Annotated in this window: 99 protein-coding genes, 1 tRNA gene and 1 riboswitch (2 of these 101 cut by a window edge); of the genes, 59 read left to right on the forward strand and 41 right to left on the reverse strand. The window is 46.8% G+C overall.

From position 1 onward, the window contains the following. Positions 1-458, forward strand: partial view of an AraC family transcriptional regulator gene (locus HHL16_RS08145; protein ID WP_169424630.1) — the 3' portion only. 355 nt of this gene lie to the left of the window's left edge; 458 of the gene's 813 nt are visible here — the last part of the coding sequence; the start codon falls outside the window, past its left edge; its stop codon occupies positions 456-458. An 88-nt stretch (positions 459-546) separates the two neighbouring features. Next, positions 547-1017, forward strand: a complete 471-nt coding sequence (locus HHL16_RS08150; RefSeq protein WP_169424631.1) for an SRPBCC domain-containing protein — start codon at positions 547-549, stop codon at positions 1015-1017. A 90-nt stretch (positions 1018-1107) separates the two neighbouring features. Here HHL16_RS08150 and nikR read toward each other — a convergent pair whose 3' ends face one another. The 17 genes from nikR to HHL16_RS08235 all read right to left on the reverse strand — a co-directional run bounded on the left by nikR (position 1108) and on the right by HHL16_RS08235 (position 17404). Then, on the reverse strand, positions 1108-1509 hold the full coding sequence (gene nikR / locus HHL16_RS08155; RefSeq protein WP_169424632.1) for a nickel-responsive transcriptional regulator NikR: 402 nt from the start codon (positions 1507-1509) through the stop codon (positions 1108-1110). Between the two features lie 4 nt (positions 1510-1513). Next, on the reverse strand, positions 1514-2737 hold the full coding sequence (locus HHL16_RS08160; RefSeq protein ID WP_169424633.1) for a porin: 1224 nt from the start codon (positions 2735-2737) through the stop codon (positions 1514-1516). Positions 2738-2753: 16 nt separating this feature from the next. Beyond that, positions 2754-3464 (reverse strand): hydrogenase nickel incorporation protein HypB, encoded by a 711-nt coding sequence (gene hypB / locus HHL16_RS08165; protein ID WP_169424634.1) that lies wholly within the window; start codon positions 3462-3464, stop codon positions 2754-2756. 11 nt (positions 3465-3475) lie between these two features. Beyond that, entirely contained in the window at positions 3476-3820 is a 345-nt protein-coding gene (locus HHL16_RS08170) for a hydrogenase maturation nickel metallochaperone HypA (RefSeq protein ID WP_169424635.1), read from the reverse strand. A 3-nt stretch (positions 3821-3823) separates the two neighbouring features. Beyond that, positions 3824-4981 carry an urease accessory protein UreD gene (locus tag HHL16_RS08175; protein ID WP_206022291.1) on the reverse strand — a complete coding sequence of 386 codons (1158 nt, stop codon included), beginning with the start codon at positions 4979-4981 and terminating at the stop codon, positions 3824-3826. Then, positions 4981-5589, reverse strand: a complete 609-nt coding sequence (gene ureG / locus HHL16_RS08180) for an urease accessory protein UreG (RefSeq protein ID WP_169424636.1) — start codon at positions 5587-5589, stop codon at positions 4981-4983. Before ureG ends, HHL16_RS08175 begins: the two co-directional genes overlap by 1 nt. Before the next feature lie 36 nt (positions 5590-5625). Next, on the reverse strand, positions 5626-6312 hold the full coding sequence (locus HHL16_RS08185; RefSeq protein ID WP_169424637.1) for an urease accessory protein UreF: 687 nt from the start codon (positions 6310-6312) through the stop codon (positions 5626-5628). Positions 6313-6322: 10 nt separating this feature from the next. After that, positions 6323-6763: an urease accessory protein UreE gene (locus HHL16_RS08190; protein WP_206022293.1), complete on the reverse strand. Its 441-nt coding sequence runs from the start codon at positions 6761-6763 to the stop codon at positions 6323-6325. A gap of 124 nt (positions 6764-6887) precedes the next feature. After that, positions 6888-8771: an urease subunit alpha gene (gene ureC / locus HHL16_RS08195; protein ID WP_169424639.1), complete on the reverse strand. Its 1884-nt coding sequence runs from the start codon at positions 8769-8771 to the stop codon at positions 6888-6890. A 48-nt stretch (positions 8772-8819) separates the two neighbouring features. Next, positions 8820-9188, reverse strand: coding sequence for an urease subunit beta (ureB, locus tag HHL16_RS08200; protein WP_169424640.1), 369 nt, complete (start codon positions 9186-9188; stop codon positions 8820-8822). A gap of 29 nt (positions 9189-9217) precedes the next feature. Continuing rightward, positions 9218-9523, reverse strand: a complete 306-nt coding sequence (gene ureA / locus HHL16_RS08205; protein WP_169424641.1) for an urease subunit gamma — start codon at positions 9521-9523, stop codon at positions 9218-9220. 222 nt (positions 9524-9745) lie between these two features. Further along, entirely contained in the window at positions 9746-10513 is a 768-nt protein-coding gene (locus HHL16_RS08210; RefSeq protein WP_169424642.1) for an ABC transporter ATP-binding protein, read from the reverse strand. Next, positions 10510-11520, reverse strand: coding sequence for an iron ABC transporter permease (locus HHL16_RS08215; RefSeq protein ID WP_169424643.1), 1011 nt, complete (start codon positions 11518-11520; stop codon positions 10510-10512). The genes HHL16_RS08210 and HHL16_RS08215 overlap by 4 nt, the downstream gene beginning before the upstream one ends. A 6-nt stretch (positions 11521-11526) precedes the next feature. Continuing rightward, entirely contained in the window at positions 11527-12213 is a 687-nt protein-coding gene (locus tag HHL16_RS08220) for a class I SAM-dependent methyltransferase (protein ID WP_169424644.1), read from the reverse strand. After that, the gene (locus tag HHL16_RS08225; RefSeq protein ID WP_169424645.1) at positions 12210-13217 is read right to left on the reverse strand and encodes an ABC transporter substrate-binding protein; all 1008 of its coding nucleotides are present in this window, start codon (positions 13215-13217) and stop codon (positions 12210-12212) included. The genes HHL16_RS08220 and HHL16_RS08225 overlap by 4 nt, the downstream gene beginning before the upstream one ends. A gap of 9 nt (positions 13218-13226) precedes the next feature. After that, the gene (locus tag HHL16_RS08230) at positions 13227-15416 is read right to left on the reverse strand and encodes a TonB-dependent receptor (RefSeq protein ID WP_169424646.1); all 2190 of its coding nucleotides are present in this window, start codon (positions 15414-15416) and stop codon (positions 13227-13229) included. Between the two features lie 500 nt (positions 15417-15916). After that, complete coding sequence (locus HHL16_RS08235) at positions 15917-17404, reverse strand: metallophosphoesterase (RefSeq protein ID WP_169424647.1); 1488 nt, start codon at positions 17402-17404, stop codon at positions 15917-15919. 237 nt (positions 17405-17641) lie between these two features. Here HHL16_RS08235 and HHL16_RS08240 point away from each other — a divergent pair, with 237 nt between their 5' ends. The 10 genes from HHL16_RS08240 to HHL16_RS08285 all read left to right on the forward strand — a co-directional run bounded on the left by HHL16_RS08240 (position 17642) and on the right by HHL16_RS08285 (position 24468). Beyond that, positions 17642-18340, forward strand: a complete 699-nt coding sequence (locus HHL16_RS08240) for a DUF4386 domain-containing protein (protein ID WP_169424648.1) — start codon at positions 17642-17644, stop codon at positions 18338-18340. Positions 18341-18470: 130 nt separating this feature from the next. Then, complete coding sequence (locus HHL16_RS08245; RefSeq protein WP_169424649.1) at positions 18471-19436, forward strand: hypothetical protein; 966 nt, start codon at positions 18471-18473, stop codon at positions 19434-19436. Between the two features lie 145 nt (positions 19437-19581). After that, positions 19582-19983, forward strand: a complete 402-nt coding sequence (locus HHL16_RS08250) for a hypothetical protein (RefSeq protein ID WP_169424650.1) — start codon at positions 19582-19584, stop codon at positions 19981-19983. Beyond that, positions 19958-20431: a group II truncated hemoglobin gene (locus HHL16_RS08255; protein ID WP_169424651.1), complete on the forward strand. Its 474-nt coding sequence runs from the start codon at positions 19958-19960 to the stop codon at positions 20429-20431. Before HHL16_RS08250 ends, HHL16_RS08255 begins: the two co-directional genes overlap by 26 nt. A gap of 32 nt (positions 20432-20463) precedes the next feature. Further along, positions 20464-21288, forward strand: a complete 825-nt coding sequence (locus tag HHL16_RS08260; RefSeq protein WP_169424652.1) for a nuclear transport factor 2 family protein — start codon at positions 20464-20466, stop codon at positions 21286-21288. A gap of 150 nt (positions 21289-21438) precedes the next feature. Continuing rightward, on the forward strand, positions 21439-21897 hold the full coding sequence (locus HHL16_RS08265) for a YciI family protein (protein WP_169424653.1): 459 nt from the start codon (positions 21439-21441) through the stop codon (positions 21895-21897). A 27-nt stretch (positions 21898-21924) separates the two neighbouring features. Then, the gene (locus HHL16_RS08270) at positions 21925-22500 is read left to right on the forward strand and encodes a Crp/Fnr family transcriptional regulator (protein WP_169424654.1); all 576 of its coding nucleotides are present in this window, start codon (positions 21925-21927) and stop codon (positions 22498-22500) included. Between the two features lie 62 nt (positions 22501-22562). Next, positions 22563-23417 (forward strand): acyl-CoA thioester hydrolase/BAAT C-terminal domain-containing protein, encoded by an 855-nt coding sequence (locus HHL16_RS08275; RefSeq protein ID WP_169424655.1) that lies wholly within the window; start codon positions 22563-22565, stop codon positions 23415-23417. A gap of 39 nt (positions 23418-23456) precedes the next feature. Continuing rightward, positions 23457-24047 (forward strand): TetR/AcrR family transcriptional regulator, encoded by a 591-nt coding sequence (locus tag HHL16_RS08280; RefSeq protein WP_169424656.1) that lies wholly within the window; start codon positions 23457-23459, stop codon positions 24045-24047. A 49-nt stretch (positions 24048-24096) separates the two neighbouring features. Further along, a complete protein-coding gene (locus HHL16_RS08285) occupies positions 24097-24468 on the forward strand; it encodes a VOC family protein (protein WP_169424657.1) in 372 nt (123 codons plus the stop codon). A 107-nt stretch (positions 24469-24575) separates the two neighbouring features. Here HHL16_RS08285 and HHL16_RS08290 read toward each other — a convergent pair whose 3' ends face one another. Next, positions 24576-25286, reverse strand: a complete 711-nt coding sequence (locus tag HHL16_RS08290; protein WP_169424658.1) for a phytanoyl-CoA dioxygenase family protein — start codon at positions 25284-25286, stop codon at positions 24576-24578. A 1598-nt stretch (positions 25287-26884) separates the two neighbouring features. Between HHL16_RS08290 and HHL16_RS08295 the strand changes: the two genes are divergently transcribed. Both HHL16_RS08295 and HHL16_RS08300 read left to right on the forward strand, forming a co-directional pair. Next, positions 26885-27394 (forward strand): DUF2004 domain-containing protein, encoded by a 510-nt coding sequence (locus tag HHL16_RS08295; protein ID WP_169424659.1) that lies wholly within the window; start codon positions 26885-26887, stop codon positions 27392-27394. 296 nt (positions 27395-27690) lie between these two features. Next, entirely contained in the window at positions 27691-28059 is a 369-nt protein-coding gene (locus tag HHL16_RS08300; RefSeq protein WP_169424660.1) for a hypothetical protein, read from the forward strand. A 74-nt stretch (positions 28060-28133) separates the two neighbouring features. Here HHL16_RS08300 and HHL16_RS08305 read toward each other — a convergent pair. Then, positions 28134-28207: transfer RNA gene (locus tag HHL16_RS08305), tRNA-Pro, on the reverse strand. A 358-nt stretch (positions 28208-28565) separates the two neighbouring features. Between HHL16_RS08305 and HHL16_RS08310 the strand changes: the two genes are divergently transcribed. After that, positions 28566-29141: a YceI family protein gene (locus tag HHL16_RS08310; RefSeq protein WP_169424661.1), complete on the forward strand. Its 576-nt coding sequence runs from the start codon at positions 28566-28568 to the stop codon at positions 29139-29141. A gap of 1 nt (position 29142) precedes the next feature. Here the strand turns inward: HHL16_RS08310 and HHL16_RS08315 are convergent, their stop codons facing one another. Beyond that, on the reverse strand, positions 29143-29775 hold the full coding sequence (locus tag HHL16_RS08315; protein ID WP_169424662.1) for a response regulator transcription factor: 633 nt from the start codon (positions 29773-29775) through the stop codon (positions 29143-29145). Positions 29776-29830: 55 nt separating this feature from the next. Beyond that, positions 29831-32965 carry a sensor histidine kinase gene (locus HHL16_RS08320; protein WP_169424663.1) on the reverse strand — a complete coding sequence of 1045 codons (3135 nt, stop codon included), beginning with the start codon at positions 32963-32965 and terminating at the stop codon, positions 29831-29833. Positions 32966-33111: 146 nt separating this feature from the next. Here HHL16_RS08320 and HHL16_RS08325 point away from each other — a divergent pair, with 146 nt between their 5' ends. The 4 genes from HHL16_RS08325 to HHL16_RS08340 all read left to right on the forward strand — a co-directional run bounded on the left by HHL16_RS08325 (position 33112) and on the right by HHL16_RS08340 (position 37679). Beyond that, positions 33112-34404: an OmpA family protein gene (locus tag HHL16_RS08325; RefSeq protein WP_169424664.1), complete on the forward strand. Its 1293-nt coding sequence runs from the start codon at positions 33112-33114 to the stop codon at positions 34402-34404. Positions 34405-34424: 20 nt separating this feature from the next. Beyond that, the gene (locus HHL16_RS08330; protein WP_169424665.1) at positions 34425-36524 is read left to right on the forward strand and encodes a tetratricopeptide repeat protein; all 2100 of its coding nucleotides are present in this window, start codon (positions 34425-34427) and stop codon (positions 36522-36524) included. Positions 36525-36629: 105 nt separating this feature from the next. Beyond that, positions 36630-36869, forward strand: coding sequence for a hypothetical protein (locus tag HHL16_RS08335; RefSeq protein ID WP_169424666.1), 240 nt, complete (start codon positions 36630-36632; stop codon positions 36867-36869). A gap of 9 nt (positions 36870-36878) precedes the next feature. After that, a complete protein-coding gene (locus HHL16_RS08340) occupies positions 36879-37679 on the forward strand; it encodes an SOS response-associated peptidase (RefSeq protein WP_169424667.1) in 801 nt (266 codons plus the stop codon). A gap of 16 nt (positions 37680-37695) precedes the next feature. Here the strand turns inward: HHL16_RS08340 and dinB are convergent, their stop codons facing one another. Both dinB and dnaE read right to left on the reverse strand, forming a co-directional pair. Further along, positions 37696-38886 carry a DNA polymerase IV gene (gene dinB / locus HHL16_RS08345; RefSeq protein WP_169424668.1) on the reverse strand — a complete coding sequence of 397 codons (1191 nt, stop codon included), beginning with the start codon at positions 38884-38886 and terminating at the stop codon, positions 37696-37698. A 9-nt stretch (positions 38887-38895) separates the two neighbouring features. Continuing rightward, positions 38896-41877, reverse strand: a complete 2982-nt coding sequence (gene dnaE / locus HHL16_RS08350; protein ID WP_169424669.1) for a DNA polymerase III subunit alpha — start codon at positions 41875-41877, stop codon at positions 38896-38898. 238 nt (positions 41878-42115) lie between these two features. Between dnaE and HHL16_RS08355 the strand changes: the two genes are divergently transcribed. Beyond that, the gene (locus HHL16_RS08355) at positions 42116-42448 is read left to right on the forward strand and encodes a hypothetical protein (RefSeq protein WP_169424670.1); all 333 of its coding nucleotides are present in this window, start codon (positions 42116-42118) and stop codon (positions 42446-42448) included. Positions 42449-42666: 218 nt separating this feature from the next. On the opposite strand, the gene HHL16_RS08360 is transcribed toward HHL16_RS08355, so the two are convergent. From HHL16_RS08360 to HHL16_RS08385, 6 genes are all read right to left on the reverse strand, one after another. Beyond that, on the reverse strand, positions 42667-43902 hold the full coding sequence (locus HHL16_RS08360) for a DUF4857 domain-containing protein (RefSeq protein WP_169424671.1): 1236 nt from the start codon (positions 43900-43902) through the stop codon (positions 42667-42669). Position 43903: 1 nt separating this feature from the next. Beyond that, positions 43904-44572 carry a hypothetical protein gene (locus tag HHL16_RS08365; protein WP_169424672.1) on the reverse strand — a complete coding sequence of 223 codons (669 nt, stop codon included), beginning with the start codon at positions 44570-44572 and terminating at the stop codon, positions 43904-43906. 4 nt (positions 44573-44576) lie between these two features. After that, a complete protein-coding gene (locus tag HHL16_RS08370; protein ID WP_169424673.1) occupies positions 44577-45464 on the reverse strand; it encodes an ABC transporter ATP-binding protein in 888 nt (295 codons plus the stop codon). 123 nt (positions 45465-45587) lie between these two features. Beyond that, the gene (locus HHL16_RS08375) at positions 45588-46991 is read right to left on the reverse strand and encodes a RagB/SusD family nutrient uptake outer membrane protein (RefSeq protein ID WP_169424674.1); all 1404 of its coding nucleotides are present in this window, start codon (positions 46989-46991) and stop codon (positions 45588-45590) included. A 30-nt stretch (positions 46992-47021) separates the two neighbouring features. Then, on the reverse strand, positions 47022-50459 hold the full coding sequence (locus HHL16_RS08380) for a SusC/RagA family TonB-linked outer membrane protein (protein ID WP_169424675.1): 3438 nt from the start codon (positions 50457-50459) through the stop codon (positions 47022-47024). Between the two features lie 290 nt (positions 50460-50749). Next, the gene (locus HHL16_RS08385; RefSeq protein WP_169424676.1) at positions 50750-51949 is read right to left on the reverse strand and encodes a FecR family protein; all 1200 of its coding nucleotides are present in this window, start codon (positions 51947-51949) and stop codon (positions 50750-50752) included. 148 nt (positions 51950-52097) lie between these two features. Between HHL16_RS08385 and HHL16_RS08390 the strand changes: the two genes are divergently transcribed. Further along, the gene (locus HHL16_RS08390; protein WP_169424677.1) at positions 52098-52337 is read left to right on the forward strand and encodes a hypothetical protein; all 240 of its coding nucleotides are present in this window, start codon (positions 52098-52100) and stop codon (positions 52335-52337) included. A 23-nt stretch (positions 52338-52360) separates the two neighbouring features. Here the strand turns inward: HHL16_RS08390 and HHL16_RS08395 are convergent, their stop codons facing one another. Further along, the gene (locus HHL16_RS08395) at positions 52361-52963 is read right to left on the reverse strand and encodes a sigma-70 family RNA polymerase sigma factor (RefSeq protein ID WP_169424678.1); all 603 of its coding nucleotides are present in this window, start codon (positions 52961-52963) and stop codon (positions 52361-52363) included. Positions 52964-53103: 140 nt separating this feature from the next. Beyond that, complete coding sequence (locus tag HHL16_RS08400) at positions 53104-53568, reverse strand: hypothetical protein (protein WP_169424679.1); 465 nt, start codon at positions 53566-53568, stop codon at positions 53104-53106. 177 nt (positions 53569-53745) lie between these two features. Between HHL16_RS08400 and HHL16_RS08405 the strand changes: the two genes are divergently transcribed. Next, complete coding sequence (locus tag HHL16_RS08405) at positions 53746-56943, forward strand: ATP-binding protein (protein ID WP_169424680.1); 3198 nt, start codon at positions 53746-53748, stop codon at positions 56941-56943. Here the strand turns inward: HHL16_RS08405 and HHL16_RS08410 are convergent. Beyond that, positions 56928-57596, reverse strand: a complete 669-nt coding sequence (locus tag HHL16_RS08410) for a response regulator transcription factor (protein WP_169424681.1) — start codon at positions 57594-57596, stop codon at positions 56928-56930. The genes HHL16_RS08405 and HHL16_RS08410 overlap by 16 nt on opposite strands. Before the next feature lie 316 nt (positions 57597-57912). Between HHL16_RS08410 and HHL16_RS08415 the strand changes: the two genes are divergently transcribed. The 8 genes from HHL16_RS08415 to moeB all read left to right on the forward strand — a co-directional run bounded on the left by HHL16_RS08415 (position 57913) and on the right by moeB (position 64262). Continuing rightward, positions 57913-58413, forward strand: coding sequence for a BON domain-containing protein (locus tag HHL16_RS08415; protein WP_169424682.1), 501 nt, complete (start codon positions 57913-57915; stop codon positions 58411-58413). A gap of 24 nt (positions 58414-58437) precedes the next feature. Continuing rightward, a complete protein-coding gene (locus HHL16_RS08420; RefSeq protein WP_169424683.1) occupies positions 58438-58860 on the forward strand; it encodes an SH3 domain-containing protein in 423 nt (140 codons plus the stop codon). Between the two features lie 183 nt (positions 58861-59043). Further along, the gene (locus tag HHL16_RS08425) at positions 59044-60642 is read left to right on the forward strand and encodes a L,D-transpeptidase family protein (protein ID WP_169424684.1); all 1599 of its coding nucleotides are present in this window, start codon (positions 59044-59046) and stop codon (positions 60640-60642) included. A gap of 127 nt (positions 60643-60769) precedes the next feature. Next, on the forward strand, positions 60770-61099 hold the full coding sequence (locus HHL16_RS08430; RefSeq protein ID WP_169424685.1) for a multidrug efflux SMR transporter: 330 nt from the start codon (positions 60770-60772) through the stop codon (positions 61097-61099). Between the two features lie 289 nt (positions 61100-61388). Further along, entirely contained in the window at positions 61389-62336 is a 948-nt protein-coding gene (locus HHL16_RS08435; RefSeq protein WP_169424686.1) for a cysteine synthase family protein, read from the forward strand. Next, positions 62333-62773, forward strand: coding sequence for a M67 family metallopeptidase (locus HHL16_RS08440; protein WP_169424687.1), 441 nt, complete (start codon positions 62333-62335; stop codon positions 62771-62773). The genes HHL16_RS08435 and HHL16_RS08440 overlap by 4 nt, the downstream gene beginning before the upstream one ends. Positions 62774-62790: 17 nt before the next feature. Then, positions 62791-63069, forward strand: a complete 279-nt coding sequence (locus HHL16_RS08445; RefSeq protein ID WP_169424688.1) for a MoaD/ThiS family protein — start codon at positions 62791-62793, stop codon at positions 63067-63069. Between the two features lie 29 nt (positions 63070-63098). Further along, positions 63099-64262: a molybdopterin-synthase adenylyltransferase MoeB gene (gene moeB / locus HHL16_RS08450; protein WP_169424689.1), complete on the forward strand. Its 1164-nt coding sequence runs from the start codon at positions 63099-63101 to the stop codon at positions 64260-64262. A 106-nt stretch (positions 64263-64368) separates the two neighbouring features. Here the strand turns inward: moeB and HHL16_RS08455 are convergent, their stop codons facing one another. After that, entirely contained in the window at positions 64369-65850 is a 1482-nt protein-coding gene (locus tag HHL16_RS08455; protein WP_346766827.1) for a hypothetical protein, read from the reverse strand. Positions 65851-66153: 303 nt separating this feature from the next. Between HHL16_RS08455 and HHL16_RS08460 the strand changes: the two genes are divergently transcribed. The 19 genes from HHL16_RS08460 (at position 66154) to HHL16_RS08550 (ending at position 91679) form a co-directional block, all read left to right on the forward strand. Further along, positions 66154-67317 (forward strand): 2-isopropylmalate synthase, encoded by a 1164-nt coding sequence (locus HHL16_RS08460; RefSeq protein WP_169424691.1) that lies wholly within the window; start codon positions 66154-66156, stop codon positions 67315-67317. 79 nt (positions 67318-67396) lie between these two features. Next, complete coding sequence (gene leuC / locus HHL16_RS08465; RefSeq protein WP_169424692.1) at positions 67397-68794, forward strand: 3-isopropylmalate dehydratase large subunit; 1398 nt, start codon at positions 67397-67399, stop codon at positions 68792-68794. A 17-nt stretch (positions 68795-68811) separates the two neighbouring features. Next, positions 68812-69408: a 3-isopropylmalate dehydratase small subunit gene (leuD, locus tag HHL16_RS08470; RefSeq protein ID WP_169424693.1), complete on the forward strand. Its 597-nt coding sequence runs from the start codon at positions 68812-68814 to the stop codon at positions 69406-69408. A 35-nt stretch (positions 69409-69443) separates the two neighbouring features. Continuing rightward, the gene (leuB, locus tag HHL16_RS08475) at positions 69444-70559 is read left to right on the forward strand and encodes a 3-isopropylmalate dehydrogenase (protein ID WP_169424694.1); all 1116 of its coding nucleotides are present in this window, start codon (positions 69444-69446) and stop codon (positions 70557-70559) included. A 274-nt stretch (positions 70560-70833) separates the two neighbouring features. Next, a complete protein-coding gene (locus tag HHL16_RS08480) occupies positions 70834-71724 on the forward strand; it encodes a branched-chain amino acid transaminase (RefSeq protein ID WP_169424695.1) in 891 nt (296 codons plus the stop codon). A 102-nt stretch (positions 71725-71826) separates the two neighbouring features. Beyond that, the gene (gene ilvD, locus HHL16_RS08485; protein ID WP_206022295.1) at positions 71827-73506 is read left to right on the forward strand and encodes a dihydroxy-acid dehydratase; all 1680 of its coding nucleotides are present in this window, start codon (positions 71827-71829) and stop codon (positions 73504-73506) included. Positions 73507-73539: 33 nt separating this feature from the next. Beyond that, positions 73540-75285: a biosynthetic-type acetolactate synthase large subunit gene (ilvB, locus tag HHL16_RS08490; RefSeq protein WP_169424696.1), complete on the forward strand. Its 1746-nt coding sequence runs from the start codon at positions 73540-73542 to the stop codon at positions 75283-75285. A gap of 42 nt (positions 75286-75327) precedes the next feature. Beyond that, positions 75328-75918 carry an acetolactate synthase small subunit gene (ilvN, locus tag HHL16_RS08495; protein WP_169424697.1) on the forward strand — a complete coding sequence of 197 codons (591 nt, stop codon included), beginning with the start codon at positions 75328-75330 and terminating at the stop codon, positions 75916-75918. Positions 75919-75965: 47 nt separating this feature from the next. Then, positions 75966-77042, forward strand: coding sequence for a ketol-acid reductoisomerase (gene ilvC, locus HHL16_RS08500; RefSeq protein ID WP_169424698.1), 1077 nt, complete (start codon positions 75966-75968; stop codon positions 77040-77042). A 238-nt stretch (positions 77043-77280) separates the two neighbouring features. After that, positions 77281-78537 (forward strand): threonine ammonia-lyase IlvA, encoded by a 1257-nt coding sequence (gene ilvA / locus HHL16_RS08505; protein ID WP_169424699.1) that lies wholly within the window; start codon positions 77281-77283, stop codon positions 78535-78537. A 112-nt stretch (positions 78538-78649) separates the two neighbouring features. Further along, a riboswitch (SAM riboswitch) is annotated at positions 78650-78790 on the forward strand. Between the two features lie 304 nt (positions 78791-79094). After that, positions 79095-79688, forward strand: a complete 594-nt coding sequence (locus HHL16_RS08510; RefSeq protein ID WP_169424700.1) for an RteC domain-containing protein — start codon at positions 79095-79097, stop codon at positions 79686-79688. A gap of 115 nt (positions 79689-79803) precedes the next feature. Next, complete coding sequence (locus tag HHL16_RS08515) at positions 79804-80364, forward strand: RNA polymerase sigma-70 factor (protein ID WP_169424701.1); 561 nt, start codon at positions 79804-79806, stop codon at positions 80362-80364. 11 nt (positions 80365-80375) lie between these two features. Further along, positions 80376-81413: a FecR domain-containing protein gene (locus HHL16_RS08520; RefSeq protein ID WP_169424702.1), complete on the forward strand. Its 1038-nt coding sequence runs from the start codon at positions 80376-80378 to the stop codon at positions 81411-81413. A 19-nt stretch (positions 81414-81432) separates the two neighbouring features. Next, positions 81433-83493, forward strand: a complete 2061-nt coding sequence (locus HHL16_RS08525) for an STN and carboxypeptidase regulatory-like domain-containing protein (protein WP_169424703.1) — start codon at positions 81433-81435, stop codon at positions 83491-83493. 119 nt (positions 83494-83612) lie between these two features. Next, complete coding sequence (locus HHL16_RS08530) at positions 83613-84527, forward strand: helix-turn-helix transcriptional regulator (RefSeq protein WP_169424704.1); 915 nt, start codon at positions 83613-83615, stop codon at positions 84525-84527. Between the two features lie 288 nt (positions 84528-84815). Beyond that, on the forward strand, positions 84816-86210 hold the full coding sequence (locus HHL16_RS08535; RefSeq protein ID WP_206022297.1) for a TolC family protein: 1395 nt from the start codon (positions 84816-84818) through the stop codon (positions 86208-86210). Between the two features lie 33 nt (positions 86211-86243). Continuing rightward, positions 86244-89552, forward strand: coding sequence for an efflux RND transporter permease subunit (locus HHL16_RS08540; RefSeq protein WP_169424705.1), 3309 nt, complete (start codon positions 86244-86246; stop codon positions 89550-89552). Then, the gene (locus tag HHL16_RS08545; RefSeq protein WP_169424706.1) at positions 89533-90666 is read left to right on the forward strand and encodes an efflux RND transporter periplasmic adaptor subunit; all 1134 of its coding nucleotides are present in this window, start codon (positions 89533-89535) and stop codon (positions 90664-90666) included. The genes HHL16_RS08540 and HHL16_RS08545 overlap by 20 nt, the downstream gene beginning before the upstream one ends. A 29-nt stretch (positions 90667-90695) precedes the next feature. Next, positions 90696-91679: an aldo/keto reductase gene (locus HHL16_RS08550; RefSeq protein WP_169424707.1), complete on the forward strand. Its 984-nt coding sequence runs from the start codon at positions 90696-90698 to the stop codon at positions 91677-91679. Positions 91680-91736: 57 nt separating this feature from the next. On the opposite strand, the gene HHL16_RS08555 is transcribed toward HHL16_RS08550, so the two are convergent. The 6 genes from HHL16_RS08555 to HHL16_RS08580 form a co-directional block, all read right to left on the reverse strand. Next, positions 91737-92039: an antibiotic biosynthesis monooxygenase gene (locus HHL16_RS08555; RefSeq protein WP_169424708.1), complete on the reverse strand. Its 303-nt coding sequence runs from the start codon at positions 92037-92039 to the stop codon at positions 91737-91739. An 11-nt stretch (positions 92040-92050) separates the two neighbouring features. Then, positions 92051-92269, reverse strand: coding sequence for a hypothetical protein (locus HHL16_RS08560; RefSeq protein ID WP_169424709.1), 219 nt, complete (start codon positions 92267-92269; stop codon positions 92051-92053). Positions 92270-92415: 146 nt separating this feature from the next. Then, positions 92416-93228 carry an N-acetylmuramic acid 6-phosphate etherase gene (gene murQ / locus HHL16_RS08565; RefSeq protein WP_169424710.1) on the reverse strand — a complete coding sequence of 271 codons (813 nt, stop codon included), beginning with the start codon at positions 93226-93228 and terminating at the stop codon, positions 92416-92418. 139 nt (positions 93229-93367) lie between these two features. Next, a complete protein-coding gene (locus HHL16_RS08570; RefSeq protein ID WP_169424711.1) occupies positions 93368-94693 on the reverse strand; it encodes a RagB/SusD family nutrient uptake outer membrane protein in 1326 nt (441 codons plus the stop codon). Positions 94694-94715: 22 nt separating this feature from the next. Beyond that, positions 94716-97850, reverse strand: coding sequence for a SusC/RagA family TonB-linked outer membrane protein (locus HHL16_RS08575; protein WP_206022299.1), 3135 nt, complete (start codon positions 97848-97850; stop codon positions 94716-94718). 615 nt (positions 97851-98465) lie between these two features. Continuing rightward, the gene (locus tag HHL16_RS08580; protein WP_169424712.1) at positions 98466-98966 is read right to left on the reverse strand and encodes a hypothetical protein; all 501 of its coding nucleotides are present in this window, start codon (positions 98964-98966) and stop codon (positions 98466-98468) included. Positions 98967-99136: 170 nt separating this feature from the next. Here HHL16_RS08580 and HHL16_RS08585 point away from each other — a divergent pair, with 170 nt between their 5' ends. Beyond that, positions 99137-101092 carry a M1 family metallopeptidase gene (locus HHL16_RS08585; protein ID WP_169424713.1) on the forward strand — a complete coding sequence of 652 codons (1956 nt, stop codon included), beginning with the start codon at positions 99137-99139 and terminating at the stop codon, positions 101090-101092. A 132-nt stretch (positions 101093-101224) separates the two neighbouring features. On the opposite strand, the gene HHL16_RS08590 is transcribed toward HHL16_RS08585, so the two are convergent. After that, a complete protein-coding gene (locus HHL16_RS08590; protein ID WP_169424714.1) occupies positions 101225-101752 on the reverse strand; it encodes a hypothetical protein in 528 nt (175 codons plus the stop codon). Positions 101753-101862: 110 nt separating this feature from the next. Next, positions 101863-102177, reverse strand: a complete 315-nt coding sequence (locus HHL16_RS08595; protein ID WP_169424715.1) for a DUF3817 domain-containing protein — start codon at positions 102175-102177, stop codon at positions 101863-101865. A 300-nt stretch (positions 102178-102477) separates the two neighbouring features. Between HHL16_RS08595 and HHL16_RS08600 the strand changes: the two genes are divergently transcribed. From HHL16_RS08600 to HHL16_RS08640, 9 genes are all read left to right on the forward strand, one after another. Next, positions 102478-103821 carry an IPT/TIG domain-containing protein gene (locus HHL16_RS08600; protein WP_169424716.1) on the forward strand — a complete coding sequence of 448 codons (1344 nt, stop codon included), beginning with the start codon at positions 102478-102480 and terminating at the stop codon, positions 103819-103821. A gap of 211 nt (positions 103822-104032) precedes the next feature. Next, positions 104033-105355, forward strand: a complete 1323-nt coding sequence (locus HHL16_RS08605) for an IPT/TIG domain-containing protein (protein ID WP_169424717.1) — start codon at positions 104033-104035, stop codon at positions 105353-105355. A gap of 104 nt (positions 105356-105459) precedes the next feature. Then, the gene (locus HHL16_RS08610) at positions 105460-106014 is read left to right on the forward strand and encodes an RNA polymerase sigma-70 factor (protein ID WP_169424718.1); all 555 of its coding nucleotides are present in this window, start codon (positions 105460-105462) and stop codon (positions 106012-106014) included. 81 nt (positions 106015-106095) lie between these two features. Further along, positions 106096-107199, forward strand: coding sequence for a FecR family protein (locus tag HHL16_RS08615; RefSeq protein ID WP_169424719.1), 1104 nt, complete (start codon positions 106096-106098; stop codon positions 107197-107199). Between the two features lie 225 nt (positions 107200-107424). Then, a complete protein-coding gene (locus HHL16_RS08620; RefSeq protein WP_206022301.1) occupies positions 107425-110817 on the forward strand; it encodes a TonB-dependent receptor in 3393 nt (1130 codons plus the stop codon). A 22-nt stretch (positions 110818-110839) separates the two neighbouring features. Beyond that, positions 110840-112567, forward strand: coding sequence for a DUF4397 domain-containing protein (locus HHL16_RS08625; protein ID WP_169424721.1), 1728 nt, complete (start codon positions 110840-110842; stop codon positions 112565-112567). Then, positions 112564-113772 (forward strand): hypothetical protein, encoded by a 1209-nt coding sequence (locus HHL16_RS08630; protein ID WP_169424722.1) that lies wholly within the window; start codon positions 112564-112566, stop codon positions 113770-113772. Before HHL16_RS08625 ends, HHL16_RS08630 begins: the two co-directional genes overlap by 4 nt. 41 nt (positions 113773-113813) lie before the next feature. Continuing rightward, complete coding sequence (locus tag HHL16_RS08635; protein ID WP_169424723.1) at positions 113814-114917, forward strand: fasciclin domain-containing protein; 1104 nt, start codon at positions 113814-113816, stop codon at positions 114915-114917. Between the two features lie 29 nt (positions 114918-114946). Then, positions 114947-115343, forward strand: the start of a protein-coding gene (locus HHL16_RS08640; RefSeq protein ID WP_169424724.1) for a fasciclin domain-containing protein. It continues 866 nt past the right edge of the window; the window shows 397 of its 1263 coding nt (coding positions 1-397); the start codon lies at positions 114947-114949; its stop codon lies off the right edge, out of view.

Genomic DNA, 115343 nt, shown 5'->3' on the forward strand with positions numbered 1-115343 from the left:
TATTCGGAAGAACAGCCCGGGAGCTACAGCAACTGATTGAAGAATCCGATATTCCGGAACAGAAAATAGCATTACTGCAACAATACCTCTTTCAACAATTGAGTTTACATGCAGAAGACAACGTGTTTGATTTTTGCATACAAAAAGTATTGCAGAGCAAAGGCCGTATTCCGGTGCAGGAGTTGGAAAGACAGACCGGATTCAGCACTCGCTGGCTAAATATGAAATTCATGCAGAGAGTGGGTGTCAGCCCAAAGAACTATGCTTCCATCATCCGGTTTCAGGAGATCTATCAAACCTTGCTTTCAAAGAAAGAAACCCTTCTGCCCAGAGATCTCTACGATCATTATTACGATCAGTCTCATTTCATCAGAGATTTTAAAAGATTCACCGGCATGGCGCCTTCACGGCTGGAGAAAATAGTGAATGAATTTGGCAGACAATACGCTATTGGGTAGGTCCTTCCGATTTGTACAATTTCAATTTCCTGTTTAGTTGGAGCTTTGCATAACCGGCTGATGATCCTGCCGGCAAAAACATTTCGTTATGCAAATACAAAATTATCAATGTCACTTCACCGTTCCGGTGAGCACGGAAAAAGCATTCAATGCAATTAATGATGTGGAAGCGTGGTGGACGCAAAACACAACCGGGAAAAGCACTTCCCCTGGGGATGTTTTTACTGTCAGCTTTGGTAAAACTTTTGTGCATTTCAGTGTGCAGGAGTTGATACCTGGCCGGCAAGTCATCTGGAAGATCGAAGACAGCTGGCTTGATTTTGTTGAAGAGAAAGATTGGAATGGCACTTACCTTCACTGGCAGGTAATTCCAAAAGGAGACAGAACTGAAATAACGATGGTTCATATCGGCCTCACACCGATGCTGGCTTGTTTTGATCAGTGCGAAAAGGGATGGGATTTCTATGCCAAAGGTAGCCTGTATCGCCTGCTTACAGAGGGCGAGGGCATGCCTGATCAAAGAAGGTGCAGTATTTCTGATGCTCAGGAGCAGAAATAAAAAACAAAATGCCCGAACGATCTGCCGGATGAGCTACTGTATCTCTCACCTGGCCAGACCATCCGGGTCATTTCTGATTATGCTTAGGGACTAAATAACTCTTGTCATCGAAAGTTGTCCGTGAATGATCCCTTTCACAGCTGTCAGCCGGTCTGCGAGATCTTTCAGTACAGATGCTTTACCTTTCAGCGCGATGATCTCCATGCAATTGTCGTGATCGAGATGGATATGCTGCGAGCATAGGATCACATGATGAAAATCGTGCTGAATGTCGGTGATCTTATCCAGCAGATCCCTTCTGTGGTGATCGAAGAGCAGCGTGATGGATCCACCCACTACTTCATTGGAACTCCACTGCTTCTCCGTTTCCAGTTTTTGAATCAGGTGCCTGATTGCCTGGGACCGGTTGGGAAACTGATTGTCTTTGATGTAATTGTCGAGCAACTGCAATACTTCTTTCTCCACGGAAACACCGAAACGGACTACTTTCATATGCTTATAATGCGTTTACGAAATAGAGTACACCTACAGCGAACATATCCTGGCGGGTATTGCCATTTACCTTGCTCACTTCATTTCTGTACTTCTGTTCGTTGTTGTAGTAATAGCCAAATATTTTGAAATTCTGATGCTTTACAGGTTTGTATTCCAGTCCGCCGAGATACCCGATATTCTCTCTGAAATTGTTACCGGCCTTATTGGTTCCTTTTGTTTGTGAAGCAGCTTCATAGATGCCCTTAGCTGTAATGAACCAGCCCGGAACAAATTGATAGTCTACGCGAAGCACAGCGCTCTTGTAATTCACATCGCGCGCAAACACAGGCTGGAATGCAGGGTTCAGCGATGTCTGATATTTGTTGATGGATGGAGATGCAATATTTACGTAGTCGACTGCGAGCTTTTGTGTTTGCAGATCGAGATAGGCATTCCATTTTTTCAATACCAGTTTGTTGCCGATAGCCACGCTATGATTCACTTCTCCTTTTGCGTATTCTGAAATATTGTAGCTCCAGAAAGTATGCAGTTTTTTATCGAAAAGTTTACCGAGCCAGCTTGCATACACTCCCATGGGAGTTTTTGATCCTTTCAGTCCATCGGTTTTATAGCCGGTGTTGGCGATGAGTGTGTTGAAGTTGTCGTTCCATGTGTTGTGTACCTGCACATGCACGGAGTGGTTTTCGTTGATCTTGTAGTTCAGTCTCAACGCCATCAGAAAGAGATTGGTTTGCCTGTTCACGAATTCAGAATACTGATATTCGTAAGTTGGGTTGGTCTCGAATTCCCAGCTCCCGATATAGGCTGCCTGCTTACCGGCCGTGATGCTCCATTTTCTGTCTTTACCGAATTTGTAGGTAACGTTTGCGTGATCGATAGAGCCTGCGGAGTTATCCGTTGTATGTGGCGCCTGCGATCTGTTCAGCCGGTAACGAATTCTGAAATCGAGATCACTGGTGAGGTTGCCCAATACTTCAAAACGGGCTTCATTCATTTTGATGGAGCTCTGGTCGTCGCCTTTCAGCGGAACTTCCAGTGAACTGCGCAACAGAAAATTCAGATTGATTTTCTTCAACTCCGCGGGTTTGTCGCGGAAGAGAATGCGCGATTCGAATGGTTCGGAATCGTCAGCAGCCGTGTCGGTTTGCTTTACCTGATCCTGTGAGAAAGCGGCCTGGCCGATTGTCAGAGCTAAAGCACTGAATAAGATTTTTCTGTATGTCATGAAAATGAATTGCGATTTAGTTTTTCTGGTTATTCTTTTTTTCTGCTACTTTTTCTACGAGCCAGTTGCACCATTCTTCCATTCCTTCTCCATTCAATGAGCTCACAGAAATCACCTGCAGATCGGGGTTTACTTCTCTCGCATCTTTTGCTGCAGCTTCAACTTTAAATGGCACATATGGCAGCAGGTCTGCTTTTGAAACCAGCATCAGTTCGCTGGTGAGGAACATGCGCGGATATTTTTTCGGCTTGTCGTCTCCTTCGGTGGAGGCGAGCAGGGTAACCCTGAAATCTTCTCCGAGATCGAATGCTGCCGGACAAACCAGATTGCCTACGTTCTCGATAATCAGCAGGTCCACACCTTCGAGGTCGATATGATCGAGGGCCTGCAACACCATCTGCGCTTCAATATGGCACATGCCGCCGGTTACGATCTGCAAAGCATTGATGCCTACTTCGCGGAGACGAACTGCGTCGCGTTCTGTTTCGGGATCTCCTACCAGCACGGCGATCTTCAGTTTGTTCTGCAACATCTTTCCTGTCTGTTGCAGCAGGGTTGTTTTTCCGCTGCCGGGCGAAGAACAGATGTTCACTACCAGCAGATGAGGCAGCCGGTCCTTGATGGCCTTGGCCACAAAATCGTTTGCCTTCAGCAGGTTGAGGGTGGTATTGTCACAGGTAACTGAGCCGGCAGGCGCTCTGTTGCTCTTTGGTTTTGTATCCAGCATAAAACTTGTTTTTAATCGTTGATGAATTCTACTTTGCTTATCCTCAGTTCTTCTCCCTGAATGATGGTGTTACTCGGCGCTCCGCACTCACACACAAATCTGTTCAGCTGCACAGGGAATTCTTTGTTGCAGCTTTTGCAAAAAGCTATCACAGGAAGCAGCTTCACTTCGAGATCCAGTTCAGCCAGCTTAGGCTCCTCAATGCGCATTGCTTCGAATGCATTTTGTATGAGGATGGGCTGCACATTGCAGAGCAACCCCGCTTCGATCTGCACTTTGGTGATCCTGTCGAGTTTGTCTCCATGATGCGCTTCGAGCGTTTGGAGAATGTCCCGTATGATAGCTACTTCATGCATAGACTATTGTTTCTTTTTGTTGGCGGCAGTTTTGCCCGCTGCCTTTTTTGATGCTACGGTTTTGCCGGTGGCTTTCTTGGTCGCGCTCTTTTTTACGCTGGTAGCGGCTTTTGCGGGAACGGACTTAATGCTCGGAATTCCCGGCGACTTCACTTTTGCTTTGGCCGATTTTGCCGGACTTTTCTTCGTGGCTGTCTTAGTTGGTTTGGAAGATGAAGCCTTTGACGGTGCACTCTTTTTCGCAGGAGCTTTTTTTGCAGCCGCTTTCTTCGCTGTTTTTTTAACAGCAGGCTTCTTCACGGCTGCCGCCACTGCTGCGATGGTTTCAATTACAGGCGCAGGTTCTTCGTTGCCTTGTTTGTATTTGATGAAACTCCAGCACATATCTCCAATATTTGCCAGCCATTCGTGCATGGCATCGCCACTTTCTCCGAGTGTTCGGATCATGATGGCGTTGGGACCGCACTGCGTGAAGCCATAAATCATATCAGTGAATTGCGCCAGCAGAATTTCGTCGAGCTCTGCTTTGAATTCAACCGCATAGGGCGATACAATCAGGAGTGTGCCCTGGTGAGTATGTCCTTCAAAGAATAATATGTCCTCGATCGGCTGTTTGGTTGGCTGCATCAATTGATTGTCGAAGAAGATGAGTTTTTCATCCACATACACTTTTGTTTTGCTGTGGATACGTGTGAACTCGAATCTTTCTCCGGAATGGATGCGGCCTCCGCTGATGATATCTCCCCAGATGAGATGGCTGTTGCCTTTCATGCGGATCTCATTGGTGGTATCGAACAGTGAATTTTTGAACGGGATCATTGGCTGAGGCAGGTATTGGAATGACGCTCCTGCATCGATCCGCACTTCCGTATGCTGCACGGCTCCTTTTTCCATCGGATGCAGCTTGTTGAAAGATTGGGTGAAGAGCTTCATCTCCGTATTGGCAGGACAATGCACATCGATGTGCAGATTGTCGCCATCCATCACACCGGGAGAGTAACACATCATCATTATCTCCAGATGATCCTGCAAATGCCTTGAACCGTAATGCACAATCTTGTACGGGATATCAAAATAGCTGTCCTGCAACATGGTTTTGTTGTCTTCCAGTTTGCAGCTCAGAACTATCCGGCTTGATATGGAGTTGTCTTTTTGGATCATTATTGTTCCAGTAATGCGTATTTTTTAATCCAGTTGATCACATCGCTCAAACCCTGGTGTGTTTTGAGGTTGGTCTTGAGGAAGGGGCGTTCGCCGCGCATGCGTCTGGCATCGCTTTCCATCACATCGAGACTGGCGCCTACGTAAGGAGCGAGATCGATTTTGTTGATCAGCAGCAGATCGGAACGCGTGATGCCGGGGCCTCCCTTGCGTGGAATTTTTTCTCCTTCCGCCACATCGATCACGAAGATGGTGAGGTCGGCGAGATCAGGACTGAAAGTGGCTGCGAGGTTGTCGCCACCGCTCTCGATGAACATCAGTTGCGTGTCGGGATGCAGCCTTGCCAGCTCTTCCACTGCTTCGAGGTTCATGCTCGCATCTTCACGGATGGCTGTATGCGGACAACCACCGGTCTCTACACCTCTGATCCTTTCTGCAGGAAGTTTCGAGTTCTTGATCATGAACTGTGCATCTTCCTTGGTGTAGATATCATTGGTTACAACACAGATGCTGTATTCATCGCTCATTACTCTGGTAAGTGCTTCGATCAGCGCTGTTTTGCCTGATCCTACAGGACCTGCCACGCCTATTTTCACGTATTTGCTCATGTGCGGATTTTGTTTTTTGTTTGGCATCAAGTGATGCTATGAAATGTAAATTCTTGTGTACAATTTTTCGTGCTGCATGCATTTGATCTCTTGTCCGATGCAGCAGAGTCCGATCATGTCTTCATTCATGTCGTCCTGCTTTTTTACGAGGTCTTCAATGATGGGAAGGAGATCGAATAATATTTTTTGTCCTACCGTCTGACTGATGGGGACTGATTTTGCACAGTTGGTAACGATGCCGTTCAGCGAATTGTAGTAGAATGCACCGAGTGCATCTTCTCTGCTGATGCCCGCTTCTTTTGCATACATGCCAAACGCCATGGCGTAATGACCATGCAGTTTTCCTTCCTGGATTTCTTTGAGATACCTGGTACAACTTTCATAAGGTTTCAACCCCTCTGTGAGTTTGAGAAAACGGATGGCGAGTTTCTGGCTGGCATCTCTGATCTCGGCGGGTGCTTTCAATGCAGTGACCAATTCGTCGAGGGCAGCGAATTGCGGCCAGAATTTTTTTCCTGCAACACAATGCCACGCCTTGTTGAGAAAGGCTGCATCGTTGTAATGGATATTGTGCATCAGCATCGTCCTGGCATAACTGGCAGCGGTTTCGTTGCTGTGCACTGCATTGGAGTTTACATAGGATTCCAGTCCGTATGAATGCGTGAAGCTCCCGATGGGGAACATGGAGTCGTTGATCTGTAACAGTGTTAATAGCTTCTGCATGTTTGGAGGTTTATCTGCCGTGGATCTGGAACAGATGTGTTTTCAATAATTTCTTCGATTCAACGCGTGGTTCATACCCGCCTCTTTCGAGCAGCGTGTAGAGCGGAGTTTCGTAAGCTACATTCACGGTATCCTGCGCGTCGATGTAGATGGGAATATGTTTGTTGCCGATCTCGAAACAGATGATGCCCATATCCCGCATGGTTTTGGGCTGAAACACAATGCACTCGCATGGTCTGATCATTACCTGTACATAAGTTGTTTCATCCTCCCAGAGAATATCGCCATCTTCCAATGGCTTGTTGCTGTTCTTCCGGATGGCCATTTCGAGCCCTCCGTTTGTTTTGCGGCGGATGATGCTCTTGCTCGTCTCGTACCACTCGATTTCGAAATGGTCGGGCTGTTTGCCTGCCGGTGGAGTGGTGCTCCGGATTGCTTCTACTATGATCATCGTGGTGCCAAATTTTACAGAAGCCTGCATAGTGGTGAAATTTTGGTATCATCTCTATGCAGGCATGTACAAGAAAAATATTCCTGGGTACCGGGTACGGATTAGGTTTTCCCGGAGTGATTTTTTAGAACAGGAAATAGCGCTGCGCCATTGGCAATTCTTTCAATGGTTCGCAGGTAGCTACTTTGCCGTCTACTTTTACCTGATATGTTTCCGGATCTACTTCGATGTTCGGAGTAGCCGTGTTATGGATCATGTCTTTCTTCTGAACAGTTCTGCAACCTTTCACTGCGAGCGACTGACGCTTCAGTTTCAGCTTGCCGATATTGCCACTGTCGATACTGGCTTTTGAAACGAAGTTGAAACTGTTGGCAGAAAGCGCCGCACCCAATGCACCATATTGCTTTCTGTAGATAACAGGTTGTGGTGTTGGGATCGAAGCGTTGGGATCTCCCATTTTGCTGCCAACGATCATTCCCGATTTATAGATCAGTTCTGGTTTGATACCGAAGAACTCCGGTTTCCAAACAATCAGGTCAGCAATCTTGCCGGGCTCGATGGAACCGATGTAAGTATCGATGCCATGTGCTTTTGCGGGGTTGATGGTGTATTTGGAAACATATCGTTTAACGCGGTAGTTGTCGTTGCCGGATTTGCCATCTTCCGGAAGTGCACCACGTTGTACTTTCATTTTGTGTGCAGTCTGCCAGGTACGTGTGATCACTTCACCCACGCGTCCCATCGCCTGAGAGTCGGAACTCATCATGCTCAGAACGCCCATGTCGTGCAGAATGTCTTCCGCCGCGATAGTGCTTGGTCTAATGCGTGAATCAGCGAATGCCACGTCTTCCTTGATCTGCGGACTGAGGTGGTGACAAACCATCAGCATGTCTACGTGCTCAGCAACCGTATTCACCGTGTAAGGTTTGGTAGGGTTGGTAGATGCAGGAAGGATGTTCGGATACATCGCAATCTTGATGATGTCCGGAGCGTGACCACCACCAGCGCCTTCGGTGTGGAAAGTGTGGATCACACGTCCATCGATGGCTTTCATGGTGTCTTCGAGGAAGCCTGCTTCGTTGAGTGTATCGGTATGGATGGTAACCTGTGTATCGTATTTGTCAGCTACGCGGAGACTGATGTCGATGGTTGATGGCGTTGCGCCCCAGTCTTCGTGGATCTTTACGCCGAGTGCACCTGCTTTGATCTGTTCAACCTGTGAAGCTTCGTTGGAAACGTTTCCTTTTCCGAAGAAACCAACATTCACAGGAAACTCTTCTGCTGCCTGCAGCATCTTCTCGATAAAATATTTACCGGGAGTTACTGTAGTGGCGTTGGTGCCGTCGTTGGGACCTGTGCCGCCACCGATAAGAGTGGTTACGCCGCTGTAGAGTGCTGTGTCGATGATCTCCGGACAGATAAAGTGAATGTGTGTGTCGATGCCGCCGGGAGTTACGATGTAGCCCCATCCGCCATGCACTTCAGTGCCTGCGCCGATTACCATGCCGGGAGTTACACCGTCCTGTGCATCAGGGTTGCCGGCTTTTCCGATAGCATGGATCTTTCCGTTCTTGATGCCGATATCGGCTTTAACGATACCCCAGTGATCGACGATGATGGCGCCGAGGATCACCATGTCCAGACTGTCTTTCTCTGCAGCAGTGGCTGATTGGCCCATGCCGTCGCGAACGGTTTTGCCGCCGCCGAATTTATTTTCTTCACCGTAGGTCTGGTAATCTTTTTCGATCTCGATCAGCAGCTCTGTATCGGCCAGACGAACTTTATCGCCGGTGGTAGGTCCGAAGAGCGATGCATATTTTTCGCGTTTGATGTAAAGATTTCCATCTTCAAACCAAACTTCATTGCTGTTCTGTGCAAATGCGTTGTTGAGGCCCATCACGGTCATGCCCAGCGTGGTAACGCCTACGATCTTGATCCATTCTCTTCTGTTCCAGCTATTGCCCTGAACATCGGGGCCTACATCCTTCTTTTTATTTTTATCTGACATAAATTTTCTTTTTACTGATTGAAGTACAATTGATCTATACAGGATTCATCAAGCACCTTTAAATCCATTCTTCTTCGCTTTGGTGAGAGCGGCTGTTCTCACTGTGTTGTCGGCAACATTGCCGTCTGTGAGGTTGTTGAAGCCGTATACTTTTTTCTTTCCGCCGATTTCAACAAGTATCACCTGTTTCTTTTCGCCAGGCTCAAAACGCACAGCGGTGCTGGCCGGGATGTTGAGACGCATGCCCAGTGTTTTGGCTCTGTCGAAGTCGAGCATTTTGTTTACTTCAAAAAAATGATAGTGTGATCCAACCTGAATGGGACGGTCACCTGTATTCTTCACCTCCACCTTAACGGTTTTCTTTTTGGAGTTGCAGATAATGTCTTCCTTTTTAAGAATGAGTTCTCCTGGAATCATACAAATAGTTTTTTCAGTTTTGGGAATTGTTATCTGATCGGATTGTGAACAGTCACCAGTTTGTTACCATCCGGAAACATTGCTTCGATCTGTACGTCGTGAATCATTTCAGGAACACCGGGCATCACCTGATCTCGCTTCAGGAGTTTGGTACCCCATTCCATCAGCTCAGCCACTGATCTTTTACCATCTCTGGCCTGTTCCATAATCTCTGCAGAGATGTATGCTATGCTCTCGGGGTAGTTAAGTTTAACGCCGCGTTTGAGACGTTTTGCTGCCAGCTCGCCGGCCTGGTGCAACAATAGCTTTTCAATTTCACGTGGGGTGAGATGCATAAGTAACGGTGATTTTAGTTATTAAAATGAAGTTCCGACAACCTGCAGCCGTCAGAAAAAATAGCAGCATGCCGGCACTGCAGTTACCGGCTGTTTCGCTAAAGTGTTAGATTCCAAAACAACGAAAGAATATCTATATGGTTGGTGAAAAGCATATTAAAAATAATGCATTAGCTTCTTTTTTTATCGTTTGTTAAAAAAATATGTCAGGATATTTTTCAATTATTTAAGGTTCGGTAACACGATTTTTAAATTGTTATGTTCTACATGCAGGAACTCTGTTTTGTAGACCTCCTGAAGCCGCTCCAGATCAGGGATTGAGCATTGCTCTGAATTGATCACAGTGCCATTGTTCATGAAGAAAAACTCATCTGCATACTGATAAGCAAGCGTTGGATTATGCATTATCGCAATTACTGTAACTCCGTTATTCGCATATGCTTTCAGTTTACGCATCAGGTAATTCTGGTAATACACATCGAGGTGATTGGTGGGCTCGTCCATCACAATAATTTTCGGGTTCTGCATCAGCAGTCTTCCGATCATTATCATCTGCTGCTCGCCGCCGGAGAGTACCGTAAATGGTTCTTTGCGGAGATGTGTTAGGTCGAGATCGTGGAGTACCTGTTCCAGCAATTCTCTGTCGTGCTTCGCAGGGGAGAATCCTGAAAATGCTACACGCCCTGTGAGCATGATCTCCTCTACTGTAAAAGGAAATACTGTCTGATAGAATTGTGGCAGAAATCCCATCAGCTTTGCACGCTCTTTGAATTGCATGGCTGCGCTGTTGGCGCCTGCAATGGTGATGCTGCCTTCGTATTTCGCATGCAGGCCTGCAATGGCGCGGAAGAGCGTGGATTTACCACTTCCGTTGGCACCCAGCAATACAGAAAATTTGTTAGCCGGAAACTCCATGTTCACATCGTGCAGTACAGATTTCTTTCCGTACCGGATATGCAGGTTTTGTATGATGATGTTGTTCTTCCTCATGCCCAGTTGATTTTGTTTTTACGCATCAGGTATATGAAGAATGGTCCACCCAGCAGCATGGTGAAGATGCCCACGGGAACTTCAAATGCAAATAGTGAACGCGAGAAATTATCGATCACCAGCAAGAATGTTCCTCCCAGGAAAATATTTCCGGGTATGGCTTTCACGTTGTCTGCTCCGATGAGCATGCGCACGATGTGTGGCAGAAATAATCCGTAGAAACTGATGATGCCTGCTGCTGCAACAGTAGTGGCCGTCATCAGTGTTGCACATCCGATGAGTATGAGTTTGTCGAGCGCAGGGTTTACGCCTACTGCCTTTGCGGCATCATCGCCGAGTGCCAGCAGATTGATCCGCCAGCGATAGATGAATACGATCAGCAGTCCGGCAATTACCGGAATGAGTGTTTGCTTCAGTTCGATCCAGCTCGCTGCATGCAGGTTGCCCATGGTCCATTGTACAATTGCCTGCAACTTGTATGGATTGCTGATGTATTGAACGATGGCGAGAAATGCAGTGAACATGCCGCTCACTACCATGCCTGCCAATACTATCGAAACAATGGACGACTGTTTGCCAGATCCGGCCATCGAGTAAGTAGCCAGCACTGCCAGTGTACCTCCGATGAATGCTGCGATATTCACAGGCACTCCGCCATAAGTGATGCTCAACGCAGCGCCGAATGCAGCACCGGCAGAAATGCCCAGCACATAAGAATCTACAAGCGGATTGCGGAAGATGGCCTGCAATACTGTGCCTGATGTTGATAGTGCCGCGCCGATCAGAAAGGTAAGTACAACCCTTGGCAGGCGTACGTTCCAGATGATATTGCTGATCATATTGTAGCTCTCGGTTTCAGTGGCATTCAATCCGTCGCTGAGTTTTTTGTACAGCAATGAAATGTAAGTGCCGAAGTCTGTGTTTTCGGATGAACCGATAAAAAGACTCAGCACCAGCACGGGAACCGGCAACGCATAACAGATGATATTTGCAATCTTCCTGTTCAAGAATTTTTATTGTGGTTTTGCCGCTTGCACTTTGAAAATGGTAGAGTCTTCTTCTTTATGCAGCAGGATGGATTGTGCAGTGGCATCTGCAAATACATTTTCAAAACCTACCTGTTGTAATACTTCGATGTCTTTAGCCGGACGCCTGTGGCGACTGATATCCAGCTGTGCCTTGATGCTATTGGCCTGCTCCATGATGTCGGCAGGATATTTTTCGTGTCCTTCCTGTGAGAACTGATACTCGCCGAAGTCTCCGTCGAAGTTGAGGAAGAGCCCGCCGGGTTTCAGTACGCGGAAACTTTCACTGTAACATTTCTGAAGATCAGGGATGCCCCAGGTCATGATGCGGGTGAAGATGAGATCGAACTGGTTGTCTGCAAAGCTGAGTTCCTGTGCGTTCATCACATGATAATCTACTTTGGCATTCAGTTGTTGTGCAACACGCTTAGCTTCATCGATCATGTTGGGAGAAAGGTCGATGGCAGTTACTTCATATCCTGCGAGGGTGAGGATATGCGCAAAATAGCCTGATGCTGTTCCAAGCTCCAGCACTTTATTGCCATTGAGCTGCGAGCGGATCGACATGAAGTACTCCATCCAGTATCTCGTTTCAGGCAATGACCATGCTTCGTTCTTTTCTTCGGCCCAGATGGCACTTTGCCTGTCCCAGTAGTTGGCGATCTCCTGTATCATTTGAAGTAGTTTAATAGTTTGGCGCCGTTCTCTTCGCCGTATAATTTTTTGATGATATTCTCCACTTTGGCCAGATGCCCATTGTCTGCAAACCCATAAGCCCATTGATTGATGGCCACGGACGCAGCCAGCGATTTCAGGGTATGCGGATTGTAATAGAACATCGGCATCAGGTTGAAGATTTGTTTTTGCTGAATGGCTGTGATAGCTGACAATTCTTTTTTGTTGTAGAATAAATCAGGACTATCATTCCACATGATGATCATATCTGGATTCCACTGCAGCAGTGTTTCCGGATTGATATTCGGCTGGTCTATCTCAGTAGTGCAGACATTGTTGACGCCTGCATTGGTGAGGGTGTTGTGCATCATGCTGCCATGGCCGGCAGTAGAGAAGATTCTTCCATTAGCCCATGCGAAATAGGCATTCTTCTTTTTCGTGATAGCTGCACTTTGCGTCTGCATCGACTTAATGGTACTGTCGGCATATTGCAACAGTTCTGCTGCACGATCGTTTTTGCCGGTGAGTGCACCAATGTCTTTCAACTCCTTCATTACATCTTCATACTTGCTTGCTGCAGCCTGATATACGGGAATGTTCATCTGCTTCAGGGAATTGATCGTTCCGGGAGTCATGTTCTGAACAATTACCAGATCTGGTTTCAGTTGCAGAATGCTTTCGAGATTGGCTGTTTCATTGCTTCCCGGTATTGTGAGCGATTTGGCGGCCACGCGGGCATCGATTCTTTTGTATGGTTCGAAGAGTTCTTTGTCTGCATAGGTTTCAGCGGGAATGCCGATGAGCTTATCCTGGGCCTGCAGCATGTAGATGGCATCTACAGAAGGATCGAAAAGCGCAACGATTTTCTCTGCCGGTTTTTCCAGCGAAATGGTATTCCCTTTTGCGTCGGTAACAACAATATTGCTGCTGTGTTTTGTTTCACTGTTATCGGTACATCCGTATAAGGCTACCGACAAACTGAGTATGCTGAAAAGTTTTTTCATTGCTTCGGTTTATAGGGTGAGGCTTAAGGATACTCTGTAGTTTCTTCCGGGCGTTTGCACCCAGTAGTACAGATCGTTGCGCTGCCATCCTGTGCTGTAGATATGTGCGTCGAGCAGGTTGTTTACGATCAGGTTGATCGCGTATTTTTTGCGTGCATATCCGAGTCCACCATCGAGACGGAAGACATCATTCAGTGTTTCAGGTTTTGTGCTGGTGAAGCGTTCTGCTCTTCCTGCCATGTATTGATATCCTGCAGATACATTCAGCCCTGCTAATTTCTTTCCGGGCAGTGCATAGTTCACCCAGGTGTTCTGAATATGGCGAACACGGTTGGGGGTGGCTTTGCCTACCATGTCTGGATTCTTATCATCTTTGGTGATCTTCGAATCAGTGTATGCATAGTTGACGATGATGTTGAGACCTCGTGCAATCCTTCCTCTTACATCCACTTCAACACCCTCTGATCTGTTTTCGCCTGTTTGATACAATGCATTGGATACAGGATCACGCAGAATGGTTTTTGTTCTGTAGATCTGGTACACCGAAAGGGTAGTGTTCCATGCGGCATCGTTCCAGTCTTTTTTGATACCTGCTTCGAGACTTCTGCCGCGTTGTGGTGTCAGCGCTGTTTTATCATGTGCTATACCAGCCTGTGGGAGAAAAGTATTGTCGTACAGCGCATACAGACTCATCGATGGAGTAACCATGTAAGTGAGGCCCAGTCTGGGTGTTACAACAAAATCACTGGCATCGGTTTTAGTGCCGTACTGATTGAAGTTGGCGTCGGATTTAGTGGCGCGGAGTCCTGCATTTACTTTGAATTTGTTGTTGAAGAAACTCATCTCATCCATGATATGCGCGCTCACATAATGCATTCTGCTATTGGTTCGGTTGTTCTCTCCGAAGATGTTGTTCTCAGAATCGAAGTCACCGCCTGTTCCGTTATTGTTTGCAACGTTGGCATATTTTGGATTGGAAATGCTTAACGGATATACGGTTGATGCGGTTTCCCAGGTATCGGTGGTATTGTTCTTTTTGTGATTGAAATCGATACCGGCAAGGATGGCATGGTGAACGGATCCTGTTATGAATCTTCCCTGAATGAATGCTTGCGCAGAGAAGGTATTGTACTTCATCCCGTCATACACGTAGTAGCGATCGAGAATGTCTGGATTGGTTTTATTCTTCCCGTACACCCAGAAGATATTGCCATCGTACTCATTATGGATATTGGCTGCTTTTACAGAGAACTGCCAGTTATTGTTGAGCTTGTGATCGAAGCTTAGGAAAACCTGATGATCGTTTGCGCGATAAGGTTTTGTATTGGGGTCGCTGATGGAAAAATCGCGGGGAAGGCTGCCGTATCCGTAGGGCGAAATCTGTGCCTGGCTCAGCAGCATATAGTTGAATCGTTGATAGATGTATTCCAATGTGAGCGAGGATTTGGGACTGATCAGGTATTTGAATGACGGAGCAATGAGGATGCGTTCGTTGTTGTCGAACTTCATAAAACTTTTGGTGTTCATGCCCATGAGGTTGAAGCGGAACTGCAGCTTTTCTTTTTCGTCGATAGTGCCGGAGAGATCTGCTTCTGCACGCATAAATCCGAAGCTTCCACCCATCATGCGGATAGTGTTACGCTTAATGCCATTCGGTTTTTTAGTGATGATGTTGTAAGAGCCTGCGGGATCGCTGATGGCGTTCATGAAACCTGATGGACCTTTCACGAATTCGATGGTTTCGATGATGGCAGCATCATCGCCCACCGGGCCTTTGATGAGCGGTCGGAGATCAACTCCATTGCGTTGCGGCGTAATGTATCCGCCTCTTGAATAGATATCGGGAGATACGCCGTTGTGCAGTTCTTCGCGCATGGTTCCGCTCACATTCCGGGTAACACTTTCAATTAGGTTGTACACTACCTGGTCCCGCAATACTTCGCCGCTTACCATCTGGATATTCTGCGGAGCTTCGATCAGTGGCGACTGCAAACGCAGGTCTGATGAGATGTTCCGCACATTGTACTTCTTGTAATATTTGTTGGAGAACACCACTTCGTCCAATAACTGAAACTTAATGGAGTCTTTTGCTTTTATGGTAGAATCTGCCAGGTGCAGTTCCTGATGATCTTGCGCGTATGCATCTGTGTGAAAACCGATAAGCGCAGAAATAGCCACGAGAGTAAAGCCTAGTTTCATATCCTTTCAAAAATTTATGCTGTCAATACAGTTTGTAGCAAATATTTCAGATTCGTGTTACCTGCCTGGCCTGGGTTTGCAATAAGAACAGATTTTGCAGCCATTTTGGGCAATACAATTCATGCTCTGCTGCAAGAAGAAAATATAGTTCTCTGCCAGAGTTGATCCATGCGTTTTGCAGTGGAAATTATAATCTCATAAATCCGGATCACTGACCCGGCAAATGATTAGTTAGCAGGCGGGATAGTGTGATGCCATCAGATAAGGTTATTCCTTTCAGAAGTGGTGCAGCTCTGAATTGCAAAGCACCGGCAAGGAATGATTGTAAGGGGAAGATAACCTGCAATAGCAAATGTATCATCCGGTAGCAAAAATCAGAAATCAAATTGCAGAGAAATTTTACAAATGATAAAAAAGACCCGCATAGCTATTCTTTAATGCGATATTAATGAGGAGAGTGTGAACCGGTGCGGCTTTGAGCGATACCGGTTCTGTGTTTGTTATTCAGCTGTGTAAATGGTTTTGCTGTAAATGGCATCGACAGAGCTGAGATCGTAGTACGATTCTTCGATGCTGCTGATCTGTTTCCCATTTTGGGTAATGCGAATCAGGGCGAAGCCATTATAGAGTTGCAGGGAAGGTGATGGCTGCTGATTGGTTTGGTTCCAGGTTATGGGTTTATTTCTGAGAGCGGGGGAAAGTCCATAAGGCATTGCTGCATGTCCGAGGCATCTCGCAAATGTATTTGTAGTGAAAGCCTGTTGACTGTTTCCCGCAGGTATGGAGATGGGAGCATCGTATACGATTCCGTTGTGCACATGCCCCCAGTACCATGCGTATGGATCTCCGTCAAGTGCTCCGCTGATCTCGGACCATAAAGTAGAGAGTGCGCTGCAGTCGGCTGCAAATCCGTTGTGATGCGTGAGTACAATTGTTTTTGAAGGATCGGGGGCAAGGCTTTTGATCCATCGCCCCTGTGTTCCTTCGCTACCGCCAATGCTGCCGGTCATGAATGCATCGATCGATGTGGCCATGTAAGCGGTATCGAGACCGAGGATAGTCCAGTCTCCGCAGGTAAGTGCAAAACAGCTCGATCCTTTCTGTGCATTGAAGTATGAGCTCGCACCCTTGTTTGCTGCATCGAGTGCATCATAAAAATATCCGTTTGCGCCGCTGTACATTTCGTGATTGGAATTGAGTGTGAATGATCTTCCGGCATAGTTGGAAGGCCACAGATTGAGAAGGTTGTTTGCTTCTTCTCCCGGTCCGAAATAGTATTGTCCGTTTACAGTGTCGGACTTTGGCGTACCGGCATAATAAACGTCTCCTACATGCACAATGTAATCGGGTTGCTGATGAAGTACATTGTTGATGATTGCCTGCATAGTGGCATCACCGGTACCGCAATCTCCTATGATGGCAATGCTGATGTTATTGCTGCTGGCAGTATGATTGCTGAGTGGAATAACCGGAGGTTTAGTTGCCGGGAAATCGTTGCCGCTGTACCAGAGTTTTCTGAACAGCGTTTCCAGCAAATTTAGAAATGCAGTAAACCACCCCTGATCGAATACACACCATTTTTCGGTACTTAGTACGGTGCCGTCTGTATAGATCAATTCCTTGTGATTGAAGAATTCGGCATTGATAGATGTGATGTTACTTCGGGGGAGGTATTCGTCGAGAACAAGCAACAGCGCTTCGATTTCTAATCCTTCCCAGAATGTGAATACCGAAAGATCGAGTTGTGTTGGATTCTTCAGCCAGTACAACATGAGGCCGAGTTCCACACTTCCGCTGCCCTGCGACCAGCCTTCGGGTGGATCGGGAATATACCCCTGCCATACGTTCTTGGATACCATAAAGCAAATGAGATCGTACTCACAGTAAGGAAGAAAATTCATGAGCTGCTGTATCTCCGATTTGAGAGATGCATCGATACTGGTATGCTGTTTAAGTTCAGCAACCCGTTTGCTGAGTTCTGGGTCCATGGTTATGGGGTTTTGGTCAGGGGTTGTATCTGTAATTAAATATAAGCCAGATGAGGCTTTTTGGGTAGGGTAGATGTACTGAAAAGTGTTGCTGCCAGCCGCAGTAGGACAGCTTGATCCGTTAGCATAAAAACGGCAAAAAATTATTGCTGTTGGTTGTAACAAAAACTGCATTGCAACGTACAGGCAGCAGACTTTATTGACAATTTTCAACAGGCTACTCTAAAACAATCAATTATGAACCCAAACAAAAGAACTGCAAGGCTGGCCGGAGCATTTTACCTGGGGGTTGTGATCTTTGGAATATTCAGTATCGCATATGTGCCTTCTCAGCTGATCCGTTGGAAGGATGCTGCGCAAACACTTCAAAACATCCAGGCATCTGAAAGCCTTTTTCGTTGGGGGATAGCCGGGGGAGTGGGGTGTTACCTCTGCTTCACTTTATTGCCGTTGACATTATACAGGTTGCTGAAGCCGGTACACGAACACCTCGCTTTGCTGATGACGGTTCTTGCATTGCTGAGCGTTCCTGTTTCATTTCTGAATCTGCAGCATAAGTTCGATGTGCTTTCGCTGTTGCATTCAGGCGCTTCCTATGGTGTGTCTGCAGAGCAGTTGCAACAGCAGGTGATGCTGCATCTCGTATCTTACAGCAATGGAGTGGTGATTGCGCAGGTGTTCTGGGGATTGTGGCTGTTACCGTTTGGTTATCTCGTTTATCGTTCAGGTTTTCTTCCAAAGATACTGGGAGTATTGCTGATGCTGGGTTGTGCTGGATATATGTTCGGCTTTCTGATCGATACTGTATTCCCTGGCTTGGAGAATGCTCCATGGGTGAGTTATGTACGGCTTCCGGCAACGATTGGAGAAATTGGTACATGCCTTTGGTTGTTGATAATTGGGGTGAATGCAAAGAAGCTGTCATTGACAAAATAGTTGAATGGCATGGGAATCAATCCTGATTTTTTATATTTTGTCGGTATTGTTGCTAGTTCCCAATCAGCATCAGTCTTCTACGGCTAACTGAATTCCATCAATTTTATTTCAGACCATTCAACCCCTACAAATGAAATTATTTCAATGGATGTTCCTGTGCCTATGTGGATTGATGCAGCATGCATCTGCTCAACAGATCAATTATTACGATTACCGGTACCAGCTTACCCATGTGGGAAACGCACGTTACTATAGCGTTGTATTGCAAACGGATAGTGGTTGTCACAGACAGGATTTTCTGATGCAGGATACTGTAATGCAGATGGATGGCTGGTTTGAAGATAGCGCTATGAAAATCCGAAATGGCTTCTTCACTTACTATCATCCGAATAGGCAGTTGAAGAGTATGGGGGCTTACAAAAAGAATAAAAAAACAGGCCGGTGGCTTAGCTTTCATCCCAATGGAATGCTCGACGATTCTACTGTTTACAACGATGAAGGAAAACCGGTTGGTGTGAGTCTGAAATTTCATCCCAATGGCTACCCGGCAGATTCCACTATCAGGTTTGCGGATGGAACCGGAGTAAAAGTAACCTGGTCGGACAATGGGCGGCAATCATCAGCAGGAAGGCTTTCTGCCCGTGGTAAACCTCATGGTAAATGGATTTACTTCCACCCCAATGGTGTTAAAAGCGCTGAAGAAACATACGACGACAGTGTGCTGATCGGGGCGAAATATTTTGATGAAGCTGAAAGGATAATGTCTGAACCCACTCCGGCGCAGCCAGCCCGGTTTAGAAACGGAACTGCTGATTGGAGCAAATATATCAACGGACATCTCATGTGGCCTAAAGGTTATCTTCTAACTAACACAGATCTGGCTATTGTAGAAGTGGAATGGATCGTCGATGAGGAAGGAAAGGTAAGAGATGTTGAAATTACTGTTCCGCTGGCGCGTCCCTTCGACAATATGGTGAGGAATCTGATGAAGGGTTCACCTGATTGGAAGCCCGCCATTCAGAACAACCGAAGGTTGAAAACACGCATGAAGCAGGTTATTGCATTCAGGCAGGCGACTGAGATACGAAAAAACTGAAGACCAATCAGCTCAAAAAATAATGCAAGAACACTGATAATTAAGTGGTGATTTCCGCCCATCAAAATACTTAAACAAAACCCGTTCAATGAAGCGGGTTTTGTTGTTTTGGCGTTAACTTGCTGAAACCTGAATTGCTGATAATATGCATAACACGGTTTCACTGAGAAAGCTTTTATGGGCAGATTTTATTCTGGGCGGCTCCACTGCTGTTACAGGTCTTGCTTTTAGCCAATCACTCACCGGTATACTTGGTTTTTCACTCAACTTTATTCTGATAGTTTCCGGTATTACTTTGCTGTATGCGCTGGTAGCCTTGATACTTGCCAATCAAAAAAAGATCTCAGCGGGTTTGCTCTCCATTCTTATGCGGGCCAACTGGATCTGGGCACTGATCAGTGTTGGACTTGTTATTGCATATTTCGAGGAAGCTACCATACTTGGCAGGGTCTTTCTGATACTGCAGGTACTGGTAGTTGGTGGTCTCGCTTATCTTGAAGGCAAAAACAAACACACCATTAATGAAAAATATACCAACCCTGTTTGAATGGACAGGAGGAGATAGTGCACTATTCGAAAAACTCACTGAGCAGTTCTACAAAAAAGTGCTCGATCATCCATTGCTCGAACCGGTATTCCGGCATATGTCTCCTGAGCATAGCAAGCATGTAGCACATTTTATTGTGGAAGTATTTGGAGGCCCTTCCACCTACACACAGGATGATAAAGGAAGCCATTCTCAAATGGTGATGCATCATATTGGAAAGCGGCTCACCGAAGAAATGCGTCAGACATGGATGCGATTGCTGCTTGAAACAGCAGATGAGACGGGGCTTCCAATAGACCCTGAATTCCGATCTGCATTGGTTGGTTATCTCGAATGGGGAAGCCGCATCGCCGTGATCAATTCCAATACGGAAAGCAATCCTGTTTCGCCGGAAGAGCCGATGCCTAAATGGGGTTGGGGCGTTCCGGGTGGACCATATCAGCCATAAAGTATACAGCCATGAACAGTGAAACAAACCAGATGAAGAAAATATTACTTCATTCTTTTATTGCATGCTTCTTATTTGTGAGCAGCAGTAGTTTAACAGCTCAGGAAAACGATCAGCAACTGACCGATACCATTCTTCGTCTTGATCGTCTCTTTTGGGATTCTTACAACAATTGCGATCTGGAAAAATTCGCAGGTTTCTTTACTGATGATGTGGAATTCTATCATGATAAAGGGGGAGTTACGATCGGAGTAAAAGACCTGACGGCTTCCATGAGGAATGGTCTCTGTGCAGACAGGGATAACTTCAAACTTAGGAGGGAAGCGGTTTCTGGAAGTGTCAAAGTTTTTCCACTCCGGAAAAATAATGTGATCTATGGAGCAATTATTTCAGGAGAACATATTTTCAATGTACAGGAGAAAGGGAAGAAGGAATCTGCTGAAGGGTTAGCGAATTTCACGCATCTTTGGCTTTTGAAAGATGGTGTTTGGAAGATGGCACGCGTATTGAGTTTCGATCATCGGGCGGTTCCGTATACCAATAAAAGAACAGCCATCAATATGTCCGAATCAATCCTTCGGAAATATGCAGGCAGCTACAAAGGGCCGCAGTCTGGCATCATTGCAGTTAAAACTGTAAAAGGAGGACTTTCACTAACCATAGGGAACAAAACTTTTGAAGTGTATCCTGAAAAAGAAAACCTGTTCTTTCTCAAAGAGCGGGACCTTACTTTCGGATTTCATGTGCAGGGAAATAAAGCGGTCAAAATGATTGTTAGTGAACGTGGAGTTCAGGTAGAAACACTCGAAGCCGAAAAATCCGAAAGCAAGAAGACCTCTGCCGGAGAGCACCAGTAAACGTAGCTGGTTTTATTTTTAAGTTGTACGCAGTATTTGGGTGGCCTGAGAAATGTTTTGTGTTACGAAAGTGGTTTTGGAGATAAGTCTGCCGTCAAATGAAGAAAAATGGTAAATTGATTGGCAGGTTCATCACCCAAAAACAACAGCATGAAACAGTTGATCTTTTCGGCAATTCTGCTATGCAGTGCCATTATTTCAGTTGCTCAGACTAATAACATTGTCTACAACAAAGCGCTGGCCGATTCGCTCGGCGCCGATAAGTACGGAATGAAATCCTACATATTTGTTGTGTTGAAAACCGGCACCTATGCACCTGCTGAAAAAGATAAACTGAATGAACTTTTTCGGGGGCATATGGAGAATATCAACAGATTGGCAAATGCCGGCAAACTCATTGTGGCCGGGCCTTTTCGGAAAAACGACAAATCTTACAGGGGCATTTTTATTCTCAATGTGAAAACAACAGCGGAAGCAAAGGAGTTGCTCGATAAAGATCCTGCTATCAAACAAAAGCTCTTCGATGTGGAGTTGCTGGAATGGTACGGATCGGCTGCGCTGCCACTTTACCTGCCTTACCACGAAAAGATAGAAGCGGAGAAACATTGAACACTTTTTTTACCTAAATCTTTCCGGATGGAGCCATCATATGAACCATTGCTGAAGCAATTCAGGAAATATATTGTTGTGGATAATGCACTCCGCGACGCAATTCAAAGCAGGTGTGATGTGAGGTTATTCCGGAAGGGAGAGATAATTCATCATTCGGACCGCGTATGTGTAAGGAGTTATTTCATCATAACCGGACTGGTACGTACGTATTATGTAAAGGATGGTGTTGAGATAAGTGAATATTTTTCGGCAGAAAAGGAATGGGTAAATTCTCCCAAAAGCTTCATTCAGCAGACTCTTGATATTTACGATATCGACGCTCTGGAAGATACAGAAGCGTATAGCATTGAAGTGCATGATCTTGTTTACCTGTTCGATCACTTTCCGCTGATGGAAAGATATGCCAGGCTTTCAATGGGGCATGTATTCGGACATCTGATGGAAAGGATCACCGTGCAACGATTTTCGACAGCAAGAGAAAAATATGAGCATTTCCTGAAAGTGTATCATGATATTTATCATCGCATACCGCTCGGTATGATAGCCTCTTATCTGGGCATCACACAATCTACGCTCAGCAGATTGAGAGCAGAAAAGTAGTTTTTGATCCAGCGCAAAAAATATTTCCTCCGTATTGACCAGCTTTGTTGAAACATTTTTTTATGAAGCAACTGGTTATGTTTCTTTTGTTATGCGCAGTAACAGGCAGTGCAGATGCGCAGGATACATTGAGGCTGAAGAATATTGATGCCATTCTGTATACCGGCTCCGGTAAACTGCAGCCGCTTGTAGTAGGATTGGGAGGAGCCGAAGGGGGAAATGCCTGGGCAAGCAATCACTGGAAAAAAACGAGAGATGAGTTTCTGGATAAAGGATACGCTTTTCTTGCTATCGGCTATTTCGGTACTCCAAACTCTCCTGCGATATTGGACAGAATTGCAATCGATGATGTGTACAATGCGATAAAGGTCGCGGGTAAAAACAAAAAGGTTGATGGCCGTTACATCGCTGTAATTGGAGGTTCACGTGGAGCGGACCTGGCATTGTTGCTGGCGAGTTATTATTCGGATATTGATTGTGTAATCGGTATGTCGTCGAGCCATGTGGTGTTTCCGGGACATACAAATCATTTCAGCAGCAGTTGCTGGACATTCAATGGAATGGAATTGCCATATGTTCCGGTGAATGAAACGTCGGTACCTTTTCTGATGAAGCGTGATCATCGGGGCGCTTTCACTGCAATGCTGCAGGATTCAGTGGCAGCACGTAATGCTGCGATTAAAGTGGAGAATATCAAAGGAGCAGTGTTGTTGTTGTCCGGGAAAAGTGATGAGATGATACCGGCGAGTGAGATGGCGGAGAAGATGGTGGCGAGGTTTAAGGAAAAAGGATTCAGGCATCACTTTGAGCATATTGCGTATGAGGGTGGGCACGGTGAGCCAACGAAGCATTTTGATGCGGTGTTTGAATTTTTGGGGAAGTATTTTGTGAAATCCAGGCGCGGAAGGGAAGAATAAATTATAAAAGAACAAACATTCTGTTATCTTTGCAGAGCTATGCGACCAAAAGATGCACAAAAAGAAGTCCTGATCAGGCAAAAAACAATGGAGATCGTTGTTGGAGAAGGCCTCGATGGATTCAGCATGCATAAATTGGCAGCCGAAGTTGGCATATCGGTCAATACCATATACTTGAATTTTGAGAATAAGGAAGATCTGATTATCAAAGTCTATCAGGGTGTGGTAGAGAAAATGGAAGAGGTATTGCTTGAGGGATTTAGCGCAGAAATGGATTTTGCTACAGGCTTAAAACTACAATGGGAGAATCGCCTGCGATATTTTACGAAACATCCTTTACATATTGAATTTACCGAGCAGATCCGGCATTTGCCCATCTATGAAAAGGTGATGCAGCGACAGGGAAAGAAATTCACCACAACCATGGCACAATTCTATGAAAAGGCCATAGAAAACAATGAGCTGATACGGTTCCCATTAGAGGTATATTGGTCGTTGGCTTATGCTCCGTTATTCCAGTTGCTAAAATTCCACCGACAGAAAAAAAGCATCACCGGTAAGAAGTTTGTGTTAACAGAAAAACAGTTTAACCAGGCCTTCAGCCGTGTATTGCTGTCTCTCACCCCATAAATTTTTTTAACTAATTAAAGAACGATTATTCTTTTAAAAATCTACTACTATGCAAATAAATCATCTGAATTTTCCAGTGAGCGATGTGGCGCAAACAAGATCCTTTTTTGAGAAGCATTTCAATTTTACCTGCAGGGAGGTTAAAGGCGATAATATGCTGGTTGTTCTGGAAAATGAGACAGGGTTTGTCCTGACACTGATGTCGACTGACTTTAACAGGAATGGTAATTCTGTTTATCCGGATGCCTTTCATATGGGTTTTCTCGTAAATGATCAGGAGACGGTGCGATCTGTTTGGAAGCGTCTAAGCAATGGTGGTGTTGTGCTGGAGCAGGAACCACGTAATATGCGGGGAGTGTTTGGTTTTTATCTGCATGCTCCGGGAAATATCCTGATAGAGGTAAGTACTGTTAGTGTTTGAGCAATAATGCTGGATAGTCGTTGGCGGGTAAGGAATATTTCTGACCTGTGAGTTAAATCCGGTCTTCCCCTGTATCGCTGATCTGTGGGGCATTGAACAAGGGGAACTCATTGGCTGATTGCCATATAATCAAAATACTCGGACCAACTGAGTCCTTCTGGTAATTGCTGATTGCTAAACTCGATATGAAGTACACGTCGGGAAGAGGTTCCGGTACTGCGCCCGGAAGCATGAAGCAGCAAAGGGTGCATCAGCATTACTCCTCCGGCTGCAACTTCGCAAACATCTTCGCCATTCGACAAGGTAATATTATCTGCGCGTTGAATTCCTTTCAGGTGAGAACCAGGAATTACCCGCAATGCGCCGTTTTCTTCATTCGTGTCATCCAGATGGATACGTATAGTAAAGTTGTTTTCAAGGATGGTGAGGGGAGGCTGTACAGCAAATTGATCCTGTTTCGTTGTAAATGGCCCATAACCAGGAATTGGGGCTTTTTCTTTTACAGAGATCGTGAGATCCTGATGGTAGGCTACAAACCAATTTGAGTTTGCGGGTTTGTCAAAGTAGATGGACTTTGATACGAAATATCCTTCTCCAAATTGTTCGCTGATAAGTTTTCTTAGAGTGTCGTTAAAGACCACATTTGCCAGTTGTGGTATTTCCTTCAACACTTGTCTTATTGCGAACAGGTCTTTTGTTTTTCGGAATGTGGCGTTTCCTGTGTCAGCTTGATTGATGAATAGCTGCATCTGCTCAATCTCATCACTGGTATATATGCAGGATTCTATGGCGTATCCGTTTTGCTTGAAATTATTCATCTCAATTATTTGAAAGTCTTATCTAATGTGGTTGTGCAAGTTAACCAGATTAGAAATATAAACTATAGACACTATTTACCGCGTGCCAATTGAGCCAGAGCTGGTGGATTTCTGCTATCTTTTTCCAAGTAATCTTCTTCAATTTTGCGGGAACATTTCGTGAAATTCATCTGGTCTTTGTTTATTCAAAACTGTGACGGGAAAATCAGGCCACTATTTTTATAGTCGCTCCCAGTGCGATTTCCGAGTCGTCTTCTGTGTAAATCAATGTTATTTGTATCTTGAAGAAATACGATTGAATTCGATTTCTCAAAAATTCACGTTTGCGATGAATGCAAGAGCGAGTACTATGCTGAGTGTTCCAAAATGGAGCAATTGTGCCCCGAATGTTCCCATTTACTCTATGGATGTAAAAAATGTGATCATCAGTTTGAGAATGGTAGATGCAAAAAGTGTTATTGGGATAGCAGCAAGAGCGAATTTCTGAATAAGTAATTTGACCAGAGTTGATATTGGGCGGGTGCTTGTCCCCCCCCCAAAAAAAAAAAATAACTGACATACGTTGTAAAGCTGGAATTCATGATGGTTGGCTGGACACTGCTGAGTGCTTTATAGAGCTTGACCACAGCATTTATATTGATATTCCTGTTGGTGAAGCCAGAGAGGTATCTGAGGTAACCCCAACAGAAGAGGCCACAACTATATTTAATGACCTTTCCGACATTCCATGTTATCATGTAAATAAAGAGGAAAATCAATTGCTGAGATACAGGAAGCGCGCAAAAAGCGAAAACTGAAAATTTTTAATCGGTTAAGAAATTATTTCTGGGGCTTTGAGCCTCTTATTAAAGAATACCAGCCTTATAAAATTGAATTTTTTGAAAATAAGCTTAAGCATATCCTTAATAGATCTATTGTGGACTATCTCTGGGATGTGGACGATTGCGAGAAGGGGTTCTTTGAGCTTGATAACGGGTATCTAATATCCGAGCAATATATGGCTCCCAGCGGGACGGGGCTTGCCGGACTTCATTATTATGATAGTTTAGAAAGCTTGAGAAAACAAAAGAACATCAATTTAGGTCGATATTCTGAGCTTAGTAATGATTCTACTGAGTTTCGGAAAGATAACTAAAGCCGGTTCGAAATGTTCTGTCAACATACGAAAATAGCGACCTGATTTTCAGATCGCTATTCTCTTGCCGGAGAGATAAGTCGGTTTTCTAACCACCTGATTGATCGAGTTTTGAATTTAGATGAGAAACGTATTTGAAACTTTATGTCTTTCTGAGCAGTAGTAATAAATCAATCATTGTTTGGCGTCAAAAAAAAGTAATAATCCATTAATTGGACTTAAAGCTAGAGTCAATGGGACACTGCGCCATAGTATTGTATAGAATTAAAACAAGGAATCGGCTTCAAATATTTTCACAAAATGGAAGGATGAGTTTTATAAACGCAATACCTGCAAACAAAAGGCACAATAGATTATTGTTGAATTGAAATATTGCAGAGAAAAGGAATAAATTCGCATGATACAGCAATGCTACTGCTAGCTGTGATTTTACAGGCAATAACAAATGAACGACAATCGGAAAATGGCGAATATCGACTTACCACATTTTGGTCAAATTGACTTGACGCAATTAAAGGAATATTATTCTGCTGAGACTGTATTGAGTGGAACTATGCTTCATCTTGACTTGAATTTTGAAAATAAGAGCATAAGCGGAGAACAAGCAATAAATATTAAAGTATTTCTTGACAACATTTCTGCCTTAGATATTCAGAACAAATCGTCAATTGACAAAAGTTTCAATGACGGCGGAGAAGCGGCTGACTATATAAACTTTTACTTAGACGAACTTGCTGAAGAAGAACTGCGAAATATTATTGACTACGAAGACAAAGACAAATCAAAGGAGCAACAACTTCTAAGTAAGTTAAAATTGATTAGGATTGGACTTTATCCTGACGGAAAATATGGCACTGACTATTATGGAGTTTTTGACTATTCAATAGATATTGATGGAGAACCGTGTAATCAACTTTTAGTTGTTAAAACAAATGAAAATGGTGACTTAGACCATGTAACCTGGGAAAGTTGACAACAGAAACAAAAGTCATATAACAACGGTATTTATTTCGTGCCTACTAATTATTTAAAAGCCAAATTATTATTTAAGGAAGAATTAAAATTGTGAAAATAGTTCAAACGAAGAAAGCCTTCAATTCATTGAATTGAAGGCTTTCTTCGTTTTGTCGCCCTCACTGTACAATTTCCGAACCGTTTTTTGCTTGAGCTACAAAGAATTGTATTTTTAATTATTTGAAAGCTTGGGAGATATTGCTAGATATCCCAATTAATACTAATAGATACGCCGACTAACGAATTACTTTAATAATGAGCGATAATCAACAAAAGCTAGAGAGGATCTTTAGTGATCTCAGAGATTTCCCTACTAGTATAAAAAGACTATTCCTTGAAACCCTACTTTTTAATTTCACTATTACAAGTCGTGCAATCCATTCAGATGAATCACAAACAGAGAAAGAAAAACTCGATGCATTAAAATGGCTTAATGAGTTGACTCATAGAATTTGGAATATTCGTTCAACATTAGATGAAAAGCAAAGTGATGATTGCATCCTTAGGCTTGATGAAAATTTGAAATTTTATGCAGGAATGAGCAATCACCTTAATAACAATTTAACAGCCACACTCTTCTTAACATATGAGACAACTAAAATAATTGCCGAAGATAGATTTTAAGAGTGCGGTATGGTTCGAATGTCCTGTCACCATACGAAAATAGCGACCTGAAAATCAGATCGCTATTCTCTTAGTCGGGAAGACAGGATTCGAACCTGCGACCCCCTGGTCCCAAACCAGGTGCGCTACCGGCCTGCGCTACTTCCCGAACTTTTTAACCGGACGCAATCCGTGAATTGCGGGATGCAAAAGTAAGGTTTTACATCACAAAAAAACAAAGAATCCGGGTTTATTTTTTATTGAAATTGAGTCTCTTTTCTGAAACTCCCGCCAGACAAGACTTTCAGCCTAATAAAAAATTTTCTTACTCAACCCCTTCATCCTCAGTTTTCTGCGGTTACCTGCAGAATTAACTGATGTGCTTTATTTCTTCCCGGTTCATCCATTTATTTTCACCCTCCGGCCCCTCCGCCGCATCCTTCCCTCTTTTTGTCGTTTCAACACCCGCTCACCTTCTTTTATCTCAATTAGGTTTGCATCATCAATAAACCACCAAATTAAGCATCATGAAAAAGTTAACTATCCTCCCTTTCCTCACCTTTGCACTGCTCTCCTGGAAATCGACTCCAGCCGATAACTGGGCATTTGACGAATATCATGCAAAGCTCCGTTTTTCTATCACTCACCTGATGATGGCCGAAGTGGAAGGATCCTTCAAGATCAAAGAATCGAGCATTACTTCCAACGGAAAAGATTTCTCCGATGCCGTTGTTACACTCGTTGCTGATGCAGCCAGCGTTAACACCGAAAATGAAATGCGCGATAAAAATCTCCGTGCTGCTGATTGCCTCGATACCGATAAATTTCCAACGATCAGTTTCAAATCGACATCATTCGTAAAGAAATCAGATAATGAGTACACTGTAACCGGACCGCTCACCCTGCACGGTGTTACCAAAGTAGTATCGTTGAATGCTGTTGCCAGAAATGGCGAAAACCCTATGAACCACGCTAAGATGTGCGGATTCAAAGTAACAGGTAAGATCAATAGAAAAGATTTCGGAGTAAGCAGTTCTACTCCTGCAGCACTGTTGGGTGATGAGATCGACGTTGTTGCGAATGTGGAATATGTAAAAAAGTAGATTACACCAGTCTGTCGCGGAGCGCCTTTGCCACTGCTTCGCTCTTTGAGTTTACATGCAGCTTCTCGTAGATGCTGCGGATATGACTGCGAACGGTGTCGATAGAGATATTCATTTCAGCGGCCACCATTTTGTAGCTGTTTCCATCCACCAGTGATTGCAGTACCTGTTTTTCGCGTTGCGAGAGGGAGTAATCCGGACTTGCAGCAGGCTGCATTCCCGCGAACATTTTCAGCACTTGTGTAGCAATGGAGGCATTCATCGGAGCGCCGCCATCCTGCGCTTCCCGGATAAATTCAATCAATTTCGCCGGGGATGTTTTCTTCAGCAAATATCCGCTGGCACCCTGACGAATAGCTTCAAACACATTCTTGTTATCATCAAATACGGTCAGCATCAGGATCTTCACATCCGGATGCTGGCTGCGTATTTTCGCCAGTCCCTCGATGCCCGTCATGCCCGGCATATCGATATCGAGCAACACCACATCGGGTTTCAGCGTGGAGATGTCATCAACGGCGGTTTCGCAGTTGTCGAATGCTCCGGCTACCTCGAACCCGTCGGTATTGCTGAGCAGCAGCACCAGGGTTTCTCTCATCTCTTTGGCATCATCGTACAATAAGATCCTGATCATGTGAATAGTTTGGTATGCAAAGGTAGTTCGTTCCGGCGTCCGCAGTATCGCATGATTATGCTAAAGGAATCTGCAGCACCACCGAAGCGCCGGATTGCGGCGCTGTAATGATTTCCAGTGATCCGTTCATGGCTTCTGCACGCTTGCGCATGTTTCTGAGACCATTACCGCGCAGGGAAGCCGTCTGGTCTTTGTCTGCACTGAAACCAATGCCATTATCGGTAATGTTCATCACCAGCATATTCTTTTGTTTGCGCAGGGTGATATCCACCTGCGTTGCTTTGGCATATTTCGCAATATTGTTGATGGCTTCTTTGAACACCAGAAAAATTTCCCTTCTCCATTCCATATCGAAGGTCATTTCTTTTACGGCTTCATCCACGGTGAATGAGTATTCGATATCGCTCGCTTCGAGCACATTTCCTGCAAATTCTTTCATGCGTGCGAGGATCTTTCGCATGGAATCGTTTACGGGGTTGATGCTCCATACAATATCATCCATGGCTTCCATAATGCGGGATGAGCTGTCGCTGATTCTGCTCATGTAATCCTGACTGGTCTTTTGATCTGAGTCGATCTTCTTCGCCGCCATATTGCTGAGGATATTGATGGTACTGAGTGTTGAACCCATATCATCATGAAGATCACGCGCGAGGCGTGTACGGATCTTTTCTACCTGCAGCAATCTGCGTATGCGGAGGCGATAGAGATAGTACAGTGCGCCGGCAATGCAAAGCACTACCAAACCAAAGAACCAGATGGTTCTCCAGAAAGGCGGCAGTATATTTATTTTGAGCGAAGTGATATTGGGGGAATAGTTGCCTTCTTCATTTCTTGCACGCACCATGAACGTGTATTTCCCCGGAGGAAGCAGTGTGTAGTTCACCTGCAATGGACCGTCCATCCGCTGCCAGTCGCTGTTTGCGCCTTCGAGTTTGTAGTAATAACTGAGTTTGTCGATTCGGGTAAAACTGAGCGCAGCGAAGGTTAATGTAATAGAATTTCGGTTGTATGGAAGGGTTAGTGATCCGGCTTTCATCAGTGAATCTACCGGCAGAAACTCATTGAACAGTTTGCAGCTTCCGATCAGTACATCGGGTGGTAACGATTTATCGCGATACTGCTGCGGATCGAAGGAGACGAGGTTTGAGTTGCCTGCAAATACTATCCGGCCATCGCGGAGTTTCAGACTGGTTTCCATTACAAAACTGCTGTTGTACATGGTTACCAGTCCATCCCACTGTGTAAAGCGGATAAAATGTTTTCCATCGAGATTGTATTTGTAAATGCCGTTGGCAGTGCAAAGCCATACATTGTGCTGGTCGTCTACCTGCATGGTGAGTACGGGGCCAACAGGCCATTGCTTGTATCCTGGTGCGCGCGTGATCTGGCCAGTATTGAAGTTCAGCAGATCGAGTCCGTCATCTGCAAACGCATAGATGCTGTCGTTCACCTGAAGAATATCACGAACATGATTTCCAAACAGCATATCATGGGTTATGGACGAGCTGTATTGATTTACTACCTGCCCTGTGGTCGTATTCACCACTTTCACTCCGCTGCCGGTGGTGGCTACCCACAGCAATCCTCTGCTGTCGAGCATCAGTCTGGGAAGCACCGATCCGAATTGCTGAACAACTTTGAATGCACTGTCCTGAAGTCCGGAGCCTTTGGTCCATTTCAATAATTTCCCACTTTGTGTGGTGAACCAGATATTCCCTTGTTTGTCTTCCTCTACCTGCCTGATGGTAGAACCTCCGAATGGCGCGGGTTTCAGGTATTCCGGTTTGCTCTTAATGGTGTCGAATACCATCAGCCTGCCCGCCTGGCAGGCAAACCATATTCTGCCTGTAGACTTTTGCTGATGCATATCCCAGACGAGATCGTAGTTGTCGTCGCCTTTTGGAGGATTGGCAAATTGAGGCATTTCGAGTTTCTTGAGATTGCTTTGGCGAGGCAGGGTTCCTCTGCCCCAGGTGCCCATCCAGATATTGCCATTAACATCTTCCATCAATGAATTGATCGACGATCGTTTGGGAGTTTGCCGCAACAGCAGATGAAGGCTATTATTCACTTTGCTCATGGAGTTGAATAATCCGTTGTCCGTTGCTACCCAAAGTATTTGTTCTCTGTCCTGAATTACTGCATTCACCCTGTTGAATACGATGCTGTATTGCGTTACGTCTTTGAATACAAAACCTCCGAAATGATCTTCCTCGCGCATGGCCATAAAGTTCAGTCCGTATGCGAGTACGGTGGTGTCTGCAAATTCAGTGAACTTATGGATCTCGTAATAGCCGTCTGATGAAACAGCTGAAAGCCCCAGTGTATCATCACTCCAGTTATTGGTTCTTTCGTCGTAACAGAAGTTGCGATAGGTGAGTGCTGCTGTATCCCAGGTAGTGAGCCAATGCCTTCTTTTTACATCGATATAAATATTGTTCACGATATGCCCCAGTCGGGGATCGGCCAGCAGAAAATGTTTGGAGGCTGATATGCCGCTGCGGTATAGTTGTTTGGTGTTTCGATCGTAGTAAGCAAGGCCGTTATTGCCTGCAAGCCAGCAACGGCCTGTTTTTACATCATCGAATATGGTATTCAGGGCAAATGAACGGGGGATGGGGAATGGCGTATTGTCTTCGCGGAATGTTGCGGATTGTTCGTCGAAATAGAACCATCCGAAACTGCGTGCTAGAAGAAATACATTTCCTTTTCCGTCCTTATCGAGGAAGATATCTGTTGCTGAAGGTATGTTGATCCCGTTTGCTACTTTAACCTGTTTGAACCGGAATGTGGCTTTGTCGAATATGCCGATGGTTTTTCCCATGCGCAGCCACATGCGACCCATGGTATCGCATAAGATCTGATTCACGGGAAGATGAGGGAGCCGGTCGTTGTTGCCCTGATAAGGAGAGAAGAATTGATATCCGTCGTATCGCTGCAATCCGTTCTCAGTGCCGATCCAGAGATAGCCACTGGGGTCCTGCCAAAGCGCATATACGAAGTTTGATGCCAGTCCGTCGCGCGATGTGAGGTGATTGAAGATGAATTCCTGCGACTGTGATTTCTGCAATGAAAAGATGCATGCCAGCAGGAATGCCATAATTGATCTGAGGCGTCGGAATTCGCTGCTGATATGCAATTGGCGAGAGTTGTATAGTATGTTATCAGTTTTGTGTAGGCTGCTCATGTTGATGCAATGATGTCGGTGTTCGGGTATTGTTGCAAATGTACAACTGATGCAATCTGTTCAATTAATTCAACTATTCATTAGCATGTTTATGCGATTGAGTAGCATGGTCGACCAATGTAGTTTTGCCTCCGTAAATCCTAGTTATGAAAAAGTTCGTCATTTTATGCATGTTCGTCGCACCGGTTGTTGCGGAGGCTCAGTTGAAATCTTTACTGAACAGAGCGAAGGACAAGGTTAAGCAAAAACTGGAAAATAAAGCAGATAAAGAAATAGATAAAGCGCTGGATCCATCTGAAAATAAGGAAAAAACCAAAGAGGAAGAATCCGGCAAATCTGAAGAAAAACAACAGGGTGGCGCTTCCAGAAGCCCTATTGCCGCCTACTCGAAATACGATTTCATTCCCGGAGAAAAAGTGATGTTCGCGGATGATTTCGCAAAGGATAACGACGGAGAACTGCCACTGGGCTGGAATACACGCGGAAAAGGAGAACTGGTTACCCTCGAAAATCAATCGGGAAAATGGCTGAGGCTTTTCCCCGGAACAACCTACCTCACCGGCAACAGCAAGGCTTTCGGAGAAAACTATACCATCGAATTCGATCTCATTGTTGATGGCTCTACCCCCAAAGGAACCAGATTTTTCCCTTCGTTTCAATTTGGCATGTTCTCCAGCGGAAATAAGAAAGCTACTGATAAATCGCTCTTCGTAGAATCTGAATGGGTGGGAAGAAACAGATTGGAGATCAGCGCCAAACCCAATGTAGACGCCATCTCCAAGATGGAGCTCAGCAGCCGTGCGAGCGGTGGCGCCGGTTTTAGTTCCGAACCGCAGACATTCGCTGCCTTCAGCGGAACGTTCTACAAACCTGCTCACTACGCCATTCAGGTGCAAAAAACAAGGTTGCGTTTCTGGGTCAACGGACAAAAAGTATTCGATATGCCCGATGCTGTGATCACCAGCGGCAACCCTCTCAACAATCTTTTCTTCGCTGTGGCTGATTATGTGTTCTACAACGAAAGCAATTTCGGACTGTATGTGTCTAACCTGAAAGTAGCCACCGGCCTTCCCGATACGCGCCATAAATTATTGGAAGAAGGAAAATTCTCCACCACGGGCATCCTCTTCGATCTCAACAGTGCGGGAATCAAACCAGAGTCGTTCAGCGTGTTGAAAGAGATAGGCAACGTGCTGAAAGAAAACGCCGATCTGAAAATCAAGATCGTTGGACATACCAGCAGCGACGGCGATGATGCCGCCAATCTCGAACTCTCCAAAAAACGTGCTGCCGCCATCAAAGATGCGCTGGTAAAGGATTTTAAGATAGAAGAAGCCCGTATTCAAACCGAAGGCAAAGGAGAAACTCAACCTGTTGCCGATAACAAAACAAAAGAAGGACAGGCACAGAACCGTCGTGTTGAATTCATAAAAATTTGATCAGGATTACGTATAGCATCATGAAATACATTTGGATATTAATGCTGGCGCTGCTTTCGGGCAGCGCTTTTGCTCAGGAGGAAATGTCGGAGAAGCAGTTGGAAGAACTGATCCGAAAAGCTGAGAAAATGGCCGATAAAGCAAGGAGGGACCCGCGCTTCAAACAGGCGATGGCCGAAGAGATCGAAGAAGAGAATCGTCCAAAAAGGTTTCCTGCAAAAGACAATGCGCTCTTTGCAAATCTTTCTCCCACCCCCATGAACAATAATGGACTCAGTGGGTATCTGCAAAAATTATACACGGCATACAAAACAAAACTGCCAATCGGGGCAGTGGAGGCTGCACAGAAAGCCAGTGCCGAACTGAACGGAAATGCAGACAAGATGGGCATTGCAGGCATTGCTGCCTGGTACAATGGTGCAAAATCCGAAGGGCTGTTGCTGATGTTGCAGGCCGGAGCTAAAAAACCGGAAGATGGATTGCTGCTCAACAATGTGAGCGCTCTGCTCAATATTGGCGGCGCGCCGCGACATTCACTGCCTGTGCTGCGCACACTGGTGCAGCGCTATCCGGAGAGTGCGATGGTGCTGAACAATATCGGTCAGGCATATGCGGGAGCAGGTGAGCTGGATACCGCGATGAAATACTTCACCCGCTGCCTCAAAAAATCTCCGCAGCATCCGGAGGCCAATAACACTGCCGGACAAATCGAAAAGCAGCGGGGCCACAATGCTGAAGCGATTCGTTATTTTCAGGAGGCATTGAAAGGAGCGCATCATCCCGAAGCATTGGAAGGATTGCGTGAACTCACCGGCGATTCTTACTACCAGAAACTTCCCGCGCTTCGCGCACCTGTTGATCTTCCTTATTTCAATGAATTCAAATACAAACTGCCGAAACAGTGTACAGGCCCTGCTGATGCGCCTTTCATTAAACAGGAGCACGAAGACTTTGTGAATTTCGTGGAGAAGATGCAGGTGGCCTATTCCGAAGCTGCACGCCATGAAGAACAACAAGGGAATGCCATCATAGAGAAAGATTCGGAGAAGCTGATGAAGAAAATGAGGGAAGCGCTGGAATCCGGCGTGCCATTAACTTCTCCGCCAACGATGGGGAGTCCCATCAATCTCGCAGCAATGCGCAAGATCACTGATATGAGCATGCAGCTGCAGGCAAAGATGGGCCCGGAGCACGACAGACAAATGATGAAACTGGATTCTACCTATCAACGACTCATCAGAAAATACAAAGCCGATCAGCAAAAGATCAGCGACGATTATGCTGAGAAAAGAAAACAGTACGATTGTGGCGAAGGTCGTGGTGCAGACTGTGCAGCATTGCAAAAACTGGCGAAAGAAGAATGTGAGGCGCATGTTCAACTTGGCAACGTAGCGCAACAGTCGATCTCTGCTGCTAAGGTAGATATCCAGAATGAACGCCTGCGTTTCATTCGCTGGCAGCTGAACAATTTCGGTTACTACGGCTATCTGGCAGGATTCAATGAACATAGCGCCCGTGCTGCATTCTACAGTGCTGCATCCCGCTATCTCAATGATCTGAAAGTGCTGGCTTACGATCCGTTTGTATGTGCCGGTCAACGATGCGACGATAAATCTTTCGAGACAAGCCCGAAAGAAGAATCGGACAACACCAAAGAAATGGATTGCCCGATCGATATCAGCGTGCCTTTCATCATCGGCAAACTTTCTCTCAACTGTGAGAAGTTCGTATTCACAGCAGGGGAAGGACTGGTATTCACGATGGAGAAAAATTTCAAAACCAAACAATCCACCATGAGCATTGGGGCCGGACTTCAGTTTCAGGCATCGAAGCAATGGGAGATATTTTCGGGAGAGATCAGCGGCAGCGCTTCACAATCTTTCTACATCGTTTGGGATAAAGATGATAAGATCATCGACGCAGGGCTGGCCCTCAAAGCCGAAGGTTCTATCAAAGGAGAAGCCAAGATTGAGATGCCCGGTGGCATCGGAAAAGAATATCTCGAAAAAGAAATAAAAGCAGAAGGTGAATTCGGATACACGCTGGGAGTGAGCTCCGGCTGGAACTTCAACGATGGCACGTTGAACAAAATAGCCAAATCCATGGGATGGTTTAAATAGCTGTTTTTACTTGAGACGTTTACACAGCGAAGCGACTGGGGCAACTCAGTCGCTTTTTTCGTAAATTCACACGTATTCAGGATACCCGTTTTTACAAAACAGCAGATGGAAACGCAGGACGCACCTTTTGAAATTGTTTATCAGCAGCATACGCTGAAAGTGGAAACACTCCGCATAGGAAAGAGTGTGCTGTACAAGATCACCAATGAGCAGAAACCAGGCGTGTTCGTCGTTACAAGGGCAAAGGATGCGGAAGGCCATTTCTTCTGGACCTCTGTTCCTGAAGGTAAACCCGATCTCGCTGCCGCCATCGGCAGTCTGATCGAAGAACAGATTAAACCATAATTGAATCCTATGTGCTACTATAATGGAGTTAAAGTAACCCACTCAGAATTTATCCGGTTGAAGCAACTGGAGAAGGCCATTGCACAACTCGATTTCCTCAACAGACCATTGCTGATCGGTTTCGATTACAGTGATGCGCCGGTGATCAAGGCCGTTGCGGGAAAAGTAGATTTTGAGGTAACACAGATGGAGTGGGGCTTCATCCCGCCTTATCTGAAAAATCGCGAAGCGGTAGATAAGTTCCGGAATGGTTACAAAGATGCGAACGGGAAATTCCATCCTCCCATCACCACCCTCAATGCTGTTGGTGAAGAAATGTTACTGCCCGGAAAAATGTATCGCGATGCTGCACTGCATCGTCGCTGCCTTGTGCTCAGTTCTGGTTTCTACGAATGGAGGCATGTGCATCCCATGGGCAAACAAGGCAAGCCATTGAAGACTGCTGTAAAATATCCCTATCATATTTCGGTAACCGGAAAAGAGGTTTTTTTCATGGCGGGCATCTGGCAACCATGGACAGACAAAGAGACCGGTGAAGTGATCGAAACCTTCGCCATCGTTACCACTGCTGCGAATAAACTGATGCAGCAGATCCACAATTCAAAAATGCGCATGCCGGTGATACTGAGCGAAGATCTTGCATGGGACTGGCTGTTCAAAGACCTGAGTGAAGAAGAGATCACGCGCATCGCTACTTCACAGTTCCCAACGGAGCAAATGTCGGCGCATACTATCGCCAAAGATTTCAGAGCGATGCCGGAACCTGCTGCACCGTTTGAGTATGCGGAACTGACTCCTGTTGAGAACTGATCGATAGCGTATCTGTTTATCGGCCGGGACGATGCTGATTGCGCCCCTGCAATGTTTCCAATCCTTTTGCGCGTACCAGCAAACCCTCGCCGAATCTGTGTTTGATGTGATCGATACTCTGGTAGAGCTTTATCATCTCCTGTGTATCTTCAAACAGATTGATCTGATAGTTTCCCGGTACCAGGTGCGTGAACCGAATGCCGATCAATCGCACCAGCATCCTCCTTTCATATAATTTATCGAACAACTCCTTCGCGGTTTTCAGCAGAATATGATCGGCTGCCGTGTAAGGAATGGTGAGTTGTTTGGTGACCGTGTCGAAATTGGAGTAGCGCAATTTCACCGTTACACATCCTGCCAGTTTGTTTTGTTCGCGCATCTGGAAGGCGATCTTCTCCGTCATGCGTACGAGAGTAGAGTGAAGGAATTCCACATCGATGGTATCCTGCTGAAAAGTGTTTTCCGTGGAGATCGATTTCTGCTCGTGATAGGGGATCACGGGTGTTTCGTCGATGCCATTGGCTTTTCGCCAGATATCGATACCGCTTTTTCCGAGAAGGTTGCGCATCATGTCCATCGGAATTTCACTGAGCACTTTCACTGTTTCCACGCCCATGCGCATCAGCAGGAAGGCCGTTTCTTTTCCTACTCCCGGTATCTTGGCAACGTTCAATGGAGCGAGATAAGATTTTTCGGTGCCGAATGGAATCTCGATCTGCCCGTTTGGTTTTACTTCGTTGGTGGCCACTTTGCTGATCAGTTTGTTGCTGGCCAGCGCGTAGGAAACGGGCAGTCCGCTTTCGCGGATCACTTTCTGCCGCAGCTCGGTGGTGAACTGATTGCAGCCGAAATATTTGTCCATTCCCGTTAGGTCTACATAGAATTCGTCTACGGAGGCTTTTTCGAAGAGTGGAACGGTATCGCGGATAACATCGGTAACGAGTCGTGAATATTTGCTGTAAGATTCCATGTCTCCCTGAAGGATGATCGCATGTGGACAGAGCCTTTTGGCCAGTTTCATCGGCATGGCTGAGTGAATGCCGAAGGCACGGGCTTCATAGCTGCAAGCGGCTACAACACCTCTGTCACTGCTGCCACCTACGATCAAAGGTTTTCCTTTCAGGGAGCTATTTTTCAAACACTCTACAGATACAAAAAATGCGTCGAGGTCGAGATGGGCAATATGCCTCTCATTGTTGAGTAACATAACATAGGCTTAAAGGTTTGCGTATTGTCTTTCTTTATAACCGGTCTTCTGCATGTGATCAACTTCTACGCTGTACACGCCGAAGTCCTGTACTACTTTTCCACGGATACGATAAAAACCTTTTCCTTTCAGAGGGTGCCTTCGGAGTGAATCCGGAAAATGAACAGTATCTACCCAATTGAGATTGGCATCGATGAATGTGCCGAAGCTCATCAGGTCTTTATTTTTAGTTGGTACGGCTTTGTAGTCTATGAAATAGAGCTGCATGGTCACCGGTTTGCCCAGGTAATTCGGAAGATCTCCGGCGAGCAGGGTGGACTCATCCCGCTCTACCAGATCGAAAGGATTACGCAGCGGGAAGCCCAGCAGCTCTATTTCATCATGAAGGTCGTCCAGAGGATTGTCGCACAGCTCAGGCAACTGAAACTGCATCGGTGGTTCCTGGAACAAACGGTGACCAATATGCGGTTCTGTATTTTTCTTCTGCAGGAAATTAGATTCCCACAGCAATCTTTTTTTATTCTTTCCGGTAAAGCGCAGTGCGCCTGCTCTCACCAGTATATTCAGTTGTTCTGCGCCGATGCGGGTTCGTTCGATGAAATCCTGCAGGTGCTCGAAAGGCCCATGCAGTGAGCGTTCCAGCAGAATGGTTTCGATCATTTGCCGTTCGAGTCCTTTGAGATGAACAAATCCCACATGCACATCGGTACCGTGAATATTGGTGAGATAATCACTGTTGTTAACACAGGGAAGATGGATGGTGGCGCCAGTTTTCCGCAACTCCAGAAAATAGAGCTCCTGCGAATAAAATCCCCCGAAGTTATTCAGCACACCTACCATGAACTCCATAGGATAATACGTCTTCAGGTATAAATCCTGGAAGCTCTCGACAGCGAAACTGGCGGAGTGTGCTTTACAGAAGCTGTACCCGGCAAAGGATTCCATCTGACGCCAAACCTCTGCACTCAGCGCATCCGGATATCCTTTTTCCCTGCAGCTGCGTGTGAACTTTTCCTTCATTTCGGCGAAGCGGTTATGGCTGCGGTATTTGCCACTCATGGCCCTCCGCAATACATCAGCCTCGCCCATGGACAGTCCACCAAAAAAGTGCGCCACCTTAATCACATCTTCCTGAAATACCATTACACCGAATGTGTCTTTCAGCAGTTCGCCCATCACTGGATGGAGATGCTGAACGGTGTCTGGATGATGATATCTGTTTATGTATTCGCGCATCATGCCACTGCTGGCAACGCCCGGCCTGATGATGCTGCTGGCCGATACCAGTGTGAGATAATCGCGGCATTTGAGTTTGTTGAGCAGCTGCCGCATGGCGGGGCTCTCCACATAAAAACATCCGATGGTGTTTACGTTCTGCAACTGATCCTGCACTTTGGGATCGTTCTTGAACTTCTCCACTTCGTCTATCTGGATGCTGATATTCCGGTTCTCTTTTACCAGCCGCACTGTCTCTTTGATATGCCCAAGGCCGCGCTGCGACAGCACGTCGAATTTGTAGAGACCTACATCTTCTGCGAGATGCATATCAATTTGTGTGGTGGCAAAACCTTTGGGCGGCATCCAGGTGGCCGTGTAAGCATGTATCGGTTGTTCGCTGATGAGCATGCCTCCGGCATGGATGCTGAGATGGCTCGGAAAATTATTGAGCAGTTTGCCGTACTGCATAATCAGTGAATGATACTGATCGCTCTGCGGCACATTGAATTTCTCTTTGCGGCTTTCTCCATAATAGCCGGTGCGGGTGCCGAGTTCATCGATCTCCTTGGCAGGCAGGCCAAACACTTTGCCCAGCTCGCGTATCACGGAATTGTATTGGAATGTTACGTAACAGCCCATCAGCGCTACGTGTTGTTCGCCGTATCTTTTGAAGATGTAGTCGATGATCTCATCGCGGTCGAGCCAGCTGAAATCGATGTCGAAATCGGGTGGGGACGTGCGTTCCGAATTGAGGAACCGTTCGAAGAACAGATTCAGTTCGAGCGGGTCCACATCCGTAATCTTGAGGCAATAGGCTACGATTGAATTGGCGCCGCTGCCGCGACCCACGTGAAAGAAACCGCGGCTGAAAGCGTAGCGCAGGAAATCCCAGGTGATGAGAAAATACGCGGTGAAGCCGAGCTCTTCTATCACCTGCAATTCCTTGTTTACGCGGTCGAGGGCTTTGGTGTTGTTGCCATAACGGATGCGATAACCGTCGTAGGCCAGCTTTCGCAACAACTGCACATCGTCTTTTTTACTGGCGGTAAAAAATTTCTTGTTCTTGTCTTTGCCAAACTCCATTTCAATATTGCACATATCGATGAGGCGGAAAGTATTGGTAACAATGAACGGGTATTGCATGAATGCTTCGAACAGTTTGGACGGATGAACAAACTGTTCTGTGGTTGCACAGATAGCTTCTGATTCGAGTTTCGAGAGAATTACGTTTTTGTCAACGGCCCGCAACAGGCGGTGTACGTTGTGGTACTTCTTATTTTGTACCGTTACGGGTTGACGAATGATAAATTTTTCTTTGTACTGATTGCCCATTCCGAAGAGTTTATTGACCTCTTCGGGTTGAACGCCGATCAGTTCATTCGGCAGCAGTTCTTCTACTGCCTTGTTACCCAATGGATAGATCACGTAGCCATCCCACAGATCCCGGAAAAATGGCTCCTGTCCGGCCTTTTCGGGAAAAGGCTTATTGGTTGAAAGGTGGCCGGACAGGAACGCATTGATCCAGGTGAGTCCGTTGTTGTTGGCAGCCAGTAAGATATACATCAACCTGTTGCCATTGCGGACTTCCGCACCAAGGATAGGTTTGATACCCGATTCTTTGCAATGGGAAACAAATTCCCAGGCATCACAGGTGTTATTTATATTGGTGAGTGCCAATGCTGTAGCTCCCATGTCAGCGCCTGCCTTCACTAAATCTGCCGTGCTGTAAGTACCATAATGGAAGCTGAAATATGTTTTGCAATTCAAATACATCCGGGGCTATTTTCTTTTTCAAACCTACAACATCTGCTAATAATTTTAGCATGATGAATACTAAGGAAATTAGTATTTTTGTTTTGGAAGCAGGCACAGAAAAAATGGAAGTAGTTAAAAAATGCCCCTGAAAGTGAAGTGTGATGAGGGTTTTGGAAAGAGCAAGTTTTGAGAGGAGAAAAATATAAGAACGGGGTCGGTTCAAAAAAGGTGGATTAATTACTTTTTAAAAGAACTAGTGCAGGCGATAACAGGTAACATTCAAATGAAAGTTTTTTTTTTGATTATGGTGGACGATCCAAGATATATTGCCGCGAAAAGAATGGTTGAACAAGGTGATATTAATACATTCAACCAACTGTTTTCGATTATCCCTAAGAGTATTGTTGCAGCGGATCTCGGAACTCAGAATGTGCGCTTCACAACATTGATGAATCACATAGAGCGTTTTACGCTGCAGGAATTATTCATGCTGAGCAAACTGTTTTCATTGGATGAAAAGGCGATCCTTGAACTGGCTTACAATCAGTACACGGAGCAAAAGAGAAGCAAATCAGGAAAAACCCAGTAAGCCTTCGGGCGATGCTATATATCATTGCAGCATTACCCTTATCCATTCTTAAAATCCAATACCGGGGGAACCGGCAAAAGCACTGATCATTTTTAAAGAGCCATCATCTCAGCGATGGCTCTTTTTTTATTTAAAAAAATAACCGTGCATTCACAGGCAGGGCCGGAATGCACGGTTGGCTACATCAGAACTAAAACCTAAAACCGGTTGAGCAATCGTTAGTATTGTTTGTTGGGTATGATGTGCACGGCGAGGAATCCGAAGATGCCCGTAAGTGCTACGATCAGCAGATCGGGGATGCCTCTGGAAATTTTCTTTCCTTCTCTGCGCATGAGCACAACTGTGAGTACAACAAATAAAAGATTCAGCAGTATCCATGCCCATGTATTGCTTGCGTCGAAATGCATGCGCAGAAATTCTGTGTAAGGCGATGCGATTTCGAGCTGAAAAGGGAACATGGCTGCGGCAACTTTTCCGATGGTCATTTCTGATTTCAGTGGCAGCGGATGATTGTGTTTATCGATCAGTTTGTAGTCTCTGTTGAAAGTGAACAGCTGCAATCCTTTCTCTGCGTTTACGATCACGGTACGGTTGAACATGCTTCCCTGGATGGCCAGTTTCATGTTGGCGGCGTTGTATCCTTCGATCGGTATTTTGATGAAGCTGTAATCTTTTTTCCTGAGAATCAGCAACTGATTGTCTGTGGTAACAATGGTTGCATAGAATTCATCTGCATCAAAATCGTTGGCCAGTACATATTTGAAATGCAGTCCGGCAGGAACCGGTACTTTTCTTACAAAGGGAGCGCCTTTGATCATTTTGAGATGGAAGAACTGTTCTTTGCTGTCTACGATAAACCAGCCTTCGTCGCGTTTCTTCATGAGGGTAGGCAATCCGGCCTGAATGGTTGCGGGATAGCTGAATCCTTCGGCATCGAGCGCTGCAGTGAACTGTTTGCTTTTCTCCTGATTCAGCTGATTAGTTTTTGCATCGATGAATTCGATGCGGTGCGTGATGCGGAAATAATCCTTTGAAAAAGTGAGGCCGAATTCGGGTTGTGATTCAAACAGTGCATTGAGCTTGTAATCCGGGATATCCAGTCTTTCCGGCTCTACGCTCTGAAAGAAAGATTCCTGCTGCAATTGTTGCGGTATCAGTTTTACTCCGGCGAAACTATCGGGGAATGTGCCTTTGGATAAATGATAGTAGAAGTTTTCGAGGGGTGTTTTGTCCATGAACTCCTGCTGTGTGTATACTTTCCCTTTTCTGTCTGTGAAAACTGTTTTACCATCGCGTTGTCCGTAAGTGTAGTATTCGCCTTCGCTGGTGCTGTAAGCGATATACGGGGTATCAATTCTTGTATCGAACAAAGTGTGATAGATATTTGGCAGCACGTAGCTGAGTGTGATTATTGTGAGTGCTACCAGCAGGTAGCGGCTTAATTTGGGTATCATATTACATTTCTCCTTTTCTGAATCGGTAAATAGAAAACAGTGATGAAATACTGGCCATTATTACGCAGAGCAACAGGGGCAGCAGAATGGGCTGATACGCGCCGGCTGCATTGCTCTTGTAGAATAATGTAATGAATGCGCCACCGGTGAGGATGTAGAGTATGCGGTATTTCCAGATTGGTTCCAGCACCACAAATGAGGCGAGGAAGTAAGTGGCCAGTCCGGAAAAGAGCCATGGCAGCACGGTTACAGCTGTTTTCTGCATCAGCTCTACAGGAAAGTACACGAGGCCCCACATATAGATCGCTCCAAAGAGCAGCAGAAATGAAGTGAGCACAACTGTTGTTCCGATGCCGAGCATCTTCAGTACCACTTCTTCTTCATTGATGGGGAGATGCAGAGAGAGTTTGATTCGTTTTTCTACGGTTTCAGGTACAAATTGTGCAAGCCCGATCAGTAATCCGGCTACAAGCGGCATGAATTTGAAGATGTTGAAATAGATCATCTTCTGATAAACGATATCGTACCAGTACAGCTCTGCATCTTTCAGCAGCAGATCGTGACGTACGGTGAGGTAGATGCCTGCAATCAGCAGCAGGCCAACGGCGGTAAGGAGTATGGCTATCCTTCCGATCTTAATCCATTCTTTATAAAAAATTGATCGCAGCATGTTTTTAATATTTTCCGGTTAAACCAATAAATGCGTCTTCGAGGCTCATCTGCATAGGTCTGAAATTCTGATAGGGAATACCCTGTGCATCGAGGTAGCTTCGAACTTCTTCTTCTTTTGCATATGAGTAGAGCTCTACGGTGTTCTTCACTCTTTCGTGATTTACAACCGGACCATCCTTCCCGAATTTGAGATCGGTGGCAGTGGTATCGAAATTGTACTGACGGAAGCTGCTCATGAATTGCTCCAGCGGCATATAGGCCAGTACACGGTTATAGTCCATCACCATTACATCGTCGATCAGGCGTTCCATATCCTGAATAATGTGTGAGGTGGTGAAAATGGTTTTGTTCTCCGATTTCGCATACTCCCGCAGGTAATCGATGAAGAGGCGGCGGTAGCCGGGATCGAGACCGAGCGTGAAATCGTCGAGTACCAGCAGTTCGGGGTCCTGCGCCAGAATGAGGCCCAGCGCTACTTGCGAGCGTTGTCCGCAACTCATGGTGCTGATCTTTTGCTTAGGCGTTACTTTCAGTTTAGACATGAGGTCGAAGTAGGCATCTCTTTTCCAGTTGGGATAGAAGCCCGAATAGAATTTTTCGATCTGATAGATGTTCATGAAGGAATACTGAATATGCCCTTCGATGAGAAATCCGATCTTGGCTTTCACGGCAGGAGAGAGGCTGCGCGAATTCTCTCCGAGGATGATGCATTCTCCGCTTCGCGGCGTAAGAAATCCATTGATGATGTTGATGGTGGTGGTTTTGCCTGCTCCGTTCTTTCCCAATAATCCGAGGATGCTTCCCCGGCGGATATTGAAGCTGAGGTTTTCATACACCAGTTTCTTCCCATAGTAGTGGGTAAGGTTTCGGCATTCTACAATATTGTCCATAATAATTGATGATGTGGGCGAGGCCCGTATTGAATGAATCACCATGGCATGTGCGGGCAGGCGCGGAGCTGCCGGCATAAACGGGGTTGCCGGGCTCCGCGAGCCGCACTATAGGGTCTGGTGTTATTGTCTCTTGTCTCTGGGGTTTTGTTCTATCAGTTTGTTCAGTTGCAACACACGCTGAGGAATGGCCACTACATAGTTGTTGCTTTCGGGCGTGAGCGTAATGGTTTCGGTTCCCCAGGTTCTGGTGATATTGTGTTTGAAACGCGGATCGAGATTCAGGCGTTTGAGATCGAACAGGCGCCATGCTTCGGTGAAGCATTCTTTTCTGCGTTCGTTGAGTGCCAGCACCAATGCTTCGTCGGGCGTTTTGTTGTGAGGGATGTCTGCATAATCGGCAGTGTTGATCCTCTTCTTACGGAGCATGTTCAGATCGTCGATGGCTGCATTGGCTTCATTGAGCCTTGCACGGCTTTCGGCACGGATGAGCAGAATGTCGGGAATGCCGATGCCTGAACGGTACTGTCTTTCTTTCGGCCAGATATTCGGACCATAGAGATTGGCGCCGAAGGGTGCCTGATCGATCACTGTGAGATAAAGTCTGCGATCGCCTTTTTCGTACAGTGCCTTGTGTTCGGCCGTCATGTAAGTGGCGATGGAATAGAGCAGGGGATTGGTGGCCTGCTTGTGCAGCAGCACTTCGCGGTTGTCGAGCATTCTGTTCACGAAGCCTGTAGTGCCCATCCACTGCGGCATTCCGGGCATGAAGTCGATGCCGTTGTAGTCGTACAGAAAGCTGGTGATATCGAGTGCTGATGTTGCATTGGCTCTTGCCTGTTCGTACTTTCCCTGATAGAGATACATTTTGGCAAGCTGTCCGTATGTGCTTGCCTTGCTGGGATGTGCATTGATGGTGGCAGTTGACGGCAGCAGCGGAACAGCAGTAGTGAGGTCTTTTTCTATTTGCTCGTATACCGCTTTCACCGATGCTCTTGCATTAGCGGCATTGATATCGGCTTCGAGATACAGCGGCACTCCGGGGTCTTTGTCGGCGCTGGCGGGATTGTAGTGCTTCGCATAAGTATTCACCAGCATAAAGTAGCAGTAGGCGCGTTGTGCCAGCGCTTCTCCTTTGGCTTTGTTGCGAAGCGACTGATCGCTGCCTTTTGCTTTGTCGATATTGTCCAGTACCACATTGGCTTTGTAGATGGCTTTGTACCAGTTGTTCCAGTCGGGGTCGTTATCCTGTGTGTTCACATAGATGAAATCTTTCCAGAGGTATCCGTTCTCGAATATGTTTGCTCCGAAGAAGATGCGGTTGATCTCATCTTTGGGTACGTGTATTTCATCGTTCATGTAAAACACGTTGGTGGCGCTGAGCATGAAAGCCGAATTGTCTGAGATGATATCGTAGTAGTCGTCTACGGTAGTGGGGATCACTTTCCCTTTTTCATCGATGTCGATGAATTTGTTGCAGCTGCTCAGGAGAGCGGCTGATATAAGTATGGTGGTTAATTTTTTCATTTGTAACGCAGTTTTGGATTCACCAATCGGTTAGAAGTCGAGTTTCAGCTCCAGCGTGAATGTTTTTGCTTCAGGAAACCATACCTCACCATATCGTCTGTCGATTGCTTCGGGATCGATATTCATGCTGTTGTTGTTCCAGAGGAAAAGATTGGTGCCTTGTGCGGCCAGTTGAACATTCTTGAAAATATTGCCGGTCCATCTTGCAGGAAGCTGATACATCAGGCTCAGTGTTCTCAGTCTGATGAAATCTGCGCTGGCCACTTTGTTGTTGCTCATGGCATATGCCTGTCTTCTCTTGTAAGGTTCATTGGCGTTTACATACAGTGCAGGGATGTCTGTAAAGTTCTCATCGCCGGGCTTACGCCATCTTTTGTCGATGTCTTCTGTAATCGGACTGGTTGCTCTCAGGTAAGTCACCGGCAGTCTCATCTTCGCTCCGAACTGGAAGGTGAAGATGGGAGTGAGTGAAAAACCTTTGTAGGAGAAAGTATTGAGGAAAGAGCCAAAGAACTTGGGTATGGTGGTTCCTGAATATTCCAGCCAGCCGAGTGTAGGAGTTTCAGCGGTATTGTGTGGAACCTTCTCGCCTTTTTCGTTGTAGATGGTGGGTTCGCCGGTATTGTCGAGTCCTCCCCATTTGTAACTGTATAAATAATCGATGGGTTTTCCTTCAACCTCTCTGTCTTTTCCTCCGATGAGCCAGTTGTCTACATTGTCGTAGGGAGTGAACACTTTGGTTACTTTGTTTTGATTGTAACTCAGGTTGAGTGTGCTGCTCCAGTTGAATTTGGAATTGGTAAGGATGTTGGTGCTGATGCTCAGATCGAGACCTGTATTGCGTACTTCGGCTGTGTTCTTGTATACTGTTGCAAAACCAACTGAAGGGTCAGCAGGTACATAGCCCAGCAGGTCGAAACTCTTTCTTACATAATAATCTGCAGAAATATTGATTCGATTGTTGAGCAGTCCGAGATCGAGTCCGAGATTGGTGCTGCGTGTGCTTTCCCAGCGAAGCTTATTGTTGGCCGGATACTGAATTTCGAGATAATCTTCTCCGGTATACCAGTCGTTGCGCGGAATTCCTACGAGTACTTTGCTGGTTCTTTTGTCTACGTTTCCGTTGAGGCCGGTGGTTGCACGAACACGGAGGTTGCTGATGGCGTTAACATCGAAGAAAGATTCGCGGCTTACATTCCAGGCCAGGCCGAAGCTGTAGAGCGGCGTCATCTTATCGTTGGTGGTTGCTCCGAAGAGATTCGATTTGTCGATACGGCCGCTGAATGAGAAAACATATTTGTCGTTGTACGTGTAAGATCCATTGGCGTACATGGAGAATTGTCTTGTCTGGCCCTCTCTAACGGGCTGGAACATGGGCATCAGTGAGTAGATCTGTCCGTCCCATCCCGTAACTCCTTTTCCTAAGGTCTCGGCATCGATAGAAGAATAAGTGAGGCGGCTTTTGTCGTAGTTGAAAAAGCGGTCGTTCTGTCCGGTGCTGAGTGTTCTTACCAGTTCTGTACCTGCGATGAAATTCACGCGGTGCAGTGTTCCGTTGAATTCTTTATCGAATCTGAGCTGGTTGCGCCATGATGTGCTCTGAATCTGACTGCTCGATTTGTAGTAAACGGTTCCGTTGGGGAGCTGGTATTTCAGTTTTCCATCTTCGATGATGGTGAGCTGATTGATGCTTCTCCGGGTATCGTACAATTCGGTATTCTGATAATCGTCGAACCGGTATTCATTTCTTTCGAACTGGAATTTTGTTTCGAGTACAAGCGGTTTGGCTACATTCCAGCTAAGTCCAAAATTGATGCGGGGTGAAAAGCTTGTCCAGCTTTTATCGTAGTTGTCGGCTTCGCGTTTGAGGTTGAAGTTCCAGTCGTGATAGCCTTTGTCCATGTACTCCTGATTCCTTTCCATGGAAATGTATGGTCCATATTGCGGCACGTAATTTCCATTGGCATCCACAAACATTTCGTAAGGTCTTTGTTTTACGAAACCATCTGTTGAAACGCCATTGCTGTTTCCTTTGGAATAGGCCAGATTGAGGTCTGCATCGAAGCGCAGTTTGGGAACAATCTGATAACTGTTCTTCACCAGCAGGTTCATGCGTTTGAAGTCATCGCCGCGGGTGCTGTTCTGGTTATCCTGGTAGTTCATTGAAATGTAGTACCGGTTCTGAGTGGTAGCGCCTGCGATGGAAAGATTGTACTGAGAGTAAATGCCTGTGCGGAAGAAGAGATCATCCTGATCGAAAGCATTGTTCTTTCTGAGCAGATCGTATTGTTTGTTGGCTTCATCCTGATTGATGATCCCCTTTTTTTGTTTTGCGTAGATCTCGTACACTTTGGAGTAACCGAGATTGTTCTCAGGGTTGTTGAGGTTGAACCAGTTTTTGTCGAGTGTTTCGAGTTCGGCATCGATCACCTGCGCAGAATTAGGCATTCTGAGTGCGCTGATATCGGGCCTGGGCTGGAATTTCACCGATGAGGTGAAGTTGAAAGTGGGAGGACCGTTTTGTCTTTTGCCCGATTTGGTGGTGATCACAATCACTCCGTTGGAAGCGCGCGCACCCCAGATGGAGGCTGCGGCTGCATCGCGAAGCACTGTAATACTTTCAACGTCATTCGGATTAATGGAACCGTATCCGAGCTCAGAAGCAAAGCCATCGATTACTACGAGTGGGCTCTGTGCTGCATTGATGGAGCTTTTGCCGCGAACAAGCGGAGTTCCGTTATTCATGAGCACGCTGGGCAGCATGGTGGCGAACTTTTCGGTGATGTCCGATACACCGATCTGTTTTTCGAGTGTAGCGCTGCTTACAAAACCGAATGAGCCGGTAGCGCGTTCTTTGGCGATGGTCTGGTAACCGGTGTTAACGATGGTAACAACGGCCGAGTCCATCACATTGGTTTTTATTTTCAGGGTAATTACGAGGTTTACTTTAGGCGTAAGTTTTATCTCCTGCGTTTCGAATCCTACGGCGCTGATCAGCAGTACATCGCCTTCATTGGCGTTGATGGAGAACAATCCGGAATTATTGCTCACAACACCTATGTTCTTTCCTTTGATCTGGATATTAACGCCGGGAATGGGTTGTCCTTTTGGGTCGAAGATCATGCCCTGATAGATGGTGGCTGGATCTTCCCAGAGGGTTATAGGGAGAGGGGCGGGTTTGGGTTGGATGATGATGTTCTTCTCGTCGATGGTCCAGGTGAAGTCGATTCTGCTGAAACAAAGGTCCAGTGCGGTTTTTAGTGGAACGTTCTGCAGCTGCAGAGTAACCGGAGGCATTTTCTCGATGTCTTTGCTGAACACGATGAAAGTAAAACCGGTTTGCACTTCGATGCTTCGCATCACCTTTTCAATAGGTGCTTTGTTCACCGAAATGGTGATGGTTTGACCAACTCCCCGTGCGGAAACCTGTAAGAATCCGGCGAGCATAAAAAACATTACCAGCCTCATAATTCGCAGTGTTTGATTTATCCGTGGGGGCCAGCTGGTTGGGTTTGGGGTGCCAGACGCCTGCGGCGCTCCAGGTAATTGAATGGAATGCAGGGGCATGCCCGCATTCATACAAGTTAAATGCATAACTTCGTTTAGTTTTGGGTTAATCAAATGCAGTTGTAACAGGTTTGTCAAATGGTTGCCCGAATTGCCGGAGGCGAGTACCAGTCGTCTTCGACCGCCCGACAGTTGATCGCTGCCGGGCTTTTTTATGGGCTTGATTTTTTTAGTTCATCAGCAGTCTGAGTTTAGCGGGTTACTGTAATTTTTTTTCCATCGATTGAAAAATGCAGGTGTCCTGTAAGACTTAGTTTGTGCATCAGTTTTGAAATGGGCATATCGCGGGAGAGGTTGGCCATAATGCCTTCGCGGCCTATATCTCCTTTGATGGTCACTTCTACATTATACCAGCGTTCGATCTGTCGCATGGCATTGGCAAGGCTTGTGTTGGTGAACATAAAGCTGTTGCGCGTCCAGGCAATTACCGGTTCTGTATCGATGCTGCGAATTTCTATCTTCTGGCTTTTCACCTGTTCTTCCATCGGGTGCGGATAAGTTACTTGTTGGCCGGGTTTCAGAACAATCGGTTGTTGTAAGTTGTTAGTGGTTAGGCTCACCTTTCCGCTGATGAGTGTTGTGCTCACTACCGGCTCATTGGAATAGGCATTCACATTGAAGCTGGTGCCGAGTACATTTATTTCACCGGCGGGTGTTTTCACTTTAAAGGGGAGTTTGGAGTTGGAAGCAATTTCGAAATAGGCTTCTCCCGTGATCTCCACACTTCGCTGTGTGTTGCTGAATGCAGCAGGGTAACGGATGCTGGATGCTGCGTTGAGCCAAACCCGGCTTCCGTCGGGAAGGGTCAGGCGATATTGTCCTCCCCGCGGAGTAGACAGCATATTGATCATTGAAGCAGATGCGGCATCGCCCTGTTGTACCTGATAGTTGAGCTTTCCGTCGGCTTCTTTGATGATGCGGATGCCTCCCTGGCTGGCGATATTGCCATTGGAACTGCTGTCGAGCGTTATTCTCGTGCCGTCGGCCAGTGTGAGAACGGCCAGATCCTGACCGGGAGGTATATCGTTCGATGATGCAACAGTAGGAGGTAATGAATTGTCATTCGACTTCGGAAGCAAAAGGTAGATTGCGGAGGCTGCCACCAACAGCACAGCAGCTGCCACAGCCACGCGTCGGTAGGGAAAGAGTTTTCTTACGGGAATGCTTGCCTGCTCTGAGCCGGTGATCTTCTCATACAGTTCATCCCAGCTGATTTTTTCGGCGGCAGCGCCCGGTGAGATATTAGCATAGAGAACGTCCATGTAGGGATGGAGATCCTCTGCATTCATATGCCGGAGATGCCCGAACAACTCCTGCAGTTCATCCTGCGTACACTGGTTAGTGGTGTATCGCGAAAAAAGATAATGAAACCTGTCATTTGATGGCAGCATAGATTTTGGTTTGCCGTGGTAGAATAAGGCATGGTTCTATTACTGACGAATGCCGAACGGGGTAATAACCGGATCAGAAAAGAAAAATCGGGGAAAATGTAGCATCGTTACATTTTTCCGTTCTCAGTCACATTGAAAAAAGGATTTTATGGAAATCAGATTAACGGTAGATGATGATTTTATGGACAGGCTCAAAGAGGAATCCGGAATCGAAAACTCTACTCAGCTGGTATCGGAAGCTTTGTCTTTGCTGAAGTTTGCAGTAGCGGAAGCCCGCAAGGGGAGAGTGCTGATTTCTGCAGATGAAGATGGGGAGAATGTAAAACGGATTGTGATCCCATCACTGGAACCGAGCCTGCAGGCTAAATTCAATGGCTCTGAGAATTAGCCGCTTTGCGGCTTCCCGAAGGATCACCTGAATTGTTCGCAGGTCCAGATAAGGAAAGCTGCCCCGAATTCTCCGGAATGTTTGTCCAGATGCAGTTTGATGAATTTCAGGGTCTCCGTGAGAATATTGTTCACCCTGCTTTTGGACAGGCCGGTGATTCTGGCAATTTCCTCATGAGAGCAATCCTGTTCCCTGCTCAGGCGGTAAACCTGTTGCTTTTGGGGAGATAGTTGTTCCAGTGCCTGATTGATCAGTTGCTGATATTCTCTGGAGAGGATGAAGTCTTCGAGGGAGCGATCGGGCTCCGAGATATTGCTCCAGACCTGATTGATGAGTTTTTGTTCCCTTGAAATTTTGCGGAGATGATCGATGGTGCAGTTGCGCACGATGCGGTAGAGCCATGCTTCGGGTAACTGAATATTCGTGAGGGTGTGGCGTTGAACCCAAACGCGGGTAAAACATTCCTGAATAATTTCCTCGGCGTCGGCGGAAGATTTGGTCATGGCCAGTGCGAAAGAAAAGAGGCGTTTGCTGTACAGATCGAATAATTGCCTGAATGCAGGCTCATTGCCTGCAGCGATCCGGGTAACCAGATCTCTGGCGGTATCAGGGGAAGGTGTAACCAATCAGAGTGCCTTTGTTACCGATAAAGTTCCTGAAAAAATCGATAGGATACTATAAAAAAAAGATCCCCGGCAAGAATACCAGGGATGGTTTACTAATCATTTCCATTAACACATTAACCCTTATCCTAAAAAAAACTTAATTACTTTTTTTGAGCGGAGTTGTCTGCTGCGTAGTACTGGTGTAAAATTTTACGGGCCATAGGCGGCAGATTGGTAGCCGGATTGTAGGGAATCGCTCTGGGTGGCCTGGGTCTGCTCAACTCTTTTTCCATGAACTGAGTGGCTTCTCTCCAGGCGAACTGATTCATTGCTTCGTCGTGCGCTCCCTGCGGATGGCTTTCAATCAAACTCAAGCTGGCATCTCTCACATTTCTGTATAAAAAGGCCTTGATGGCCGACCAGCTGTCCATTTGCTGATGTAAACTCCAAAGATCTATGAAGGCGTTCTCTACAATTTTTTCCGCCTGTCTCGGCTTGTCTAAGATCCTCTTGGCGAAAAAACATATTTCCAGATAAAATTGGTGAAATACCAATGCAAAAGTCTCTGCTTTGCCTTCCTTAAAATGTAGTACGATCTCTGCGGTGTTGGGATCCTGGTAGTTCATGTGAACAAATTTAAGGACTACCTGGTTGGGGACTGTTTCGCGTTTGTTGCGGAACGATTACAATGTAAACTTACGCAGCTCAGTAATTTATAGATTGTAGTATTTTCACTACAATTCGCGGAATTCAACTATATTCATTTGAACATTAACCAGAACCACGTTGCCATTTACCTTTCTATGAAGCCTGTAACCACAAGCATCTTCCCCATACTGCTGCTGTTTTTGTTGTTTAGTGTACGCATTGATGTTAGTGCACAACAACCGTCTTCGCGCGATGCCTATCTTTTGGTAGATATGCTCAACGATAACAGTGGGCTTCCTCAGAATTCCATCATCAGTCAATACATCGATACCAGCTCGGGCATGCTTTGGCTGGCTACCTTCGGTGGCCTCGCCAGATACAATGGCATCGCCGTAAAATCTTTCGATCATCAGCTGAACGAATCGCTGCTCACCAACCGAATGGTGAATCTTTTCAAAACCACCGGTGGTGATGTGTATGCGATGAATGTGCATTCTCAATTGCTGCAGATAAGACAGCAGGATATTGCCGTGAATCAGGCCTATACCTGGATCTGGCAGCAATACGGCATCTTCGTATGGTTCAAGGGCATTCTTCATTCACTGGATGAGATCCCGAAAATGGGCACACTTAATTTCAATCGCCCCTCTTATTATCCGGAGCAGAGCCAATGGGCTGTCGGCGATTACAATTATTATCCTGTTGCCATTTCCAATGGGCGTTTTGCCGTGGTGAGTCAGCAAAACGAACTGCTTATTTACAAAGATGCACAGCTGCTTCACCGTTATGCTTTGCCGGTTCACTGGAAGCAGGCTCAGCTTTTCCATTCCAATGGCCTGCTCTATGTGCTCGATCATCATCTGAACGGTGTTTGTTACGATGTGAGCGGCAATGAGCCGCGGCTTATGCCGGCTGCATTGCAGCGGGTGGAACGCCTGCATAACACGGAGGCGCCTACCACACTGTATTACAACGAACTCAACGATCAGGCGGTGATCGCATCCGGAAGAACCATCATTGTGCTGGGCTCCGATGCATCCGGATTATTCATCAGCAAAGAACTGGTGATCGATGAGCTGCCGAAAAGCATCAACAATATCCTGTTCTATCCTCGTCACAATACCTTGTTCATCGGTACTACCACCGATGGATTGTATGTTTTCAGAAAGAACAATTTCAGCCAGCTGCTGGCGCCCGATCTTGCTACCAATGTAAACAGCAATTATGCGCAGCTGCTGCTGCCCGGCGACCGGCTTCGTACCAACAGAGGCGTTACCTACGATCTGAATAGTGGCAATGCCGGTTTTCTGCAGGTGGACAAAAGCCTTGAAATGGCCATGTACTCTCCATTCAGCAAAGACAGTTCGGGAGGATATTATTACTGCAATGAAGAAAGGGTAATGTACACCGCGCCCAATGGAACGGTGAAGGTGATCTATGAAAATCAACTGAAAAAAACGAAGGATAATGCCATCAGCTTTGTGTGGCTCGATTCTACAACCGGCAAAGTATGGATACTCGAATCTTTCCGGTGGGGGTATCTGAAAAACGGCGTCTATACCGTTGCGGTAGATTCTCCGAAAGAAAAACTGCCCAAGCCATATAACTTCACCCGTAAGGAGAATTTCATTTATCTGGCTACGGAACGCGGGCTGGTGATACTGAACGAGCCGAAGGCCAAATGGAGGTTCGCACCCGGAACCAACAATATGGAAGTAAGATTTGTGTCAATGGACAATCAGCAACCTATCTGCTGGTTCGGTACTTATGGGCATGGATTCGGAGCATATCTTCCGGAACGCGACAGCGCTTATTTCTTTCCGCAGGATCCCAATCACCACCTCGCATCTACACATGCATTGATCGAAGACAGCAGCCGGAATTTCTGGGTGCCTACCAATAAAGGACTTTTCAGAATCAGCAAATCGCAACTGCTGCATCTCATCGATGATCCGCTGAGGCAGAGCAAAGTATTGCACTACGATTACTTCGATCGTAAAGACGGACTGCCTACCAATGAATTCAACGGAGGAGCACAGCCTATCTGGAATCAGTGGCAGGGAGAATACCTGCTTTCGTCCATCAATGGCATACTGCGGTTCAACCCGGCAGGCATTTCTTCTGCAGATTGGATTGAGCCTGTGTTCGTAGATCATGTGGAAGTGAAAGACAGGCCCGATCTGCCGGCTCCGGCAGCAGGGCAACCCTGGCAATTTGGGAAAGACGACAGAAATGTAAGATGGGCTATCAACAATGCTTACTGGGCTAACCCGTATTCACTGCGTATAGAGTACCGCCTCGATGATCAGCCCAACTGGAAACCAATTGAAGGAAAGGAGCTGTTCACCGGATGGGAAATACTCGATGCGGGTGCGCATGTGCTGCATCTTCGTCAATTCTCTGCCGATAAAGCCACGTATCGCGAAACCAATATTCCCTTTTCTGTAAAGCTTTACTGGTACGAAACCTTTTGGGTGCAGGCATTGGCAGCGGTGCTGTTTCTGATTCTGTTTATCTGGGGCTCTACCTATTTTTATCGTCAGGGCAAACTCCGTAAGGCCGCGAAGCAAAAAGATGAAGTGATATCAGAGACATACGAAATGATGGAAGAAGACAATGCCCTGATCGAAGCTTCCAATCTCTACCGGTCGAAAATGGTATATGTGCTGATGCACGATGTTACAGTGCCGGTAGCAAGCATGGAAAAAGTATCTGGAATGATCTACCGCAACTTCGATAAAGTAAGGCCGGAAACCATGAAAGAAGTGATGAGAGAGATCAACGATGCGGCGAGAAATCTGCTCATACTCAGCGATCAGCTGGTGCAGTGGAGCAATATTCTCGATACAGACTACACCACTGTAATGGAGGCTACCTACATGCATGGCCTTGTTGAAGAGATACGGGAAGAACTGGGCGATCGTTTTCAGCTGCGCAACAATCAGCTGCTGAATCTGGTGCCCGATGACATAGAAGTAGTGAACAAGCAGAACCTGCTGCATTTACTGCTTTTCAACCTCATTCTGAATGCCAATAAGAATATGAATGATGGGGTGATTCAGGTAGAAGCTTCCCAGACGCCTGAACATACCATGCTGGTGATAAAAGATGATGCTTCGCGGATGGATGATTACATCCGTGAGCAGCTCATCACGGCCTCTGCATCCAACGACCCTTCTGCGGTGTACTCCGGCCTCAAGCTCTGGCATATCAGTTATCAGATCATTTTCGATCTGGTGAAACAGATGAAAGGCGAAATACAGATCCGTTCAGACGAGGATGGCACCAGTCTGGTAGTGGCGGTAACGCTTCCGCCGGCAGATGCATTCGAAGGTGATCAGATAAAATTATGATGGCGGGCCATCTCGTGCAATTCGATGATATTGCGCGCATTCACCTTTTCGAGCAGGCGATGCTTGTAGGTGGCGATGGTGCTTTGTTTTACGCCGATATCGAAAGAGATATCTTTCAGTCGCTGACCTCCCAGCAATTGCCGCAATACCTGCTGCTCTCTTTTGGATAATGAAAGGAAAGGATTGTCTTCCTGCGCAGGCGTGAGCTTGCCGTCGCTGGCATTCAGTGCGCGGTGCTGCCTAACGAGTTTGGGCTCGTAGATGAGACCGGAAAGAATGGTCTGAATGGCGTTCAGGATCTCCGTTTCCATAGATTCCTTTACCAGAAATCCACGGATACCGGCAGCATAGAGCTGGTTAACGTACTTCAGTTTATTCTTGGTGGTAACAATGAGAATGTACATGCCTGGGAACCGCTTCACGGTTTCTGCTACAAACTCGATGTTCTGGGCAAGGTCTTCGTCCATCAGTTCAAGGTCCCAGATGGCGAACGTAAAGCGGGTTCCCTGTTGTTCGAGGATCTCTTTGAGATCTCTCATGGTCTTTACGATTTTGTAGCTGCTGTCGCGAAAGTGAAGATCCATGAATAAGGTATACCCCATATTAGTCAGACCATGATCTTCAGCAATCAAAAAATATTCAGAAGTAGGCATAGCATTTTGATTTAAGAAGCTGGCGTAAAAACCAGTCTGCATTTCTTTTTGTGGAGCCTTAGGGCAACCCCGGCATCGGGAGCTGCTTATCTTAAAGATATAAAAAATTATAAGTTACAACACTGGAAATTCCGGGAAAAATACCCTCCCTGTGTTGAACTTCAAACGCGGGGTAGCGGATATTGTTTGGAGGCCCTGCCGGGTTAAGTGACTGTAAAGCTACAATTCAGCTACAAACTTATGTTGTTGAAAATAGTATATTTAGGAGTAATATGAAACCGGGACATTTTTATTGAAAAATCAAAATCACCGAATTATGAAAAAATGGATGGCTATTTTGGCGACCACGATGTTAGTATTTGTCGCCCTTCAATCATGTAAGAGCAAACCCAAGGATGCGGATCTGCAGCAGGCTGCAACAGCAGCTGTAGCGAAGATCACCGATATGGGACCCACCCCCATGATCTCCGTTCAGAACGGCGTAGCAACCTTAACCGGTGAAGTAAAAGACGAGAGCGCCAAAACGGCTTTCGCCACTGCAGTAGGCGCAGTGAAAGGAATTACGGAAGTGAATAACCAGCTTTCTGTGATGCCACCGCCTCCACCCACAACAGCTCCTGTAACAGTAACAGCTGACGATGCTCTCAACACAGCTGTGGCCGGCGTGCTGAAAGATTTCAACACCGCAAAAGCCGAAGTAAAAGACGGCGTGGTAACACTCACCGGTAATCTCAAGAAAACCGATCTGCCCAAATTGATGATGGCCCTCAATGCACTGAAGCCAAAAAAGATCGAGAACAAACTTACCATTCAATAACCAAACAGAGGGAGGACCCATTTTATGGCACTACAGGACAAATACAAAGAACTGGTAGACGCGGCCAATGCCGGCGGAGCTACCAATCTGCAGGTGAGAGAGCAGGATAATGTTTTGTATATCGATGGCGATGTTCCTAACGGAGCAGCCAAAGATAAACTCTGGGACATCTATTCGAAGCTCGATCCTGATTTCAGATCAGGCGATCTCATCATGAACCTCAATGTAACTTCCATGGCGCCGGGCGCCAAAGCGAAAGTGACCACTACCTCCTCAAACCTTAACATCCGCAGTGGACCCGGTACAGACCAGCCCATTGTTGGCAAAGCTGCACACCACGAAATAGTAACCCTCGTAAACAAGGGTGAAGGCCAGTGGTGGCAGATCAAAACAGATAAAGGTGTGGAAGGTTATGCCGCCGCACAATATCTCACTCCCGTAGATTAAGCTCCGAAGGCAGTGTTTGTTGCAGGGCAACAAAACGATGCGCATACATATTTGCAGGCAGCTGATGGCCTGTTGAAATGAACAGTCATCAGCTGCTTACTGCAAATACTCCCCTTGCATACTCCGTGGTATCCCCGGTTCCAGCTAACCAATCACATTTGTAATTGACCTATTTTCGCACCTATGAACAGAATTTTACAATACCTAACGGTAACGGCTATTCTTTTTTCTGCGTGTAAGGGTGGTGATAAAAAAAATACTCCGGCGGTAGCTCCCCGCGATACCACCATCAATACCAAAAATTCTTACAGCGGCCTGTTCTTCGACAGTACCACCATGGAAAAATTTCTCGGTCAGGAGAAAATTCCCGATTCCATGGCCGACCGCATCCGCAGCTTCTACAATGCCCGGAACTACCAGTACGCCTGGTTTCTGGACGGCAGCATTGCAGAATATGTGCCCACCTTCATCGAAATGCAGAATAGCTATATTGCCTACTCCGGCGACAGCTCTATCTACGATCCCAAACTTTCAGTGGTGGTCGACAGCATCAAAAACGGAAAAGATTCTTTCAATGTAAAGAGCCCGCTGATGGTGAACACAGAACTGAACCTTACCAAACAGTTCTTCCGCTTCGCCAACAGAGCATGGGCAGGCAGCAACGAACAGCCGAAAGATCTGGAGTGGTTCATTCCACGCAAGAAGATCAATGTTGCTTCTCTGCTCGATTCCCTGATCCAAAACAAAGGGAAAGATGTGAGCAGATATGAGCCGGTTAATCGACAATACAATCTGCTGAAAGAATATTTGCTGAAGTCTTACGAAATCGAAAAGGCAGGCGGATGGCCGGCTATTCCTGCCATTGCAAAGAAAGTACTGAAGCAGGGAGATTCAACGATAGAAATAGTAAATATCAAAAAGCGCTTATTTGTATCCGGAGACCTGAAAGAAAATGATTCTTCTCAGCTGTTCACCTCCGCACTTACCGATGCTGTGAAAAATTTTCAGACACGTTATGGATTTACAGCCGATGGCAAGGTGAATAATAAACTGGTTACCGAAATGAACCGGCCGATAGGAGAGCGCATCCGTCAGATATTGGTGAATATGGAGCGTATCCGCTGGGTGCCTGCCGAGCCTCCGCCGAATTATCTGCTCATCAATATTCCGGAGTATCGCATGCACGTGTATGAGAACGGAAACCTCATGTGGGATATGGGCGTTGTGGTGGGAACACCTGCGCATAACACCGTGATCTTCTCCGGCGATCTCAAATACGTAGTGTTCAGTCCGTACTGGAATGTTCCTCCCGGCATTCTGAAAAACGAAGTGCTGCCTGGCATCAAACGTAATCCGAATTATCTCGCACGCCATCATATGGAGTGGAATGGCAAAGCGGTTCGGCAGTTGCCCGGCCCCTGGAACTCGTTGGGAGGTGTGAAATTCCTCTTCCCCAACTCTTACAATATTTATCTGCACGATACGCCCTCGCGCAGTCTCTTCGACAGAGATCAGCGTGCATTCAGTCACGGATGCATCCGCTTGCACGAACCGGCGAAGCTGGCACAATACCTGCTGCGCAACGATCCCAAGTGGGACAGTACCAAAATCGCAGCAGCCATGAAACAGGGCAAAGAGCAGTATGTAACATTAAAAGAAACAGTGCCGGTATACATCGGTTATTTCACTGCATGGGTAGATCGCGCAGGGCGACTGAATTTCAGAGAAGATGTTTATGGTCATGATAAGAAAATGGATCAGCATCTGCTGGCAATGAAGTAACTGTTAAAAGTCACATCTTTGCGGTTGCAAATACCCTCCTGTGAAATTGGTCCATAGTTTTCTTAACATATGGTAAAAAACGAGTGGCTGGGGATAGCGGAAATTTGCATCCATAAATCAAACAGTTATGAATTGGATCATTCTCGTAATCGCCGGATTGTTTGAAGTAGCCTTCACAACCTGCCTTGGAAAAGCTAAAGAATCCACCGGAGCAGCTGCAACGGGTTGGTGGATAGGATTCGTAATAACCGTAACAATGAGTATGTACCTGCTGTATCGTGCCACACAAACATTGCCGCTGGGAACCGCATACGCAGTATGGACGGGCATTGGCGCAGTAGGAACCGTGCTGATGGGCATTTTCTTTTTCAGGGAGCCCGCTACCTTTTGGAGACTGTTTTTTATTTTCCTCCTAATTGGTTCAATTATAGGCCTCAAGGTTGTGAGCAAACATTAATAAAAGTTTTTTAACAAGATAGTCCACCCGCTCTGTAGGAATTGTCAGTTATTTCCTATTATATTTGTAGAGAAATGAATTAACCGATGCTGAATACTCACACAAATAAATCTTGTTGTTGCTGTTGTTGTAAAACACACGCCAGGGTTATTTGGGTGGGCTGTAGCCTTGGATTAAGTTAGTGCAAAATATATACGCATCAACATATTGAGCTCCACCGATGGTGGGGCTTTTTTTTGTGCCCTCCCGTCTGATCCGACCCTCACTCATAACAACAAAAATTGCTGATATGTCTGTTACAACAGCCGGAACAACGTCAGAGCGCTCGCTGCTTGACTCTGTACAACAACTTGGGAACCAGATAGGGCGCACGCCGCTTCATGAGATTACGCAGCTCTTCAATAAAACCGGCGTAAAGTTATACGCCAAGAAAGAATGGGAGCAGTTATCGGGAAGCGTAAAAGCCAGAGCGGCTTACAATATCTTCAAACATGCCATCGAACATGGACAACTCTCCCGAAAGATCTCACTGCTCGATGCCACCAGCGGAAATACCGGCATCGCCTACGCGAAGATCGGCCACCTGCTGAATATCCCCGTTACACTTTTTCTTCCGGAGAATGCAAGCAAGGAAAGGAAAGAAATTCTGCAGTCGCTTGGCGCCAGAATAGTGTTCACATCGCGCTTTGAAGGAACCGATGGCGCACAGGCCGCAGCGCTGGAACTGGCCACCAGCAAGCCTTCGGAATACTTCTACGCAGATCAGTACAAGAATCCCAATAACTGGAAAGCGCATTATCACGGCACAGCTCTTGAAATCAAAGAAGCATTGCCATCCCTCACGCATTTTGTATCAGCCCTCGGCACTACCGGAACCTTTGTAGGAACGGGCCGCAGACTGAAAGAACTCGACCCTGCGGTTCAATTGATCTCACTCCAGCCCGATAATCCATTGCATGGACTGGAAGGGTGGAAACATCTCGAAACCGCCCTCGTGCCCGGTATTTACGACCCAACTGTGGCCGATGAAAACCATGAAGTAGGAACCGAAGAAGCATGGAGCATCATGCGCGATGCCTGGAAATACGAAGGCCTGCAACTCAGTCCCAGTGCGGCCGCGAATCTCGCCGGCGCCATCCGCGTAGCGGAGAAACTGGAAAGCGGCACGGTAGTAACCATCTTCCCCGACAATGCAGACAAATACAGTGAAGTAGTTTCTAAACTCAACATAGTATGATCATCATAGACACACAAGCCAGAGCAGCATTGCTCAAAGATGCAGTAGCCGCCTTCCCCGACGAATGTTGCGGTTTCCTCTTCGGCAAAGAGGACGAAAACGGCCTTCGTGCCATCACAGAAATTCAGGTAGTAAACAATGCGAAAGAAGGCGATAAACGCCGCCGCTTTGTAATTGCACCACTCGATTATATCCGTGCAGAAGAATATGCAGATGAAAATCAGTTGCAGTTGCTGGGCGTGTATCATTCGCATCCGAACCATCCTGCCATTCCTTCGGAACACGACAGGGTAGCGGCACAGCCCTGGTTCAGTTACATCATCGTTTCGGTACTCGATGGAAAGCCCGATGCGCTTCGTTCCTGGAGGCTCAACGACGACAGTCGATTCGAAGAAGAAAACGTTGGCATCGTAGCCAATTCATATACAAATTCATAAATCAATAAATAACAACTATGGCAACAGTGATTATTCCCACTCCGCTGCGCAAGTTCACCAATAATACCGCCAGACTGGAAGTGACAGCAGATACCATCGACAAAACAGTGAACGAACTCACACTGAACTTCCCTGATCTGAAGAAACACCTGCTCGATGAACAAGGACAGATCCGTTCTTTCGTGAACATCTTCGTTGGCAACGACGATATCAGGAACCTGCAACAGGGACAAACTGCCGTGAAAGCCGATACCGTTATCAGTATCGTACCAGCCATTGCCGGTGGTGTGGCATAACAGTAACCAACAAACTAAATCATCATCCCATGAGCAACAATAACTCAGTAACTTTTTCTAAAGAGGAACTGGCCAGGTACAACCGGCACATCATTATCCCTGAATTTGGATTGGAGGCGCAACAGAAACTGAAGGCTGCGAAAGTGCTGATCGTAGGATCGGGCGGCCTGGGAAGTCCGGCCCTGCTGTATCTTGCGGCTGCAGGCGTTGGAACCATCGGCATCGTAGATTTCGATGTGGTAGACGACAGCAACCTGCAACGTCAGGTATTGTTTGGAGTGGAAGCCATCGGTAAACCCAAAGTAGAAGAAGCGAAAAAGAGACTCGAAGCGCTGAACCCGCATATCAAAATCATTCTGCACAATACACAGCTCACTTCACAGAATGCATTGGAGATTCTGAAAGATTATGATGTGGTGGCAGACGGAACAGATAATTTCCCTACGCGTTATCTCGTGAACGATGCCACTGTATTGCTCGGCATTCCGAATGTATTTGCATCCATCTTTCAGTTCGAGGGGCAGGTGTCTGTTTTCAATCAGCGCAATGAGAAAGGAGAGTTGGGGCCCAACTACCGCGATCTCTATCCAACACCGCCACCGCCCGGACTGGTGCCCAGTTGCGCCGAAGGCGGCGTGTTAGGCGTATTGCCCGGCATCATCGGAAGTTTGCAGGCGCTCGAAACCATCAAGGTGATCACCGGAGTGGGAGATACGCTCAACGGAAGATTCTATCACTTCGATGCACTCACATTCGAGAGTCGCACTTTCAATATCTCGCGCAGAGATGATAACCCCATCAATGGCAAGAATCCCACCATCACTGCACTCATCGATTACGAGCAGTTCTGCGGAGTGAAAGCCGTTGAGAAACCCATCAAAGAAATTACTCCTGAAGAGTTGTACAATTTACAGGTGAAGGGTGAAGCCTATCAGATCATCGATGTACGTGAGCAGAGTGAGTATGATATCGTGAACATCGGTGCAGAGCTGATTCCGCTGAGTACTGTTTCTGCGAATGCCGATCGCATCAGCAGAGACCAGAAAGTGATTGTGCATTGTAAGATGGGAGGCCGTAGTGCCAAAGCCATCCGGGAGCTGGAGGAGAAATTCGGTTTCGATAATTTATATAATCTTAAAGGAGGCATTCTGGCCTGGATCGATCAGGTTCAGCCGGAGCTGACGAAATACTGATACTTTTTCATACAGCAACACTGAGCCGATATTCAGAACAAAGGCCGGTTGCAGAGCAGCGTTGAACTACAGGCTTGTCGTAGCAGGAAGCCAAGTGGTAATCAACCTACTCTTCAACCGCCTTTCTTTTTGATTGCTGTAAGAATTTATGCCTGATCACTTCCTGCACCGGAACATTATCGATTTTGCTTTCGAGCCAGGAGATGATATCCAGATACATGAAGGCGCGGGTTTCGTACCGGTTGCGCTGATGCTGCTTCAGTTTGTTGAGCAGTTTCTCGAATTCTGTTTTCAGGTTCCTCGGCGTTATATGGAATGATCTTCTCAAAAACCGGAAGATCTCTTCTTCCACCACACTAAGGTTTTCCATCTTCGACATAAAGCGATACACACTTTTGAAGAGATATTCGAGCAGATCGAAATTCTTCAGCTCGTAATGCGCTATGAGGTGCAGCAGACGGCTGTATGCCTGCAGGTCTGTGCGCAGATCCACTTTCCAGTTGATGATCTTGTTGAGATAATCGATGGCTTTCTCGTATTGCCCACTGCCGAAGTACAGTGATGCGAACTTGTAGTAAAATACGAGAATCCGGTGCCTGTCGAGATACAGCGTATATTCTGTGAGCTTTTCTTCTATTACGGGAACCATTTTGCATCCCTCGGTGAACGTACCTTCCATGAAATACTTGTTGATGCGCTGGAGGTTGAGGTATACGAAGGTTTGAATATTGTTGTTGTGATTGTGCAGTACGATTTTCGATTGGGAGAATTGCTCGAACGTATCGAGCACTTCGTTGAATTTCTGAAAATTCTGCAGATCGAGATGCGCGGTGAGCAGGTTGTGCAGGCCTTTGATGTAGTGCGCTGTTTCCACTTCCACCATATGTTTTTCCTTGCTGAAGAGGTCTACCCATTTTTGTGTGTAACGATAATAAGTGAGCAGGTCCTGCCTGATGAATCCGTACCAGCAATAACATTGGTAGCGGTACAGTCTTTCGTAGAATCCTTTGGCGTCTTCCGCTTCTTTGGGAAAATGTTTTTCGAAGAAGTTGGTAACTGATACTTCATCCTTTTCATTGCGTGCATGACCGTTGCGGATGTACCAGCTGTAGAGTTGCAGCGCGAGGTTGCTGAGCTTGCTGGTGATATCGAGGCGCTTGTTCACTTCTTCCACTTCGGTGGTGAGGCGGTCGGCGCGATCCTGCATGCTTCGTGTGATGTGCAGGGCTTCGATCTTCTTCTCGAAGAAGAGTACCTGCAATAAATAGGTGAACTGGTTGTATTCGCGGGCCAGTTCTTTCATGCGGTCCAGTACTTTGAGGCTTTGCAGATAGAGGCCTTTATTGTAGAGGATACGGGCATGGTCCATTTGCTCGCGGAGCTGGATATCGATATTCTCATCGTCCTTGATCAGGCGAAGGGAGCTCAGGATCTGTTTATACAGGTGTGCCTTGATATTGGAGAGCTGCTGTTTCTTCAGGTCTTTGTTTTTCTTCAGAATCAGGGCTTCGTCGTATTCCTCCATTTTATCCATGGCATCGAACAACTGAACCACTTTCAGGTCTTCACCCGAAGAATTCCGGGTCACATACAGCTTAAAATTCCGCTTTTCTGACTTTTCCAGGGAGTGGATCAGTTGAAATAACGCGTCTGTTGATCTATTGGGCATCGTAGTTTATAATCGTTAAAATGCTTGATGGACAAGGCTTTGAGGGTATTCCGGATACCCTAAGAAGCGTAAAATAGGTACAATTTTGATTTCCTTCCCCAAATTAATGGGAATAATTTCGGTAAAGCAGGTTGTTTTATCGGTTATCTATAGCAAGCAACACAAAAATAAAGCAACCTGCTATTTTAAATTCCTAAAACTAAATCCACCTATAGAACAGTTATGCCGGATAATAAGATCTTAATATTCGACACCACGCTCAGAGATGGTGAGCAGGTACCGGGGTGCAAGCTGAACACTACAGAAAAGATTGAGCTGGCACTGGCCCTGGAAGACCTGGGAGTAGATATCATTGAAGCCGGTTTCCCGATTTCTTCACCTGGAGATTTTCAGAGTGTGGAAGAGATTTGTAAAGTGGTGAAAAATGCCACTATCTGTGCATTGAGCCGCAGCGTTCAGCAGGATATCGAAGTGGCGGGAGCCGCATTGAAGAAAGCCAAAAGAGGCCGTATCCACACGGGTATCGGCACTTCTGATTTTCATATCAAGAGTAAGTTCAACAGCAATCGCGAAGACATTCTCGCGAGGGCTGTACAGGCCGTTAAATGGGCCCGCAACTTTACTGATGATATCGAATTCTATGCGGAAGATGCAGGCCGTACCGAGAACGATTATCTCGCCCGTGTGATAGAGGCGGTGATCGCAGCAGGAGCCACCACGGTGAATATCCCCGATACCACCGGGTATTGTCTTCCCCACCAGTATGGCGAAAAAATTGCATACCTTGTAAACAACGTACCTAATATAGATAAGGCTGTGATCAGCTGCCATTGTCATAATGATCTTGGCCTGGCTACTGCAAACTCCATTGCGGGTGTGATCAATGGCGCAAGGCAGATCGAGTGTACCATCAATGGTCTCGGTGAGCGCGCCGGAAATACATCGCTCGAAGAAGTGGTGATGATCATCAAACAACACCATGCGCTGGGATTCCATACCAGCGTGAAAGCTCAGCAACTGAACCCTCTCAGCAGACTGGTAGCCGACACTATGCGGATGCCGGTTCAACCCAATAAAGCCATCGTAGGAAGCAATGCGTTTTCACATTCATCAGGTATTCACCAGGATGGATTTTTGAAAGATGCACTTACTTACGAGATAATCAGTCCCGATGAAGTAGGAGCCGAAGGAAGCAAGATTGTACTCACCGCCCGCAGCGGACGCAGTGCTCTGGCGCACAGATTCCACAAGCTCGGATTCCAGTACACACGCAACGACATTGATGTGTTGTACGCGCAATTCCTCAATGTGGCAGATGGCAAAAAAGAAGTTACCGATGAGGATCTGCACGCAATGGCCAACGAATATCAGGCCGTAACAGTGTGAGCAGTATTTTCTCATAATCATGTAGTTTTTGTTTTATGCGTGGCGCGTCTGCGCCACGCTTTCTTCACAAAAAGAAAAAATGGCTAAAACATTATTTGAAAAGATCTGGGACAAGCACGTTGTACAGAACATCGACGGCGGACCCTCAGTGTTGTATATCGACCGACACTTCATCCATGAAGTAACCAGCCCACAGGCATTTCAGGGAATCGAAAAAAGAGGCATGAAAGTTTTCCGCCCTGCACAGATCGTAGCAACAGCGGATCATAACGTACCCACTTTACAGCAACACCTCCCCATCAAAGACGAGCTCTCCCGTGTACAGGTGCAGCAGCTCATTGCCAACTGCAAGAATCATAACATCGAATTATACGGATTGGGTCATCCATTCCAGGGTATCGTTCACGTGATAGGACCGGAACTGGGCGTAACACAGCCCGGCATGACCATTGTGTGCGGCGACAGCCACACATCTACCCACGGTGCATTCGGAGCCATTGCCTTCGGCATTGGTACCAGCGAAGTGGAAATGGTGATGGCAACTCAGTGCCTGATGCAATCTAAACCAAAGCTCATGCGTATCAATGTAGAAGGCACATTGAACAAAGGAGTGGTATCTAAGGACATTATTCTCTACATTATCGCTCAGATCTCAGCATCAGGCGCTACCGGTTATTTTGTTGAATATGCAGGTTCTGCCATCCGCAGCCTCAGCATGGAAGGCCGCATGACCATCTGCAACATGAGCATCGAGATGGGCGCACGCGGAGGCATGATCGCTCCCGATGAAATCACTTTCGAGTACATCAAAGGCCGTCAGTTTGCTCCCGGCAATGGCCAGTGGGATGCGAAACTCGCCGCATGGAAAGAACTTTACTCCGATGAAGGAGCCACCTTCGACAAAGAGATCAACATCCGCGCGGAAGATATCGAACCAATGATCACCTACGGAACCAACCCCGGAATGGGCGTGAGTGTTGCAGGGAATATCCCCGGAGTAACCGATATCGATGAGAAGGAGAAACCTTCTTTCCTCAAATCGCTCGACTACATGGGCCTTCAGCCCGGTGCGAAGATCAAAGGAAAGAAAGTGGATTACGTATTCATCGGCAGCTGTACCAACAGCCGCATCGAAGACCTTCGTCTCGTTGCCTCTTTCGTAAAAGGAAAGAAGAAAGCAGAAGATGTGGAAGTATGGATCGTACCCGGTTCCAAGCAGGTGGAGAAACAAGCCATCGCAGAAGGAATCGATAAGATCTTTGAAGAAGCAGGCTTTCAGCTTCGTCAGCCCGGTTGCTCTGCATGCCTGGGTATGAATGAAGACAAGATCCCTGCAGGCAAGTACTGCGTGTCTACCTCCAACAGAAACTTTGAAGGAAGACAGGGGCCGAATGCCAGAACCTTCCTCGTTAGTCCGCTGACAGCAGCAGTGGCGGCCATCACCGGAGAAGTAGGAGACGTAAGAGAGTTTATCTAACAAACAATCAAACAACAGTGAGTAAAGCAATCAATATAGTTTCAAGCAGGGCGGTTCCGCTGAATATCCAGAACGTGGATACCGATCAGATCATTCCTGCACGTTTTCTGAAAGCTACGAGCCGTGCGGGTTTCGGAAAGAATCTATTTCGCGACTGGAGATATGAAAATGATGATGAAGCGCAACCGCGTGCAGACTTCGTTCTCAACAATCCGCGCTACAGTGGTAAAGTGCTGGTGGCAGGAAAGAACTTCGGATGCGGATCATCGCGCGAGCATGCAGCATGGGCCATCAAAGATGCCGGCTTCGATGTGGTAGTGAGCAGCTTCTTTGCAGACATCTTCCGCAACAATGCACTCAACAACTTTCTGGTGCCTGTTCAGGTTACTGATGAGTTTCTCGACGCGATGTTTGCGGCAATCGAAAAAGATCCTGCAACGGAGATCGTAGTGAATGTGGAAGCACAGACCATCAGCGTACCGGCAGCCGGATTGCAAAGCAGTTTCGATGTAAACAATTACAAGAAAACCTGTCTGCTCAATGGATATGATGATATCGACTATCTGATCAGTATCAAACCAGCCATTGAAGCATTTGAGCAACAATACAAGTAAGTTAATCCCCCTGAAACCCTGAAACGCATTAGACTATGGAAAAGAATATAGTAGTTATAGAAGGAGACGGTATCGGTCCGGAAGTGACCCGCCAATCCGTGAAAGTATTGAATGCCATTGCCGAGCAGTTCGGTCATACATTCCATTACTCCTATCATCTGATGGGTGCAGATGCCATCGATAAAACAGGCAATCCATTGCCCGATGAAACCATCGAAGCCTGCCTCAACAGCGATGCCATCTTATTCGGGGCCATCGGCCATCCAAAATACGACAACGACCCTACTGCCAAAGTAAGGCCGGAGCAGGGTTTGCTGAAACTGCGCAAGAGTCTCCAGCTGTTTGCGAATATCAGACCTGTAACAACATACGAATCACTGCATCACCTGAGCCCGCTGAAAACGAAGAACATCGAAGGCGTAGACTTCGTGATCTTCCGCGAACTCACCGGTGGCATTTACTTCGGAAAGAAAGAAGTGAATGAAGAAAGAACGCAGGCTTCGGACGATTGCGTGTACACGCGTGAAGAGATCGAACGCGTTACACATCTCGCTTTTCAATATGCACAACAACGCAGAAAGAAACTCACGCTGGTTGATAAAGCCAACGTGCTCGAAACATCGCGCCTCTGGCGTAAAGTGGTGCAGGAGATTGCAGCACAGTATGCAGATGTAACCGTTGATTTTCTGTTTGTAGACAATGCAGCGATGCAGATCATTCTGAATCCCAAACAATTCGATGTGGTGCTCACGGAGAATATGTTCGGAGATATCATCAGCGACGAAGCGAGTGTGATCAGCGGATCACTTGGGCTGTTGCCATCGGCCAGCATTGGCAAAGGCGCTGCATTGTTCGAGCCGATCCACGGTTCTTATCCGCAGGCTGCCGGAAAAGATATTGCTAATCCATTGGGTTCCATTCTGTCGGCAGCAATGCTGTTAGATCACCTGGGACTCGCCCGGGAAGCGGCACTGGTACGCGAAGCAGTTGAGTGGACACTCAGCAACAGCTTCGTAACCAAAGACATCGATCCTGTTAATTTTTACTTCACCAGTACAATCGGAGAACTGATCTGTGATTACGTGAGTAATCGTGTACCGGGTGGTATCAATAAAGCGAATATTGAGTTGAGGAAATCAACCATTATTTAAGATTTTTTCGAAAGAGTTGCTTGCTACAGTTCTTTTTATCGATCGGCGGGTGTATATTCGCAGTACATCTACTCTCTATGTTCAAGAGCGGAATTCAAAATATCACTTCTGTTGTCATTGCAATTATTATTGTGGTGGTGGTGATTATTATTCCCTGCTCAAACGGAGGTGGACTATAGCGAACAGTAAATAATCAAAATACTAAGCGACCCGCCTCCAAAAAGGCGGGTCGCTTTTTTTTGCGCCTATTCCGATCAACAAAAAACCTGAAGTCATGTCAACTTATTACAACCAGAACACCATTCTCTATTATAATGGAGAATACCTGAAAGCTGCCGATGCCCGCATCGACCTGTATAGCCAGACCTTCCACTACGGGTATGGCGTATTTGAAGGCATCCGCTCGTATCGCACGGAGAGTGGGGATACAAAGATCTTCAAAGCTGTTGAGCATTACGATCGCCTGCGCGCCTCTGCTGAAGCGCTCAACATGCCTTACCACTGGAGTGCAGAAGAACTGATTGATGCCACTTATGAGGTGTTGAAACAGAACAACCTGCAGAATGCGTATATCCGTCCGCTGGTGTTTGCTCCGGCAAACATGGGCTTTAATAAGAATACCGAATCGCATATCGTGATCGCCGTTTGGGAAATGGGATTGTTTCTCGGAGAGAAGAATCTCCGCGTAATGACTTCCCCCTGGCAAAGGCCCAACCCGCTTGGGTTTAAGATCCATGCGAAAGCAACCGGACACTATGTGAACTCCATCCTCGCCAGTCAGGATGCAAAAGCAAAAGGCTTCGACGAAGCATTGCTGATAGACATGAATGGCCATGTGGCTGAAGGCCCCGGCGCCAATATGTTCTATGAAAAAGACGGCGTAGTGTATACGCCATCGTTAGGAAATATCCTGCCCGGAATTACCCGTGCAACTGTGATCGAACTCTGTGAAGAACTCGGCATTGAACTCGTAGAAAAACATTTTACACCTGCAGAACTGAAAACGGCCGACAGTGCATTCTTCTGCGGCACTGCGGCTGAAGTAGTAGGCTTTGAATCGCTCGATGATTATACGTTCCCGCAACCCTGGGAAAATTCTATCGGAAAGAAATTGCAAAAAATATATAAGGCTAAAGTTACCGAAGCTGGTGTAGCCGTCAGCTGAAAGTGAAGGCGTGTTTCTTCGCCAGAGGCGAGTGACTTATATGAAAGAGGGCCTCCGGCCCGATATCAACGATTACAAGAAATAAAAAGCATAACCAACACAATGGCACTCAACAAATATTCGCGCACCATTACTCAGGACGTAACGCAACCCGCGGCACAGGCAATGTTATATGGCATCGGATTGACTGATGAAGATCTTGCAAAAGCGCAGGTGGGCATCGTAAGCATGGGCTATGATGGCAATACCTGCAACATGCACCTCAACGATCTCGCAAAGATCGTGAAAGGCGGTGTGTGGGATAATCAACTGGTAGGCCTCATCTTCAATACCATCGGCGTGAGCGATGGTATCAGCAACGGAACAGAAGGCATGCGTTACTCGCTCGTTAGCCGCGACATCATCGCGGATTCCATCGAAGCGGTTTGCGGTGCGCAATATTATGATGGAGTGATCGCCATCCCCGGTTGCGATAAAAATATGCCCGGATCGATCATTGCAATGGGACGACTGAACCGTCCGGCTATTATGGTGTATGGCGGAACTATCGCTCCCGGCCACTACAAAGGTCAGGATCTGAACATCGTTTCAGCGTTCGAAGCCTTAGGGCAGAAACTCGCAGGAACCTTGTCTGATGCGGATTTCAAAGGCATCGTTCAGCATTCTTGTCCGGGTGCAGGCGCCTGCGGCGGCATGTACACAGCCAACACCATGGCATCTGCGATCGAAGCGCTGGGCATGAGCCTTCCTTATTCTTCTTCCAATCCGGCACTCAGCGAAGAGAAGAAAGCAGAGTGTATCGCAGCAGGAAAAGCTATCCGCAATCTCCTCGAAAAAGACATCAAGCCTTCTGATATCATGACGCGCAAAGCGTTTGAAAACGCCATCACCGTAATAATGGTGTTGGGTGGAAGCACCAACGCAGTGCTGCACCTCATCGCCATGTCAAAGAGTGTAGGCGTAACCGTTACACAGGACGATTTCCAGGCCATCAGCAACAGAGTACCTGTACTTGCCGATTTCAAGCCAAGCGGAAAATACCTGATGCAGGATCTTCATCAGCACGGAGGTGTTCCTTCTGTGATGAAATACCTGCTGCAACAGGGATTGCTGCATGGAGACTGTCTCACTGTAACCGGCAAAACATTGGCGGAGAATCTGTCTGAAGTGCCGGATCTCGATTTCGATGCGCAGAAGATCATCCTTCCGCTGGAGACGCCGATCAAAGCAACAGGTCACCTGCAGATCCTGTACGGCAACCTTGCATCGGGTGGCAGCGTGGCAAAGATCAGCGGAAAAGAAGGCGAGTTCTTCGCAGGACCAGCACGTGTATTCGACGGAGAGTTTGAACTGATTGCCGGCATCAACAGCGGTAAGATCAAACACGGAGATGTAGTAGTGATCCGTAATGTAGGTCCGAAGGGAGCACCCGGCATGCCGGAGATGCTGAAACCCACATCAGCACTGATTGGTGCGGGATTGGGCAAAAGCATCGCACTCATCACCGACGGCAGATTCAGCGGAGGCACACACGGATTTGTAGTAGGCCATATTACGCCGGAAGCATATGAAGGCGGACTGATCGCACTGGTACAGGATGATGATCCCATTGAACTGGATGCAGTAAAAAATACCATCACGCTCAAAGTAAGCGACGAAGAGTTGGCGAAGCGCAAAGCTGCGTGGAAACAACCCGATCTGAAAGTAACCAAAGGAATCTTATTCAAATACGCGAAGAGTGTTAAGAACGCAGCTGAAGGATGTGTAACTGACGAAGCATAATCACCTTAACCCTTCCATTCAAAAAAAATAATTATGAGCACAACAACGGCAGCGCCCGCACAGTCTACGGAGGAGAAAAAAGCCAGCACCACAACAGTGAGTGGTTCGGTGGCTGTGCTGGAAGCGATTCTGGCAGAGGGCGTGAACACCATCTTCGGATATCCGGGTGGAGCCATCATGCCTATTTACGATGCACTGTATGATTATCAGGAAACACTGAAACATATTCTCGTTCGTCATGAGCAAGGTGGAATTCACGCTGCACAAGGGTTTGCGAGAACATCCGGAAATGTGGGTGTGGTGTTTGCCACGAGTGGCCCAGGCGCTACCAATCTGGTGACCGGTCTCGCAGATGCGATGATCGACAGTACTCCGGTTGTTGCAATAACCGGTCAGGTGTTTGCTCACCTGCTGGGTACAGATGCTTTTCAGGAAACGGATGTGATCAATATCACCACACCTGTTACCAAATGGAATTATCAGGTAACGGATGCAACGGAGATCCCTGCCGTGATGGCGAAGGCTTTCTACATTGCGCGTACCGGCCGTCCTGGTCCGGTGCTGATCGATATCACCAAGAATGCGCAGCTGCAGAAGTTTGAATATGAAGGATACAAAAAATGTGAGCATATCCGCAGCTATCGTCCGAAACCAATCGTGAGAAAAGAATACGTGAAGCAGGCGGCAGAGCTGATCAATGCAGCAGAGAAGCCGTTCGTGTTGTTTGGTCAGGGTGTGATACTGGGAAAGGCAGAACAGGAGTTTAAGAAGTTCCTCGAAAAGAGTGGAATCCCTGCAGCCGCTACCATCATGGGTTTGAGCTCACTGCCTACGGATCATCCGCAGCATGTGGGTATGCTGGGCATGCACGGAAACTATGGTCCGAATGTACTCACCAATGAGTGCGATGTGCTGATCGCCATCGGTATGCGATTCGATGATCGTGTTACGGGAAGGCTCGACAAATATGCGAAGCAGGCGAAAGTGATTCACCTCGATATTGATCCGGCTGAGATAGACAAGAACGTAAAAGCAGAAGTGCCTGTTTGGGGAGATTGCAAAGAAACATTGCCGATGCTCACCGAACTGATAGAACCAAAAGTATATCCGCAGTGGTTGCAGAAGTTCCGCGACTTCGAACAGCAGGAGCAGGAACAATGCATTCAGCCTGAATTGCATCCTGCATCGGACATTCTCACCATGGGTGAAGTGATCCGTGTGCTCAATGAGCTCACCGGCGGAGATGCAGTGGTGGTAACGGATGTAGGCCAGCATCAGATGGTAGCCTGCCGTTATGCGAAGTTCACGCAGAGCCGCAGCAATATAACCAGCGGTGGTCTCGGAACTATGGGCTTTGCGCTGCCGGCAGCGATAGGCGCCAAGTTCGGAGCTCCCGACAGAACAGTGGTTGCAGTGATTGGCGATGGTGGATTTCAAATGACTTTGCAGGAACTGGGCACTATCATGCAGAGCGGAATCGATGTAAAGATCCTGATTCTGAACAATGAGTTCTTAGGCATGGTACGTCAGTGGCAGCAGCTCTTCCACGACAAACGATATTCTTTCGTTGATATCACCAGTCCGGATTTTGTAGCGTTGGCGAAAGCTTACTACATCGATGGTCAGCGTATCAGTGAGCGTGCTCAACTGCAGGCTGCACTGAAACAGATGCTCGATCACAAAGGATCTTATCTGCTCGAAGTGAAGGTAGGCAAGGAGAACAACGTGTTTCCGATGGTGCCGCAGGGATGCAGCGTAGCTGAGATCAGGCTGAAGTAAAAGCGATATCGATCGCAAGTGTCAACTCAAAAAATCAACCAAATGTCAAAGCAGGAATTTACAGTAACAGTATACACCGAAAACCAGATAGGGTTGCTCAACCGCATCGCCATCATGTTTTCGCGCAGAAAAATAAATGTGGAGAGCCTGAACACTTCACCGAGTGAAGTGGATGGCATCCATCGCTTCACCATCGTGATCAACGAAGTGGAAGACGTGGTGAAGAAACTGGTTCGCCAGATAGAGAAGCAGGTTGAAGTGCTGCGTGCTTACTACAACACAGGCGAGGAGATCGTTTGGCAGGAACTGGCGATGTACAAGGTTCCTACGGATGAGATCGCTGAAAAAGTAAAAGTAGAAAGGCTGCTCCGCGAATACGGCGCACGCGCTGTAGTGATCCGTAAAGACTATACCATATTCGAAACAACGGGTCATCGCGAAGAGACCGATAAGCTTATCAGTGTGCTGGAGCCATACGGACTGATCGAATTCGTTCGCAGTGCACGTGTGGCTATCATCAAGGCCAGTGCAGGCTTCCACGAAAAACTGAAGGAGTTCGAAGAGAATATCCCTTCGGAAGAAGTGATCGAAAATGAATTCCTGAACAGAAAGGACGAAGTGTTCAGCATGTAATCAATAAATACAACCAAACTTTTTTACAACCATAAACAATTACGACAATGGCAAAACTCAATTTCGGCGGTGTTGAAGAAAATGTAGTAACCCGCGAAGAATTTCCACTGGCCAAAGCACAGGCAATATTAAAGGATGAAGTAGTAGCTGTGATCGGTTACGGTGTGCAAGGTCCTGGCCAGGCGCTCAATCAGAAAGACAATGGCGTTAACGTGATAGTTGGTCAGCGCAAAAATTCTAAAAGCTGGGATAAAGCCGTTCGTGATGGATTTGTTCCTGGTGAAAGCCTTTTCGATATCGAAGAAGCGCTGGAGCGCGGAACCATCATCTGCTACCTGTTGAGCGATGCTGCACAGATTCAGCTGTGGCCAACAGTGAAGAAACATCTTACAGCCGGCAAAGCCCTGTATTTCTCTCATGGCTTCGGCATCACATACAACGATCAGACAGGCATTGTTCCTCCTGCTGATGTAGACGTATTCCTCGTTGCACCAAAAGGTTCAGGTACATCACTCCGCAGAATGTTTTTGCAGGGCCGTGGTCTGAACAGTTCTTATGCAATTTTCCAGGATGCAACAGGTCGTGCATTTGAAAGAGTAGCGGCGCTCGGTATCGCTATCGGCAGCGGCTACCTCTTCGAAACAGATTTCAGAAAAGAAGTGTATTCCGATCTCAGCGGAGAGCGCGGAACACTGATGGGAGCTATTCAGGGCATCTTTGCAGCTCAGTACGAAGTGCTGCGCAAAAAAGGACACTCACCTTCCGAAGCATTCAACGAAACCGTTGAAGAGCTTACACAATCACTGATGCCACTGGTAGCAGAGAATGGAATGGACTGGATGTATGCCAACTGTTCAACAACAGCACAGCGTGGTGCACTCGACTGGTGGAAGAAGTTCCGCGATGCTACACTGCCTGTATTCACCGAACTGTATGAGAGCGTAGCTGCAGGAAAAGAAGCTGCACGTTCTATCGCATCTAACAGCCAGGTAGATTACCGTGAGAAGCTGGAAGCAGAACTGAAAGAACTGCGCGACAGCGAGCTCTGGCAGGCAGGTAAGACTGTACGCAGTCTGCGTCCTGAAAATCAGGCGGTACAGCCAGCGAAAGCAACAGCTAACTAATAATTTTTTGCAAGGGTTATGCGGCGGCTGCCTGTGCGCAGTCTGCGGAATTGGGAAAGCTTCAGATCTCAGTACTGCTGTGCTGTTCACGGCAGACCTCCGCAACGCCACTGCAAAAAAGACTACAGGTAAGATGGATTACCGGAAGCTCCGGCCTGTTGATTAAATAACAACCTTCTGATCCGTAGTCAGATGCTCTTTTAAAAAAGGCGTGCAGGCGCCCATCCTGCAAAAACAAATGAACACATCCACAAATCTGAGCACCAACCTTGAATTTCACAAAGCTGCCATGCGGCTTAGAAAGGTGGTGAACAGAACACCTCTTCAGTACTCGCATACGCTAAGCCGAAAGTACGAAGCTGAGATTTACCTGAAGCGCGAAGACCTTCAGGTAGTACGCAGCTACAAACTCCGCGGCGCTTACAATATGATGAGCAGCCTGCCACCTGAAGAACTGGCCAAAGGCGTGGTATGCGCCAGTGCCGGCAATCACGCGCAGGGCTTTGCTTTCAGCTGCAAGAAGTTGAATGTAAAAGGAGTAGTGTTCATGCCCATTATCACTCCCAATCAAAAGGTGAAGCAAACCAAAATGTTCGGGGAAGATTTTATCGAGATACGCCTTGTGGGCGATACTTTCGACGACTGCGCAGCCGCAGCCCGTTCATACACGGTTGAACACAATATGACCTTCATCCCTCCATTCGATGATCTCCGCATCATTGAAGGTCAGGGTACGGTAGCGCTCGAAATTCTCGAAGATCAGAGCGAGATCGATTACCTGTTTGTGCCTGTTGGCGGCGGCGGACTCGCCTCCGGCGTAGGCAGTTACTTCAGAACTTATTCCCCCAAAACATCAATAGTAGGCGTAGAGCCGGAAGGGGCTCCTTCCATGAAACGCGCACTGGAAGCCGGTGAGCCCGTAACGCTCGACAATATCGAGCGGTTCGTGGATGGCGCAGCCGTGAAGCGTGTAGGCGATCTTACCTTCGCTATCTGCAAAGAAGTGCTCAACGAAATGCACCTGGTGCCCGAGGGAAAAGTATGCTCTACCATCCTTAAGCTGTACAACGAAGATGCGATCGTAGTGGAACCTGCCGGCGCACTTACCATTGCAGCCCTCGACGATTTTGCTGCACAGATCAAAGGCAAAACGGTGGTATGTGTGGTGAGCGGAAGCAATAACGATATCGACCGCATGCAGGAGATCAAAGAACGCAGCCTTCAGTACGAAGGACTGAAACATTATTTCCTGGTTCGGTTTGCCCAGCGCCCCGGAGCCCTGAAAGAATTTGTGAACCATGTGCTCGGTCCTGAAGATGATATTACAAGGTTTGAGTATATGCAAAAGCATAACAAAGAAACCGGTCCGGCATTGGTGGGCATCGAACTGAAACGCGCCGAAGACTACAATGCGCTGCTGAAGAACATGCAGCAGTACCAGATCAATTATACGGAACTGAACAAGAATGATAACCTCTACGGATACTTAGTGTAACAAAGTAGGGTGTGCATAATATTAAGTGTGCTATCCACACAATAAAAAAATATCCGGGCAAGTTATGTTTCACGGATATTCATGTATATATTTGCCCAGTTCTAAGAGGAATAACTTATCAAGAAAGGCAGAGGGAAACGGGCCCGATGACGCCTTGACAACCTTCTATCTTATGAACAGGCTGGCTGTACCCTGCCTGTAAGCGAGATAGAAAAGGTGCCAATTCCTGCCCCAGATGGGGGAGAGATAAGTCAGAGTATAGCTTAAGATTGTAAAATGCCATAGGGCATTCTTATATAATTGAAGCTCACCTGACGCAATCGGGTGAGCTTTTTTGTTGCACTGAACTGAATCAGTGGTGGTGCACAAAGCATGATTGTTTAATAGTAGATTTTCTCATGTGACCGTTTGGTCTAACCAGGGATTGTTTTCACTTTCCCTGCTTTTTTTTCACATCGATTCTACCGGTTGATGGTATTACGCTTTGGTCAGGGTAATACTTGTTTTGAATAGGCGGAACATCTGGCAATTGCACATTGCTTTTAATTGTCTGAGCTATGAAAGAACAATATCGCCAACTGTTTGATAAGATGCTGGTTGAAATGGAAGATTGCGGAAAGCGCATGGGTTCCGAGAAGGAGCAGATCGAATGCTGCTTTCAAACCTGTGAGCGTAACTGGAATGATCTGCAGCAATTGCTGGATTACAGGTTATTCAAGGATCTTCACGATGAGATCTGGTTCTTCAAAACTGTGAAGCCTGCCTTTACCGGCATGCTCGAATATTTTGCACTCGTGTATAAGGCTGCGCTGTTTCATCCCGATTCGGGCAGCAATATTGCAGAGGTGCGCAACTTCTGGCATAAGGAGCTGCACCATGCAGAAAAGTTCCTGCTCGAAAACGAACAATACTATCAGTACTACAAAACCGGCAGAACTGAGATGGACGAAGTATACTTCGCCAGGGCCGGCAACAACGATCCCTCCAATTCACCCGTATACCGGAGCCATTATTCCGGGGTGAGTTTCCGCCACCATACTTCGCACGACGGATTATTTGCCGCCATTCAGGCGCGCGATAAATATCTTCGTTATGTGCTGGAAAAAATTGAAACCGTTGAGATTCAAACGGTTTTAAAAATAACAGGATAATTTTCTTTCAAACTTTATTTTAGCCATAGGGGTAAGGCATTTCCCGGTTGTCATATAAAACAAAAGGCAATTGGGCGAAGCAGCTATATTTGGAGGCAGAACACAACATCTACGAATGGCCACATCGGAAGCGGGAACCACGCATCTGCTGGGAACAGCATTTGAAAAGGTTTTTAAAAGTCATTTTAAAAGCCTTCATTCTTATGCCTACACCATTGTGAAAGATGATGCACTCGCCGAAGAAATGGTTCAGAACGTCTTCTGCAAGATCTGGGAAAGAAAGGGGCAGCTGGCAATTGAAACATCCCTCACAGCTTATCTGTACAGGGCGGTTTACAATGAAAGCCTCAACTACATCAAACACCAGAAAGTGCGGATGGCCTATCAGGCCCACGCCACTTACCAGATGAGCCATCAAACAGATTCAGCCTCCAAAAAAGTATTACTGGGCGACCTCGAACAACAGCTGCGGAAAGCGATGAGCGAACTGCCGGAGCAGTGCCGTACCATTTTCCAGATGAGCCGCTTTGAAGAATTGAAGTACCAGGAGATTGCCGATCGGCTGGGCATCTCCCCAAAAACCGTAGAAAATCAAATGGGTAAGGCCCTGAAATTGCTGAGAAGCAAACTGGTTGATTTCTTACCCCTGTTACTGATAATCCTCACAAACCTCTAAAAAGAAACTGATTGAACGCCGGATTGTACAATATGAGTGATGACCTGCTGGTGAAATACCTGCTGGGCGAGGCGTCTGCCAGTGAGAGGAAGGAGGTGGAGACCTGGATAAGCGCAGACACCGATCATTACCGCTACTACGAGAACTTCAAATTCATCTGGGACGAAAGCCAGCAACTCGCTGCCCGGAGTACCGTAAATGAAAATGATGCGTGGAAGCGGTTTCAGCAACGTATCGCAGAAGCTGAGTCGGATGCTGACGCAGACGATGAGCATGGGAGCCCGGTAATGACCGTGGTTAAGCCCGAGCGCATCAGGTGGTACGAAACCCGCGTTGCTGCCAGCATCATCATGCTGCTGGGCGTTGCTGGCCTGTTATTCTACATTCTTGTTCCTTTTAAAAGCAATCACTCCGGCAATGCTGTTGTTGTAGCCACTACCACTGCATCTAAAGCCGAAACACTTTCCGATGGTTCAATAGTTACACTCAATAAGAATTCTGCAATCAGTTTCGAGAAAGGGTTTACAGACGATAAACGGGTTGTTTCTCTCAAGGGAGAAGCCTTCTTCCAGATTCAGCCGGATAAATCCAAACCATTTATCGTTACAGTGAACGATGTAACCATCACTGTTCTCGGAACATCCTTCAATGTAAAAAGCATCAATGGCAAAACTGAAGTGATCGTTGAGTCCGGCATGGTGAAAGTAGATCGCGCCAATCAGTCTGTGCAGTTGAAGCAGAAAGAAAAACTGGAGATAGAAAAGAAAGACAGTGTACTGGAGAAAGTCCCGGTTACCGATCAGTTGTATAAATTCTACCGTACCCGCGAATTCGTTTGCGATGCTACTCCGCTCTGGAAACTGGTCGATGCCATCAACAGCGCTTACGGAGTGAACATTGTTTTAGAAAAACCATCTCTGAAGAACGCTACTATATCGGGAGAGTACTACGATCTGCCACTCGATGATCTGTTGGATCTGATTGTAAATACTTACAACGAAGAAAATATAGTGATAGAAAGAAAGGACTCGCTCATTATCCTGAAATAGGCATTAGTACAGACGCAGCATGACTACAATAACCAATGTGAACAACAAAGGCCTTCGCGCTTTTTTTACCATCTTATCTTTTTTGCTATCCTTTACTGCAGTAAAGGCACAAACTCCATTAAACAGAATTGTATCGCTGGAGATCAGCCGCCAGCAACTGGGACATACACTCGAAATTCTCAGCAATAAAGGAGACTTCTTCTTTTCTTACAACTCAAGAATAGTGAAACGCGACAGTCTTGTGTCTCTGAGCGAACGCAACAGAAGCGTAAACTATGTGCTCGACCTGCTTTTCAATGCAGGATACGAATTCAAGGAAAGCGGCAATTATATCATCATCCGCAAAAAGCCAATACAGGTACCATTGGTTACCACGCAGGCGGCCAGTGAGGAAAGCCAGTACTATGTAACCGGCTACATCATCGACGATCAAACAGGTGAGCGTGTGGTGAATGCTTCTGTATTCGAGAAAGATCAGCTGGCTTATGCTGCTACCAATTCAGACGGGTATTTCAAACTCAGACTGAAAAGCAAATACAAGCAGGCAAGCATCACGGTGAGCAAGCAATATTACGAAGACACTACCATTACCATCACACCGAAATACAATCAGCAACTCAATGTTACGGTTGTGCCGGTAGCGATCTCTGAGAATACCACTATTATTGGTCCGTATACATTCGAGGCGCCTGATTCCATTGTGGTGGCCGTTCGCAGTCCGGACAGCACGCACTGGCTCTACACCTACCGTAAATCAGATTCAGTGATGGTGGTGGAAAAGACAATGCTGGCGAAATTTTTCCTCAGCACCATGCAGCAGATACAAACACTCAACCTGAAGAAATTCTTTACAGCAAGACCTTATCAGATGAGCCTTGTGCCGGGCATCAGTTCCAACGGTAAACTCAATGGTCAGGTTGTCAACAATATCTCACTCAACTTGCTCGGTGGTTACAGCGCGGGTGTGAACGGAGTGGAAGTAGGCGGTTTGTTCAATATCGCCAAGAAAGATGTGAAATACGTGCAGATAGCGGGTTTAACCAATATGGACGGAGCTAATGTGCGCGGGGTGCAGATCGCTGGCATCACCAATACGGTACTCGATACCATGGACGGTGTGCAGATCGGTGGTATCGGCAACTTTGTAAAACGCAATGCCAAAGGATGGCAGATCGGCGGTGTGTTCAATACCACCGGCGGAAAGTTCGAAGGCTTTCAGTTAAGCGGCTTCGCCAACTATGCAGGAAAAGAATTCAAAGGCATGCAGGGCAGTGGCAATTACAATGTGGCCATCGGTTCTTTCAGGGGTGCACAAATAAGTGGGTGGGGCAACTTCGCCAAAGGTAATACCAATGGTGTTCAGATTGGAGGTAATGTGAATGTGAACTGGAAAGATCTGACAGGTGCGCAGCTCAGCGGCATACTCAATTTCAATGGAGGCCATATCAAAGGAGCGCAGATAGCAGGCATTCTGAACGTGGCTGGCGGAACCACCAATGGAGTACAGATCTCCAGCATCTTCAACTATACCAAAAAGCTCAGAGGTGTTCAGTTTGGATTGTTGAATATCGCCGATACTTCAGACGGATACAGCATTGGATTGATCAATATCGTTTATACTGGTATTCATAAACTAAGTGTGTATGCCAACGAAGTGATGCCTTTCAACGCTGCCTTCAAAACCGGTAATGCAAAACTGTACAGCATTCTGCTGGCGGGTGTAACTGAAGGATATGGGAATGATTCCGTTGATAAGACCTGGAGCTTCGGTTATGGCATCGGCCGTGAATTCTCCTTCACCAAAAAGTGGGGATTGAATGCGGAGCTCACCACACAGCATTTTTACATGGGCGACTGGAATCACGTGAACCTGCTCAGCAGAGTAAATCTCCACGCACATTTCAAGTTCAATAAATTCATCAGTGTCTTTGCCGGTCCTGCTTACTCATTCTACTACTCCGATCAAACGGTTAAGAACCCAGGGTACAGAATGGATATCGCTCCGGGTAATGCCACTTCGCTGGGTAATCCCCAATGGAAAGGCTGGTTTGGATTCAATGCAGGTATCGAGTTCTTCTGATAATTTGCCATTATTATCAACAATTGACCTTTCAGCAATGAATAGGGCCATTCAGCCCGCATGCGTTTCGCTAACCAAATATTAACAATTCGGTTGTTTGAATTTCATAATTTTGGCATATGCCAAGAAGTGAGTCGATACTGGAGTTCCACCAACGTCACAATGTGGAGCCGAAAACACTGATCTGGCCGGGAGGTCAGCGCAGTGCAGGGCAAATAAATGTTTACCGCCGCAGCGATTTTGCATGCCGCTCGGCAACGCCCTACAACCGCCGTGATTTCTACAAGATCTCCCTCGTGCTTGGAACCGGCATGCTTTATTATGCAGATAAAAGCATCATGATAGACAGAGATGCACTGCTCTTTTCCAATCCGAATATTCCCTACAGCTGGCAGGCGATCTCAGAAAAACAGTGTGGTTATTTCACGCTCTTTACACAGGATTTTATGAATAAATCCGAAAGCATTCAGGAGTCTCCGTTGTTCAAAATAGGAAGCGATCCCATCATCTTCATCGATGATGCACAGAGAGAATTCTTCAAAGACATTTTCCTTAGAATGCTTGCTGAGATTGAATCTGAGTATGTTCACAAATACGATCTGCTGCGCAATTATGTAAACCTGATTCTGCACGAAGCCATGAAATCGCAGCGCGATAATCCATGGGAGAAACAGATCAATGCTTCCACGCGCATTGCATCGCTTTTTATTGAACTGCTCGAAAGACAGTTCCCCATCGATTCGCAGGAGCATGTGCTGAAACTGAAAACAGCCAGCGATTATGCCACGCATATGAGCATACATGCCAATCACCTGAACCGCGCGGTGAAAGAAGTTACCGGAAAAACAACCACCGAACATATTGCGGAACGCATCACAAAAGAAGCTAAAGCATTACTGAAACATACACGGTGGAATATCTCCGAAATAGCCTATACGCTCAGCTTCGACCAGCCTGCCTACTTCACCAATTTTTTCAAGAAGCAGACAGGTGAGAGCCCCAATCACTTCCGGGCGGCAAACGTCATTGTTTGATTTTTATAATTATTTGTTTGAAAAGTACAACTGAGGTTTTCTGAACACATTGTACTTTTACATTTCAAAATACTCCGGCGCTTTACACCAACTTACCGCGCAGCTCCTGACTCCTTCTGAAGCAGGCTCCCAGCGTTGCTGACGGTAAGGCCGGAAAAGGTGAGCATCTTGCCATCGTTGCATCCATTTTAGAAAGGGTAAAATACTGTAGTCCTGTATGGGCCTGAATTGCAATGTGCGTCCTGCATTCAGTTTCTGCCGGGCTCTAACCATCAATTGTTTCACCGCATGTCAGCCAAACACCTGAAGTACCTTGCCGGAGCGATGCTGCTGTTGAACGGCGCAGCACAGTCGCAGGCACAAACCATCACACTCAAAGACGCTGTTCAAACGGCCATGAAGAACTATGGCTCCATCAAAGCAAAGGAGCAATATGTGAAAGCATCTAAGTCGGCCGTTAACCAAAGTTCCAAAGAATACCTGCCTGATCTGAGCGTAAGCTTTCAACAGGATTATGGTACCGTAAACGGGCAAACCGGTCCACTTTACGGCTATCGTGGATTGAGCACTGCATCATCCGGACCAGCATTGCCCGAACAGAATTACAACGCCGCATTCGGAGCGCTGTATCTCGCCAACATCAACTGGGATTTCTTTTCTTTCGGCAGGGCCAAAGAAAAGATAGAGATCTCCAAAGCCGCGCTGGCGCGCGATGAGAGCGATTATCAGCAGGAGCAGTTTCAGCACAGCATCCGCGTAGCGGGCGCTTATCTCAATCTGCTGGCGGCACAACGCCTCACCGGATCGTGGCAACGCAATCTCGAACGCGCCTCACAGATCCGCGAAGTGGTGCTGAACCGCGCACGAAACGGATTGAATGCCGGCGTAGATTCATCACTCGCCAATGCAGAAGTTTCCAACGCCAAAATGGCCCTCACACGCGCGAAAGATTATGAGCAGGAGCAGGGCAATATACTCGCCAGATTTCTGGGCATCCCTGCCCAGGAGTTTGTTTTGGATACGCTCTTCATTGCACGCATACCCGCTGCATTGTACCAGCAGCCTGCATCTGCACAACACCCGTTGCTGAACTTCTATCAGAAAAAGATAGACCTCAGCACAGAGCAGGAGAAGTATTTGAAAACCTTCAACTATCCTACTTTCTCTGTATTCGGTGTATTTCAGGGACGCGGATCGGGTTTCAAAAATACCTATGGCCTGCAGGATATGAATGCTTACTCGAAGAGCTACTTCAAAGGCATCGATCCTTCGCGCATCAATTACCTGATGGGAGTTGGCATGGTCTGGAACCTTACCAGCCCATTGCGTGTGCGCGAGCAGGTTAGTTCGCAGAAATTCATCTCCAATGCATTGAAAGCGGAATACGAACTGGCAGACCAGCAACTGAAAGCACAGCTGAGTTTATCGGATACGCGCATTGCCAATTCGCTCGACAATTACAAAGAAGTTCCTGTACAGCTCAAAGCGGCAAGCGATGCTTACCTGCAGAAATCGGTACTGTACAGAAATGGATTGACCAATATGGTGGATGTTCAGCAGGCGCTGTATGCGCTGAACCGCGCGGAAACCGACAGGGATATCGCCTACAGCAACGTATGGCAGGCCTTGTTGCTGAAATCCGCCGCCAGCGGCGATCTTGGCTTATTTATGAATGAATTCTAATTTCACAATTGCACTGATCAACAATACTAATCTATGGGCCTAATCAGAAGCGGACTCAGAAAACCCATCTCGGTGCTGGTGATAGTAGCCGGACTGATTTTCTTCGGAGTCAGCGCCGTGAAAAAGATCAAGGTAGACATCTTCCCTCAGATGAATCTTCCCGTGATCTATCTCTCGCACCCATACGGAGGATTCACTCCTTCGCAGATGGAAGCATATTTCGGAAAACAATATATCAATGTACTGTTGTATGTGAATGGTGTTAAAGCCATCGAGACCAAGAATATCTCCGGTCTCACATTGATGAAAATATCTTTTTATCCCGGTACCAATATGGCGCAGGCAGCAGCGGAGCTGAGTGCATTCAGCAATCGCGCGCAGGCCATCTTCCCTCCGGGGTCGCAACCTCCGTTCATCATCCGCTTCGATGCATCCACGCTTCCTGTTGGGCAGCTGGTACTGCGAAGCGATGTTCGGTCGAATAACGAACTGATGGATCTGGCGAACGTGTATGTGCGATCTGCCTTTACCTCCATTCCAGGTCTGGTTGGTTCTCCTCCTTTTGGCGGAAACCTCCGAACCATTGTGATAAAGGCCGATCCTGAACTGATGCGATCACATAACCTTACACCAGATCAGCTGGTGGAATCGCTGCGGCTGAACAACCAGGCAACTCCTTCGGGCAACGTGAGAATAGGAGACTACAACTATTTCACGCCCAGCAATACCACTGTTAAGAACATCAAAGATTTCGAGAACATTCCTTTGTTCAAAGGCAGTGCACATAACCTGTTTCTGCGCGATGTTGCTACTGTGGAAGATGGTGCTGATATCACCATGGGGTATGCACAGGTGAACGGCAAACGATCTGTGTACATCAGCATTGGAAAATCCGCCGATGCGAGCACATGGGAAGTGGTGCAGAAACTGAAAGCCAACCTCCCGAAATTTCAGGCACAGCTGCCGGAAGATGTGCACCTCAGTTATGAATTCGATCAGAGCGTATATGTGATCAATGCCGTGAAGAGCCTGATCAGCGAAGGCATCATCGGCGCCATTCTTACCGGCCTGATGGTGTTACTCTTCCTCGGAGACTCGCGCGGGGCGCTGATTGTAATTCTTACCATTCCTACATCGATCATATCTGGTGTGTTGTTTCTGCAACTGTTTGGACAAACCATCAATATCATGACGTTGAGTGGCCTTTCACTCGCCATCGGCATATTGGTGGATGAGAGTACGGTAACCATAGAAAATATTCACCAGCATCTAGATATGGGCAAGCCGAAATCGCTCGCCATCTGGGATGCGTGTAAGGAGATCGCCTTTCCCAAACTGCTGATCCTGCTCTGTATTCTCGCGGTGTTTGCACCGGCGCTGAGCATGGACGGCATTCCGGGTTCGCTCTTCCTGCCGCTCTCACTCGCGATCGGTTTCTCCATGATCACCAGCTATATTCTGAGCCAGACTTTCGTACCCGTGATGGCCAACTGGCTGATGAAGTCACACGCACACGGACCGAAGAAAAAGAAAAACAAAAAGGGAAAGCAAGCCATGACGGAAGATGAAGCCGCGTTTGCAGCAGCAGACCTCAGTGCAGCTTCGGAATCCGATACCTGGGATCAGAAAAAAGTATTGGTGGAACGTGAAGACAGCAACCGCGACGGAAAGATCAGTGTGTTCGAAAGATTCCGCGCACGCTTCCTTCGGTTTATCGACAGATTGCTGCCTGTGCGCAAACCCGTAGTGGGACTGTATCTGATACTGGTGCTTGGTGGCGCCTGGTTAATGCTGAACGGAATCGGAAGAGATGTATTGCCGAAAGTGAACGGAAGTCAGTTTCAGGTTCGCTTCCGTGCACCGGACGGAACAAGAATTGAACGCACAGAAGAGAAGGTGGTGAAGGCTCAGGCAATACTGGCCGAAATGGTAGGAAAAGAAAATATCGGCATCACTTCTGCATTCATCGGACAACACCCGGGCCTGTTTTCGATTGCGCCTATCTATCTGTTCATGGGTGGTCCGCATGAAGCGGTATTGCAGGTGAGTTTGCGCGAAGGTTATCATGTGAATATGGATCAGCTGAAAGAGCAACTGCGCGCCAGGATCGGAGAACAGATACCAGATCTGCGCATGAGCTTCGAGCCGATTGAACTTACAGACAAGATACTGAGTCAGGGTTCACCTACACCAGTGGAAGTTCGCCTCAGCGGAAGAAACAAAAAGCTGAACGAAGAGTATGCCAGTAAAGTGGTGGAGAAGCTGAAAGCCATTCCTTACCTGCGCGATGTGCAGATAGCACAGAGCATCAAGTATCCTTCGCTGAAGATCAATATCGACCGGGTGCGTGCAGCGCAGCTGGGAGTGGATCTGGCCGATGTAAGCCGGAGCCTCATCACCAGCACATCATCAAGCCGTTACACCGAAAAGAGTGTATGGCTCGATGAAAAGGCCGGTCTCAGCTACAGTGTTCAGGTACAGATTCCGGAACATAAAATGACGGATCTGAACAGTATTGGCGAGATACCTGTTCTAAAGAATATGCCGCGCCCCATTCTCAGCGATGTAGCCAGTATCGAACCCGATACCACTTACGGAGAGAATGATAACCTTGGCGCCATGCCCATCCTTTCTGTAACAGCCAATATCAATGGAAAGGATCTCGGTTCGGCAACAAAAGACGTGAAAGCGGCGCTGGCAACGATAGGAGAATTGCCCAGAGGATTAAACATCGAGCCGATTGGTATGAGCACTGTGCTGACAGAAACGCTGGATAACCTGCAGTCGGGCCTGATAGTTGCCATCATTGTGATATTCCTGATGCTGGCAGCCAACTACCAGAGTTTCAAAGTATCGTTCGTTGTGCTGAGTACAGTGCCGGCGGTATTGCTCGGTGCATTGGGACTGCTGATGCTCACAGGATCGACACTGAACCTGCAATCGTACATGGGCATCATTATGAGTGTAGGGGTGTCTATCGCCAATGCGGTACTGCTGATCACCAATGCGGAACATCTCCGCAAACACAGTGGCAATGCGCTTTCTGCGGCACGCGAAGCAGCAGCGCTGAGGCTTCGTCCGATTTTGATGACGAGTGTGGCCATGATCGCAGGCATGATTCCGATGGCAACCGGATTAGGTGAAGGAGGAGAACAAACCGCACCGCTCGCAAGAGCAGTAATTGGCGGACTCGCCGCTTCTACCATCGCAGCCCTCGTAATGTTGCCGCTGGTATTTGCCTGGGTGATGGGCAAAACATCTACAGCATCAGTATCACTCGACCCAACCGATAAAGAAAGTAAACATTTTATATCTACTTTGTATGAGAGCAATCAACCATAACCACCTGATCATAGCCTGCGGACTGCTGACCTTCGCTATCAGCAGCTGCAATTCCACTGAAGGAAAAACAACCGGAGAAAAACCGGCCGCAGCCGCTTCCGCGCCTGTACCTGCAGTGGAAGTAATTGCACTGGAGCGCGGACAATTATCAACTTCACTGCAACTCCCCGGAGAGCTCACTGCTTATCAGACAGTGGATCTCTATGCGAAAGAAAACAGCTACGTAAGAAAATTATACGCAGATATCGGAACCGAAGTGAAAGAAGGACAACTGCTGGTATCGCTCGATGCACCTGAGCTGAACTCCAGGCTGGCAGCCGCTTCCAGCAAACTGAAATCGCAGGAGGCATTGTACACCGCCAGCAATGCATTGTACAAACGCCTCTACGAAACCAGCAAAACACCCGGTACCATTTCGCCCAATGATCTCGAACAGGCGGAAGCCAGACGCGATGCAGACATGGCGCAACTCGAAGCAGCGAAAGCATCTTACAAAGAAGTGGCCATCATCCGCGACTACCTCGAAATACGCGCACCATTTTCCGGTATCGTAACTGCTCGTAACGTAAACACGGGCGCGTATGTGGGACCTGCAGGAAAAGGATCTGCCTTGCCGCTCTTCACAGTGCAAACGCAGCAGCATCTTCGTCTGGCAGTAGCCATCCCCGAAGCATGGACGAGTTTCATCGAGAAACAAAACGAAGTGAAGTTTCAGGTGAAAGCGCTTCCCGGCCGCATCTTCTCTGCAAAGATCATCAGACAGGCAGGTGCACTCGACGACAGGCTCCGCGCGGAAAGAGTAGAAATGGATGTGATCAATAACGATCGTAAATTATTACCTGGCATGATTGCTGAAGTGAAGATGCCGCTGCCCGGAAAAGACAGTACCTTCATAGTCCCCAAATCAGCCGTGGTAACATCTTCTGAACGCGTATTCGTAATCCGCATCGAAAACGGCAAATCCGTTTGGGTTGATGTGCAGAAGGGGCGTGAAGCCGATGGTAAAACGGAGATCTTCGGCGCACTGCAGCCCGGCGATCAGCTGGTGAAAACAGGCAGCGAAGAGATTCGCAACGGATCTGATGTAAAGAACACCAAACCGGCCAAACAATAACCTGATCTTATAAAACACAAATCAATATCATGAAGTATCGTACACTGGGAAAAACAGGCGAGAAATTATCCGCAATCGGATTGGGTTGTATGGGAATGAGTTTCGCATACGGACCCTCCGATGATGCTGAATCGATTGCTACATTAGAAAAGGCACTGGATCTCGGAATCAATTTCTGGGATACTGCAGACATGTACGCAAATGGAGTGAATGAAGAACTGATCTCCAATGTGCTTGTACCAAACAGACAAAAAGTATTCCTCGCAACCAAATTCGGATTCCGTACCAAAGAGGATGGAAGTTATTATATCGATGGATCACCCGCGCACATCAAAACTGCTGTGGAAGCCAGTTTACGCAGATTGAAAACAGATGTGATAGATCTTTACTATGCACACCGCATCGATCCTACTGTACCGGTTGAAGAAACGGTAGGAGCAATGGCTCAGCTGGTGAAAGAAGGGAAAGTTCGTTATCTCGGCCTGAGCGAATGTTCTGCGGAATCGCTGAGAAAAGCGAATGCTGTGCATCCGATTGCTGCTTTGCAGAGTGAGTTCAATCTGATAACACGTGATGTGCAGGAGAATGGAATTTTGGCTGCTGTGCGCGAACTGGGTGTAACCTTTGTTCCATACAGTCCGCTTGCGCGTGGCATGATCACTGCAACAGTTACCACAGATGATCTCGCTGCAGATGATTTCCGCAGAACCCTGCCACGTTTTGCAGAAGAGAATCTGGCTGCCAATAAGCTGATGGTAGAACGATTTGCAGCATTGGCAAAAACAAAGAATGCAACACCGGCACAGTTGTCTATTGCATGGGTACTGTCGCAGGGAGAGGATATCATTCCGATTCCCGGTACCAAGCAGAGAAAGTACCTGATAGAGAATGCAGGTGCAGTGGATATTGAGCTTACCAAAGAAGATCTCGCTGAGATCGATGCACTGGTGAGAGCCAATCCTATTTTGGGTGGAAGATATACCGAGGCTTCAATGAAGCTGGTGAATCATTAATCCCGCATCTATGTCGATAAAAAAGAAAGCCGCTCCGGTTTGGAGCGGCTTTTCTTTTTACAGCACCGGACGAACTGAATCAATGGACTTCAGCACTTCGATCTGAGGTGCTCCAATCAATCCGCTTGCATCGCGCTGCTGCTGAAATGCGAGGAATGATGGAACCGATAACACTGCTTTCTGAATATCTTCATTTGTATGATGCGAAATATGGGTGAAAGTATTTCCATCATTGGAAGTGTAAACTGCATATTGAAATCCTTCCATCTTTTTAAAATCCTCCATGAATTTCTGGATGTTCTGAAGATTCTGCTGAGCAAAAGATGCTTTAACTGTGTAAGTAACTTTAACTGTGATCATATGTGTTGTTTTTATTTTTTGAAACGATCGATGATGCTGAAATAAAAAGGAAGAATGAAATAATACACAACCGGAACTGCGATGAGTGTAAGTATCAGTGTTTTCACCGGTAAGGGAAAATTTTCTATCCACTCGCCCAGTAAGTAGAGCAATACGGTGATCAGCGGGTAGATCGCCAGCCAGATCAGTACCGGTGTAAGATGTTTGGATGGTTGTTTATTGTTTGCCATGTTGAGTGCTTTTATATTGTTGCTTTGATATAATAATGCGCGGGGGAATCCGGATTGGACAGTGGGCAGCAACTTTTTTTTCAGCAGCATGGCAATGCATAAAAAAAGGGGCCAGCTGGCCCCTTCGACTTTCTCATGTGCGCAAATTATGCGTTCTCGATCGCGCGTTTAACGCTGCCATTTTTCAGCAGCAGCGCTTTAGCTTTTTCATAATCAGTCCATTTCAGTTTATCCATGATCATTTTTGTTCCCCTGTCTACCAGCTTTTCGTTGGTGAGCTGCATGTTCACCATTTTATTGTCTTCCACTCTTCCCAGCTGAATCATTACGGTTGTAGAGATCATGTTGAGGATGAGCTTCTGGGAGGTACCGCTTTTCATGCGGGTGCTTCCGGTAACAAACTCCGGACCAACCACACATTCAACCGGATAGTCGGCAGCAGCGCTGAGCGGCGAGCCGGGGTTGTTGGTGATGGAACCGGTGGCGATGCCATGTTCGCGGCAGGCTTTCAGTGCTTCGATCACGTAAGGAGTAGTGCCGCTGGCAGCGATGCCAACCACTACATCGTTCGCGTTCACGTTGTGCGCCTGTAAGTCGAGCCAGCCCTGAGTTTTGCTGTCTTCCGCATTTTCAACGGCCTGCAGAATGGCTTTGGAACCACCGGCAATGATGGCTACCACCATTCCATGAGGAACGCCGAAAGTAGGAGGGCATTCGCTGGCGTCTACTACGGCGAGTCGGCCGCTGGTGCCGGCACCGATGTAGAACAGTCGTCCGCCTGCGAGCATTTTGTCTGCAATCACTTCAACCAGTTGCCGGATCTGCGGAATGGCTTTTTCCACAGCGTTGGGAACGGTCTTGTCTTCTTCATTGATATGCCCCAGGATCTCATTGATAGACATTTCCTCAAGGTGACGGTACTTGCTGGTTGACTCTGTGACTTTCAAAAACTCAGACATGGGTAAAACGGGATTTGAATAATTGGAATGGATGTTTGATTAATGATGTAAAAAATGCTGTAGTGTTTCATGAAAAGGCGCAAAACAACCAAAACCAATAACCAAAACAGATCGTTTGCGCCTTTTCATGATGAGTATGTTATTTCACCGGGTCTTTCGGTGTGTTAGGATTGTTGTCTCTCTCTCTGAACGGATATGGAACGTACATTCGGCCGGCCTGACCATCATCGATCATACCGAATCTGCGCATGTCGTTGAGTTTCATGCCCGTCATGTAAAGCTCGATGCAACGGTTGCGGTAGATCTCTTTCAGCAGTGCTGCCTCTGTGACAGAGCCTGCATATGGAGGCAGGTCAGCACCGATGCCATACACATCGCCAGCTGCTTTCTTGGTAAGCACCTTGTTCAGTTCTGTAATAGCTCCAGCAATGTCAGGCGTTGATTTTCTGATCATGGCTTCAGCCTTGATCAGCATTATTTCACCAGGTAGATAGTAGGGTACAGCTGTAGAAGAGGTTAAATAGAAACCATTGATTCTAAATCGTGGTGCTTTTTCTGTTTCAGTTTTGATTCTGATATGGAACAGTATTCTTTTATCAGTCTTATCTGGCTCAATGGCTTGTGGAAGAAGCCCTAATGTTGAATCTACCGGCTGGAACATATTGTTGGGGCCGGTTGCTGATTCAAATACAGGGTTGATGGCGGGGCTTACAAAGTTCATTACAGACTTTGCACCCAGATCAACTTTGTTGGCTGCTTCGAGGGCTGCATCATAATCACCGGCAAACAATGAGTACCTGGCTTTGAGTGCGTAAAGAGTGTTTGTAAGGGATATATCTGCCGGGAGCCTTGCCAGCACCTGCGTGCTGGGAGCGTTGGCGGTAACTGCAGCAATAGCGCTATTCAGCACATTTACAGCTTTTTTCCAGCCATCCACATTGGTAATGAAACCTGCATGACCATCGATTGCTGTGATAGTGTCCGGAACATGGTCCCAGAAGTTTGCCATATTGCCGAGTGCGAGGGCTTTGTAAATAGAAGCGAATGCAACCAGTCCTGAGCCATATGCTTTATCAGTGGTGGTATTGCCATAATTGATAACGTTGTTGGCGTCGAAAATGATCTTGTTGGAATTGTACCAGATATTGTTGAGTACATTATTGGTTCCATCCACATTGTTCTTTCCGAGGCTCAGCTGATATTCGCCGATATTACCCTGATTGAGCAGAAAGGTTTCTTTTGTAAGCAGACTGTTTGCATCAACAATCGCATACAGAGAGCTTGCCTGGCCGGAAGTATAAAGGCGCTGAAGGCCCACTGCTGCACCTGCTGCAGTGATGGGATTTTTGTAAACCACCTCTTGCGGCGTTTCGTTCGGATTGTCGAAATCCTTTTTGCATCCTGTAGCTGCAACTGCCAGCATGGACAGAACGTATATGGAGTTTTTGATTTGCATCTTTTTCATACAATGATTTTTGATGGTTGGATTAGAATTTAGCCTGGATACCAAAACTGAAAGTTCTTGGAATAGGCACAGCACCAAAATCTATTCCTCTGAGAATGGTACTTTGTCCACCTGCATTTACTTCAGGATCATATCCCTTGTAATTATCCCATGAGTACAGGTTGCGTCCGCTGAGACTGAGGGTAACATCTTTGATACCCTTAACAGTACCGAGGCGGTAGCTGATTGACACTTCACGGAGTTTAACAAAAGAGCCGTCATCCACTCTCCATTCTTCTACTGCATAAGATCCCTGTACGAATCCACGAGGCAGTTTGCCCATTTGTTCATCCTGTGCAACGAGACCGCTTCCTACGCCCTGACGTGTACGCCAGTCTGCATTCCATACATCCACTCCCTGTACGGCATCGAGCTGAACACGGAGGCCGAATTTCTTATAGTTTACTTCGTTTACGAGAGTTCCTGTCCAGTCTGGATTAGGATCACCCACTACTTTGCGAAGGGTAGTTCCTGTAGGCAGTCCGGTAACAGGATCGGCAGGTCCCTGCGTATAAGAAAGAACGCCGTTTTGTGTACCTCTTGCGAGACCATTCACTCCGTTTGGATTTTTTGTGAGGTTACCATTATTATCTCTTGCGAAGAAAGTCCCGTAGAATACTCCGATTGGCTGGCCTTCAATAATGGCTACAGGTGTGCCTGAGTTGGTAGAGTAGAGAATGAGCGACTGGCCAATGCTCAGCGCTTTGTTTCTGTTGCGGTTGAAGATGGCCGTTACATCCCAGTTGAAATCTTTTTGTTTCACCGGTGTTGCGTTCAACACTACTTCAATACCCTTGTTCTCAAGTCTGCCAAGGTTATGTTGGTATTCGTTGTATCCTGTGGTAGGAGCTACCAGCTGAGTGATCAGGAGGTCACTCACTTTTTTGCTGTAGTAGTTCACCTGTAATCCCAGTCTGTTTTTCAGGAAGGCGAGGTCCATACCAATCTCAAGCTCGTTTTGACGCTCAGGTTTGATATCTCCATCAACGAGAATGCCTTTGGAACTCAGGGCCAGCCTGTTGTTGTAACTGTTGGTAGTGTAATTGTTGAAGCGTGCAAATGCTCCGATACCAGTGAGGTTACCAGATTGACCATAGGCTACGCGGAATTTAAGAAGATCCCACCAGGTGCCTACATTCAGTTTGTTCCAGTAATCAGTTTCGGAGATCACGTAGCTACCGCTGGCTTTCAGGTAAACCTGATTGCGTTCGTCTTTACCGAAAACAGAAGATCCATCCATGCGTACTGCACCAGTAACAAACAATTGATTTTTGTAGCGGAAGTTCTGTTGGAGGTAAGCTCCGGAAACAGAGATCTCGCTTCTGTCGTCCGCAGATGGGAGAGGAGTGATCGCCGATCTTACAACAGAAGCAAAAGGAGAGAGACCTTTACCCTGCGCCAGCAAGTAGTTGTTCTTCTCGTATTGCTGTGAAAAACCTAACTGAGTGGTAGAACCGAGGTTGTCGGAAATGTTGGCTGTGTATGTTGCATTCAATTCATGATTGATCTGGAAGAAATTGTTGGTGGCAGCGCTGGCGTAACCGTTCTCAATATCAGTACCTCCAAAAAATGCAGTGTTAACATTGTAAGGATAAGGTGGAATGAAAGTAGTTCCATTCTGAGCATAGTTATCGATACCCATAGTGTAATCGATGGTCAGATTCTTAACCGGTTTCAGTTTCATTCCGAAGTTGGCCAGCACACGGCTGGTGGTCTGTTGCTGTTTAATGTCTTCAATAACGGTTACCGGGTTAACACGTCCGCGCTCACCTACTGCCAAGAGATTGCCTGATGCATCCCTTTTCCAAATATCATGGATATTGCCAATGATGGTGATTGAGTTGATAGGAGAGTAGAATACGTTCCCGTCGGGCTTCTCGTTCGATTTGCTGTTCACATAGTTCAGGCCCATGTTCACGCTGATCCACTTGTTAAGTGTCTGATCAACATTGGCTCTGAAGCTGAAGCGCTGGAAATCGGTGTTTTTGATAATTCCCTGATTGTAGAAGTAAGAACCGGAGAGGAAGTATTTTGTTTTATCGTTACCACCGCTCACGCTTACGTTATTATCGGTTCCGATACCGGTATGGAAAATATAATCCTGATAATCGTAACGGTTGGTCGGAAGAAGAATAGTAGAAAGAGTGTCAATGATTGTACCTCCGGGAAGGGTTTTTCTTCCTGTGTTGATCACGTCTTGCGTAACATCAGGAATACCAAATCTTGTAGGAGACTGGTTCACCGGAAGTTTTTTACGAACCTGGTTCATCATTACATTGGTAGAGAAGTTCACCTGAGGAGCCCCTGATTTACCACGTTTGGTGAAGATCTGAACCACACCTGCATTTGCACGTGAGCCATAGATGGCTGCTGCGGCAGCGCCGTTCAGTACTTCCACTCTTTCGATGTCGGCCGGGTTAATATCCACCATACGGCTCTGACCCAGAGATCCGGTGAAAGTACTTCCGTCGAAGTTGGCGGATGTGTTGGTTACGCGGTTGGTAGCGTTGTTTACAATTACGCCATCCACAATGTAAAGAGGATCAGAAGAAGATCCGATGGAGCTGATACCACGCAACCTCACAGATAATCCACCCGCAGGGTCACCCGAATTCTGACTGATCTGGGCGCCCGCAGTTTTTCCCTGCAATGCTGCCAGTACGTTACCGGTAGCACCTTTGTTGAGATCATCTGCCTTAACAGTACTGATATAGTTACCCAACTGCTTACGGGTAGTACCGGCACTGGTACCAGTTACAATCACCTCATCCATCCCCATCGCATCAGCGGAAAGGTCAACATCGAGTGTGTATTTGGTAGCTGATCCGATCTCGATAGTTTTTGTAGCGGCTTTGAAACCGATACCTGAAAATTCAACTGTGTAAGTGCCGGGTTTCACATTGGCGGTTAGGGAGTAGGAACCGCTGGCATCTGTGGAACCTCCGTAGGTGGTATTTCTGATCTGCACAGAAATACCTGGCAAAGCCTCTTTTTTTGCATCTGTTACTTTACCGCTGATAGTGACCTGTGCACTTGCGAAGTAACCTGCAAAAATCAGGCATAGCAGAAACAGCGTTCTTTTTAGTCTGGTTCCTGCCTGCATCGTTAGATTGTCCATAAAGCAGTTTTAAATTGTTGATGTTAAAGAATAGTACTGATCCAATAGGGGGTAAGGCAATAATTAATGGTAAGGGGTGAGGATTAAAATGAAAGGGTACGGATTAAAAACTTGCAATTTCACGAGGTAAATTTGGAGAAAATAATTGAAATCCTGCAAAAAAACGCAAGAAATTTGTTTGTTTTTGCGGGTTTGTGCGGGCGGTGGTCGGGTAATTGCAGAAATGGGAATGTGGAGCCGCTGAAGTACGCAGGCTGGAAAACGGAAAAATGAGTCAAAAGTATCAGAATTTTCGAACCGGGGAGGGGGCAGGACCACAGTCCCACCACGGACAGGCCTCGGAAGAGCCACGGCCGTACCACACACAGACCGCGGGTGAACCACGGATCAGCCATGGCCCCAACTCGGACAGACCGCGGAAAAACCACGGAGCAACCACGGCACCACCACGGACAGACCACGGGAAAACCACGGAACAACCACGGGTGGACCACGGAACAACCACGGGTGGACCACGGAATAACCACGGGTGGACCACGGAATAACCACGGAAAAACAGCAAAAAAATAGCGCTACCGAAAACGGCAGCGCCTTGTTTTATAACCATTGTATTTGCTACTCACATAGTTGGATCACATCCGTACCATAAGTACTGAACCTGATCCGGTTTACTTTATTACCGGCTCCATAATAAAGTATCAGACATCCGTAACTGGTTTGCCAGGCATCCCATTTGGTTTCCTTCAGTTTGGGATTGCCAAGCGTACGAAACAGGCTGCCTCTTTTGCTTCCCATTACCGGGATGCTCAGTTTCCCCTTGAATGCCGGGCCTATATCCACATAATTCCGGCCGGTATAGAAATAAATGTCTTTGTCTTTATACGCAATCACTCCGCCACATTTTGAACTGCTGTTATCTTCTTCCTTACTGGTAAAACAGGGTAGCTTGCCGGCAATCTCCGAGGGGGTGCGATCTGGTTTTAGACCATTCACCTTCCCGTCGAGAATATCCACTTCTACTGCGGGGCATTTGGCGGTTACTTTTAATTGGGCCTGAAGTTTAGGGGAAATGATAATGATACACAGCGTGATAATGCTGATCGATAAGGGTTTCATAGGTGAGCTTTGCTATTTCACAGCAAATTCAATGCTACATTTCATTCCAGCCAATAATTGATTTTATACGGGTATTCCTTCGACTCACGTAGTTTTTGACCGATGGTAAATGAAACTGTCTTGTTTCCTTTATCTTTAAACCTTTTCCTATCCAATAAAATCAAGGAGTTATGAATTTAGTGACCAGATTATTTGCAGGAGCCGGCATGAGTTTACTCACGCTCGCCGCTGCTGCACAACAAACCTCGGTCTATGACCAGCACGAAACCTTCGCCCCCTTATTCTATCCTGCATTTGGCGATGAAGTGCGCGCAGCCGACGGTACCCCCGGACCACGTTACTGGCAGAACAAAGCCGATTACAAAATCGAAGCCACGCTCGACGACGAAAAACACAACGTTGCCGGAAATGTGGTGATCACTTACACCAATAACAGTCCCCAGCAGCTCAGCTTCGTTTGGCTGCAACTGGATCAGAATATCTACAGCCTCAAATCGCGCGGCATCGCCGCCACCGCTACTTCCGGCGGTCGCTGGGCCAACAGGGGCGCATTCGATGGCGGTTATGCCATCCAATCTGTTACCCTCATTCAGGATGGTAAAGAAACACCTGCTTCTTATACCGTTACCGATACAAGAATGCAGATCCGCCTTCCCAAAGAACTGAAATCAAAAAGCAATGTTCAGTTCAAAATCAACTACGCTTTCCCTATTCCCGAATATGGTACCGACCGTATGGGAAGACTGGAAACCAAGAACGGATGGATATACGAAATTGCACAGTGGTTCCCCCGCATGTGTGTGTACGATAATGTGAACGGATGGAATACCCTGCCTTACCTCGGACAAGGCGAGTTCTATCTGGAGTACGGAGACATCACTTACAATATCACTGCACCCGCCGGACAAATTGTGGTAGGTTCAGGCGAACTGCTCAACCCTAAAGAAGTGCTCACTGCAGAACAGCAGAAACGCTGGAACGAAGCTTCCAATAGCGACAAAACTGTTATGCTCCGCACTGCATCTGAAGTAACGGACGCGTCCAGCCGTCCTGCTGCGAAAATGCTCACGTGGAAATTCAAATGCACCAATACACGCGACGTGGCATGGGCTGCATCCAAATCTTTCATCTGGGATGCTGCAAAAATCAACCTGCCTGGCGGAAAGAAATCGCTCGCTATGAGCGTGTACCCTGCAGAAAGCGATGGCAAAAATGCATGGGGCCGTTCAACTGAATATGTAAAAGGTGCAATCGAATTCTATTCTAACTATCTCTATCCATACACTTACCCGATGGCCGTGAATGTGGCCGGTATTGTAGGTGGAATGGAATATCCCGGTATCGTATTCTGTTCTTCACGCGCGCAGAAGAATGGTCTCTGGGGCGTTACAAGCCATGAGTTTGGCCATAACTGGTTCCCCATGATCGTGGGCAGCGACGAACGCCGCTTCCCATGGATGGACGAAGGTTTCAACACTTTCATCAACGGTCTTGCTGAAGCTTCTTTCAACAATGGCGAATACAATGGCAACCGCCCGATGAGCCCTGAAATGCTTGCCGGCGCTTTCTTTGGAGATAAACAAGATCCGATCCTTACTGTTCCTGATGTAACACAACAAGGCAACCTCGGCATCGTAGCTTACTACAAACCCGGCATGGGCCTGAAACTCCTGCGCGAAAACATTCTCGGACAAGAGCGTTTCGACTCTGCCTTCCGTTATTATGTTCATCAGTGGGCGTTCAAACATCCTACTCCATACGACTTCTTCCATTGCATCGAGAATGCAGCCGGCGAAAACCTCGAATGGTTCTGGCGCGGATGGTTCATGAACAAATGGAAGATCGATCTCGCTGTGCAGGATGTTGCATACATTCAGAACGATGCTGCCAAAGGAAGCACCATCACTATTGCCACACTCGAAAAACTGCCGATGCCGGTAACTATCGAGATCAAAGAAGCCAACGGAAAAGTAGGTCGTGTTAACCTGCCTGTTGAAGTTTGGCAGCACGGCGGTGTATGGAAATTCAACTATGCATCTACCGATAAGATCACTTCAGTGGTACTGGACCCTGATAAGACCCTGCCTGATGTGAATACAAAGAACAATACCTGGACTGCTCAATAACAGCAACCAGTTTTGATAAATCTCTGCCCGCACCAACTGGTGCGGGTTTTTTATTGCCGCAACAAAAAAGAAAAGAGTATCTCCGATGAAAGAGATACCCTTTTGGGAGATGCTATAGAGGAATATTCTGGCCTAGTTTGGAAGATGATACAGATTTGAAATCTCTCTGTACGATTTGTCCGGCAACCCTGCAATGGCTTTACCTCCGGGTACGATCACATACCTGAAAGAGTGAGCGTTGGCAATAGTTGTCCAGTAATTATGATCGTTGGTGAACCGGATACGGAGATTACCGGGTGATGCATAAGCCGACCATACATCTTCCTGCTGTCCTCCGGAAATATAATTGACAGAGATGGGAAGTTGGCTTACCTGATTATCCGGCCATATTGAAGGATTATATCCAGAGAGTCTTCCGAATGTAAGTACAACGCCACTATCAAGAATTCGTTGTGTAATTTCCGGAGCCGCTTTGTTGTATTTGAATCCCCAGACTCCAAATACAGTGTCTTTGATGTATTTGTCCGGAGTGAACCATGCAGAGTAAATAACGTTGGCTGTGCCGGGAGGTCCATCAGGGCCGGTATCGCCTTTTTTACAACTGAACACAGCGAGAGAAAGAATGATGCATAATAAAAGAGGAGTGGCACAAAATTTCATACAGTTTCATTTTGGTTCGGAGCTTTCCGAAACCAAATTTGCACCAATCGTACCGGCTGTTTTCATCCATTTATCAATTCACAGCAATGGATGAGCAGCTGGCGGATATATTACTTTTTTTCTTCCTGTGCAGGACGAAGGATCTTGCTGTCCACATAAAAAGTGCCGAAAGGGATGATGCTCGCCAGCAGCAATTTGCCGGTAGTGGCGAAACCCCATTTCTTTTCACTCGCAATGCTGATAGTGAGGTACACGAACATAACGAAGAGTACACCGTGAATTGGCCCAAGCACTTTGCTGATGATCGGCATGTCTGCCCAGTATTTCGCTGGTACTGCAATGAAGAGTAACAACAAATAAGAAATGCCTTCGAGTAAGCCGGTCAGTCTCAGCCTGCCGATGCCGGAATTCAGATTAGATGCCATATTCTACGGATTGATGTATGAACCAATAAGGATGCCGCATATGCTGCAAGCATCCCGAACTGCCGCGAAATTAGGCCAATTCACCTGTTTAAACCATTTACAGCAAAGCTTTCATGATTAACGGCGCACAATTATGGATGCCTTAACAAATCTTACCTGAACTAAACGATATTTCTGCGATCCGGCAGCCGATGCTACTGTTCCGGCATAATGTTGCTGCAACTGAACCGTATTCACTGTTTCGCTCTGCCACGACAGTCTACATTTGATGGTCATAGCGCAAACCATACAAGCATAGACATGAAGCAGTTACTTATCCCCGTTAGTTTATTCGGATTGCTCTGTTGCAGCAAGCCAGGCGGCAGCGATCCCGCACAAAATCCCGGCCCCAATCCGAACCCCGATCCCGGTACTCCGACAGCAGAAATTTTCATCACCGGCATTAGTCCTAACAGTGCAGAGTTTGTGCCGGTCACTATCGAAGGAACCGGCTTCAGTACCACCGCTGCCAGCAATGTTGTTCGGATAGGAGGCATACCGGCTACTGTAACCAAAGCCACTGATAAGCAATTGGAAATTACATTGCCCGCGAATCTCAATGCAGGTGATCATGATGTGAGTGTAACGGTGAATGCAAAAACTGTTACCAGAACAAAAGGCTTTCACCTCATCGGGTGGATCGTAAGCAATTTTGCAGGTACCGGTGATTTCGGAAGTGCCAATGGCCCCGGTAATCTGGCATCATTCAGAATACCTTCGGGCATTGCCATCGATAATGCCGGTAACTTCATTGTGCCCGACAGAAATATGATCCGAAAGATCACACCACTCGGAGAAGTGAGTACCATCGCAGGCGCCGATGCATCAGGACATAATGATGCGAATGGAACCAATGCCAGATTCGCAGTGGTTACAAGCGCTGTACTCGATGCGAACAACAATATCTATGTAGCCGATCAGCTCAATCACTGCATCAGAAAAATAACTCCTGCAGGCGATGTAACAACTGTGGCCGGTGATCATAACAAAATGGGCAATGATGATGGCTTTGGAGAAAAAGCCACTTTTAGTCTGCCCTATGGCGTTACCATCAATGCGGCAGGCACGCATTTGTTTGTAGGCGATCAGTCGAATCATATCATCAGAAAGATAGATCTCGCTACGCGCGAAGTAACTACTGTTGCAGGCAATGGAACTTCGACCAGAAAAGATGGTGTTGGCCTTGCTGCCGGCATTCCTTCACCCGGCAATCTTGTATTCGACCGGCATGGCAATCTTTTCATCACCGAAAAAGGCGGAGGAAAAGTGAGGAAGATGGATGTTGCCGGAAACGTTACAACCGTTGGCGGACCAAGTGCACAGCAGGATGTAGTGATTGCACCTACTCATATCGCCATCGACAAAGACGATAATCTGTTTGTTACATTCAGCGGAATGGCGCTGGTAAAAAAATATTCCCCTGCAGGAGCTGAATCAACTTTTGCAGGCGCTTTCACGGGGCCTGATCTCGACGATGGACCGGTTAACGTTGTACAATTCAGACGCCCCGAAGGCATTGCCATCAAATACGATGCACAGGGCAACACCATTTATTATGTGGTAGACTCACAGAGAAAAAAGATAAAGATGATCAAAAAGCAATAGGGTAGCGAATTGCAGCCCTCATTGGTAATAATGATGCAACAGCCCGGCCTGGTTTCTTCGGAAATGGCCGGGCTGTTCAGTGATGTTTTTCTGCATCCCGATGCGCTCTTCAATTGCTCCGGATCGACTATTCAGCAGTTGGTTCACGGTTTCCGTTTTTTGCCGCCACAAACTATGTTGTTTAATTGTCTTTGTGCATATAACCTTTCGTATGAAAAAGATACTTGTGGCCGTAAGTTTTTTCGGCCTGCTGTGTTGCAGCAAACCCGATGTAACCCCATTACCCAATCCCGAACCGGCATCAGGTGCCAATGGCAATGAAATGGTGATTACTTCCATTAGTCCCGCGAGTGCAGAATCGGGCAATATCACTATCACCGGAACAGGCTTTAGTACCGCTATCAATAAGAACTTTGTCGAAATAGGAGGCGTAACAGCTGTAATTACCAAAGCGAGCGCTACGCAACTGGAAGTTGAAATACCCGAAGCCCTTGCGGCAGGTGATCATGATATCAGAATTACCAGAGATCAGATTCACGCAACCAGAACCAATGCATTTCATCGTATCGGATGGGTGGTGCAGGCATTTGCAGGAAGCGGAAAAGATGCACAAACCGATGGACCGGCTGTTGCTGCTGCATTCAAACAGCCCAGGGGTATGGTGGCCGATAATGCAGGGAATATTTATGTGGCTGATTTGAACATGATCAGAAAAATCAGTACCGATGGTATCGTCAGCACATTGGCTGGGCGCAGCGGAGCAGGTTATGCAGATGGAAAAGGCGCCAATGCAATTTTCAACGACATCACCAGTCTCGCCATCGATTCCCGCAATAATCTGTACTCAGTTGAAAAGCATAACAACGTGGTAAGAAAGATTACTCCAGATGGAGAAGTAACTACCATCGCAGGTAAACCACAATTGGGAAATGCAGATGGAGTGGGGAGTGAGGCAAGATTTTATAATCCTTATGGAATTGCCATCAATGCTGCCAATACGCATTTGTATATCGGTGATCAGGGCAATTTCACCATCAGAAAAATTGATCTCGCCGATAATATGGTCACTACCGTTGCAGGCAATGGAGAATTTACCCGCAAAGATGGAGTGGGATTGAATGCCAGCTTTGCATCGCCGGGTGGGTTGACGTTTGATAAAGATGGTAATCTGCTGATCGCTGAGCAGGTGCCGGGGCAGATAAGAAAAATGGATGCATCATTGCGTGTAACAACGCTCGGCGATCCTGCTGCGAATCATCCCTCCGAATCTCATATGCAGCTGGCTTTCGACAACAACAATCAATTGTATGTGTCGATGGGCTTTTATTCGCAGATAAAGAAATTCGCTCCGGATGGAACCTCCTCCATTTTTGCCGGTGTGTTAACCGGATCGGGTCTCGAACATGGAGCCGCAAATCAGGTAAAGTTAAATAGCCCCGAAGGGATCGTAATTAAATACGATGCGCAAGGCAAAATGTTTTTATACGTAGCAGATTCATTCGCGCGAAAAATAAAAGTGATATCGAAGCAATAACTGCCACCACCATCAACAGGTAATAATTCCGTAATCTTGGTAGAATAGCATATTCTATACTTTTGCGGGTAGCTGCAAAACCGTAAGGAGCGCCAGTACCCCGAATGCAAAAGGCAAACTATCATATCTCATCTGATGAAGACCTGCTGTTACTCTGGCGCAGCGGCAATGTCGCAGCATTCGACCTGCTCTTCAAAAGATACTACCAGCCTTTGTTTCAGTATGCCGTTAATAATCTGAAGCAGCCTATGCTTGCAGAAGAAATTGTAATGGATGTGATGCTTCGCATCTGGAAAACAAACGGCAAAATCGACTGCCCGGCCGGTTTTAAGCCTTACATTCTTCGTGCACTCAAGAACGCTATCCTCAATCATTTTCGCTCTTCCATGCCCGCAGTGGTAAGTTGGGATGATATGCCTTCCGGCGAAGAAATTGCTGCAACACATTCTTCCGACTTCAAAATAATACACGACGAAACCCGCGACCGATACCTTGCCGCACTCTCCTCTCTCTCCGAAAAAAAACGCGAAGTATTTGTGCTGAGCCGCGAAGAAAGGCTTACCTACAAAGAGATTGCGCGTCAGCTCAACATCTCCGTAAACACGGTTGAGAACTATATGTCGGCCTCTCTTTCGCAGCTGAAAGAGCAGATGAAATAAATGTTTCCCCTCTCCAATATTACCAAAATGTGAACTCCGGAATTTATCAGGTGGTAGCGCTTTCAATTGGTGTTTATTGATATGAGCGCAGTAATTAGTATGATGAACAACCGGCAAAAAGAAACAGAACTGATCAAAAAAATGTTGTCAGGGATCCTGACTGCATCCGAACAGCAGCAGGTGAATAATCTGATGTCTAATCCCTCATTTCAGCAACTTTTTCATGAAGTGCTCGATGAACAGGCCGGTGATGTGAACTGGGAGTACGATGCAGCCAATGATGCAGTGAACGATCAGAAGCTGGCGCAGTTCCATGAAAAACTTTCACAGGAAGAAGAAAGCAATTCTGATGATACACCGGTAGTGACCATGCGTCCTCCACTCTGGAAGCGTGTGCTGCCATATGCTGCAGCGGTGATCATCGCAGTAGGTACCTATATCTTCTGGTCTGCACAGCCTGAAAGCAAGTTGCCTCCGGTGGTTGCACAGGAAGTAAAACAAACACCTTCAGTCTCCATACAAAAAGAGAAACCTGTTCAATATGCGGAGCAGTACAATCCTAAGAAGCGTCGCATGAAACTGACGCTGTCCGACGGATCGGTAGTTACACTCGGCGGAAAGAGCCGCATAAAATATGCCACCGGTTTTGCCGGCAGCCACCGCGATCTCTATCTCGAAGGCGAAGCCTTCTTCGAAGTTGCTAAAGATGCCGGTAAGCCATTCATTGTACACACTGGTAATGTGCATACGCAGGTGCTGGGCACGTCGTTCAAAGTATCTGCCATGCCTAAGTCGGCTGTTGAAGTAGCGGTAGTTACCGGTAAAGTGCGTGTGAGTTACAGTAACGGGGCGGAACAGAATACACTGGCCACCATGATTCCCGGAGATATGATCTCCTGGACTAACAGCCATCTCACAAAAATGAAGATCGATACACGCGATATCCTCGCCTGGAAAAATGAAATGATGATCTTCAAAAAACAAACACTCGAAAATATTCTGAACGTTTTTGAAAAACACTATGGTGTTGCAATAACAGTTATCAATAAAGGTTTCTTAACGGAAAAAATATCGCTTGCGCTGGATGAAAAAATGCCTCTTGAAAAAGCAATGAATGTACTGGCTGTTACAGCAGGGTTCGAGCATTCATTCGATTCCTTATCCAGGACTGTTATCATAAAATAGCGAGATGAAATAATTAGTCACAAGTTGGAGTATCGGTTCTGTCTGCATGCGCAGCAGGGCAATCTATGCACATTCAGCAATGCCGCCGGAATTATCAAACGGCGCATGAGTTGAAACAGGATATCTATTGCATCAAAACAACAATAAAATGGTATGCGAATCTGTACAGGATCATCATTTGTAAAACTGTTCTTAAAAGGCTTATCGCTGTGCTTTCTGTTTGGAATGATTTTGTCAGCTGAGTGTGCATTTGCGCAGGATCTCAACAAAAAGATCACGCTGCATCTCGACAGCGCCACCATCGAACAAAGCATCACCGAGATCGGTAAGAAAGCAGACCTGCGTTTGTCTGTTCGTGAGAAATTACTCGCCGGCATCACGCAGCGTGTATCGGTTGCTTCGCAGCAGCTTACAGTGAGTGAGGCGCTGAGTCTGGTTCTCGAAGGGTCCGGACTTCGTTACCGGATCGTAGAAGGTTATGTAGTGATAGAGCAGGCTCCCGCAAAAGGAGCAGTAACCGGCCGCGTATTCGATACCGACGGTAACAGAGCGCTGGGCGGCGTATCTGTAAACATCAAAGGAACATCAGGCGGAAACGTTACCGATGAAAATGGTTTCTTCACCATCACCGTTCCGGAAAAAGGCGCCACACTTGTATTCAGTTATGTTGGATACAAGAACCGTGAAATGCACGTTACGCCTGCATCGCAGAACATCAAAGTGATTCTGCAGTCCAGCTCTGCTGTGCTTGAATCTGTAACAGTACAGGCAAGAAGAAGAACCAATACGCAGGCATCTGTACTCAACGAAAGAAAACGTGCTGCTATTGTGCAGGATGCGATCTCTGCAGAGCAGATCCTCAAAACAGGTAGCATCACTACCACACAGGCTTTATCGAAAGTGTCTGGAGTTACTATCACAGACGACAAATATGTAGCGGTGCGCGGCCTGGGCGACAGGAGTGTGATCGGCCAGTTGAATGGAGTACGGCTCGCTTCTTCGGATCCCGACAGAAGCGCCATTCCTCTCGACCTGGTGCCCGCATCGCTTTTGGATAATATCACCATTTACAAAACGGTTACTCCCGATAAACCTGCGGATGCTGCCGCAGGTATTGTGGAACTGAAAACCAAATCTGTTCCGGAGAAACAAACGCTGGAGTTTATTGTGCAAACCGGTTTCAATTCCAATATCGGAATGGGTGGTAAGTACAACAGTTTCTGGAACTCCGATATGGGTGCATTCGGCAACAGGATCAATAAGAAAGAATTGTCTGCGGATTTCAAGAATCTGGCAGAGCAATATCCCGGCGGATTAGGTTCTGTCCAGAAAATGATTGCCAACAGCAATTACAGTGCAGATGCATACAAAGAAGTGAACCGCGTGAATAATATCATGCGTTCTTTCGATCCGGTAATGACATCCCAATACAAAAGAGCTCCGCTGAATCAATTGTATTCCGCCACTTATGGCAACAGCTGGGATGTTTTTAAGAAACACAAGCTGGGATTGATACTGGGCGGCAACTATTATCGTCGTTATACCGATATCAGCGGTGGCGATCTTACTCAGTACAGCATTTATCAGGGGGTTGTTACCGGTAATCCGCAGGTGTATAGTCCAAGAAATATTCCCAACTATATCACGCCCAACAGTCTCTTCATGGGCAAGTATCAGACGTACAAAGAGAACACCGGTTCGGAAGTGCTTACTTATGGTGCATTGGCTGGTGTAACGTATCGTTTCAGTCCTCAGCATGAGATCAGCATGCAGTATCTCGGCAGCTGGGGCGGTGAGAATACCGCTACCAATCTTTATGGAAAATATGAATACACCGGATTACCCGGAGATGTATACAGCACTACGTATTCACTGAAACAGACATTAAGAAACCTGAACACGTTCAATCTTCAGGGAGAGCATAAATTCTTTCGCGATGAATATTCTCCCAGACTGAGTTATAACCTCGCATCTTCTGCTTCCAATCAAAAAGATCCTGATTTCAGGTTCATCAATATCACCGATTATAAACCCCGTAACGGCGGCTGGTATTTTCAACCTGCAGTAACCAGCAACAGTGGAGCAGGGGAATACATCTATACAGATCATTTGTATGCACTCGCTTCAGGTTATGTGAATGGCTTCGGAAGCTACGGTATCATGCAGGCAGAGCCCAATGGCAGACGCTGGCGTAACCTCGATGAAAAGAATTACAACTACAAAGCAGACCTTGCTATCCCTTTTAAATTCCTGGGACAAAAACAGGAATTTAAAACAGGTGTGAACTACCTGTACCGTGAAAGAAATTTCGGAGAGAATATGTTGTACCTCCCTGGTTCAAATTTTTCTCCCAACAAATCACTGCCTTTGTATGGTGTAGCCGGTAATCTGAACAGACTGGTGAGCAATGAAGTGATCGGTGTATTTCCACCGGCAGCAGGCAGCGGCGAAGGCATGATGCCCGTTGCAGGCTTTCTGTACAACAGCCAGAAATCTCCCAACAACTATACTGGTTATTTTGAAACCAATGCCTTTTACGGAATGCTCGATCTGAAGCTTACAGAGAAGCTGAGAGTTACCGGTGGTGCGCGTTTTGAAATGACCGATATCGGATCGAGTGTAGATACGGCGGGTGTTTTCCTCGATCCTGCACTCACTGTGAAAGGCTCAGACGGGAAATCGGTTCCGCTCAATCCTGTAAACCCCAACTACGTTTACAAAGCCAAATACAAACCTTATTATTCCGTAAACGCTACCTATACCCTTAACGGCAACATGAACTTTCGTGCTGCGTTCAACACCACGCTCGCAAGGCCTGAGCTGAGAGAGATCACCAATATTTTTGAGTTCGATGCCTTTCAGATGGGGCTTGTGGTGGGTAACCCCAATCTCGTAAACCAGCAGACCAGGAACCTTGATTTCCGCTGGGAATGGTTCACTGGTAAAGGCGAAGTGATTGCTGTGTCTGCTTTTGGCAAACAGATAGAGAATCAGTTGGTGAAAGTGTTCAGTCTGAAAACAGATGGATTAGCCGCTACCTATCCTGAGTTCCCTACCATCCAATTCCAGAATGATCCCAACACAGGTAGGGTATGGGGGATGGAATTTGAAGTGGTGCAGAACCTCGGTAAAATCTGGACCCCACTGAAGAAATTCTTCATCGGAACCAACCTGCTGATTGCACAGAGCGAGATCAAAAAAACAGCAGAGCGTTACAAGGCCAATCGTTCACTGGACAGGTATTCTCCCAAAAACAGTCCACTTTTCGAGCAAGCTCCTTACTCAATCAATACCTGGATCAATTACGAAAACGACAAGACCGGAACCGACCTTACACTCACCTTCAATATGGTGGGAGAGCGGCTGGTGCAGATCAACCTCACTGGTGAACCAGATCTGTACACGCAGCCGGTTCCCGTGCTGGACCTGGTTTTCAGCCAGAAGCTCACCAAACGTCTGCTGTTCAAGGGATATGCGAAGAATCTGCTCAATCCCGCTATCAAAACTGTTTACGCCAATCCTAAAACAGGCGGCAAATGGTATGGCAATGAATATGTGAACCGCAGCTACAAACGCGGAGCAGAATTGATGATTGGATTTGCCTACAATTTATTCTAAGGACAAACGAAAAGAAATCAGCATGAGAATACATCGTTCCATAAAACAAGCTCCGTTGCTGCTGCTAATATTGTTGCATCTGGTAGCCTGTAATAAAAAGAAACTGGATTTTGAGTACGATAACCGCCCTACCACGGAGAACAGGAAGAAGTCGAACGTGCGTGTGGTGAACCTGGGTGGGTACAATCAGGTAATTGCAAATGGGGACAGCCTCACCAATTTTGTGGTGCGTGGTCCGAATGAGGATGTACAGCGTTATCCCGGCACATCTTATTTTACGAAGAATGGCAGACTGGGAAAGATCTGGGATGTGCCGATGGACCTGTTTGGTGCAGATGAAAAGTCGAAGCTCACTACTTTGGTCCGTAACTATGGAGGCAACTTCAATGCTGAAGTAAGCTTTACTGCAGAGAACAGCTACAGTACTCCGATCGATTATTATCTGGTGAATCCTTTCTGGGCAAAGGATCAACCGAAGATGGTGGCAGTACCTCGTGGTGTAACAGCTCCATCAAAACCGGATCATTTCAAGATCAGGATAGTGAACCTCTCTGCTGTAAGTGCCGATCCCGGCAATAATGAAAGAGGGCGGCAGGAAGACCTCACCGGACCACTTACACTGGCTTTTGCAGACGGAACACCAGTGAGTGATAAGACCAGCAATGTCTCCGCGGCAACCATCAACTCTGAATATGTGGAGTTGCCATACGGCACTTATCAGTTCAGGGTGCTGACGGCAGATGGCAGGCCGATGCCAGGTATGTCCGCATACAATCAGCTTCCTGACTATGTCACACTCGATCCTGCCACATCAACAATGGCGCTGGCAGCAAATGAACTTACCAATCAGGTATTTGCTCCGATCGCCAGCTATCAGCCCGGAGGTATCTACACCATAGTAGTATCACTTCAGAAATATTGGTACTATCAGAGTGCAGGTTCTTCTGAGCAGTATTCTGCCTATCAGAACATGGCCGATCTGATCAGCGATAACAATGCAGCAGCGAATCTTACTTATTGCAGACTGCAGGGAGCGAATGCATTGAATGCCCAACCCATCAATATCCGCGCTAATGGCAATCAGATTGCAGAGACGCTTGCATTCGGAACAGCAGGTGACTACAGTAACCTCATAACAGGAACGTATACACTGGAAGCAACAGATGCCTCAGGTAAAGTACTGGCAACAACAGCGCAGCAGCTTCGTGCGGGGATGAACTATACAGCATGGTTGTATCCTGCGCCGGATGGAAGTTCCAAACTGCTGGTAGTAGCTAATGATCTCAGTGGTGTTGTGTATGTGGGTGGTTCAGATGATGCTACTTACAACAGGTTCAAATATGATTACTTCTTTTACAAACGCTTTCTGAATCTCTCGCCTGATAATCCATATATCACTTTCACACTTGGAAATGGTCAACCGCTTTTTGCAGTTGGTGGTAACGCTCAGGCAGCGGTGAATATGCAGCCAGGCATTCCTGCCATTGAAAACCCCAATGTGTCGAATGGGTTACAGTCACCACCCTATGAGTTCATGGCATACCGCTCTTTACCGGGTGTAGTACCCGGAAGTTGGGCAGATGATATTCCGGTACTGAAATCAGACAATTTCATTGCCAGAAAAGAACTGTACACCAAGCCGGGAAGAACGGTTCCTGTGCATGAGCCGGGCCTGTATACAGTTGCTCTCATCGGAAGCAACAAAGGGGGACCAAAAGGAAAAATGATGATCATAAAACATAATAAATGATGCAGACGCTCAGAAATAATTACTGCTTCGTACTGATAATACTGATCCTGACGGGATGCACCAAAGTTGATTATACAAAAATAGAGGAGCCCGCTTATCTCAGGATATTCAATGATTTCAACTATGGATTCTCCATGGATGATAAGGACAAGAAAGCGCCCTTTCTCTGCATGCTGGTAGATCCTGCGTTTGATGCGGAAGGCAAGCCTGCGGGTGCGAAGATCATCGGCGATTTTCTGGATGTGCGTGATCCTTATGCGCCACCCTATCCCAGCCATGTGGGTAGCAGCACTTCAGTATACAACCCTGAATATCCCGGTAAAGAAGATGTACTGGTTGGGCCATTGGTGAACGGATACGATCTCAGCAGCTGGGCACAGTTCCCCGCAGGTCAGCATCGTTTTATGTTCATGTACAGACCCAAGAACAGTGTTGGCTTTTTTCAGCTCGATAAAAGCCTGCAGAACGATGTGATGCTCGATACCGTGATCACACTCAACAAACAGGAAGTATACACCATGCACCTGTTGCTGAAAGATTATATCAAAGGAACCAGAGGTGTGCTGATGCGTAAGGAAAATTTTCATAAGCAGCCATTTTCCGATTCACTCAACTATGTGAATTTCTATAATTACAGTTCAGATGGTTTTCAGACGGCTCCGAAAAATTCCAAGCCACAGAACCGCAGAATGGGACTGTTTCAGCAGGGGATCAAAGACAAGATGGACATCTTTTTGACGCTCTATCCCGATCAGGAATTTGCGTTGAAAGATCAGAGCTACTGGCGTGCCGGCCTTCCCGGTTATAAAGGGAAATACCTTGCTACGCTCGACAGAAATGTGATGTCTGATGGAACAGCTCCTTACTACAATTTTCCGCTTTTTGCCAATCCTACGGATGATGGCATTGTAACTAAAAGCTGGCAGTGCTTTGAATTCTTTATGCCAGGTCTCACGCCGGTGAACAATCCATATGGCCGCCTGGATACTGATACAGAGAGCAACTGGGCAGTACTGAACTGTTTGTCGAACGGCCTGCAGAATCCTTTGAGAAGCCAGGGCGCTTTTCAGCCCAACTTAATGGTGAATCTCCACTCAGGGAAATACAATCCGAGAACTTTTGCTACAGTAAGTACGGTGGAAGTGATCAACGGTTCTGTATATCTCACCACAATTCAACGGAAATATCCTGCTCCACAATACTGATAAGCTGAATGCAAATGCGATTAACAACAACATCTTTTTTTATGTATACAAGTGTCAAGTTGCTGAGCAGATGTTTCGCAGCAGTGATGGTGCTGCTGGCTGCTTCGTGCAAGCATGATAATCTGCTGGTGCCAAAGCCGAATGAAAATATCAGGCCGGCATCGGATTTTATCAGGAACAACTATGATTTCCGGCTCTTCTATGCCGCCCTCGATTACACAGGACTGGTAAATGATCTGAACGGTCCCGGGCCATTCACTATACTTGCTCCACCAGACAATGCTTTCAACGGACTGGGCATTCAGAGTGTGGATGATATTCGCAAACTGAATAAAGACAGTCTCCGCGATGCCATGCAGTACCACGTACTGAAGAACAGAAAGCTCACTACAGATAAGATCCCCACCAATGGTGTGGATGTGCGATACGAAACGCTTTCAGGCAAATCGATCTATATGTCGGCGCTCACACAAAGCAATGCTTTTTTTGCCGATGGATGCAAGTTGCTCAAACGCGATATTCAGCTGGCCAATGGAGTTTTGCATGTACTGAACAAAATGATGCAGTATCACAAAGATCAGTCGGTGCAGCAGTATCTGGCAAAGCAAAGCCGCTACAGTCTGTTTGTATCCGGACTGAAAAAGGCCGGACTCTGGGATGAGCTGGCTTCCGGTGGGCCTTATACCATCTATGCGCCTTCCAATGAAGCATTTGCCGCTGCTGGTATCACGCAGAACGATATAGATGGCCTGGACGCAGCAAAATACGATCTCACCAGATTGTTCGGAGCCTACATTGTTTATGGTAAACACTTTTTTGTAACGGATCAGTGGATCTTCAACGTTGTTACAGGCAACAGTATTTATTATTCCTTTCTCCGCAACGACGACTGGAAGCTGCAACTCGTATCAATCACCACCAGACCTGATGGCCCCAATGGGAGCATAGAAAGCGTTACTGCATACCCGGAATTGATCTTGTACAAACCTAATCCCCGGGTTCCTGAAGTGCCATTCATAATAGGACAAGTTGGACAAAACTACTATAAACCCCAGCCGCTGGCGGGTTACGACCGCCTTTGTGAAAATGGCCTCGTTCATGATCTGCATGGTATTCTGATCAAGCCTGCTGATGCATTAAAATAAGATCGCACAAATAAAAAAGCAAAGATCGAATGAAAACCTTTTTGCAATATGGGCTGAGCGCATTGATGACGATGGCAGTAATAGCCGGCTGTCAGAAAACGGAGTTCATGCCTCCACCCGAAGGTGAAAAAATAGAATATGTTGATCCCAATCTCAAAGTGCTGGGAGAAACATTGAAAGCATCTCCTTACCAGTTATTCTATAAAGCGTATCTCCGCAGCAATATGGATTCTGTGCTCAGTGGGAAATCGAAGCATACACTACTGGCTCCCACAGATGCCGCTATGAAAGTTGCCGGTTACACAGATGCATCCATAGCTGCGCTCACACCAGCTCAGGCTGATGCGCTGGTGGCTTACTTTACCATTCGCGGAGGTTTTTCGAAAGAAGAACTGCAGGCTAAACCCGGCAATCTCGAAGGTGTTA

This window comes from Pseudoflavitalea sp. G-6-1-2 (assembly GCF_012927185.1).
Classification (GTDB): domain Bacteria; phylum Bacteroidota; class Bacteroidia; order Chitinophagales; family Chitinophagaceae; genus Pseudobacter.

Coding starts and splice junctions, on each gene's coding strand:
- HHL16_RS08560 (WP_169424709.1), bottom strand. CDS start 92,269: ATGGCAAACAATAAACAACCATCCAAACATCTTACACCGGTACTGATC.
- HHL16_RS08405 (WP_169424680.1), top strand. CDS start 53,746: ATGAAGCCTGTAACCACAAGCATCTTCCCCATACTGCTGCTGTTTTTG.
- HHL16_RS08230 (WP_169424646.1), bottom strand. CDS start 15,416: ATGAAACTAGGCTTTACTCTCGTGGCTATTTCTGCGCTTATCGGTTTT.
- HHL16_RS08175 (WP_206022291.1), bottom strand. CDS start 4,981: ATGATCCAAAAAGACAACTCCATATCAAGCCGGATAGTTCTGAGCTGC.
- HHL16_RS08360 (WP_169424671.1), bottom strand. CDS start 43,902: ATGATACCCAAATTAAGCCGCTACCTGCTGGTAGCACTCACAATAATC.
- HHL16_RS08285 (WP_169424657.1), top strand. CDS start 24,097: ATGCAAATAAATCATCTGAATTTTCCAGTGAGCGATGTGGCGCAAACA.
- ureC (WP_169424639.1), bottom strand. CDS start 8,771: ATGTCAGATAAAAATAAAAAGAAGGATGTAGGCCCCGATGTTCAGGGC.
- HHL16_RS08610 (WP_169424718.1), top strand. CDS start 105,460: ATGCAAAAGGCAAACTATCATATCTCATCTGATGAAGACCTGCTGTTA.
- HHL16_RS08535 (WP_206022297.1), top strand. CDS start 84,816: ATGTCAGCCAAACACCTGAAGTACCTTGCCGGAGCGATGCTGCTGTTG.
- HHL16_RS08250 (WP_169424650.1), top strand. CDS start 19,582: ATGCATAACACGGTTTCACTGAGAAAGCTTTTATGGGCAGATTTTATT.
- HHL16_RS08390 (WP_169424677.1), top strand. CDS start 52,098: ATGGAAATCAGATTAACGGTAGATGATGATTTTATGGACAGGCTCAAA.
- ureG (WP_169424636.1), bottom strand. CDS start 5,589: ATGAGCAAATACGTGAAAATAGGCGTGGCAGGTCCTGTAGGATCAGGC.
- HHL16_RS08585 (WP_169424713.1), top strand. CDS start 99,137: ATGAATTTAGTGACCAGATTATTTGCAGGAGCCGGCATGAGTTTACTC.
- HHL16_RS08225 (WP_169424645.1), bottom strand. CDS start 13,217: ATGAAAAAACTTTTCAGCATACTCAGTTTGTCGGTAGCCTTATACGGA.
- HHL16_RS08510 (WP_169424700.1), top strand. CDS start 79,095: ATGAAAGAACAATATCGCCAACTGTTTGATAAGATGCTGGTTGAAATG.
- HHL16_RS08530 (WP_169424704.1), top strand. CDS start 83,613: ATGCCAAGAAGTGAGTCGATACTGGAGTTCCACCAACGTCACAATGTG.
- HHL16_RS08515 (WP_169424701.1), top strand. CDS start 79,804: ATGGCCACATCGGAAGCGGGAACCACGCATCTGCTGGGAACAGCATTT.
- ureA (WP_169424641.1), bottom strand. CDS start 9,523: ATGCATCTCACCCCACGTGAAATTGAAAAGCTATTGTTGCACCAGGCC.
- HHL16_RS08295 (WP_169424659.1), top strand. CDS start 26,885: ATGGCGAATATCGACTTACCACATTTTGGTCAAATTGACTTGACGCAA.
- moeB (WP_169424689.1), top strand. CDS start 63,099: ATGAGCAACAATAACTCAGTAACTTTTTCTAAAGAGGAACTGGCCAGG.
- HHL16_RS08170 (WP_169424635.1), bottom strand. CDS start 3,820: ATGCATGAAGTAGCTATCATACGGGACATTCTCCAAACGCTCGAAGCG.
- ilvN (WP_169424697.1), top strand. CDS start 75,328: ATGTCAAAGCAGGAATTTACAGTAACAGTATACACCGAAAACCAGATA.
- ilvC (WP_169424698.1), top strand. CDS start 75,966: ATGGCAAAACTCAATTTCGGCGGTGTTGAAGAAAATGTAGTAACCCGC.
- HHL16_RS08580 (WP_169424712.1), bottom strand. CDS start 98,966: ATGAAACCCTTATCGATCAGCATTATCACGCTGTGTATCATTATCATT.
- HHL16_RS08335 (WP_169424666.1), top strand. CDS start 36,630: ATGGAAACGCAGGACGCACCTTTTGAAATTGTTTATCAGCAGCATACG.
- murQ (WP_169424710.1), bottom strand. CDS start 93,228: ATGTCTGAGTTTTTGAAAGTCACAGAGTCAACCAGCAAGTACCGTCAC.
- HHL16_RS08235 (WP_169424647.1), bottom strand. CDS start 17,404: ATGGACCCAGAACTCAGCAAACGGGTTGCTGAACTTAAACAGCATACC.
- HHL16_RS08630 (WP_169424722.1), top strand. CDS start 112,564: ATGATGCAGACGCTCAGAAATAATTACTGCTTCGTACTGATAATACTG.
- HHL16_RS08255 (WP_169424651.1), top strand. CDS start 19,958: ATGAAAAATATACCAACCCTGTTTGAATGGACAGGAGGAGATAGTGCA.
- HHL16_RS08330 (WP_169424665.1), top strand. CDS start 34,425: ATGAAATACATTTGGATATTAATGCTGGCGCTGCTTTCGGGCAGCGCT.
- HHL16_RS08315 (WP_169424662.1), bottom strand. CDS start 29,775: ATGATCAGGATCTTATTGTACGATGATGCCAAAGAGATGAGAGAAACC.
- HHL16_RS08380 (WP_169424675.1), bottom strand. CDS start 50,459: ATGAGGCTGGTAATGTTTTTTATGCTCGCCGGATTCTTACAGGTTTCC.
- ilvA (WP_169424699.1), top strand. CDS start 77,281: ATGAACACATCCACAAATCTGAGCACCAACCTTGAATTTCACAAAGCT.
- HHL16_RS08310 (WP_169424661.1), top strand. CDS start 28,566: ATGAAAAAGTTAACTATCCTCCCTTTCCTCACCTTTGCACTGCTCTCC.
- HHL16_RS08185 (WP_169424637.1), bottom strand. CDS start 6,312: ATGCAGAAGCTATTAACACTGTTACAGATCAACGACTCCATGTTCCCC.
- HHL16_RS08575 (WP_206022299.1), bottom strand. CDS start 97,850: ATGGACAATCTAACGATGCAGGCAGGAACCAGACTAAAAAGAACGCTG.
- HHL16_RS08460 (WP_169424691.1), top strand. CDS start 66,154: ATGCCGGATAATAAGATCTTAATATTCGACACCACGCTCAGAGATGGT.
- HHL16_RS08550 (WP_169424707.1), top strand. CDS start 90,696: ATGAAGTATCGTACACTGGGAAAAACAGGCGAGAAATTATCCGCAATC.
- HHL16_RS08480 (WP_169424695.1), top strand. CDS start 70,834: ATGTCAACTTATTACAACCAGAACACCATTCTCTATTATAATGGAGAA.
- HHL16_RS08525 (WP_169424703.1), top strand. CDS start 81,433: ATGACTACAATAACCAATGTGAACAACAAAGGCCTTCGCGCTTTTTTT.
- HHL16_RS08420 (WP_169424683.1), top strand. CDS start 58,438: ATGGCACTACAGGACAAATACAAAGAACTGGTAGACGCGGCCAATGCC.
- HHL16_RS08430 (WP_169424685.1), top strand. CDS start 60,770: ATGAATTGGATCATTCTCGTAATCGCCGGATTGTTTGAAGTAGCCTTC.
- nikR (WP_169424632.1), bottom strand. CDS start 1,509: ATGAAAGTAGTCCGTTTCGGTGTTTCCGTGGAGAAAGAAGTATTGCAG.
- ilvB (WP_169424696.1), top strand. CDS start 73,540: ATGAGCACAACAACGGCAGCGCCCGCACAGTCTACGGAGGAGAAAAAA.
- HHL16_RS08440 (WP_169424687.1), top strand. CDS start 62,333: ATGATCATCATAGACACACAAGCCAGAGCAGCATTGCTCAAAGATGCA.
- HHL16_RS08570 (WP_169424711.1), bottom strand. CDS start 94,693: ATGAAAAAGATGCAAATCAAAAACTCCATATACGTTCTGTCCATGCTG.
- HHL16_RS08385 (WP_169424676.1), bottom strand. CDS start 51,949: ATGCTGCCATCAAATGACAGGTTTCATTATCTTTTTTCGCGATACACC.
- ureB (WP_169424640.1), bottom strand. CDS start 9,188: ATGATTCCAGGAGAACTCATTCTTAAAAAGGAAGACATTATCTGCAAC.
- HHL16_RS08400 (WP_169424679.1), bottom strand. CDS start 53,568: ATGAACTACCAGGATCCCAACACCGCAGAGATCGTACTACATTTTAAG.
- HHL16_RS08545 (WP_169424706.1), top strand. CDS start 89,533: ATGAGAGCAATCAACCATAACCACCTGATCATAGCCTGCGGACTGCTG.
- HHL16_RS08340 (WP_169424667.1), top strand. CDS start 36,879: ATGTGCTACTATAATGGAGTTAAAGTAACCCACTCAGAATTTATCCGG.
- HHL16_RS08370 (WP_169424673.1), bottom strand. CDS start 45,464: ATGGACAATATTGTAGAATGCCGAAACCTTACCCACTACTATGGGAAG.
- HHL16_RS08590 (WP_169424714.1), bottom strand. CDS start 101,752: ATGAAATTTTGTGCCACTCCTCTTTTATTATGCATCATTCTTTCTCTC.
- HHL16_RS08320 (WP_169424663.1), bottom strand. CDS start 32,965: ATGAGCAGCCTACACAAAACTGATAACATACTATACAACTCTCGCCAA.
- HHL16_RS08210 (WP_169424642.1), bottom strand. CDS start 10,513: ATGAGGAAGAACAACATCATCATACAAAACCTGCATATCCGGTACGGA.
- HHL16_RS08365 (WP_169424672.1), bottom strand. CDS start 44,572: ATGCTGCGATCAATTTTTTATAAAGAATGGATTAAGATCGGAAGGATA.
- leuB (WP_169424694.1), top strand. CDS start 69,444: ATGGAAAAGAATATAGTAGTTATAGAAGGAGACGGTATCGGTCCGGAA.
- HHL16_RS08445 (WP_169424688.1), top strand. CDS start 62,791: ATGGCAACAGTGATTATTCCCACTCCGCTGCGCAAGTTCACCAATAAT.
- HHL16_RS08260 (WP_169424652.1), top strand. CDS start 20,464: ATGAAGAAAATATTACTTCATTCTTTTATTGCATGCTTCTTATTTGTG.
- HHL16_RS08190 (WP_206022293.1), bottom strand. CDS start 6,763: ATGATCATAGTAGAAGCAATCCGGAGCACCACTCCACCGGCAGGCAAA.
- HHL16_RS08415 (WP_169424682.1), top strand. CDS start 57,913: ATGAAAAAATGGATGGCTATTTTGGCGACCACGATGTTAGTATTTGTC.
- HHL16_RS08160 (WP_169424633.1), bottom strand. CDS start 2,737: ATGACATACAGAAAAATCTTATTCAGTGCTTTAGCTCTGACAATCGGC.
- HHL16_RS08595 (WP_169424715.1), bottom strand. CDS start 102,177: ATGGCATCTAATCTGAATTCCGGCATCGGCAGGCTGAGACTGACCGGC.
- HHL16_RS08265 (WP_169424653.1), top strand. CDS start 21,439: ATGAAACAGTTGATCTTTTCGGCAATTCTGCTATGCAGTGCCATTATT.
- leuC (WP_169424692.1), top strand. CDS start 67,397: ATGGCTAAAACATTATTTGAAAAGATCTGGGACAAGCACGTTGTACAG.
- HHL16_RS08300 (WP_169424660.1), top strand. CDS start 27,691: ATGAGCGATAATCAACAAAAGCTAGAGAGGATCTTTAGTGATCTCAGA.
- HHL16_RS08150 (WP_169424631.1), top strand. CDS start 547: ATGCAAATACAAAATTATCAATGTCACTTCACCGTTCCGGTGAGCACG.
- HHL16_RS08435 (WP_169424686.1), top strand. CDS start 61,389: ATGTCTGTTACAACAGCCGGAACAACGTCAGAGCGCTCGCTGCTTGAC.
- HHL16_RS08615 (WP_169424719.1), top strand. CDS start 106,096: ATGAGCGCAGTAATTAGTATGATGAACAACCGGCAAAAAGAAACAGAA.
- HHL16_RS08425 (WP_169424684.1), top strand. CDS start 59,044: ATGAACAGAATTTTACAATACCTAACGGTAACGGCTATTCTTTTTTCT.
- HHL16_RS08245 (WP_169424649.1), top strand. CDS start 18,471: ATGAAATTATTTCAATGGATGTTCCTGTGCCTATGTGGATTGATGCAG.
- HHL16_RS08635 (WP_169424723.1), top strand. CDS start 113,814: ATGTATACAAGTGTCAAGTTGCTGAGCAGATGTTTCGCAGCAGTGATG.
- HHL16_RS08275 (WP_169424655.1), top strand. CDS start 22,563: ATGAAGCAACTGGTTATGTTTCTTTTGTTATGCGCAGTAACAGGCAGT.
- HHL16_RS08220 (WP_169424644.1), bottom strand. CDS start 12,213: ATGATACAGGAGATCGCCAACTACTGGGACAGGCAAAGTGCCATCTGG.
- dinB (WP_169424668.1), bottom strand. CDS start 38,886: ATGTTACTCAACAATGAGAGGCATATTGCCCATCTCGACCTCGACGCA.
- HHL16_RS08540 (WP_169424705.1), top strand. CDS start 86,244: ATGGGCCTAATCAGAAGCGGACTCAGAAAACCCATCTCGGTGCTGGTG.
- HHL16_RS08270 (WP_169424654.1), top strand. CDS start 21,925: ATGGAGCCATCATATGAACCATTGCTGAAGCAATTCAGGAAATATATT.
- HHL16_RS08605 (WP_169424717.1), top strand. CDS start 104,033: ATGAAAAAGATACTTGTGGCCGTAAGTTTTTTCGGCCTGCTGTGTTGC.
- HHL16_RS08625 (WP_169424721.1), top strand. CDS start 110,840: ATGAGAATACATCGTTCCATAAAACAAGCTCCGTTGCTGCTGCTAATA.
- dnaE (WP_169424669.1), bottom strand. CDS start 41,877: ATGTATTTGAATTGCAAAACATATTTCAGCTTCCATTATGGTACTTAC.
- HHL16_RS08240 (WP_169424648.1), top strand. CDS start 17,642: ATGAACCCAAACAAAAGAACTGCAAGGCTGGCCGGAGCATTTTACCTG.
- HHL16_RS08600 (WP_169424716.1), top strand. CDS start 102,478: ATGAAGCAGTTACTTATCCCCGTTAGTTTATTCGGATTGCTCTGTTGC.
- ilvD (WP_206022295.1), top strand. CDS start 71,827: ATGGCACTCAACAAATATTCGCGCACCATTACTCAGGACGTAACGCAA.
- HHL16_RS08280 (WP_169424656.1), top strand. CDS start 23,457: ATGCGACCAAAAGATGCACAAAAAGAAGTCCTGATCAGGCAAAAAACA.
- HHL16_RS08620 (WP_206022301.1), top strand. CDS start 107,425: ATGATTTTGTCAGCTGAGTGTGCATTTGCGCAGGATCTCAACAAAAAG.
- hypB (WP_169424634.1), bottom strand. CDS start 3,464: ATGCTGGATACAAAACCAAAGAGCAACAGAGCGCCTGCCGGCTCAGTT.
- HHL16_RS08290 (WP_169424658.1), bottom strand. CDS start 25,286: ATGAATAATTTCAAGCAAAACGGATACGCCATAGAATCCTGCATATAT.
- HHL16_RS08410 (WP_169424681.1), bottom strand. CDS start 57,596: ATGCCTACTTCTGAATATTTTTTGATTGCTGAAGATCATGGTCTGACT.
- HHL16_RS08555 (WP_169424708.1), bottom strand. CDS start 92,039: ATGATCACAGTTAAAGTTACTTACACAGTTAAAGCATCTTTTGCTCAG.
- HHL16_RS08375 (WP_169424674.1), bottom strand. CDS start 46,991: ATGAAAAAATTAACCACCATACTTATATCAGCCGCTCTCCTGAGCAGC.
- HHL16_RS08325 (WP_169424664.1), top strand. CDS start 33,112: ATGAAAAAGTTCGTCATTTTATGCATGTTCGTCGCACCGGTTGTTGCG.